Here is an 87,306-nt window from a genome sequence, read left to right as displayed (position 1 = left end):
GGCTATGATGCCGATCTGCTGGGACAAGTATCAACCAAAGATCTTTATGTCATTAAGCATTGAATTAAGGGCCTGCTTTAGCAGGCTCTCCATATTTATTTATTGCAGTGCCTTACGAGTAGCCAAGGTTAAAAACCCACTGTGGCTGTCATATACTTACGCCTGTGTTTAAACCCGAAATTCTGGCGCTAATTGGCTGCATCCCAAACCATTCTTTTTTTCCACTTTGATCTGCACGGGGATGCGTTCTTTCAAGGCTTCTACGTGGCTGATTATCCCGATGGTTTTTCCTGACGCATTAAGCTGATCCAGTGCATCCAAGGCGATATCAAGGGCTTCGGTATCAAGTGTGCCAAAGCCTTCATCAAGGAACAGGGACTCTATTTGTGTCTTGTTATTCACGAGATCAGACAAGGCGAGCGCAAGGGCGAGGCTGACAAGGAAACTTTCTCCTCCGGAAAGGGTTTTAGTATCCCTAATTGCATCCGCTTGCCAGATATCGACAACTTGTAATTCCAGCCCACCGTCATCTTTGCGTTGCAAGTAATAGCGCTCATGCAATTTTTCCAAGCGGATATTTGCCAGATGCACCAGATGATCCAAAGTCAGACCTTGGGCAAAACGGCGGAATTTAGCACCGTCGGCAGAGCCAATGAGATTATTGAGATAACTCCAGTCATCATATTTTTGTTGTAACCGTGCGATCTGCGCCAGTAACGCTTGTTGTTGCTGACGGCGAGTTGCATCGCTGTTCAATAGGGTTCTGACTTCACCTTGTTGCTGGTTATTGTGTTTCAACTTTGCGGTAACGTCGGTCAATATGGCGGATAATTGTTGAGGCTCATCTTGATTCAGTAACTGCGGCTGTGTTTCTGTATGTCGCCGTAAGGCGGATTCTGATTCATGGTGCCGTGTTTGGGCTTGCAGCTGCTGTTGTTCAAGTTTTTCTTGTAACTGTTGTAATGTTTCCCGCTGTTCCGGTTCCAGCAAGGCGCGTTCAAAAGAGAATTGGTCGGGAAAACCCTGCCGTTCCAAGCCTGTCTGGAAGTGGCTGGCAGCAAGTTTGTCGTTTGCTTCGGCGGTGGTATGGCTTTTTTCTATTTCACTGGCAGCGCCGGTTAATTGGCTCAATGTGTTTTGCATTTTTTGCAGATGGAAAGCGGCCTGTTTGTAGGCGGCTTCCAGTTCATTGGTTTTTTGCTGCAAAGCCTGACGAACGGCAATAATGGATTGTTCACCAAATAAACGATGACGTTCCCGGCGTGTTTTTGCCAATAACTGTTTTTGCTGCTGCTGCTGTTCAGTCAATGTATGCAGGTGAGTGGTAAGCTTGTTTTTTTGCTTGTCCAATTCACTCAGTTTGCTTTGCAAGGCGGCTTGTTCTTTTTGCAGTTGCTGCCATTTTTCTCGTGAATCGTGATAATTTCTTAATTCCTGCTCGCGTTGTTGCAGCCAGTTTTGGGTTTCCTGATGGGCGGGAAGTGTGTAAGGTGTTGGCTGTAATTCCGTGTTTAACTGTTGTGCTGTCGCTGCGTAATCGGCTTCTATTTGTTGAGCCTCTGCCGTCTTTTCTGCCAGTTGTTTTTGGGCTGAATCCCGTTTGAATTTTTCCAGTTCAATACTCTTTTCACATGTCTGGTATTGCTCCCGGTTGGCCGTCAGTACTTTTTCGGCTGCCTGATGGTTTTTTTCTGCCTGTAACAGTGCTTCCTGTTGCATTTGATGTTGGTGATAAGCCGATTGTCGCTGACTGATAAAGTGATTAACCGCCTCTGTATCTATCGGTAATTCCGCCACCTGCAACTGCTGACAATGGTGTTTCCACTGTTTTACCCATTCCGCCAATTTAGTATGGCACTGGGCAATATTTTGCTGCAATTGTTCGCAGTGCTGCTGTTGAAGCTGCTGTTTCTGCTGTAGGGTTGTGCGATTTTCTTTAAGCTGATCAATCTGTTGGAGCAGGGTTTTCAGGCGCTCTTCTGAGTGCGGCAGAGCAATATTCTGGTATTCGCTGATTAAAGGATGATGAGTTGAACCACAAAGCGGGCAAGGCTCACCTTCTTTTAATTGCGCCCGTTCTTTTTCCAGACTGACTATCCGTTGTTCCAGACGAATTCGGTGGGTGAGATCGTCATAATGTTGTTGCTTGTCTGCCAAGTGTTGATTGAGGATGGTGATCTGATCAGGCAAGGTTTTGACTAATGCCTGCGATTGTGTCAATTGGCTTTGATCGGCCGAGATCGTCGTCTGTAACTGTTGGATCTGCGGAAGTAAGATCGCCAGTTGGTTTTGTGATGCCAGTTGTTTCTGATAATTGTCTAAATTTTTCTGTAACTGTTCCGGCGGATGTTTGTGCTGCAACGTTGTAAGTTGGTTTTCTGCAACGACAAGGTTGTCGCGCAGTATTTGACTTTGTTCTTGTTGTTGAGCCAATTCTGCCTGCAATGTATCTAGATAAGCCGTTGTACGGGTAAGCCCTGAGGTAATGTGTTGGGTGCTTTGGGTGAGCTGGGTTATTTTCTCTTGCCGTTCTTGCTGGCGAGTGAATAGCTGTTTCCATTCAGGCAGTTTGCTGTCCAAATTGCGGTAATAAGGGTGCTGCTCATCGTAGGATGCCAGCGCCTGTTGTTCGCTATTTAAGGCGGCTATCTGATTTTGTGTGGCTTGGTATTGGGATAAGATGTCCGTGAGATCGCGGTCTTGCCCGGCAATCTCTTTTTCAAGTTTCATCATATCCTTGGATTGAATATCTATTTTATGATCGAGCGGCATAATTTGCTCCGAGATGAGCTTTTCTTGCTGATCTTGATGCTGTTGATGCGCTTCCCGTATTTTTTCCTGCTGTGTCAATTGCTGTTCGGCAGGTTGCAGCATTGCCAGTTGTTGTTGACGTTCATGCTCTATTTTTGTGCGTTGTTCAATGAGCCGCTGTTTTTCGTGGTGTGCCCGGTTTTGTGCATCCCATAATGGACGGATTTTTTCTGCCGGCTCGCTGGCTGCAAGTTGTTGCAGTTGAGGTTGGGCTTGTTGAATGGCTTGCTCAGTTTGTTGCAAAAGTGACGCCGTGCTTACCCGTGATTGCTGTAGTTCATCTTGCCGAAGCCGCCATTGTTCAGCCGCTTGTAATGCCTTTATTTGCTGGCTGAGTTGGCTTTCTTCGAGAATAAGCTGTTGTTGCTGGCCTTGGTATGTTTGTTGTTGTTCTGGCGTGAGTAATTCCATGGAAGAGGCTTTGGCCTGCTGAATGTTCAGCTCAGATTGAACCTCTTTATGCCGTTGGTAAATTTCTTGGGACAGAATACCGTAAATTTCTGTACCGGTCAGTTCTTCCAGTAGATCTGCCCGATCTGTATCCTTTGCATTTAAAAATGCAGCAAAATTCCCCTGTGACAGCAGCATGGATCTGGTAAAGCGGCGAAAATCCAGCCCGGTTATTTCGGCAATTTTTTCTTTTTTCTCTGGGATCTTATCAGCCAGAATTTTCCCCTCTTTTTTGAGAACTAATTCTCCTTTTGGGGGCTGGAGTTTGCCACTTGGCTGATTGCGGGCGCGGCGCTGACTCCAAAATGCCCGATAAGCGACGCCCTTGACTTCAAATTCCACCTCCGCAAGGCATTCAGCGGTATGACGGGTCATTAATTCATTTTGCGAGGAAGAAATGGTGCCGAGCCTTGGCGTTTCATGATACAGGGCGAGGCAAATGGCATCCAGTAAGGAGGTTTTTCCTGCCCCCGTTGGGCCGATAATGGCAAATAACCCATTGCTGGCGAAGGGTTCTGCCGTAAAGTCAATTTTCCATTCACCTTGCAAGGAATTGATATTTTTCAGCCGTAAGCTAAGAATTTTCATGGTGCGTTCTCTTCACGTTATTGCTGAGAAATATCATCCAGCGTTTGTTTAAATAGGGTGCTCAGGCGTTGTTTCTGAGCAATATCGTCTATTTCTGCCAGCGCCAAACGACGCTCAAAGACCTCATTGACACTCAGTTCACTAAGGGTTTCTTTATTCTGTTCAGACAGCGATAGTTGGCGGGCACGTTTGCTGCGGCGTAGCAGGATGATCTCAACGGGCAGTCCTTCACTCAGGGTTTGGATGCGTTTCTGGATATCGTGCAGGTAATCTTGGGTTGCGACTTCAATATCCAGCCAAACCGGGCGCTCTCCCTGATATTCTTTGAACGCTTGTAATTGCGCTTCGATTTGCTGCAAATTACCACGAATAAGCTGCATGGGCTGATAATGTGGGATCGGTAGCCGTGTGATGTTCTCGAGTTTATCTGATTTAAAATCCACAAGGCAGACACTTTTCTCTTGTCCCACTTCATCGAAACTGAGTGGGATCGGGGAACCGCTGTAGCGGATATGCTCTGATTTACCGATGACTTGCGGGCGGTGGATATGCCCCAATGCGATATAGTCCGCGGGAGGAAATGCCTGAGCAGGAAAGGCATCTAATGTGCCGATGTAAATATCGCGAACGGAATCCGTCGTGGAAGCTCCTACCGTAGTGAGGTGACCCGTGGCAATAATCGGTAATGGCTGGCCAAGCTGTTCTCGTAATGTACAGGCTTGTTGGTAGAGCCTGTGATAGTGTTCGCTGATGGCATCCTGTAATGCCTGCTGTTTTTGTACGCCGGATTGCCCCGCCTGGCTGGTCATGATATCCCGTGGACGCAGGTAGGGAATGGCGCAGAGAATCGCCCCTGCATTGCCATCTCTGTTATGCAGGATCTTTATCTGCTGTGCAATATCTTCGGTTTCAGCATTGGCAACCACCGTGGTATTCAGGTAAGAGAGGAGGGATTTTGCTTCGTTGAGTGTGGCAACGGAATCATGGTTTCCCCCAAGAATGACAAGTTCGCAGCCTGTAGGCTGTAGTGCCACGATGAATTTGTTATAAAGTTCGCGCGCATAACTGGGTGGGGAACCGGTATCAAAAATATCGCCGGCAATAATCAGCGCATCGACTTGATGCTGGACGATTTTTTCAATCAGCCACTGCAAAAAGTGCTTATGCTCTGCGGCACGGCTTTTTGTAAAGAAGTATTGGCCAAGATGCCAGTCAGATGTGTGAATGATTCGCATGATTTTCCCGCTGTTGCCTGAATGCTTTTTGCCTGTTACAGGCGCTAATTATAATGGCAGCGTGAGGGATGTCCTGTGTAATCTGATATCTTTTACTGAATTTTCGAGTTGCTTCGCATTCAAAATGAAATATAACAAAGGCGCAAGATTTTCTCTGGGAGCTGGTTTGTCTTTTAATGATTGAGGAATATAAGGGTTCATAAAAGTGTCATAAAATTGACTCATAATGTTTTACGGTGAGAACCCCTGACCTTAATGATATTAGCAGGATTAACCATGTTTAAACGTATTTTGGTCGTTGAAGATGAAGTACCGATTCGTGAAATGGTTTGTTTTGCACTGGAGCAAAACGGTTATCAGGCCATTGAAGCCGAAGATTACGATACGGCAATAAGACGTCTGTCTGAACCTTATCCTGATTTGGTTTTATTGGATTGGATGCTTCCGGGAGGGTCGGGGGTACAACTTATCCGGCAAATGAAACGGGATAATAACACCAAGACGATCCCCGTCATTATGGTCACTGCCCGGACAGAAGAAGAAGATCGGGTGCATGGTTTAGATGTCGGTGCCGATGATTATATAACGAAACCGTTTTCACCCAAGGAGTTGATTGCCCGTGTCAAGGCGGTTCTGCGTCGCATTTCACCGCTGGAAGCAGAAGACATTATTGATAGGGAGGGATTGATTCTGGAGTCGTCTTCCCACCGCGTTTCCAGCCATGGACAGGATTTGGAAATGGGGCCAACTGAATTCAAACTTCTCCATTTTTTTATGACTCATCCTGAGCGTGTTTATAGCCGTGAACAATTACTCGATTATGTGTGGGGAATGAATGTTTATGTGGAAGATCGCACGGTTGATGTCCATATCCGGCGTTTGCGCAAGGCGTTGAAGATAGGGGGACACGATAGGATGGTACAGACTGTGCGTGGTGCAGGATATCGCTTTTCTACCCGCTATTGACTGTTTATTGATGGGAGTAACGTCACGTGCTTAAGCGTTTATCTTGGAAAAAGTTGGTATGGGGTATTGTGCTTTTTTGCCTGCCCGCTCTCTTTTTGTCTCTCTTTATTGGCCACTTGGCATGGCTGCTGGTTATTGCGTTATTTTTGGCTCTGGTATGGCATGGCTACAATTTGCTGAAATTATCCAACTGGTTATGGCTGGATCGCAGTACGTTACCGCCAGTCGGTCGTGGCGGCTGGGAACCCATCTTTTATGGCATTTACCAGATGCAGCAACGCAATCGCAAACGGCGTCGTGAACTCGGATTGTTGATCAAGCGCTTTCGGAGTGGCGCTGAATCACTGCCGGATGCTGTCGTGATGATGACCAAAGAAGGCCATATTTTTTGGTGTAATCGTCTGGCACAACATTTGCTTGGGTTTCGCTGGCCTGAGGATAATGGTCAGCATATCTTCAACCTGCTTCGCTATCCTGATTTTAGCCGTTATATCACTGCCAAGGATTTTTCCCGTCCTCTGTCCATCGAGTTGAATAATGGCAATATGATGGAATTCCGCATTATGCCTTATTTTGAGACGCAATTATTGATGGTTGTGCGCGATGTTACCCAAAAACGACGGTTGGAAAATGCCAGGCGAGATTTTTTTACCAATGTGAGCCATGAACTGAAAACCCCTCTCACGGTACTGCAAGGTTATCTGGAAATGATGGAAGATCAGGTAGTTGGCAACAAGGTGAATCAAAAATTTATCGGCACGATGCGGGAACAAATACAAAGAATGGATGGTTTGGTCCAGCAACTGCTGCATCTTTCCAAAATTGAAGGGGGGCCACAAGTGGACATGAGTGAAATCGTGGATGTCCCCAACATATTAAAAATATTGCAGCAGGAAGCGGTGGCCTTGGGAAATGAGCAGTATGATATTGTGTTTAATGTTGATGAAAAGCTGAAAGTTTTTGGTAATGAAGAGCAACTGCGCAGCGCCATGTCCAACCTTGTCTATAACGCGATTAGGCATACTCCTTCGGGAACACGGATTGAGGTGAGTTGGCAAAGTGTTTCCCAAGGTGCACGGTTCAAAGTGCAAGACAATGGCGGTGGGATTAGTGCGGAACATCTACCCCGCCTGACAGAACGTTTTTATCGCGTCGATCGTGCCCGTTCGCGCCAGACCGGCGGCAATGGGTTAGGGTTGGCAATCGTGAAACACGCATTGCATCACTACAATACTCATCTCAATATTTCCAGCACCTTAGGAAAGGGAGCCGTTTTTAGTTTTCTGTTGGCATCCCGGCTTATTGTCCCGGCTAAAAATAGTTTTGTGAAAAAATGATAAGTTTAGTGGAATTAAGGAGTCACAAGACGGGTAAAAATCTGGACAAAAAATGGCTCATTAATCAGTGAGAGCGAAAAAGGTACAAATCATATAGTGTGTATTCAATGATAGATAACAATAATCACTGATTTTAAAAATTAGTTTGGAATATTGTTCTGGTTTTTGGTTTGTCGCTTGCCTTTTAACGCTATAAAAGTTTTACTTGGGGGCAGTTATTGGCGATTATAGCTGTAATTACCACTATCATTCTGTATCTTACGATATTCAGTGAATATTAGCTCGCTCACTGACTATTAAATCCAGAATCCAGTCTCGCCAGTGAAAATTCAAGTGTTTGCGATAGTGACTGACTGTCGCAGAGGCATTTCTTTTGGTAATAACACATTAGCAATCATTATGGCATACCGTTTATCATCTAAGGATATTTGGGCATTAGGCTTTATGACCTTTGCCTTGTTTGTTGGTGCGGGAAATATTATTTTCCCGCCTATGGTTGGCTTGCAGGCTGGAGAGAATGTTTGGATCTCAGCAGCCGGCTTTTTGCTAACCGCTGTTGGCTTGCCAGTTATCACTGTCATTGCGTTGGCAAAAGTGGGCGGGGGGATTGAAGCCCTCAGTGCCCCGATTGGTAAAGTGGCGGGTTTGGTTCTGGCAACGGTCTGCTATCTGGCGGTCGGCCCGCTGTTTGCGACGCCCAGAACGGCAACGGTTTCTTTTGAAGTGGGTATTGCACCCCTTGTCGGAACCGGTAAATTCCCTCTATTCATCTATAGTGTGGTCTATTTTGCACTCGTGATGTTAATTTCATTATATCCGGGCAAACTACTGGATAGCGTCGGCCGTATATTGGCACCCATCAAAATTCTGGCGTTGGCCATTTTGGGGATTGCGGCGGTACTGTGGCCGGCTGGTAGTCCTGTTCCCGCCATTGAAACCTATCAGGAAATTCCGTTCTCAAATGGTTTTGTCAATGGTTATTTGACAATGGATACCCTGGCCGCCATGGTATTCGGTATTGTGATTGTGAATGCCGCCCGTTCCAGAGGGGTTAAGGATTCTTCCCTGTTGACCCGTTATGCAATGTGGGCTGGCTTGATTGCGGGTCTTGGCTTGACGCTGGTGTACCTCTCTTTGTTCAAACTGGGCGAAGGCAGTGGCACATTAGTGCCTACCGCAGAAAATGGTGCTGTGATTCTGCATGCCTATGTCCAAAATATTTTTGGTAACTATGGCAGCTTCTTCCTTGCGGTACTGATTTTCGTTGCTTGTATGGTCACTGCTGTCGGTTTGACTTGTGCTTGCTCTGAGTTTTTCAGTCGTTATTTGCCGTTGTCCTACCGTACCTTGGTACTGCTGCTGGGCACATTCTCGATGCTGGTTTCTAATGTGGGCTTAAATCATTTGATTAAGTTCTCAATTCCCGTATTGACGGCAATTTACCCCCCCTGTATTGCGCTGATATTGTTAAGTTTTACCATTCGTTGGTGGCATAACTTCACACGCATTCTGGTTCCTGCCATGTCTGTCAGCTTGTTGTTTGGGATTTTAGATGCAATGAAAGCGTCTGAGTACCTGTCTCATTTACTGCCTGAATGGGCGCAGCATTTGCCATTAGCGGAACAAGGCCTGGCCTGGTTACTGCCTACTTTGCTGGCTATCGTTGCATGCGCTATTTATGACCGTATCGCAGGAAGCGCAAAGCACCCAAAGTATGAAATGCAGCATGAAGAAAAGTAGCATTCTGTCTCTTGTAAGTATTAGTAAACCAGTATCAGTGAATATGATGCTTATCACTGACTGTTAAACCAAAATTCAGTTTCACCCGTGGAAACGCAAGTGGTTTTAATGGTTATTATTAAATGTGTAATTATATCTATAACAAGAAGTTAATAATTATTATGACATACCGTTTATCATTTAAAGATATTACCTGTGCTGACACTGTATCTATTCGGGGGTTAGCATGAGTCAACAATGGACATCCCGTCTGGGGCACGTATTAGCAGCAACCGGATCTGCCGTTGGTATTGGTGCCATCTGGAAATTTTCCTATGTTTCAGCAACGAATGGTGGCGGTGCATTTCTGATTGTATTTTTATTGTTTAGCTTTGTAATCGGGCTTGCGGTTCTGCTGGCCGAAAACATGCTGGGAAGCTGTACGGGTGAAGTAGCCGTTAATGCATTTAAAAAATTACTGGGCAAACACTGGGGATGGGTTGGCTTTATCGGTGTATTCAGTTCATGGTGTATCTATAGCTTCTACAGTGTTGTCGGTGGTTGGACTATTGGTTACACGGTGATGGCGGGTACAGGAAAGTTGAATATTACCGACATCTCTCAACTGACATCTATTTTCACCAATTTCATCAGTAATCCGTGGTGGCCGATAATCGCCCATCTGGCATTTTCAGGGCTAACCTGTTTCGTGGTCTTGTCGGGTGTGCAAAAAGGTTTGGAAAAATCAGTTAAGGTCATGATGCCATTGCTATTCTTGATCATGATAGTGTTAATTATTGTCGGCATCCGTTTGCCGGGTTCATCGGAAGGGCTAAAATTATTCTTATATCCGGACTTCAATAGCTTGACCGGAAAAGGTGTTTTAGATGCGTTAGGGTTGGCATTTTTTTCACTGTCTATCGGCTTGGGTATCCACATTACGTACAGCTCCTATTTGCCGAATAACAAAGGAATTGCCAGATCGAGTATCTGGGTTGTCGTCCTCTCCAGTTTGGTCTGTATATTGGCTGGCCTGATGATTTTCCCTGCTTTGGCCGCTGCTGGCTTAGAACCCAATGCCGGGCCAGGATTGACGTTTATGACGATGCCGATTTATTTCGCCTCGCTTCCTGGTGGTTCAATCTTAGCCGTCATTTTCTTTTTATTGTTACTCATGGCCGCACTGACCTCAGCCATTTCATTACTTGAGCACATTGTTGCTTATGTTCAGACGCGTTTTCACTGGTCGCGCCGTAAAGCAAGCTTAATCGTCACGGCATCGATTATGTTAATGGGTATCCCTGTTTCCTTATCTTTTGGTCCCCTGAATCACGTTACATTAGGTGGAAAAACCATCTTCGACATGCTGGACTTTATTACTTCCAATGTCCTGATGCCACTGTTCGGGATTATCATTTGCCTCGTATTTGGCTGGTCACGTAAGGCCAATGCACTCATACCGGACAATATGTCATCGCGGAATCGTCAGTGTTTACTGTTTATATGGCGATATGTCGGGCCTTTATGTATCGGTGTGATTTTGGTACACGGACTGATTTGATGGTGTCAAACGGGCGGGTTTAACCATCAAAACCGCCCGTTAACCATTTAATAACCCATGGCGGCACCGGCAGGTCGCCGTGCATCATTGGAACCGTAGATGTAGCCTTCACGGACAATACCTGATATGGCGGAATCATTGCCTGATGAAGCGGGTGTCACCCCGGCGGCACCCGGCAATCCAATCATAATTAACTCTGTGGCACCCCAAGGTGTCTGTTCCACCATTTTATAGCCCATTTTTTCCAGTAAATTCAGCGTATCTTTCGACAAGCCACGTTGCTCATAATGGACCTCATCAGGTAGCCATTGATGGTGGAACCGTGGGCTATTGACGGCTTCTTGTGGTGGCATGTTGAATTCGATGATATTCAGGGCAGCTTGTAGCGTGATGGAGATAATGCGTGAACCTCCCGGAGAACCTAAGACCAGAAAGATCTTATTATCTTTGGTTACCAGTGTCGGGCTCATTGATGATAGTGGGCGCTTACCCGGCGCAATGGAGTTGGTTGCGCCTTGCACCAGCCCGTACAGATTTTTCTCACCGATCTTAGTGGTGAAATCATCCATTTCATCGTTAAGGAAAAAACCTGTTCCTGGTGCAATCACGACAGCACCAAAACGGCCATTGATAGTGTAAGTCGTTGATACCGCATTACCTGCTTTATCGACCACGGAATAGTGGGTGGTTTCGGGTTTTTCATGCGGGCCAATGCCCGGCTGGATATTCACGGATGGGGTGGCTTTGTTGGGCTGAATCTCTTTTCTGATCGATTCGGCGTAGCTTTTACTCAACAGTCGGTCAAGCGGGTTGTTGATAAATGCCGGATCGCCCAGATAGGTATTTCTGTCCATGTAGGCGTGGCGCATGGCTTCTGTCAATGTATGAATATAGGCAGCAGAGTTGTACCCCATGGCTTTAAGATCGTAGCCTTCAGCAATGTTTAATATCTCGCATAACGTGACGCCACCAGAGCTGGGAGGTGGGGAAGAGATAAATTTGTAGCCCCGGTAACTACAGGTGACAGGGGATGTTTCTGTGACGTGGTAATTGGCGAAATCCGCCGCGGTTATCAATCCCCCTAATTTTTTTGACGCTTTTTCGACTAATTGGGGAATTTTACCGTGGTAAAAAGCATCAGGCCCTTGTTTGGCAATCATTTCCAGCGTGTTAGCCAAATCGGTTTGGATGAGTCTGTCACCGGGTTCGAATGGCGTCCCATCCTGGCGCAGGAAAATACGCGCAGCTTCCGGATCTTGGGCGAAGCGCTTCACTGTGGTGTCCAGGACATCGGTATCGCCACGGGTGAGAATATAACCTTCACGTGCCAGTTTGATTGCTGGCGCCATGACTTGTTCGCGGGTCAATGTGCCGTACTTTTTCAATGCCTCTTCAAATCCCATGATTGTGCCCGGTACAGCAATCGCTTTATAACCATACAGGCTGGCACCTTTGATAACTTTTCCGTCTTTATCCAGATACATATCAGCGCTGGCAGTTGCAGGGGCGGTTTCACGGAAATTAATGAAAGTATCTTTACCATCGGCGAGATGGATAGTCATGAAACCACCACCACCAATATTGCCGCAGCAGGGATTCACCACGGCTTGGGCATAGCCAACGGCAACTGCGGCATCAATGGCGTTTCCGCCCATTTTGAGAATATCGATGCCGGTTTGTGAAGCAAGGCGCTGTGAGCTGACGACCATGCCTTGTTTGGCTTCAACAGCAGGCTCAGTGGCAGAATAAAGCGGGGCGGAAATAAGTAGGGATAGAGCGATAAGTGGAATTTTCCATGCTTTGAACATGTGTTGTTCTCCTGAGATAAGCCCATTCGGGTTGGTTGTTAATAATTTTATGTGATTGTGATTATTTTGTTTCGAATGCTAGGCTTACCTTATCTAAAGAGTGGGATTTTGGAAACAAAAAAACCAGCCGATGGAATGGCTGGTTTTGGATTTTGGCAGGGTTCAAATGTTGAACTGATTAAATCCTGATGGAGATTACAGCTTGTCAGCGTTTTTGGTCAGGTATTTTGCTACGCCTTCTGGTGAAGCGCCCATACCTTCTTGACCTTTTGCCCATTGTGCAGGACAAACTTCGCCGTGCTCTTCATGGAATTGCAGCGCGTCAACCATACGCAGCATTTCATCGATGTTACGGCCCAGTGGCAGATCGTTAACCACTTGATGGCGGACAACACCGTTTTTGTCGATCAGGAAAGAACCACGCAGGGCAACGCCAGCTTCTGGGTGCTCAATGCCGTAGGCTTTCATGATGTCACGTTTGATGTCAGCAACCATTGGGTATTTGACTTCGCCGATGCCGCCTTCGTTGATTGGGGTTTTACGCCATGCGTTGTGAACGAATTCAGAGTCGAAGGAGACACCAATAATTTCAACACCACGTTTCTGGAATTCTTCATAGCGATGATCGAACGCGATCAGTTCAGAAGGGCAAACAAAAGTGAAATCCATTGGCCAGAAGAAAATAACAGCAGGGCGGCCATTCAGGTGTTTTTTCAGGTTGAAGTTATTAACGATTTCACCGTTACCGAGAACTGCAGTAGCTGTAAAGTCAGGGGCTTGGCGGGTTACTAAAACCATAATTGACTCCTGTGATTTTAAAAGGTGTTATGTAAAAACGGGTTACAGCATAAGGAATTAGGGTATAGCAATAAAGGATAAAATACCAATCGATATCATAGGTTTTAACTATCAATAAACTATCTTTAATTCCTTTTGGACTACATTAAGATAAAACTATTGATGAAAAGTTCAAGTGGTGAAAAGTTCAAATTGCTACCCCAGCAGACGTTTATTTGACGCTAATACCATCATTTCTGGGTAGAACTGGAAAAATAGTGTTTCAAAATCAAGGTAATGATTTTCTATATCCTGATACGATCCGGCCAGTGCGGATAATTTCGGTCGCGTGCGTGCCATGCTTTGCAAGACATTGGCGATACATGACATATCAGCATAACGGATCAGTAAATTCTGTGACCAGAGAATGTTGTTCAATGCTTGAAATTTTTCCGGGGTTGAGGCGAGATAAGGTTCTATATTGCGGCGGGCAAAACTGACAAACTCAGGTAACGAGTAATGTTTTTCAAATTTGTCCCAATGCCGGGAAAGAAAGTGATCCCAGATGATATCAAGGGTAATTGGGGCAACGCGCCGATATTCGTCACGAAATAATTTGCGGGCTTCCGTGACAAGCGGATGCTGATCCGTCAGGCTGTCTACCCGACGATGCATGCGGATACCCGCTGCAATGTCGGAACTGAACGCGCCTTCCGGGGAGCCCCGGACGAAATCCGCCATCAAATTTCCCAATAGGGAACTTTCCGATAATGCAGCTAAATGAAGGTGTGCGAGAAAATTCATAGGGGGAGTATACAGTAAAAGAATCTGCCATAAAGTAGTTAAACTGGAAGCTTCTTTGTTGCACCCTCGCGTTTGCGGGACTAGACTAGTCCGCCTATTTTTTTGATTGATACAGATAAAATGCGTGTCGCTGATTTTACATTTGAACTACCAGAAGAGCTGATTGCTCACTATCCCCAGCCGCAACGAAGTGCTTGTCGCCTGCTTTCCCTTGATGGCGAAACAGGCAAACTGACGCACGGTATTTTTACTGATGTGCTGGATAAGCTGGAAGCGGGGGATCTGTTGGTTTTCAATAATACCCGCGTTATTCCTGCGCGCCTGTTTGGCCGCAAGGCGACGGGGGGAAAGCTAGAAGTTTTAGTCGAAAGGGTGCTGGATGATAAGCGAGTGCTTGCTCACGTTCGTGCGTCCAAGGCACCGAAAGAAGGGACTGAACTTATTCTTGGTGGTGATGTTCTTGGTGAAGATGCTCTGGGTGAGACTCGAAACATTAAGGCAACGATGCTGGCGCGTCACGATACGTTGTTTGAAATCCGGTTTGATGATGAACGTGACGTATTGACCATTTTGGATCAGATTGGTCACATGCCTTTGCCCCCTTATATCGCGCGTCCTGATGAAGAGGCGGATCGTGAGTTATATCAGACCGTCTATAGTGAACGCCCTGGTGCGGTGGCGGCTCCGACTGCCGGGTTACATTTTGATGAGCCTCTTTTGGCCGCCCTGCGTGAAAAAGGCATTGAAATGGCCTTTGTTACCCTGCATGTCGGCGCCGGGACTTTTCAGCCGGTGCGGGTGGACACGCTTGAAGAGCACGTGATGCATACCGAATATGCGGAAGTGCCACAGGAGGTCGTGGATGCGGTGCTGGCATGTAAGGCACGTGGCAATAGCGTTATTGCGGTAGGAACAACCTCAGTCCGCTCACTGGAAAGTGCCGCGAGAGCTTGTCAGAATGGGATTATCGCGCCATTTTTTGGTGACACCCAAATCTTTATCTATCCCGGGTTTGAATATCAGGTTATCGACACACTGATCACCAATTTCCATCTGCCAGAATCCACACTTATCATGCTGGTTTCCGCATTTGCCGGTTATAAGAATACCATGAGCGCCTACAAAGAAGCGGTCACAAAAAGATATCGCTTTTTCAGTTATGGTGATGCCATGTTTATTAATCGCAATAAAATGGCAGCAAAAGAACGCGTAGCACAAGAATAAGTGCCAAAAGAGATGGTATTCAAATAAATTTTATTCTTTGAAATAAAAGAGCTTGAAATAAAAGAGTTTAAAATCAAAATATTCTTCATTTCGGCTCCGCTGATTTGAATAGTGTCTAAACATCGCATCGGACTGTCTTTCTGATGTCTGGAGGTTAAGTGAAATTTGAGTTACAAAAGACGGATGGCAATGCCCGCCGTGGCCGCTTGGTTTTTGATCGTGGCGTTGTGGAAACACCGGCATTTATGCCTGTGGGCACTTACGGCACGGTAAAAGGAATGACACCGGAAGAGGTGAAAGAAACCGGGGCGCAGATATTATTAGGGAACACTTTCCACCTTTGGTTGCGTCCGGGGCAGGAAATCATGAAACTGCATGGTGACCTGCATGATTTTATGCAGTGGCAAGGCCCTATTTTGACGGATTCTGGCGGTTTTCAGGTTTTTAGCCTCGGTGCCATGCGTAAAATCAAGGAAGAGGGGGTTCACTTCCGTAACCCAATCAATGGGACGCCGGTGTTTCTCAGCCCGGAAAAATCCATGGAAATCCAATATGACTTGGGTTCCGATATTGTCATGATTTTTGATGAATGTACGCCATATCCCGCTGATTGGGATTATGCGAAACGTTCTATGGAAATGTCATTGCGCTGGGCTGCCCGTAGTCGTCAGCGTTTTGATGAGCTGGCGAATAAAAATGCCTTGTTTGGCATTATTCAGGGTGGTGTTTACGAAGACTTGCGTGATGTATCCATAAAAGGGCTGGTGGAAATCGGCTTTGATGGCTACGCTGTAGGGGGGCTGGCGGTCGGTGAACCTAAAGAGGACATGCACCGTATCCTGGAACATGTTTGCCCTCAGATCCCACAGGATAAGCCTCGCTATTTGATGGGCGTCGGCAAGCCGGAAGACTTGGTTGAAGGTGTCCGTCGGGGTATCGATATGTTTGACTGCGTGATGCCAACACGTAATGCCCGCAATGGTCACCTGTTTGTGACCGAAGGGGTGATTAAAATCCGCAACGCCAAACACAAAGAAGATACGGCTCCGCTGGATGAGCATTGTGATTGCTATACGTGTCGCAATTATAGCCGGGCATACCTCCATCACCTTGATCGTTGTAACGAAATTCTGGGTGCAAGGCTGAATACGATACATAATTTAAGGTATTATCAGCGTTTGATGGCCGGAATTCGCCAAGCCATTGAAGAAGGCAAACTGGAACCGTTTGTCGAAGCGTTTTATCAGCAGATCGGTAAACCCGTTCCGCCGTTAAATATATAATTTATCGTGACTAATCAGTCTCAATATGTGTAGCATATTGGGCTGGTTTTTGATCGAGCCACTGTCGATTTTCAATAACATTATTTTCGGCAGTCACATTTTCGATAACAATGAGGGAAATTTGATGAGTCTTTTTATTTCTGATGCTGCGGCAGCCGCTGGTACATCTGCGCAATCTCAGGGGAACCCATATTCTCTGATTATCATGCTGGTTGTTTTCGGTTTGATTTTCTATTTCATGATCCTGCGTCCACAACAAAAACGTACCAAAGAACATAAGAAACTGATGAATTCCATCTCCAAGGGAGATGAAGTGCTGACTTCTGGTGGTTTGGTTGGTCGTGTCACTAAAGTGTCTGAAACAGGCTATGTTGTCATTGCACTGAATGAGACCACAGAAATAACCGTAAAACGTGACTTCGTCGCCGCCGTTCTGCCGAAAGGTACAATGAAGGCTATTTAATTTTCCGATTTTCCCGAAGGGAACTGCCGTGTTGAACCGTTATCCTTTGTGGAAGTATCTGATGCTGATCGCTGTGATCCTCATCGGTTTGCTTTATGCACTTCCCAACCTTTATGGTGAGGATCCGGCTGTACAAATCACTGGCGCGCGAGGCATCGCCGCCAGTGAAAAAACGCTGGACCAAGTCCGTAATGTATTAGAACAAGATCATATCAAGAGCAAGTCCATTGCATTGGAAAATGGCGCAATCCTTGCTCGTTTCAATAGCACTGATGTGCAACTCCGTGCGCGTGAAGCACTGGTTTCTGCACTGGGTGAACAATATGTCGTGGCATTGAACCTCGCACCGGCAACGCCCATTTGGTTAAGAGTTGTCGGTGCTGAACCAATGAAACTGGGGCTTGACCTGCGCGGCGGTGTTCACTTCTTGATGGAAGTGGATATGGAAACCGCGCTGGGCAAATTGCAGGAACAGAATATTGATAGCCTGCGCTCTGAACTGCGTGAACAAGGCATTCCTTATTCGACTATCCGCAAAATGGATAATTACGGTGTCGAAGTGAGCTTCCGTGATAATGACGCACGTTCTAAAGCGGAAAACTATCTTGAACCCCGTCACCGTGACTTAGTGTTCTCCTCTGGCGCAGAAAGCACGCTGAAAGTCGTGATGAGTGATGAGCGCCTGCGTGAAGCGCGTACTTATGCGGTACAGCAGAACATCACTATCTTGCGTAACCGTGTTAACCAATTGGGGGTTGCGGAACCTCTGGTTCAACGTCAAGGTGCCGACCGTATCGTTGTTGAACTGCCCGGTATTCAGGATACTGCCCGCGCAAAAGAGATCCTTGGGGCAACCGCAACACTGGAATTCCGCTTGGTCAATGCCAATGTTGACCAGAACGTCGTGCAATATGGCCGTATCCCGGCTGATTCAGAAGTGAAAGATACCCGTGATGGCAGCCCTGTTGTGCTGTACAAGCGTGTTATCCTGACGGGCGATCATATTACCGATTCGACTTCCAGCACGGATGAGAACGGTTATCCGCAGGTGAATATCTCGCTGGATAGTGCGGGTGGCACAGCGATGTCTAATTTCACCAAAGACAACCTGCATAAGCCAATGGCAACGCTGTTTGTGGAATACAAGGACAGCGGCAAGAAAGATGCCAATGGTCGTTCGGTTTTGGTTAAACAAGAAGAAGTTATCAACATTGCCACGATTCAGTCCCGCTTGGGTAACAGTTTCCGCATTACGGGCATTAGCAATCCGTCTGAAGCCCGTCAGTTATCGCTGTTACTGCGTGCAGGGGCGTTGATCGCACCAATCCAGATTGTGGAAGAGCGGACGATTGGGCCAACACTGGGCTTGCAGAATATTGAGCAGGGCCTTGAGGCGTGTCTGTGGGGTCTGATTGCTTCTGTCGTATTTATGGTGATTTACTACCGCAAGTTTGGCTTTATTGCGAGTTCTGCGTTACTGGCTAACTTGGTACTGATTGTCGGTATTATGTCCCTGTTGCCGGGAGCGACGCTGACCATGCCGGGGATTGCCGGTATTGTCCTGACACTTGCCGTCGCCGTGGATGCGAACGTCTTGATCAACGAACGTATCAAAGAAGAGTTGCGCAATGGCCGTTCAGTCCAGCAGGCAATTCATGAAGGTTATCGAGGGGCGTTTTCCAGTATCATCGATGCCAACCTGACGACGTTGATTACTGCCATCATTTTGTATGCCGTGGGTACTGGTTCTATCAAGGGCTTCGCAATCACCACCACTATTGGTGTGGCGACGTCGATGTTCACTGCGATTGTGGGAACACGTGCAATCGTGAACTTGCTGTACGGTGGCAAGCGTGTCAATAAGCTGTCAATTTAAGGAGCACGTTGTGGCACAGGATTATACTGTTGAACAATTAAACTATGGGCGTAAAGTTATCGACTTTATGCGCTGGGACAACGTTGCCTTTGGGATTTCGTTCCTGCTGTTGGTCGCTTCCATCATAATGATCGGCACTCGTGGGTTTAACTGGGGGCTTGATTTTACCGGTGGTACGGTAATTGAAGTGCAGCTAAGTAAACCCGCGGATCTGGACAAGATGCGTGCGAGCCTGAACCAGAATGGTTTTGCTGACCCACTGTTGCAAAATTTCGGCAGTAGCCGGGATGTGATGGTTCGTATGCCACCGGTGGCAGGGAATGCAGGGCAAGAACTTGGCAATAAGATTATCTCGGTGATTAATCAGGATATCGATAAAGAGGCCAAGGTTAAACGGGTGGAATTCGTTGGCCCCAGTGTCGGGAGCGAACTGGCACAAACCGGGGCGATGGCATTACTGGTGGCCTTGATCTGTATCCTGATTTATGTCGGTTTCCGCTTTGAATGGCGTCTGGCATTGGGGGCAGTGATTGCACTGGCACATGACGTGGTTATCACACTGGGTATCCTGTCGTTGTTCCACATCGAAATTGACCTGACTATCGTTGCGTCGTTGATGTCCGTGATTGGCTACTCCTTGAACGATAGTATCGTTGTATCGGATCGTATCCGTGAGAACTTCCGCAAGATCCGCCGTGGTACGTCGTATGAAATCACCAATATTTCCCTGACTCAAACCCTGAGCCGGACGATTATGACTTCTGCAACCACCTTGTTGGTGGTATTGATGCTGTACATTTTCGGTGGCGAAATGCTGAAGGGCTTCTCGCTGGTCATGTTAATCGGTGTTTCTATCGGTACTATCTCGTCTATCTATGTTGCTTCTGCACTGGCATTGAAGTTGGGTATGAAACGTGATCATTTGATCCAGCTGAAAGTTGAGAAAGAAGGGGCGGATCAGCCCTCGATTCTTCCTTGATCGTTTTTGCATGATTGAGCGCTGATATTGCATAAACACCCTGTGAGTACTTACTGACAGGGTGTTTTTCATCATCACTTCAAGGTACACTGTTATCCCTTCGGTTAACTGTCAGGAAACGATATGCATTGCCCATTTTGCGCAGCCGTTGATACTAAAGTTATTGATTCCCGTTTGGTCGGGGATGGCTCACAAGTGCGCCGTCGCCGTCAGTGCCTGGAATGTCATGAACGCTTCACGACGTTTGAAGTCGCCGAACTGGTGATGCCGCGCGTCATTAAAAGTGATGATATTCGGGAACCTTTCGACGAAGAGAAATTGCGTCGTGGAATGCAGAAGGCACTGGAAAAACGCCCTGTCAGCTCTGATGATGTAGAAACAGCGATCAGCCATATTAAATCACAGGTACGGGCAACCGGAGAGCGTGAAATTCCGTCCAAAATGATTGGCAACTTTGTCATGGATGCACTGAAAAAACTGGATAAAGTGGCCTATATCCGTTTTGCCTCTGTTTACCGTAGCTTTGAAGATATTCGCGAATTCGGTGAAGAGATAGCCAGACTACAAGACTAAACACTGACTAAACGTTATGACACTTGATGAAATTTATATGTCCCGCGCGCTGGAATTAGCGCATCAGGGACGTTTTACCACATCCCCAAATCCAAATGTCGGTTGTGTCATCGTGAAGGATGAGCAGATCGTTGGGGAAGGTTTTCATTTACGGGCGGGCGAACCCCATGCCGAAGTTCATGCCCTGCGCATGGCCGGCGAGAAAGCCAAGGGCGCGACCGCTTATGTTACCCTTGAACCGTGCAGCCATCACGGTAAAACGCCGCCTTGTGCTGATGCTTTGATTGCCGCAGGCTTAAGCCGTGTGGTGGTCGCGATGCAAGATCCCAATCCGCAAGTTGCCGGACGGGGTTTGTATAAATTACAGCAGGCCGGCATTGCCGTTGAACATGGCTTGATGATGGGACAGGCGGAATCCCTGAATAAGGGTTTTCTTAAACGTATGCGGACAGGGTTCCCGTACCTGCAATTGAAACTGGGCGCATCATTGGATGGCCGGACTGCGTTGGCATCGGGGGAAAGCAAGTGGATTACCTCACCGCAAGCCCGTCAGGATGTACAGAAACTCCGGGCGCAATGCAGTGCCATTTTGAGTTCCAGCGCAACAGTATTGGCAGATGATCCTTCCCTGACCGTCCGCTGGCATGAACTGGATGCTGAAACACAAGCCGTTTATCCGCAAGCATTGCTCCGCCAGCCGATCCGTATTATTACAGACAGTCAAAATCGTGTGACGCCACAGCACCAAGTTGTCCGGCAAACCGGGGAATGTTGGTTAGCACGGACTCAGCAAGATCCGCAAGAATGGATTGAGCAAAAGTGGCCTGATCATGTCGAACAGATTTTATTGCCAGAACATGGTAACGGTGTTGATTTAGTGTTGCTGATGATGCAACTGGGTAAGCGTCAGGTGAATTCTGTCTGGGCGGAATGTGGCCCTGCTTTGGCCGGGGCTTTATTATCGCTGGGCTTGGTCGATGAATTGATCCTTTATATCGCGCCTAAAGTATTGGGTCACCGTGCCCGTGGGTTGTTTGATCTCCCTGAATTGCAAAAATTATCGGATGCGCCTGAATTCTCTCTGTTTGATGTTCAACAGATTGGCCCTGATGTGCGCCTCCGCTTACGACCGCGCTAGGTGTTTTGATTTCAGGCAAGCCATAAATCAAGACGCAGAGAAAAATAATGTGATAAGATCCGCGCCCCTGCGGATATGAATAAGGTATAAGGAAGGCTATGAACGTAATCAAAGGTGTTGTTGCAGCTCCTAAAGCCCGCATTGCTATTGCGATTGCCCGCTTTAACAACTTCATTAATGACAGCCTGCTGGAAGGGGCCATTGATGCGTTGGATCGCATCGGTCAGGTTTCTACAGACAATATCACCGTCGTATGGGTGCCAGGCGCTTATGAACTGCCATTAGCGGTCAAGGCGCTGGCAGAGTCGCAAAAATATGATGCGGTTATCGCTTTGGGAACGGTTATCCGTGGCGGTACAGCCCACTTCGAATATGTTGCCGGCGAATGCAGTTCAGGCTTGTCCAGTGTGGCAATGTCCAGCGACATTCCTGTCACATTTGGTGTTCTGACAACTGAAAATATTGAACAGGCCATTGAACGCGCAGGGACTAAAGCGGGTAATAAAGGTGCGGAAGCAGCCTTGACCGCATTGGAAATGATTAATGTAATCAAAGCCATTAAGGCTTAAGTTTTTTTAGTTTTAATTAAGGGGAATTTTGTGAAACCTGCTGCTCGTCGTCGTGCTCGTGAGTGTGCTGTTCAGGCAATTTATTCATGGCAATTATCCAAAAACAACATCGCTGATGTTGAATTGCAGTTTCTGTCAGAGCAGGACGTAACCGGTGTTGATGTCACCTATTTCCGTGAATTGCTGTCCGGGGTAGCAGTCAATGCTACAAAATTGGATGCCTTGATGGCGCCTTATCTTTCCCGCCAGCTCGAAGAGTTAGGTCAGGTAGAAAAAGCTATCTTGCGCGTGTCGATGTTTGAACTAAGCTTTCGTGATGATGTTCCCTACAAAGTGGTTATTAATGAAGGCATTGAACTGGCAAAAGTGTTTGGCGCTGAAGATAGCCATAAATTCGTGAATGGGGTGTTGGATAAAGCTGGCCCGGCAGCACGCAAGAAAAAGTGATTGCTTGTCAGGAGTTCCCCATTATAACTCGATGATTTTACACATGAGGCCGGATTTCCGGCCTCATGTGCTCGTCATTGGTCACTTTTTGGAATTCTATTATGGCATGTGGTGAATTTGACCTCATTGCACGTTATTTCAATCGCCATCTCGTCCGCCGCCGCGATGTCAGTCTGGGGATTGGTGATGATTGTGCACTGATAACCGTTGCAGATAAGCAAGAATTAGCGGTAACAACAGATACGTTGGTTGCGGGTGTCCATTTCCTTCCTGAGATCTCACCGGAAGATTTGGCCTATAAAGCCTTAGCTGTCAATATCAGTGATCTGGCTGCTGTTGGGGCCGATCCGGCTTGGGCATCGTTGGCGTTAACGTTGCCTGACGTCAATGAAGATTGGTTAAAACGGTTTAGTGATAGTCTGTTTGAACAATTGAACTATTACGGTATGCAGTTAATTGGTGGGGATACGACAAAAGGCCCCATGAGTTTGACGCTGACCGTACATGGACTGGTACCGGCTGGCAGGGCTTTGCGTCGTGCCGGGGCGAAAAACGGCGATTGGATTTATGTCACCGGAACCTTGGGTGACAGTGCCGCAGGGCTTGCCTTGCTGCAAGAGCGCCTGATGGTGGAAGATCCTGCGATCCACAACTGGCTGGTCAAGCGTCATCTCCGTCCACAACCACGTGTTTTACAAGGACAGGCATTGCGTAATCTGGCATCTTCCGCGATTGATTTGTCTGATGGATTAATTTCTGACCTCAACCATATTCTGACCACGAGCCAATGTGGTGCGCGTATTAATCTGGATGCGTTACCTTATTCGGAAGCGATGCAGCAATATGTCTCCCCTGAACAGGCGTTGAAATGGGCGTTGAGCGGCGGGGAAGATTATGAATTGTGCTTCACCGTACCTGAGCTGAACCGTGGCGCGTTAAATATGGCATTGGCCCATGCCGGCGCGAGTTTCTGCTGTATTGGGCAAATCAGGCCGGAATCAGAAGGCATCCGCTATTTTAACCATAATGAAGAAATTGCATTGGATCTGAACGGCTTTGACCATTTTAAAACGGATAAAAAACCGGTAGCACTTTGTCCGGTTGCGCATCAGGAAGAAAATGATCAAACGGAGGGAACACATGGATGATGCAAAACGCCACTTAAAAATGAGTAATGCGTGGCATTTACTGGCGACGGGGTTCGGCAGTGGCTTATCGCCGGTGATACCGGGCACAATGGGTTCCGTGGCGGCGATCCCTTTCTGGTTGTTGCTGGTGCAGCTACCGACATGGGGAATCTGGCTGGCGATTGTGTTGGGAACCGTCATTGGCTGCGTGATCTGCCAGAAGGCTGCTGATGCAATGAAGGTGGATGATCCGGGTTGTGTCGTCTGGGATGAATTCATAGGTATGTGGATCACCCTGATGGCGATCCCGGTGCTCAACTGGCAATGGGTTTTGGTTGGCTTTGTGGTATTCCGCATTTTTGATATGTGGAAACCCTGGCCGATCCGCTGGTTTGACCGCTATGTGAAAGGTGGTATCGGCATTATGCTGGATGACATTATCGCAGCTATCTTTGCGGTGGTGGTTATCTGGCTACTGAATTTCTACCAAGTGTTACCTTTCTGAATGAAACAGCCACTGGAACTCAGTGGCTGTTTCATTCAGCTTGTTGTCCCGCCGGTGGCGGTAATATCTTTTGCATTCTTCAATGTCGATTCGATGGCGATTTTCAATGCTGTCGTCATCATCTCTACCGCCATACTTGGGGTTGTACCAGAATGTCTGGCGGCCTGTTCCGGTAAATAAGGAACGTGGATAAAACCGCCCCGTACAACGGAGGCTGGTTGGTTCAAATTACGTTGCTGCAAATAATGCAGCAACCCGTACATCACATGGTTGCAAACGAAGGTTCCCGCCGTTTGGGAGACGGTTGCAGGAATGCCGCTAGCATTTAGCGCATTAACTATGGTTTTGATGGGCAGGGTCGAAAAATAAGCCGCGGGGCCACCTATAATGACAGGCGTATCAATTGGCTGTTTGTCAGCGTTATCCGGAATACGGGCATCGTTAACATTGATTGCGATGCGTTCTACACTGATATTGGGTCTGCCTCCGGCTTCCCCGACGGCAATCACCACCTCGGCTTTAACCCGTTCAATGGCGGTGTAGAGATGTTTCAGGGAAGCATCGAAAACGCAAGGCAGTTGGCAAACTTCAATATTCGCCCCCGCAATTTGGTCTCCCTGCAATGGCCTGACGGCCTCCCATGATGGATTGATGGTTTCACCACCGAAAGGCTCAAAAGCCGTGACTAAAATCGTTTTCATGACGGTACCTTGTTGTTGTTTTTACTCGCCGTACTTCAAGATGCTTTTATTTTGCGAGCTGCAACTTAAAGTTTATCGGCTATATAAAACATTAAAAAATAGAGCAGGAATATAAATAGCTTTGCAAAAAGCAACTGTATAAATGTACAGTTACTTTTTGCTGGTTACCAGAATTAACGGCTAAGTCCCATCTGGTGGTCGTTTGTAGATGAAACATCCCTGACGCCTTATGCCACATGCCTTCGCCAAAGTGTAGCGGTATTATGAAAAGCTATTTATTGATGTTAATGATTATTTTTTGAAACTATAAATAGGAGTTTGGAATTGATCTGCAATTTTAGAATGTTGTTTATTTGGAATAGAAAAATTATAGGGAATAAGAATTTCAATAGAGAGAAAAACGGATGAATGTTGCTATTAAACATTCATCCATGATTAAAATTTATTTAGCCAGATATTTTTCGATACTGTGTTGAATACCCGTTGCATCGAGTCCTAAATCAACATGAAGCTCTTGTTGTGTTCCTTGCGGGATAAAATAATCGGGTAAACCCAGATTCAATACGGGAGTGGATAACTTTTCCTGCATCAGCAGTTCGTTAACCCCACTGCCGGCACCGCCCATGATGGCATTTTCTTCCAAAGTCACCAGCAAGTCATGGCTGGCGGCCATTTCCAGTATTAATTCTTTATCCAGCGGTTTGACAAAACGCATGTCCACAACGGTTGCATTCAGGGCTTCTGCCGCTTGCTGTGCATAAGGTAATAATGTGCCAAAGTTAAGGATTGCAATGCGTTCCCCCTGACGGCGGATCACGCCCTTGCCGATGGGCAATGTTTCCAGCGGTTGGCGTTCAGCACCGGTGCCTGTACCACGAGGATAACGGACAGCAGCAGGGCCGGCTTGATAATGATATCCGGTATGCAGCATCTGACGGCATTCGTTTTCATCGCTGGGCGCCATGATGACCATATTCGGAATACAGCGCAGGAAGGAGAGATCAAATGCCCCTTGATGGGTCTGACCATCTGCACCGGCGATGCCGCCACGGTCGATGGCAAACAAGACAGGCAGGTTTTGGATGGCGACATCGTGGATCACTTGATCATAAGCGCGTTGCAGGAAGGTGGAGTAAATGGCGACGACAGGCTTGTAACCGCCGATAGCCAGACCTGCGGCAAACGTGACCGCATGTTGTTCGGCAATCGCGACATCAAAGTATTGCTCAGGATACTCGCGGGAGAAACGCACCATGCCGGAACCTTCCCGCATGGCGGGGGTGATCGCCATCAATCTTTTATCATGTACGGCTTCTTCACACAGCCAGTCACCGAAGATCTTGGAGAATGTCGGGCGAGTCTCTGCGCTTTTTGGCAGGGAACCGGTCGCGGGATCAAATTTGGGAACGGCATGCCAACTGATGGGATCTTTTTCCGCTGGCGCATAACCACGACCTTTTTTCGTCATGATATGCAGGAATTGTGGCCCTTTCAGTTCACGCATATTTTTCAACGTCTGGGTCAGCGCCAATACATCATGACCATCAACAGGCCCGATATAGTTGAAGCCAAGCTCTTCGAACAGCGTTCCGGGCACCACCATGCCTTTCAGGTGCTCTTCCGTTTTTTTCAATAACTCTTTGATCGGAGGCAGGTTGGAAAATACCTTTTTGCCGCCTTCACGCAGCGTTGTGTACAGCTTGCCGGACAGAATTTGTGCCAGATGGTTATTCAATGCTCCGACGTTTTCAGAGATAGACATTTCATTGTCATTGAGGATCACCAACATGTCAGGGTCGATAGCCCCGGCATGGTTCATGGCTTCGAACGCCATGCCCGCAGTAATGGCACCATCCCCGATGACGCATACTGTCTTGCGGCCTTTGCCTTCATGTTTGGCAGCAATCGCCATCCCTAAGCCTGCACTGATGGAGGTGGATGAGTGACCGACACATAAGGTGTCGTATTCACTTTCTTCCCGCCAAGGGAAGGGATGAAGGCCATTTTTTTGGCGAATGGTATTAATGCGATCACGACGTCCAGTCAAAATTTTGTGTGGGTAGGCCTGATGACCCACATCCCAGACTAAATTATCAAAGGGCGTTTTATAAACATAATGGAGTGCGACGGTTAATTCGATAGCGCCAAGGCCGGAAGCAAAGTGACCACTGGAACGGCTGACACTGTTCAGCAAAAATTGACGCAGTTCATCACATAACTTTGGCAAGGTTTCTTTGGGTAGCAGGCGAAGCTCTTCTGGAGTTTCTGCCAATGCCAATGTTGGATATTTCGCTATATCAATGCTCATGCTATGCCTGTATAAAATGCTATACCCGTTAGACGTTGGTTGAGGGTGCATTCGAAGATTAATATGACCGATTTTTTTAGCTGTTTCTCTCAATGATAAAACCAGCCAGTTTTTTTAAGATTGCGGTGTTATATGCCTGTTTTTCCAGTTCTGTCAGGGCGTCGAGCGCTTCTTCATACAGCTTCTGGGCTTTTTTCTGGGCTTGTTCTAAACCTAATAATGCCGGATAGGTATTTTTGCCGAGTTGCTGATCGTTGCCCTGACGCTTGCCAATCACTTCCGTATTGCCAATGACATCCAGAATATCATCATGTACCTGAAATGCCAGACCGATGGCTTGGGCGTATTGCTCCAGCAAAGGCAATGCTTCACGGCCGCGTTGCCCTGCACCATAAGCGGCCAGTCGGACGGCTGAACGTATTAATGCCCCTGTTTTATGTCGGTGGATCTGTTCCAGCGAGGCAAGATCGATCTGTTTACCTTCAGCTTCCAAATCCAGTGACTGCCCCCCGCACATGCCGGCAAACCCGCTGGCGCTTGCCAATTCAGCAATCATGGCAAGGCGATCGGATAAGGCAACATTGGGCATGTCCTGTTTTGCCAGAATTTCAAAGGCCAGTGATTGTAAGGCATCTCCGGCTAAAATAGCCTGACTTTCACCAAATTTGATATGACAGGTCGGTTGCCCGCGACGTAAATCGTCGTTATCCATTGCGGGTAAATCATCATGAATCAATGAATAAGCATGGATGCACTCTACTGCGAGGGCGGCGGCATCAAGGCTCTTTTTGGGGAGGCCAAGCATTTCTCCCACGCTGTAAACTAAAAATGGGCGCAGCCGTTTTCCACCCAGTACCGCACCATATTGCATTGCTGTGCCTAGTGGGCTGTTTAAAACAGGCAATGAAGAAAATGTTGCCAGCAGCTTGTCATTAATATGCTGCTGACAAGTGTGCAAAATTTCTTCAAAAGAGGGTGCTTCACAAGGTGTCTTATATTGTTCGGACATAAATTTACTCAGCATCGGACGAAAATTCATCAAGTGGCGATTGTGCATCATGGTTCAATAAAATTTGCACTCGTTGTTCCGCCTGTTGAAGCGTTTTCTGCCCTTGTCTTGCAAGTTGAATACCACGTTCAAATTCATTCAACGCATCTTCTAATGGGAGTTCCCCGGATTCCAGCCGAATAACAATGTCTTCCAGCTCTTTGAGAGATGTTTCGAATGTCGGCATTTGTTCGGTTGCTGATGTTTGATTTGCTTTAGACATAATGACTTAACTTATGGTTATTTAACGAATTACAGCAAAGCAAGTTTGTTACAGACTTGCCAGTACCCTACTACACCAAGAAAAATAAATCATGCGTTACCGCTGTTTTTTACGGGTGATTTTTTTTACGGGTGATATAGCGAGATGGTGTTATACTCTGCGCCCTATCCAACTGAACATTTAAGAACAATCATTGATATTGTTTGTGATAGTTCAACATTGAATGACTACTATATCTTACTATGAAGTTTATCATTAAATTATTCCCAGAAATTACGATCAAGAGCCAGACCGTCCGGTTGCGTTTTATTAAAATTCTTGCCAGCAATATCCGCAATGTGTTGAAAACATTTGGCGAAGGCATTGCTGTTGTTCGTCATTGGGATAATATCGAAGTTCGGGTCAAGAATGATAACCTCAGTGCCGAAATTTGTGACGCACTGACACGTATTCCCGGTATTCACCATATCCTGCAAGTGGAAGAGCGGGATTATCGTGATCTACATCATATCTTTGAGCAAACCTACGAAACCTATGGCCACTTACTGCATGGTAAGACATTTTGTGTTCGCGCAAAGCGCCGCGGTAAACACAGTTTTACCTCTAATGAAGTCGAGCGTTATGTCGGTGGCGGGTTGAACCAACATATCGAATCAGCCAAAGTGAAACTGACTCAGCCTGATGTGACGGTGAATCTGGAAATTGATCAGGACACGCTGATCTTGGTGAAAGCCCGTTATGAAGGAATTGGTGGTTTTCCTATTGGTACGCAGGAAGATGTGCTGTCATTGATTTCCGGTGGCTTTGATTCCGGTGTTTCCAGTTATATGCTGATGCGCCGTGGCTGCCGTGTGCACTACTGTTTCTTTAATCTTGGTGGCTCAGCCCATGAGATTGGCGTCAAGCAGGTTGCCCATTATTTGTGGAACCGGTTTGGCAGTTCGCACAAAGTCCGCTTCGTTGCGGTCGATTTTGCCCCTGTCGTTGCGGAAATTCTGGAAAAAGTTGATGACGGGCAGATGGGCGTTGTACTGAAAAGAATGATGGTCAGGGCAGCCTCCAGCGTTGCAGAACGCTACGGTGTGCAGGCGATTGTCACCGGTGAAGCCTTGGGGCAGGTATCCAGCCAGACCTTGACTAACTTAAGGTTGATCGATAATGCCTCCGATACGCTGATCCTGCGCCCCCTGATTTCTCATGATAAAGAGCACATTATTAAGCTGGCCCGTGAGATTGGCACCGAAGATTTTGCCCGCACTATGCCCGAATTTTGTGGTGTGATATCAAAAAGCCCCACAGTGAAAGCGGTTAAAGCCAAAATTGAAGCAGAAGAGAACAATTTTGACTTTGAGATTTTAGCGCGGGTCGTGAGTGAAGCCCAGAATCTGGATATCCGCCAAATTGCCGAGCAAACCAGTGAGCAAGTGGTAGAAGTGGAAATGGTATCAGCACTTTCTTCTGGTGATGTGTTGCTGGATATCCGTTCCCCTGATGAACAGGACGATCGGCCGTTAAACATAGACGGTATTGCAATTCAATCATTGCCTTTCTATAAACTGAGTACTCAGTTTGGTGATTTGCCGAAAGAAAAAACGTATCTGCTTTATTGTGAACGTGGTGTGATGAGCCGTTTACAGGCACTTTATCTGCGTGAACAGGGTTTCGATAACGTGAAAGTGTATCGACCTTAATTTGTCAGGCTGCTTACGGAACCTATCCGATAGGCAGCCTATGTATCTTCCGTTTATTTTTCAGGTCTATTTTTCGGGCTGCTTGGTTATCGGCGGTCACTGGAAATTATTAATACCGGGCGGTAAAACGAGTTGGGCGGCAACTTCGGCGGCTTTTTCTTTTCCTTCCAACAATTCAATCAGTTTCAAGGCGAAGTCAAAAGCGGTGGCAGGCCCTTGGCTGGTCAGTAAATTGACTCTTTCGTCAAAATACACGCGTTTATCAATCCATTTCTCCGGCGCAATCTTATCCTGCATGCTGGGATAGCCAGTCATGTTGCCGACAGGAAAAAGTTGATGGTATTCCAATACGATCGCCGGAGATGCACAAATTGCCGCAATGATTTTCCCCTGACTTTGTGCGGTTCGAATTTTTTCTACAACCAGTAAGCTGTCACGAAAACATTCTGCACCTTTTAGCCCTCCCGGCAGAATAACGGCATCAAAATCCTCGTCAATGACATCAACTAAGGGGGCATCGGCAACGATTTTGACACCGCGAGAACAGGTTAATATGAGGGTGCCATCGGTTTCTGTGCTGGCGACGGTAACGTTAATTCCTGCCCGAACAAGTAAATCAATCGTTGTGACGGCCTCGATTTCTTCACTGCCGTGAGCGAGGCAAATAAGGGCTGAGGTGCTCATATTCTTCCTCCTTGCGCTTAATGTAATGATAAACAATGGTATTTTCGGTGATTGGCAAACCGTGAACACGGGCCCGGCGTATTAAAAAGCCGGTGATGTAGTCTATTTCTGTATGTCGCTGTGCCCGTATATCTTGCAGCATGGATGAGTAATTTTCAGCGGTTTGCCCAATGACGTTCATGACGTAATCAATCAGGGTTTGTTGGGTTATATGGATATTGTCATGCTTCATCACGTGATAAATTTCGTCACATAGTGCCTGAATTTGTGCAGGGTAATGCCGTAAGTCACCGTTTTTGCAGTCATAGATGACCGTGAGTGGGTTAATGACACAGTTAACGGCAAGTTTCATCCAACTGATAGCCTGTATTTCATTGTGCCATGCCACATCAGGCAGGGCACAGTGTAAAACATCGGCCAGATCGCTGAACTTGGCAGCATTGGCGGTTACGGCTCCAATGTGAGTTATGCCTTGTGACTTATAGTACACTATGTCGTTTTTTCGATAGGCACCATGAGTGGTCACACCCAGTAAAATCGGGTTGGGCAAAGGCGCAAACTCTTCTGGGGTTCCCATTCCATTATGCAATAACAGGATTGGGCAATGAGGGGAAAGTTTGCCAGCCAGATGATTAACTGCATCAGACACTTGCCATGCTTTTAAACAAACGAGGAGTAACTTGCTTTCAGCAAGGTGTTTTTCGTCATTGGCAGGAAATTGTTGCTTAAAGACCTGACCATTGAAGTTTTCGATTTGAACGGAAGTAACAGGTTGTGGAACCCTTAACCATCCCTGAACACGATGATTTTTTTTGGATAAGGCAGCAAGCCACAGTTTACCTATAGCGCCACAGCCAAGAACGGTTATTTTCATATTTCTTCCTTGAGAGACGCTTTCATGAGGAACCTCGATCGTCATTAACGCTCATTGATCTCGAAACATGATAATTTCAAAAAGATCGTTGGGCTTCCCGAGTATAGAGCTTTTGCCAATAATAGAAAGCGGTTATCATGCCGATTTATTGATTAGCAGGAGGTGACGGGCAATGCCATCATTTGATATTGTTTCTGAAGTTGAGATGCCGGAAGTGCGTAATGCAGTAGAAAATGCGCAGCGGGAATTAAGTAGTCGTTGGGATTTCCGCAACGTCAACGCAAGTTTTGAATTAAATGAAAAGAATGAATCGATCAAAATTGCCAGTGAATCTGATTTTCAGGTGAACCAACTCGTCGATATTCTGCGTGAAAAATTTGCTAAACGTGGAATTGATGGTTCGGTGCTCAATGTTCCTGAAGATAGGGTTCATAGTGGCAAAACCTACAGTGTAGAAGCGACCTTGCTGCAAGGTATCGATACGCCGTTAGCGAAAAAGATTGTGAAGCTGATTAAAGACAGCAAGCTGAAAGTACAAGCTCAAATTCAGGGTGAGCAAGTACGGGTAACCGGTAAGGCGCGTGATGATTTGCAAGGTGTCATTGCATTGATTCGCGGTGCAGAATTGGGTCAGCCTTTCCAGTTTACGAATTTCCGCGATTAATATCGATGATAGTACGGTGTTTGGTAAACACCGTACTTATTATAAATTTCGCAGGCTATTTATGGGATAAGACAAGCTGTTCTAACTGCTCGCGATTGGTCTGTTTGGTATCGACTTTGATATAGGCACTCAGCTCTTCTGGTGCAATAACGACATCTTTTACTCCAGCCTGCGCCAATATCTTTTTCTCTAAAATCTCAGGGGCACAGAGTTGCTCCGGCAAAATGATCCTGATACTGCTGACATAGGGCGGTTGCCGTAATGTCAGGCTGATAATAAACCAGAATGCCGTCAGTGCGACGCCCCCCATAAAGACGAATGATGCCCCTTGCCATTCGTAAAGCATTCCCCCAAGGCTGCCTCCCAAAGCAACGCCAAGGAATTGGCTGGTGGAGTAAACCCCCATGGCAGTGCCTTTGTAACCCGCAGGCGCTTCTTTGCTGATAAGTGAAGGCAAAATAGCTTCCATGATATTAAACGCAAGGAAGAAAATTTGAATGCCGGCAAAGATCCCCCAAAGATGCGAGCCTTGAAGCCATAAAACGACTTCCGCAATGAATAGCATCGCGATACACAGTAAAAATACCTGCTTCATGCGACGTTTTGTCTCTGCATAAATAATGAAAGGCAGGACAGCGACAAAAGAGATAAGGGTGGTGATTAAATACACTTTCCAGTGTTGTTGTGGAGGAAAACCCACTTTTTCCATAATGAGGGGAAGGGCAACAAAGCTCGACATCAATAAGGTATGCAGGCAGAGAATACCAATATTAAGTTTTATTAATTGAGGATCTGAAAGCACCCGTTTGAGGCTGCCGCGTGCGATACCGGATTCGCGATTTAGCAAATGCTTGTGTGTACTCGGCACGGCAAACAGTGTGATAAAGATCCCGCAGCCAGCCAGGATTGCAATGGCGCCAAACAGGCCATTTAAACCAATTTGGTGGGTGATAATCGGGCCGACAACAATTGCAAAGGCGAAGGTGATACCGAAACTAATGCCGATAAATGCCATGGCTTTTGTTCGATTCTGCTCACGGGTCAGATCTGAAAGTAATGCCATGATAGCGGCGGATATGGCTCCCGTGCCTTGCAGGGCACGCCCAATAATAATTCCCCAAATAGAGTCGCTTAAGGCGGCAATAATACTGCCTAATGCAAAGATGAGAAGCCCGCCTATGATTAAAGGCTTTCTGCCAATTTTGTCTGACAGCAGCCCAAATGGGATCTGAAATATTGCTTGTGTTAAGCCGTAGATGCCGATAGCAATGCCGATAAGCGCTTCTGTCGCATCACGTAATTCTAAGCCATAGGTCGTCAGAACAGGTAGAACCATGAACATACCTAACATGCGCAGAGAGAAAACGGAACCTAAGCCCCATGTCGCCCGAAGTTCAAGCGGGGTCATTTTATTATCGTTCACGGGTACCTCAAAAAATCTGGTATGACATTTCAATCAAGTGAGAGGCAAACGGAAAAGAAGCGTTTGCAACCGAACGAATAAGTTGTCATTGATAGAGATAAAGGAAAGGAAAAAGAGGGCAGGGTAAACCCTGCCCTCTAAATATTACCAGACGTAAGTCAGTAGGTTTTCTGGCGATGCTGATGAATCTACAGACATCATGACGCTTAATGACATGATAGCGACGATAGAAAACAGAAATAACTTACGGGCCCAAATACGGTCATTAGAGGTTTTATAACCTGATAATGCCATACCCAGCCACCAGATACTCACTGCGGCAGCGACAATGAGGTATTTATAACCTGCATAACCACTGATGGCCAGCATCAAAGTGGCAACCATAAAGGCCAGAATATACAGGGTGATATGGTTTTTCGCGACGGAAATACCTTTAATCACGGGTAATACTGGGATGTTGGCCGCTTGATAATCTTTGAACCGAAAAATAGCAATGGCGTAAGAATGGGGCATCTGCCACAAGCTGAAGATCAACAATAAGATCAATGCGCCGGTATCAAAATGTCCTGCTACTGCACAGTAACCGATCACGGGAGGTGCTGCGCCTGACAAGCTACCAACCAGCGTGCCATAAACAGATTTTCTTTTCATGTAGAGGCTATAAACCCCGACATAAATGACAAACCCAATGAGAGCTAACTGCATTGCTAAGGCATTGGCTGCTACATAGAGCAGCACTATGCCAGCAATACCTAACACTGAGGCGTAAATCAGGCTGGTTTTCGGATCGATAAGCCCTTTCACAAGGACCCTTTCTTTCGTTCTTTCCATGATACGGTCAATATCGCGGTCGATATAGTTGTTGAATACACAACCTGATGCTACCACCAGCGATACCCCGACCATCGTTGCAAAGAACAAGGGGTAATCTATTACGCCCCTGGAAGCGAGTAGAAAACCACCAATCGCAGAAATTAGATTTCCGAAAATAATTCCTGGTTTGGTCACTTGCAGGTATTGCTTAATCATTCAAATCAACCCTTAATCAACCATCATATTGATGTTCAGGTTGTACATGATCCACAGGGAGCCAACAACAACAATCGCGATGACCAGTAATGTGAATAGTAAAGCAAGGAGGTTCCAACGCTCTTCAGATGATGTATTCATATGCAGGAAGCAGATGAAATGAACAAAGACCTGAATAACAGCCATGGCAACGACGGTCACCAAAATTGTGCTGTGTGAAGCTGTACCTTCCATCACCATCCAGAATGGGATCACGGTCAGGATGACTGACAGTACAAAACCAATCATATAGGTTTTGAAACTACCGTGGCTGGCGCCGGAATGAGAAGTATTTGGATGACTCATTACATCGCTCCCATCAGATAAACGATAGTAAATACACAGATCCATACGACATCAAGGAAGTGCCAGAACAGGCTCAGGCAATTCAGGCGTGTACGATTCACGTCAGTCAGACCACGACGTGAAACCTGAACCATCAGCGTGATGATCCAAATCAGGCCGAAGGTGACGTGTAGACCGTGAGTGGCAACCAGCGCAAAGAAGGCGGACAGGAATGCACTGCGGTCAGGGCCATAGCCTTCCGTGATCAGTTTATGGAACTCGTAGATTTCCATTGAAACGAAGCCAAGGCCAAACAGGAAGGTAATGAACAGCCACAGGTTAACCTGTGCCACTTTACCTTTGTTCATGTTCAGCATGGCGAAACCATAGGTAATACTACTGAACAGCAGCAGGAAGGTTTCCACCAATACAAATGGCAGTTCAAAAATATCTTTACCAGACGGGCCACCGGCAGTGCCATTAACCAGCACTGCATAGGTAGCGAACAGACTTGCAAACAGAACCAAGTCACTCATCAGGTAGATCCAGAAGCCAAATACTTTGTTAGCCCCTGTATCGTGGTGCCCATGAGCGTCATGGGCGGCTGTGTTGTTAAGGGTTTGAGTCGACATTATTTCACACCTGCCTTTCTCAGTTCTTCGTAACGCTGATTCTCAACTTTTTCGACTTCAGCGACAGGGACGTAGTAATCAACGTCTTCGTCAAAACTTTTCACGATGCAGCTAATGACGATACCTGCGAAACTTGCGATAGCCATCCACCAGATATGCCAGATCAAAGCAAAGCCTAATGTCAGACAAAATGCGCTGATGATCACACCTGCTGCCGTGTTTTTAGGCATATGAATTTCTTCATATTTAGCAGGGCGCTTATATTCAGTGCCTTTTTCTTTCATATCCCACCATGCATCACGAGTCTGGATGTGTGGAACTTCAGCAAAGTTATAGAACGGAGGTGGAGATGAAGTTGACCATTCCAGAGTACGGGCACCCCATGGATCGCCGGTCAGATCGCGGTTTTGGTCACGGTCACGGATACTGACGTAGAACTGGATAATCTGACACAAAATACCTAAGGCGATTAGGGCCACGCCGCCCGCTGCAACAACCAGCAATGGGTGGAATTCTGGGTTGATATCTTGGCTCAGGCGACGGGTCATCCCCATGAAGCCCAGTGCGTACAGTGGCATGAAAGCAACGAAGAAACCAATGATCCAGAACCAGAATGCACGGACGCCCCATTTTTCATTCAGGGTGAACCCAAATGCTTTAGGGAACCAGTAAGTTGTACCTGCGAAGCAGCCGAATACCACACCGCCGATGATAACGTTATGGAAGTGAGCAATCAGGAACAAACTGTTATGCAGAACGAAGTTAGCACCCGGTACTGCCAGCAGAACGCCCGTCATACCACCAATGGAGAAAGTGACCAGGAAGCCAACCGTCCACAACATTGGGGTTTTGAATTCAATACGACCACGGTACATGGTGAACAGCCAGTTGAAGATCTTAACCCCGGTTGGGATGGAGATAATCATCGTGGCGATACCAAAGAAGGCGTTGACGTTTGCACCGGAACCCATGGTAAAGAAGTGGTGCAACCATACTATGAACGACAGGATGGTGATAACGATTGTCGCCCACACCAGTGAGGTATAACCAAACAGGCGTTTTTTCGAGAAGGTTGCCGTGACTTCAGAGAAGATACCAAAGACAGGCAGAACCAGAATGTAAACTTCGGGATGACCCCAAGCCCAAATCAGGTTGATGTACATCATCATGTTGCCACCCATATCGTTGGTAAAGAAATGGGTGCCCAGATAACGATCCAGGGTCAGCAACGCGATGGTTACCGTCAGGATTGGGAAGGCCGCAATGATAAGTACGTTGGTGCACAGTGAAGCCCATGTAAAGACAGGGAGTTTCATCATGGACATGCCCGGTGCACGCATGCGCAGGATGGTCACGAAGAAGTTAACACCTGTCAGCAATGTACCGACACCGGAGAGCTGAAGACTCCATATCCAGTAATCGACCCCAACACCGGGGTTATATTCCAGACCGGATAGCGGCGGGTAGGCCAACCAACCGGTTTGTGCAAACTCACCCACCCCCAGAGAGATGTTGATCAGCGCGACGCCGACAACAAATAGCCAGAAGCTCAAAGAGTTCAGGAATGGGAATGCAACGTCGCGTGCGCCGATTTGCAGAGGAACCACAATGTTCATCAGGCCGACAACGAAAGGCATCGCCATAAAAAAGATCATGATAACGCCGTGAGCGGTGAAGATCTGATCATAATGGTGCGGGGGCAGGTAACCAGCTTCACCAGCGGAAGCCAAGGCTTGTTGTCCACGCATCATGATGGCGTCAGCGAAACCACGGAGCATCATCACCATGGCAACGACGATGTACATGACACCAATTCTTTTATGGTCAACGCTGGTTAACCATTCATTCCAGAGCCATTTCCATTTACGGAAATAAGTTAAGGAACCGACAACGACCAGTCCCCCAAGCAAGATCCCAAGCAATGTCACCACAATAATGGGTTCATGCAATGGGATCGCATCCAGTGTTAATTTTCCCCACATGCCTTTATTCCTCAACACCTGAATGAGCCGGCTGACTCATATTCATATTATGACCCGCAGCTTCACCATGTTCTGTTTTGCCATGACCCGCCATGCCATGCATACCACCATGGCCCATGTCACCCATGAATTTGGCGATAGTCTCTTGGAACAGTTTTGGTTTCACGCTTGAGAAGTATTCAACGGGGTTGTTTTGGCTAGGTTTAGCCAACTCATTGAATGCTTGCACAGTATCCAGGGTTTTGGGGGATGCTTTAACTTTCTGCACCCACTCTTCAAAACCTGCACGATCATCAGTTGCTGTTGCAGTGAATTTCATGCCAGAGAAGCCTTGACCACTGTAACTTGCTGAGAACCCGTCGTATTTACCCGTTGAGTTAGCAATTAAGTGCAGTTTTGTCTGCATGCCAGCCATTGCATAAATCTGGCCACCCAACTGTGGGATGAAGAAAGAGTTCATCACAGAGTCTGAGGTGATTTTGAAATTAATTGGAACATCTTTAGGGAATACAATTTCGTTTACAGTTGCGATACCCTGTTCCGGATAGATAAACAGCCATTTCCAGTCAAGGGAAATCACTTCAATCGTCACCGGTTTCACATCACTGTCCAATGGCTTATATGGATCGAGCTCGTGCGTCGTTTTCCATGTAATCGTTGCTAACGTGATGATAATCAGGATAGGTACTGTCCAAACGACAAGCTCAATTTTATTTGAGTGTGCCCAGTTTGGACGATAAGTTGCAGATTTATTGGCTTCCCGGTAACGCAAGGCAAAAACGATTGCCATTACAATAGCCGGTATAACAACGATCAGCATTAAGCCAAACGCCGTTAGTATCAGCGTTTTTTGTTCAACGCCGATCGCCCCTTTGGGATTCATCAATACCATATCGCAACCACCTAGCATTAAGGTGGCTGTGAGTAGTGACGATAACCCAATAATTTTTTTGTATTTCACAAGTCTCATTGAGCGACCCCAGATAACAAAAGCTTTATTGTCGTTTCATCAGTGTGGGCATTCTACGGTAAGGTTACCGGAGTGTAAACAATTGTAATAGAAGCAGGTTGGCTTGTAGGCTTTTTATGCTAGGGGGATCACATGTGGGGCCTAATTTAACAAAACGTTAATTTCGGATAGTTATCTTAACCAAAAAATCAAAATAGACAATCATTTTTAAATAACCCTCTATTTTAAAAGGGAAAAACTTGACAGGAATAAAAGAAAAAATGCTGGAACACGCATTTTTATCGGTAGGATAACTATTATTTATTGGTTTCAATGAGCAGCATTAGGCTGCTCATCGATAAAATTAGTTATTAAAAGTTATATTTTACACTGTAAACAATGCCATCCTGCAAGAAGTTTTCTCCCAGTTTGTTATCCGCATAGCGGTATTGAACGCCAGTTGTAAAAGAAGGATGTGGTGTCCACCATAATGCGATAGCGCCATTGATACCTTCGCGTCCGCCATTGCCATAACGTTGATTGCGATTTAATTCAATTTCATTCCAGTTTGTCACGCTGAATTTTTGTTCCCAAAGGTTGAAATCGTATCCGGCAACCCAGCCTACGACATAACCATTTTTTCCTGAATAGAAAGGTTGGTCAACATAATGCAGTGCGACAAAAGGCTTGAACCACAGGCCGGCAATATTAGCGTTATAGCCTAATCCATACAGGGTGTTGACTTCATGGAAGTTTCCACCGTTTGCTTTGCCTGGTAATGAATAGGTTCCATAGACATGACCATAAAGGTTGAAACCCGTCTCACCCAGATAGAAACGGCCTGTTGTCTTGAAAGTGTAACGTTGGTTATCACCCGGTTGGGCTGTTTTACTGTTAAAAGGATTCTCTAAATCAGCGAAGCCATACAATTCGCCCCAGCTAAATCCTGCCCCACCTTCCAGTTCTAGATAAGCAAAATCATCTTTATGCGAAGATTGCCCGGTTTTATGAGTGGTATGTTCACTCCAGTCAAGGTAGTTCATGCTGACATTGCCAAACCCCCACTGGTATTCCGCGCTGGCTGAAGCAGAAACTAAGGCAGCGGCAATTGCGGTGAGTGTCAAAATACGTCTTTTCATAAATTCCCTTTATATGGTTTTAAGGTGGTTAACGATATTTCGAATAGTTCGAAATAATGTGCGCTCAAATAATAATATTTGTTAGTTCAAATATAAATAATTCCACCTTGAAAAAGATGTAATTCAGGCCACAGAATTGTGTTTTTTTACTCTTCTTGTGAAGCTTGTCACTATAAACGGGCAACAGAAAGCTGAACTTTGTCAGCCTTCTGTTGTAAACAGAGATGAAAAAGGCATTGAGTAGAGAAAAGCGACTAAGTGAGCTTACTTCTCCTTAAAGCCAAATAATCCAACATTCCTCCTAAAAGAAGACCTAAGATTCCAATGGTGATACTCCAGGATAATAGTGGGGATATCCAATCACTGACTTTATGCAGATTGAGAATATATTCTGGGGATAGCGTGCATATCAGAGAGACTAAATGAATGTTGATAAACAACACACTGCTGATCATTAACCAAACGATGAACATCAGGGCGGCCAATATCATGATAATAAAGGCGGATTTATAAGCATTCTTGAAGAGTGTGCGGGGCAGGAAGCTATCATTTTTCTGGGTGTAATCCAGTGTCTTACGGCAGACAAGCAACAACGCAAGCCCCGGTAATCCGATAATCACCGAGAAGAGATAAAACGTTGGCCAACCATAGGCTTCTGCAAACCATCCTGCGACCGGGCCAACATAAACGCGGCCAACGGCTGATAATGCAGAAAGCAAAGCGAACTGTGTGGCTGAAAATGATTTATTACACAAGGTCATGAGGAGGGCGACAAAAGCCGCAGTTCCCATACCGCCACAAATATTTTCCAGAAAAATCGCTCCCCCCATGACGTAGATGTCCTTAGGGGTGACAGCCAGTACCCAGTAACCAAAATTTGAAACGGTTTGAAGAATGCCGAACATCATCAGGGCACGGAACAGACTCAGCCTATGCATCAAATAACCCCCGTACAATGCACCGACAATGGTAGCAGCAAGTCCGAGGGTTTTATTGATCATCCCGACTTCGACGGGATCGAAGCCCACGCCACGAATAAGAAAAGGTGTGCTGAGTGAGAGCGCAAAGGCATCGGCCAGTTTGTACAATACAATCAATAACAGGATAAGCCAGGCATTGTTTCGGCTGAAAAAATCGGATAATGGTTCGAATACCGCTTGATGCAATGTTTTTGGCGGTGCGGTATTCAGGTTTGGTTCTTTGGCGGTCAGCGTGGCACAAACGCCAATCAACATGAAACCTGCCATAACCCAATACATAGGTTGCCAGCCAATATAGCTGGCAAGCAGCAAGGCAAGGCCACCCGAAGTCAGCATCGCCAACCGATAGCCCAGTACGGAAATGGCAGCACCTGATCCGCGTTCTTCCTTTGTCAACAGGTCAGTTTTATAGGCATCAAAAATAATATCCTGAGAAGCTGAGAAGAATGCCACAGCCACAGCCAATGCCGCCAGCCACCATAAATGCTGAGAAGGTTGCAGAAATCCCATTGCTGCAATGCTGACGATCAGTAACAGTTGAGTAATGAGCATCCACCCCCGCCGGCGTCCGAAAAAGGAGGGGGTATATCGATCCATCGTGGGTGCCCAGAGGAACTTAAACACATAAGCCTGACCAACCAAAGTGAAAAAACCGATAGTTCGGATATCGACATTTTCGACAGTCATCCATGCTTGTAACGTTCCAGCAGTGAGCGCGAGAGGTAGACCTGAGGCAAAGCCCAGCAATAGAAGGGTACGATAGTTGCGTAATGCAGATAGGTTTAAATAACGATGGTTAGTCATGAGCCTCCCAAAACTTTCTGCATATCATCCTGTAGAATTAAGCAGAAAGTTTATACATTATCCTGTTAGCGGATGTTTTGCTTGATAAAGGTGCTGATTGACGCATCTTGAGCCATGTCTGCGATCACGTCAGACAGGACCGTATTGACTGCGCCAGCAATTTTTGCGTTTGTTGCCCCCAATGGCCCCTGAACATTGTAGCTAGTCCGGTAGTTTTTGGTTTGTTGACTACCGTCTTGAGCATAAGCAATGATGGATATTTCAGCTTTTGCTGAAATATCGTGACGAAGGCTGCCTTCTTTCACATTGGCGTAGAGTTGATTCACAATGACCCGTAAATTGGCATTGGCGGGAGAACCAATCATATAACCACGAGCCACCATTTGTTTTTCCAGGACTTCTTGCAGCAGAAAGCGCAAATCGCGGGAAGGAACCAGTGTGATTAATCGTGCATCACGATTAATTTGGGCCAGGGCTTGAGATTGACGCTGGTCATCCCCACTAATAGTGACTGTAATTGCTTTCATGGTTGGATCAGCCAGTGGCAGAGTAATTTTCGGCTGGATAGCTAATGTATTGCTTGAGTCTGCGCAGCCAGATAATCCAGCTAAAAAGAAAAGTGTCATCAATGGAATAAATATTTTCTTTAGCATTTGGGTTTTCTCAATTTAAGATTCAGATATTCAATATATTAATACTGGAAGAATAAACGCCGTAATCATAGCATCGCCACGGGTAGCGGCATATCCCTGATGATTGAAACAGAGTTTAAACGTAGTGAGAAATACCTCACGTAAACACGGTTAAAGGGATTTAATAACTTCCCGATGTTATAAATCATGGGGAATAAACTAGAATCAATAGTGTGGTTAATAAACAACCTTTGGTGATTGAGGAGAATGAGATGGTTCGTCAAGAAATAGAAACAAAGTTACAGGCGGCATTTAAGCCTTCTCATCTGGAAGTCATTGATGAAAGTTATCGTCACAATGTGCCCGCGGGTTCTGAAAGCCATTTTAAAATCATTCTCATCAGCAATGAATTTGTTGAACAAAGAATGCTGAATCGGCACCGTTCAGTATATGGTGTCTTGGCTAAAGAATTAGAGGAAGGCGTGCATGCTTTGGCGCTTCATACTTATACGGAAAAGGAGTGGGCAGAACTGGAAGATACGGTTCTGGCTTCCCCGGCATGTCGTGGTGGCACTACAACGACGTCAACTTTGTGATTTTTTAGGATAATCAAATAGCTTGTTTATCTTTATTTGATTCATCCAGGGTTAATTTTAGCCAGCAGCCTTCGGGCTGTATTTTTGTTTATGATGCTATTGCATCAACAAATAGCATCATAAACGACATCGTGATGTAGTCATTGAGCAACGTTTATCATAGTCAGTCAACGAATCATGCATGCTTTTGTCTGCAATTCTCGACTCATACCGTCTGCGTCGCTATAATGTTGCGTCTAAATTTTTAGAATGGTTTCGGGACGCTTCTGATCACAGGGATTCTCGGTTTTTAAATGCGACCGCCCCCGGTTCTTAAAGAAGACTGTCATTCGCTTGTGATAAGCATTACAGTCATTCTGAAGTTGACCGAGCACTATGATTTTTTTGAGGTAACAAGATGCAAGTTTCTGTTGAAACCACTCAAGGCCTTGGGCGTCGTGTGTCAATCACCGTTCCTGCTGCCGATATCGAAAAATCAGTTGACAGTGAACTGGTTAATGTAGCAAAGAAAGTCCGTATCGACGGTTTTCGTAAAGGCAAAGTGCCAATGAAGGTCGTTAAGCAGCGTTACGGCGCTTCTGTTCTTCAGGATGTTCTGGGTGATCTGATGCAGCGCAATTTCATCAATGCGATTATTGAGCAGAAAATCAATCCAGCAGGCGCACCAAGCTACAAGCCTGAACAGTTTAAAGAAGGTGAAGACTTCACTTACGCAGTTGAATTTGAAGTTTATCCGGAAATTGAACTGAAAGGTCTGGAAGAAATCGAAGTTGAAAAACCGGTTGTTGACGTTAAAGATGCAGACGTTGACAACATGCTGGATACACTGCGTAAACAGCAGGCGACTTGGAAAGAAAGCGATGAGGCAGCGACCGCGGAAGATCGCGTCACTGTTGACTTCACGGGTTCCATTGATGGTGAAGAGTTCGAAGGCGGTCAATCAACTGATTTCGTTCTGGCAATGGGTCAGGGTCGTATGATCCCAGGCTTTGAAGACGGTGTTGTTGGCCATAAAGCAGGTGAAGAATTTACCATCGATGTGACCTTCCCAGAAGACTACCATGCAGAAAATCTGAAAGGTAAAGCTGCGAAGTTCGTGATCAACCTGAAAAAAGTTGAACAGCGTGAACTGCCAGAGCTGACTGAAGAGTTCATCGCCCGTTTTGGTGTTACTGATGGTACTGTTGAAGGTTTGCGTGCCGAAGTTCGTAAGAACATGGAACGTGAACTGAAAAATGCTGTTCGTAACAACATCAAAACTCAGGTTCTTGATGGTCTGGTTAAGGCTAACGAAATTGAAGTGCCTGCGGCAGTGGTTGATGGTGAAATCGATGTACTGCGTCGTCAGGCTACCCAACGTTTTGGCGGCAACGAAAAACAAGCTCTGGAACTGCCACGTGAACTGTTCGAAGAGCAGGCGAAACGCCGCGTTGTTGTTGGCTTGCTGTTAGGCGAAGTGATCAGCAGCAATGAGCTGAAAGTCGAAGAAGATCGCGTGACTACGTTGATCGAAGAAATGGCGGCAGCTTATGAAGATCCGAAAGAAGTTGTTGAATACTACAGCAAAAACAAAGAAATGATGAACAGCGTTCGCAACATTGCTCTGGAAGAGCAGGCGGTTGAACTTGTTCTGGGTAAAGCTAAAGTTTCTGAAAAAGAAACTGGCTTCAATGATCTTATGAACCAAAATCAATGGGCATAAGTTTCATTTATTGATTGCCTGAGATGATGAAGCCTCGCACTCAATGAAGCAAACCGAAGTAAACCCGCAGGCTATGCTTGCGGGTTTTTTTATTGTTCTTGAAAAAAACAGATTTAACCTCATATCCTTTCTTACTATTATGTAGGGGCTTACTACTTTTTAGAGGGGGAAGCTCCCCTTGTTAGTTAACTTTGGATCATGGTCATCATCGCTTATCTCAAGTAGAATCAGTTATGAATGGCACCAGCGTGAGTTCTATTAGGAGACGGAAATGTCATACAGTGGCAAGCAAGATCAATATGCACCTAACATGTCTTTGGTGCCGATGGTGGTTGAACAAACAGCACGTGGAGAGCGTGCATTTGATATCTATTCCCGCTTATTGAAAGAGCGTATTATTTTTCTAACCGGGCCTGTTGAAGATCATATGGCGAACTTGATCGTTGCCCAGATGTTATTCTTGGAAGCAGAAAACCCAGAAAAAGATATTCATTTATATATCAACTCACCTGGTGGGGTTATTACAGCAGGAATGTCTATTTATGACACGATGCAGTTTATCAAACCCGATGTGAGTACTATTTGTATGGGACAGGCTTGTTCAATGGGGGCATTCCTGCTGACCGCTGGCGCGCAAGGGAAGCGTTTCTGTCTGTCAAATTCCAGAGTGATGATTCACCAGCCACTGGGTGGTTTTCAGGGACAGGCGACTGATATAGAAATCCATGCGCAGGAAATACTCAAAGTTAAAGCCCGTATGAACGAATTGATGGCGAAACATACCGGGCAACCACTTGAGAAGATTATTGGGGATACAGAACGCGATCGTTTCTTGTCAGCCGAAGAGGCCGTAGGATACGGATTGGTTGATAGTATTTTCACCCAGCGTAACTAATTATTAATAATTACCTTATTACTCCGATGCTAGCCTTTCTCTGAGCGTTTTTTGATGTTGACGCTAAACTAGTCGGAGTAATAACAGCGTTTTTTCTGTTATGCCGGACAAACTGGGATAACAGTTCATAAAGTGAGGTTGACTGATGACAGATAAGCGCAAAGACGGTTCAGGAAAGCTGCTGTATTGCTCTTTCTGCGGGAAAAGCCAACATGAAGTACGGAAATTAATCGCTGGCCCGTCAGTGTATATCTGCGATGAATGTGTCGATTTATGTAATGATATCATTCGCGAAGAAATTAAGGAGCTGGTACCACATCGTGAGCGTAGCGCATTGCCTACCCCGCATGAAATTCGCCAACATCTGGATGATTATGTTATCGGCCAGGAAACAGCGAAAAAGGTGTTAGCAGTTGCGGTTTATAACCATTACAAGAGACTACGTAATGGTGATACCACTAACGGCGTGGAACTCGGCAAAAGTAATATTCTGTTGATTGGCCCGACAGGTAGCGGTAAGACGTTGTTGGCAGAGACATTGGCTCGCTATTTAGACGTTCCGTTTACGATGGCTGATGCCACGACATTGACCGAAGCAGGTTATGTTGGGGAAGACGTAGAAAATATTATTCAGAAACTTCTGCAAAAATGTGACTACGACGTGCAGAAGGCACAACGTGGTATCGTGTATATTGATGAAATAGATAAAATTTCCCGTAAGTCTGATAACCCTTCAATTACTCGTGATGTATCGGGAGAAGGGGTTCAACAGGCCCTGTTGAAACTGATTGAAGGCACTGTGGCGGCGGTTCCACCTCAAGGTGGTCGTAAGCACCCACAGCAGGAATTTTTGCAAGTTGATACTTCCAAGATCCTGTTTATCTGTGGCGGTGCGTTTGCCGGTTTGGATAAAGTGGTCAGCCAGCGTTTGAATATCAGTTCAGGTATTGGTTTTAGTGCTAAAGTTAGTGGTGAATCGGAGAAAGCAACAGAAGGTCAATTGCTGTCTCAGGTTGAACCGGAAGATTTGATCAAGTTTGGGTTAATTCCTGAATTCATCGGTCGTCTGCCCGTTGTGGCAACGCTGACTGAACTTAATGAAGAAGCATTGATTCAAATCCTACAGGAACCGAAAAATGCGCTTACGAAACAGTATCAGGCCCTGTTTAACCTTGAGGGTGTTGAACTGGAATTCAGAAAAGAAGCACTGACTTCCATAGCGAAAAAAGCCATGGCGCGTAAAACGGGTGCCCGTGGCCTTCGTTCAATTGTTGAAGGTGTTTTGCTGGATACAATGTACGATCTGCCATCAATGGAACATGTAGAGAAAGTTGTCGTTGATGAAACGGTTGTCGAAGATAACTCCACACCATTATTGATATATAGCAAGCCGGATGCCCAAGTTTCTGGTGAGTGAAGAAATGGGGTAAGGAAGTGCTGATTATCAAGACGCATTGAAAAAACAAAAAATGAGGGGTTTTCCCTCATTTTGTTTTTTGCAGACATAGGCTATTGAATGTCAGATTCCTGTCCCCATATATTTTGTATTCTTTGAAGTGAAACTCGTGAAAACCGTGTTTCACGAGATTCCTAAAACTGGCGAAAGCTAAACGAAGAGAGAGCTCTATGAATCCTGAGCGTTCCGAACGCATAGAAATCCCTGTATTGCCTTTGCGCGATGTAGTGGTTTACCCACATATGGTGATCCCTCTGTTTGTTGGGCGTGAGAAGTCGATTCATTGCCTGGAAGCAGCAATGGAGCATGACAAACAAGTCATGTTGGTCGCGCAAAAAGAAGCATCTACTGATGAACCGGGAGTCAATGATCTTTTCTCCGTCGGTACAGTGGCTTCTGTGTTACAGATGTTAAAATTGCCGGATGGCACAGTAAAAGTTCTGGTTGAAGGCTTGCGGCGCGCTCGCATTACCACGTTGACGGATAATGGCGAATATTTTTATGCACAAGTTGAGTACCTTGAATCCTCTGACGTTGATGAACGTGAGCAAGAAGTTCTGGTAAGAACAGCGATTAATCAGTTTGAAGGTTATGTCAAGCTGAACAAAAAAATTCCACCAGAAGTATTGACATCGTTGCACAGTATTGAAGATGTGGCAAAATTGGCAGATACCATTGCTGCACATATGCCATTGAAAATCAACGATAAGCAGACAGTTTTAGAGATGTCTGATATTGTTGAGCGCATTGAATATCTGATCGCCATGATGGAATCAGAAATTGATTTGCTACAGGTAGAAAAACGTATCCGCAATCGCGTTAAAAAACAGATGGAAAAAAGCCAGCGCGAGTACTACCTGAATGAGCAAATGAAAGCAATTCAGAAAGAATTGGGTGAGATGGATGATGCACCTGATGAATACGAGACGCTGAAACGCAAGATCGAAGACGCGAAGATGCCAAAAGAGGCGCGTGAAAAAGTCGAAGCTGAGTTGCAGAAATTAAAAATGATGTCTCCGATGTCAGCCGAAGCAACGGTTGTTCGTAGTTACATTGATTGGATGGTGCAAGTTCCTTGGGTTGCACGTAGCAAGGTAAAAAAAGATTTAGTCAAAGCGCAGGAAGTGTTGGATACAGACCATTATGGTTTGGAACGCGTCAAAGAGCGTATTCTTGAATATCTTGCGGTACAGAGCCGTATCAGCAAGCTCAAGGGGCCGATACTCTGCTTGGTAGGGCCTCCTGGTGTGGGCAAAACCTCATTGGGTCGTTCTATTGCCCGTGCAACTGGGCGTAAATATGTACGCATGGCATTGGGCGGTGTACGCGATGAAGCGGAAATCCGTGGTCATCGTCGTACCTATATTGGTTCAATGCCGGGCAAATTAATCCAGAAAATGTCCAAAATAGGGGTTAAAAATCCACTGTTCTTATTGGATGAAATTGACAAAATGTCATCCGATATGCGTGGTGACCCCGCTTCGGCATTGTTAGAAGTACTTGATCCTGAACAAAACGTCGCATTTAACGATCATTACCTTGAAGTTGATTACGATCTTTCCGATGTCATGTTCGTGGCAACATCTAACTCCATGAATATCCCTGCACCATTGCTGGATCGTATGGAAGTTATTCGTCTATCGGGCTATACCGAAGATGAAAAATTGAATATTGCCAAACGTCATCTGTTGCCGAAACAAATTGAGCGAAACGCCCTGAAAAAAGGCGAACTGACTATAGATGATGGTGCAATTATTGGCATTATCCGCTACTACACACGTGAGGCTGGCGTTCGTAGTTTGGAACGTGAAATCTCTAAATTGTGTCGTAAGGCGGTCAAAGCATTATTGATGGATAAGAGGCTCAAGCACATCGAAATCAATGCGGATAATCTGAAAGAGTATCTGGGTGTGCAGCGAGTAGATTATGGCCGTGCTGATACCGAAAATCGGGTGGGGCAGGTAACTGGTCTGGCGTGGACAGAAGTTGGTGGTGATTTGCTGACGATTGAAACAGCCAGTGTACCGGGTAAAGGTAAACTGACTTATACCGGTTCATTGGGTGAAGTGATGCAGGAATCTATCCAGGCCGCCTTGACCGTTGTTCGGGCTCGTGCGGATAAGCTGGGCATCAGTGCTGATTTCCATGAAAAACGTGATATCCATGTACATGTGCCGGAAGGGGCAACCCCCAAAGATGGTCCAAGTGCGGGGATTGCAATGTGTACTGCATTGGTTTCCTGTCTGACGGGCAATCCTGTTCGTGCTGATGTGGCCATGACGGGAGAAATTACTCTGCGTGGCTTAGTTCTGCCAATCGGTGGCCTGAAAGAGAAATTACTGGCAGCGCACCGTGGGGGAATAAAGACGGTTGTGATCCCGGATGACAATAAACGAGATCTGGAAGAGATCCCACAGAATGTGGTCCAAGACTTGGAGATCCATCCCGTCAAGCGTATAGAAGATGTTTTATCTATTGCGTTGCAGGAACCCGCATTTGGTGCAGGATTAGTATCACTAAAGTAATGTAATATCAGTAAGATAGTACAAAAATAGTGAACTAACTCAAGAACTGTATATAAAATTCAGGTTGGTGAGTCAATTCAGGCTTGCCAGCCTTTTTTTGTGTCACTAAATTAGATTAGTATAATTATCTGATTAAATATTTTGCTGTTCTATGATTTCTTGCTAATACTGGAAAGGGTTGATATGACGGCATAACTGTCGTGTTATCCGTCATAAATCAGTTTCCGTTATGATAGTAAAACTAAAATGGGGATGAATAAGAGTGAATAAATCACAACTGATCGACAAAATTGCTGCTGATGTAAACATTTCTAAGGCAGCCGCCGGACGTGTAGTAGATGCATTCATTTCTTCAGTATCTGGTGCATTGAAAGACGGTGATGATATCGCTTTAGTGGGGTTCGGCACGTTTACTGTGCGTGAGCGAGCTGCACGTACAGGGCGCAACCCTCAGACAGGTAAGGAAATCAAGATCGCAGCAGCAAAAGTACCTGCTTTCCGGGCTGGAAAGGGTTTAAAAGATGCTGTTAATGGTTAATGGACAGGAAACCGGATCTGGTTCTTGTTATAGCGATAAACTTCAACTGACTAGCCCGTATTGATCGGCTAGAATATAAGCGCATCAATTGATTGGTGCGCTTTTTTTCTCTTAACGTTTGAATTAGCGTAATATGACAGTTTCTTTTTCACTAAAGCGGAGTTTTACGTCTTTATGATGGACAACCTACGCACGGCGGCGAACGGTCCTGTGCTCAAAATTGTGTTGGCTCTAATTATCCTGACTTTTTTGCTGACTGGTGTAACAGGTTACCTGTCCAGCGAAAGCGGTAGTTATGCTGCCAAAGTGAATGGCCAAACCATTAGTCGTGCTCAACTGGAGCAGGCATTTTTGCAAGAAAAAAATGCGCAACAGGAGAAGCTGGGTGATGAATTTTCAACGTTGTTAAGCGATGAACAAAGGTTGCAGCAGCTTCGGCACCAATCATTGGATAGACTCATCAATGCGACCTTGATTGAACAATATGCCCGTAAGCTGGGTTTATCAGCAAGTGATAATCAGGTTGCCCAAGAGATACGTAATCTACCGTTTCTCCAGACTGATGGCCAATTTGACAACAACAAATATCAGGAATATTTAAGCTGGCTTGCCCGTTCAAACGCTAGCCTTGATAATCTGGCTGAACAGATTCGTCAGGAGCTGATTACGCGTCAATTGCAGCAAATGGTTATAGGTGCGGAAATTGCATTACCGCCGGAAATAAAACAGGAAGCGGCCTTACTTTTTCAAGAAAGGACAGTGCGTTTTGCCACTCTTGAATTGAAATCAATTGAAGAGAAGCAAACAGTGACTGATGAAGAGCTGAAAAACTATTATGATGCGAATAGTAAACATTTCACTGTGCCGGAGAGAGTGAAAGTCAGTTATCTCAAAATGGATGCAGAGAATGAACTGAAAAATGTCACTGTATCTGACGCTGATATTGAAAAATACTATAAAGATAACTTGGCGAAATACACGAAGCCTGAACAGAAAAAGTACAGCTTCATGCAACAAGATTCAGACGCTGCCGCTAAATCGGTTTTGGATGAGTTAAAGAAAGGCGCCGATTTTAGTCAATTGGCCTCAGAAAAATCGACCGACAAATATTCTGCTCAAAAGGGCGGTGATCTGGGTTGGATGGAAGAAAGCGCTCTGCCGGATGAGCTTAAATCAACGAATTTGACCCAGAAAGGGCAACTTTCAGCGGTGATCAAATTATCTAATGGATATGCAATTTTCCGTTTGGATGATATTAAGCCTCAGGAAGTCAAGCCATTGGCGGATGTGCGTTCGGAAATAGAAAAAATTGTTAAGCAGGAAAAAGCGGTTGATGCGTTCTATGCATTACAGCGAAAAGTGAGTGATGCTGCCGCGAATGACAATGACTCATTGGCAGCAGCAGAAAAAGCGGCAGGTTATCAGGCAGTGACCACTGACTGGTTTGATCGCGATCATGTTCCGGCTGACATTAATTTCAATCAAGTTGTTCAGGCGATTTTCTCTGGCAATTTGATTGATGGTAAAGGAGCGACAGGCGTAAACTCAGATGTCATTTCGGTTGAGGGCGACAGAGCCTTTATTCTGCGTGTTGACGAGGTTAAACCTGAGACAGTCCAGTCGCTTGAACAGGCTAAATCTGAGGTGGCTGAGTTGGTGAAACGCCAGAAAGCGGAAAAACAGCTTCAGGTTGAAAGTGAAAAACTCTTGGCTGGCTTGAAAGAAGGTAAAGGTGAGCCGGCACTGAAAGCAGCAGAAATTCAGTTCGAGCAGCCTACTGTGATAAAACACCTGTCACAAACTAATCAGGCGATTGATATGGCATTCACTTTACCGCACCCTAAAGAGGGTAAGCCTGTCTATGGATTAGCTCAAGACGAACTGGGTAACGCGGTGCTTATCCAGTTGGATAAAGTTGTTCCGGGCTCTGTGACAGATGATCAGCTCAAACAATATATGATGGGTTACCAATACCAGACAGGTAATAGCATGCTGGAGTCACTCATCATGAATTTACGTGATGATGCGGATATTAAATTTGGTCAACTTGAATAAAATTGCGAAGCTGCTCGCATCTGTTTTTGCAACATCGTAATTGAAAAAGGCCACTTTCGTGGCCTTTCGCATATCTGAACCTTGCCTGTTGCTCAGAAATATTGTTGTGGCAATCTTTCCTTCACCAACAAAATATGGAGAGATTTACATGAAATATTTAAGGATATTATTCAATTCACTCATTATGGCATTGTGTATTAGCATGCCACTATCTCATGCAGCTACAGCTAATGAACCTACTGATAAAATAGTGAAACAACCTGTTGGTCAATATAAAGACAAAACCACGATTGAAAACGGTAAGGTGAAAGAGGAAGGGGAACAGCAGATACAGGGAAAGGGGCTTGTTAATATTAATACGGCAAATGCTGAAGAGTTAGCGAAAGAACTTAATGGCGTGGGGGCTAAAAAAGCACAGGCGATTATTGAGTATCGTGATAAATATGGCCCTTTTACCGCAATAGAACAATTACAGGAAGTACAAGGCATTGGGCCTATGTTTATAGAAAAAAATCGGGATAAATTAACTTACTAAATGTTAGGCCCTCTTGTGAATGCTCAGCAATTTTATCAAGAGGGCTGTGATATCGATCAAGAATAATTCATCAAACCCTATTGTAATTAAATTGTTTTGCTATTGTTACATCTTATCTGGTCTGATGAGTATAAGGAAAGAATAACAATGAGCACAATTATCAAAGTCAGGGGCTATCATGTTGATATTTTCCAGCATGTGAACAATGCCCGTTATTTGGAATTTATGGAAGCAGCCCGTTGGGATTTACTGACTGAAAATGACATGTTGGAATGGTTAAATCGTAGAAATATCGGTTTTGTCGTGGTGAATATCAATATTAATTATCGTCATCCAGCCGTGATTGCCGATGAGCTGGAAGTGAAATCTTCGGTACAGGCATTACGTAATAAAAGCGGTACATTTTTTCAGGAAATTATACGCAGGCGTGATAATCAGATTATTGCAGATGCTTTAACGACATTTGCCTGTATTGATTTGAAAACTCAAAAAGCATTGGCTTTAGAAGGTGAGTTACGAGAAAAAATGGAGCTATATAAGAACAATGCCGGATAACGATACTCGTCATACTTCAAGATATATTTATGATCCCCCCGTAGGCGGGGAGATCATTAGCCGTGTTCATCTTGCAAGCCACAACTTGAAGTTTATAGGGCATAAAACGTTCTGATTAACTTAGATGTGTTTTGGATTTCATGTCTAACATAATGGATTGGGTATTGCTTAAATAATGATGTAATCCTTTAGCCCTGAGATGGCAGGCAGCGCATTCGCCGCATCCATCACCCTGAAGACCGTTATAACAAGTCAGGGTTTGATTGCGGATAAAATCCAATTTTTGATAATAATCTGCCAGTGCCCAAGTTTCCGCTTTGTTTAACCACATTAACGGTGTTTCAAAACGAATATCGCGGGCAATACCCAGACGGACGGCGTTGTTGAGAGCCTTGACAAATTCATCACGGCAATCCGGATAGCCCGAAAAATCAGTTTCACAAACACCGGTAATAACGGCTTCAGCCTCAACCTGATAGGCATAAATTGCCGCCAGAGTTAAAAATAAAATATTACGGCCAGGCACAAAAGTACTTGGGAGGCCACTTTTTTCACTGTCACTGAAATCGGGGACGGGAATGTTGTCCCTTGTCAGGCTACTGATTGCTAGCTCATTTAATAAAGTAACATCAAGTACTTTGTGGGCAGCGGCACCCAACTCTTTGCTTATGCGACAAGCAACATCAATTTCAGCACGGTGACGCTGCCCATAATCAAAGGTGACACAGTGTACTTCGTCATATTGGCGAAGTGCCTGAATTAAACAAGTGGTGGAATCCTGCCCACCACTGAATACAACAACGGCTCGTTTCATGATACCTGCCTCTGTAAATTGAAGGAGATATGTTACTCATAACCGTTTAACTTGGGTAGTTGTGTTAGATACTGAGTGATATCACCGATATTATTGCTTACCCACTCTGGGTTGTAATAAGTATCAAGGTAACGCTCCCCACTATCACAGAGTAATGTCACAACTGCCCCTTGTTGGTTGTTATCGTGCATTTGCTTGGCGAGTTGTAAAGCTCCCCAGACATTAGTTCCTGTAGATGCTCCCGTTTTTCTACCAATTAATTTTTCAAGCCAATAAATGGTAGCAATAGTGGCAGGATCGGGAACCTGAATCATGTCATTGATAACCGTAGGAATAAAAGAAGGTTCTGCGCGTGGGCGGCCAATGCCTTCTATTTTGCTGCCAATACTTCCGTAAATATCACGCCGGTTCTGATGGTAGCAATCGTAGAAGACGGAATTTTCTGGATCGACAACAATAAGTTTCGTGTTGTGCCCCTTATAGCGGATATAACGGCCGAGTGTCGCAGAGGTACCACCGGTTCCTGCACTCATCACGATGTAAGTGGGTTCAGGAAAAGGTTCTAATTGCATTTGGCGGAAAATACTTTCTGCAATGTTATTGTTTCCTCGCCAGTCAGTCGCTCGTTCGGCGTAGGTAAATTGATCCATATAATGGCCATTCAGCTCTTTTGCCAGACGCTCTGATTCTTGATAAATCAAGGCAGAATGCTCTACAAAATGGCATTGACCACCATAAAACTCAATTTCTTGAATTTTGCGTTTAGCGGTGCAGGAGGGCATTACCGCAATAAAAGGTAAACCAAGTAAACGGGCAAAATAAGCCTCCGAAACAGCAGTGCTTCCAGATGAGGCTTCAATAATCGGAGTTCCTTCCTTAATCCAGCCATTAGTGAGTGCATAAAGGAACAGGGAACGAGCAAGCCGATGTTTGAGGCTACCAGTGGGATGGGTACTCTCATCTTTTAGATAGAAATGAATACCCGGAAACATTGGGAGGTTAAGACGAATGAGATGTGTATCAGCGCTGCGTTGATAATCCGCTTGGATAGCTTTTATGGCATTTTCAGCCCATAAAGACGACATAAATTGACCCTGAATAATAATACCGTAGTGGTATATAGATTACCCTTATATTCAGAGAAATAGATTATTATTTTTCTGGGTTTATCCGTTATATTTGGGAAATATTTCTACAGGATTTAGATATGCTAGACAAAATAGACCGTAAGCTACTGGAACTGCTCCAACAGGACTGTAGTCTATCCTTGAATGCACTGGCTGAAGCCGTGAATTTGACTTCGACACCTTGCTGGAAGCGCCTCAAACGACTTGAAGATGAAGGTTATATTGTAGGTAAAGTTGCCTTGTTAAGTGGGGTAAAACTTGGCCTGAGCCTGACAGTGATAGTGATGATTAAAACTCAGCAACATAACAGTGAATGGTATGAACAGTTTGTCTCCTTTATAAAAGGGATGCCTGAAGTCTTAACATTTTATCGCATGGCTGGTGAATATGATTATCTCATGCATGTAGAAGTTGTTGATATGAAAAGTTATGATCGTTTCTACAAACGCATGGTAAATGGGATTTCTGGTTTGATTGATGTTACCTCTAACTTTGCCATGGAAAAGATAAAATATACAACGGCGCTGCCAATCCCAGATTCAGTAACATAAAGATCCTTTTGGTTGGCGGGTACTAACTCTTTCATTTTTACCTCAGGAATAGGTGTGTGAGATTATTTTCACAATTAAGCTGGTATTTTATTAGTGAATGGCGGCGTTATTTGGGCGCTGTTACTTTCCTCGTTTTGATTGCGGTGCTGCAACTCATCCCTCCCCGTTTGGTCGGGGTTATCGTTGATGGCATTAGTACAAAAACCATGACGTCCAGCCAGCTAGCCATGTGGCTGGGGGTGATGCTGTTTATTGCGTTGGCAATCTATGCCCTGCGCTATGTTTGGCGTGTATGGCTGTTCGGTGCTTCTTATCGGCTGGCTGTTAAGCTGCGTGGTGACTTCTATTGGCGTCTGAGTAGTCAGAATCCTGAATTTTATTTACGCCATAGAACCGGTGATCTCATGGCTCACGCAACAAATGATGTTGACAGAGTTGTTTTTGCGGCAGGCGAGGGAGTCCTGACTCTGGTCGATGCTTTAGTCATGGGCTGTGCTGTCCTAATTGTCATGAGTGTAGAGATCAGTTGGCAGTTAACACTGTTATCACTGTTGCCCATGCCCATTATGGCCTTAGCAATTAAGCATTATGGTAATCAGCTTCATCATCGTTTCAAATCTGCGCAAGGCGCATTTTCCATCCTAAATAATCATGCACAGGAAAGTTTGGCGAGTATCCGCATGATAAAAGCGTTTGGACTGGAGAAGCAGCAATCCAGTCAGTTTGAAGAAGTCGCCATTGATGCCGGGCGTAAAAATATGCATGTTGCACGTGTAGATGCACGTTTTGATCCCACTATTTTTATCACTATCGCGGTTGCCAACCTCTTGGCTGTTGGCGGAGGGAGCTGGATGGTGGTGAACGGCACCATGACCCTTGGTGAGCTGACCAGTTTTGTGATGTATCTGGGATTGATGATCTGGCCGATGTTGGCACTGGCATGGATGTTCAACATCGTTGAGAGAGGGAGTGCCGCTTATACTCGTATCCGCAGTTTATTGCAGGAACCTCTGGTTACTGAAGATGGAATGTTGTCTCTGTCTTCTAATCGAGGGCGTTTACAGACAACTATCAATACGTTTACTTATCCCCAAACTGATAGGCTTGTTTTGCAAGGTATCCATTTTCAGCTAGAACCTGGGCAATTATTGGGGCTTTGCGGACCGACGGGGGCAGGGAAAAGTACGTTATTAGCTTTGCTGCAACGGCAATTTGATGTCACTGATGGAGACATTCTTTTCCAGTCAAAAAATATCGCTACTCTCCGAATGGAAGAGTGGCGTTCGCGATTGGCGATTGTTAACCAGATACCTTTTCTGTTTTCAGATACGGTTGCAGGTAATATTGCTTTAGGTCGGCCGAATGCAACCCAAGCGCAAATAGAAGAAGCCGCGCGTTTAGCCAGTGTGCATGATGATATTTTGCGCCTGCCTCAGGGGTATCAAACGGAAGTGGGCGAGCGCGGAGTCATGCTTTCTGGCGGGCAAAAACAGCGCATATCCATTGCCAGAGCCTTGCTGCTGGATACGGAAATTTTAATCCTTGATGATGCCCTGTCAGCCGTTGATGGACACACGGAACACCAGATCATGAAAAACCTCAGCCAATGGCGGCAACAGCGCACTGTGATTATCAGTGCACATCGGCTGTCAGCATTAACGGAAGCAGATAATGTTTTGGTTATGCAGCATGGCACGATTGCACAGCAGGGCCGGCATAAGCAGCTTATCGCTCAATCTGGGTGGTATTCAGATATGTACCATTACCAACAACTAGAAGCTGCATTGGATGGGGAAGATGACTAAAACGCCTATCAGTAAGCTATGGCCGTCATTAAAGCGCCTGCTTGCTTACAGTAAAAATTACCGTAAACCAATGCTAATTGCTGTATTGATGTCATGGATTGCTGCATTGGCAGAAGTGAGCGGACCTCTGCTTGTGAGTTATTTTATCGACAATATGGTTGCAACGGGGAATTTGCCACTTGATGTTGTCGGTGGGCTCGCCGCCGTATTCTTGGTTTTGCAGCTTATTTCTGCTGTCTTACACTATTATCAAATATTATTTTTTAATCAGGCATCTGTGGCCGTGGTGCAGAAACTTCGTACTGATGTGATGAACTCAGCATTACGCCAGCCATTAAGTGCTTTTGACAATCAACCCGTTGGACAACTGATATCCCGCGTAACAAATGATACCGAGGTCATTAAGGATCTGTTTGTTAATGTCATCCCGGTTGTGTTTCGCTGTATCGCACTGATTGGTGCCATGCTGATAGCCATGTTTGTTTTGAATTGGCGTATGGCATGTATTGCGATGGTGATATTTCCCGCAGTCTTGCTTGTCATGGTGATCTATCAGCGTCTTAGTACCCCGATAGTTAGGCGGGTTCGCGGTTATCTGGCTGATATTAATGATGGTTTCAACGAAGCCATTAATGGCATGACGGTAATTCAGCAGTTTCGTCAGCAAGCTCGTTTTGGTGAGAAAATGTTGGCGACCAACCGAGCGCATTATCAGGCCCGTATGCAGGCTTTACGGCTAGATGGCATCTTGTTGAGGCCATTATTGAGCTTTTTCTCTGCCGCAATTTTGTGTGGTTTGCTCTTATTGTTTGGCCTCAAAGGGACAGGGGTAATTGGTGTGGGGGTTCTGTATGCCTTTATTAATTATCTTGGGAGACTGAATGAGCCATTGATTGAGTTGACCTCACAGCAATCAGTATTGCAGCAAGCCGTGGTTTCAGGAGAACGGGTTTTTGAACTGATGGATAGCCCGCAGCAACGATATGGCAATGATTTGCGGGCATTAGAGAGCGGCAGTATTGAGATTGAAAACTTAAATTTTGCTTATCGCAGTGACAAACGTGTTCTGAGTGATATTAACCTGTATGTTCCTCCACATGGATTTGTGGCTTTGGTTGGGCATACCGGAAGTGGAAAAAGCACTCTGGCCAATTTGATTATGGGCTACTACCCGTGGCAAAACGGCGAGATTTATCTTGATGGTCGCCCCATATCTTCACTTTCTCATGCAGTGTTACGTAATGGAGTGGCGATGGTGCAGCAAGATCCCGTCGTTCTGGCAGCGTCATTCCTCGACAATATCGCGCTCGGGCGGGATATCAGTGAAGAGAAAGTATGGGAAGTGCTAGAATTGGTTCAGTTAGCTGAATTTGTTCGCTATTTGCCGGATGGCTTGAATTCTGCCTTGGGAGAACAAGGCAATACGCTTTCCGCGGGCCAAAAACAGCTTTTGGCAATGGCCAGAGTTTTAGTGCAGACGCCGCAGATCCTTATCTTGGATGAGGCAACCGCGAATATTGATTCTGGAACAGAGCGATTAGTACAGAAAGCGTTGGGAATGATCCGCAAACAGACGACACTGGTGGCGATCGCTCATCGTCTTTCAACCATTACCGAAGCTGATTCCATATTAGTGCTACATCGTGGTGCAATTGTTGAGCAAGGACAGCATCAACAGTTACTGGAAAAACGCGGGCGCTATTATCAAATGTACCAACTCCAGAAAGTTGGTGAGACTTTGAATGAATCAGTGCACGCTTAGTGTGCATATTTGGCGTGCGTATAGGGAGCAGGTGTGTTTTCTGTTCCCTTTTTTACTCTTTCCCTTAGCGATATTTTTCGATAACAAATTGATTACACATTATTTTTAATTTTTGGCATATCCCTTGCAGTATTCCCTTGTGCAAACGCAGCAAAAAACGGGGGAAATATGAAACTCATCACCATCATCATAAAGCCATTTAAGCTGGAGGAAGTGCGGGAGGCGCTTGCTGATATCGGTATACAAGGTATGACTATAACCGAAGTAAAGGGATTCGGACGTCAAAAAGGCCATTCTGAACTGTATCGCGGTGCCGAATACAACGTTAATTTTTTGCCCAAAGTCAAAATTGATATTGCTACCAATGACGAAAAAGTTGAAGAAATTATCCATATTGTTCAACAGACTGCTTTCACTGGGAAAATGGGGGATGGAAAGATCTTTCTCTTTGAATTACAACATGCCGTTCGGATCAGGACGGGTGAAACGAATGATGCAGCGTTGTAAGGAGGCGAAAAATGAAGAAGAAACTTTTATCCATCGCGTGTATTGCGGCCTGTTTTCCTTCATTTGCTTTTGCTGTGGAAAATAATCTCAATAAAGCAGACACCGTGTTTATGCTGGTTAATACGATACTTGTCCTTTTTATGACAATACCCGGCATTGCCCTGTTTTATGGGGGATTACTACGCAGTAAAAATGTTTTGTCATTGATGTCACAGGTGATTGTCAGTTTTTCATTGGTTTGCGTGCTTTGGATTCTGTATGGGTACAGCATGACCTTTGAGGCAGGCAACTCTTTTTGGGGGGGCTTTGGTCAGGTGATGTTAAAAAATATATCCATAACCGATCTGAATGGTAGCTTCTATCAGTTAATTCACGTTGTTTTCCAAGGCGCATTTGCGTGTATTACTGTTGCCTTAGTTGTCGGGGCCTTATGTGAAAGAGTGCGTTTTTCTGCACTGCTGATTTTTAGTGCGCTATGGCTGACAGCATCTTATATCCCTATGGCACATATGGTGTGGGGAGGTGGCTGGCTGGCTAAGGATGGCGCTTTGGATTTTGCAGGTGGGACGGTTGTCCATATTAATGCGGCGGCGGCAGGATTGGTTGGTGCTCACTTGCTTGGCAAGCGTTCAGGTTTTGGACGGGAAGCATTTAAACCTCATAACTTACCCATGACTTTTATTGGCACAGCGATCCTCTACATTGGATGGTTTGGCTTTAATGTAGGCTCTGCGGGTGAAGTGAATGCCATCGCAGCGCTAGCTCTGGTAAATACGATGGTAGCAACGGCGGGAGCGGTGTTGTCATGGGTTTTCTGTGAGTGGTTATTTCGCCAGAAACCTTCACTTTTAGGGGCATGTTCTGGGTGTATTTCGGGTTTAGTGGTCATTACGCCTGCTGCTGCAACCGTGGGGATTGGTGGCGCATTGGTGATGGGATTGATTGCAGGTATTGCCGGCTTATGGGGTGTGGTCATACTGAAGAGATGGTTACGTGTTGATGATGTTTGCGATGTTTTTGGGGTACATGGCGTATGTGGCATCGTCGGTTGTGTATTGACCAGTGTTTTTACGGCATCCACTTTGGGGGGAACCGGGTTTTCTGAAGGCATGACAATGTTAAGGCAGCTCGGTATTCAGGTTATTAGTATCTTGGTCTGTATAGTTTGGTCATCAATAACGGCTTATATCTCGTTTAAGATCGCAGATAAGTTGGTTGGGCTACGCATGAGCCTTGAATCAGAAAGGGAAGGACTTGATATTACTTCACATGGTGAAAGCGCTTATAACTGAGCATTTTTATTCGCGTGGAGATAGGTATTCCATGCCGTAGTAACTTTCTGTTATTACGGCATACGGTACTGATTTAATTCATGACAGCTTGCGGATGACGCCCTCCTGAACCGCAGAAGCGATAAGCACCCCCGCGCGGTTATAGATATGTCCACGAACAAAACCACGGGCACCTGATGCTGATGGACTTTCGATTGAATAGAGTAACCAATCCTCCATATTGAAAGGGCGGTGATACCACATTGAGTGGTCAATGGTTGCTATTTGCATATTTTTTTCCATAAATTTTATGCCATGGTGCTGTAATGCCGTGGGCAGAAAATTGAAATCTGAGGCATAGCCCAACAAACAGTGATGAATGAATGGATCTTCCGGCATTTTTCCATTGCTACGGAACCAAACATAACGCACGGGGACCTGAGATGAATGATCGGGTTGGCTTTGAAGGGGGACAAGTCTCATCTCCAAGGGCGGGATAGAAAAAGCTTTTTTTAGTTTTGTCGGAAGTGAGTTAGCCATTTTTTTTACCATTTCTTCTTGGGACACTAACCCTTCAGGCGGTGGAACCAGAGGCATGGTATTTTGGTGTTCAAAACTCTCTTCATGTCCTTGAAAGGATGCTGTCATGTAGAAAATAGGATGACCATTTTGTATTGCGCTGACGCGGCGGGCACTGAAACTTTTTCCATCACGCAATATTTCAACATCATAAACAATGGATTTATGACTATCACCCGGACGTAGAAAATAGCTATGAAAGGAATGAATCATTCTGTCATTCACGACGGTTTGTTTTGCTGCATATAGCGCTTGGCCTATGACTTGTCCACCGAAAACTTGAGGAAATCCTAAGTCTTCACTTTGTCCTCGGTAAATTCCTTCTTCTATTTTTTCTAAATGTATCAAGTTAATTAAGTTTTGTAATGCTTGGCTCATAACATGCCTTTACTTTTAAGCTTGTTTAAAAAGTATGAACGAAAGATGATGAATAATAAGTTTTTATTTATTTGAAAATAAATGGATTAAATTGTAAATGAAATTATCCTTGTGTTTTTATTTTAAATGTGAATTATCACTGTTAATTCTAACAATGCTTATCAAATAATGCGAATGGATTGTTTTTATGGTTATTTATTGATTTATATGATTATTTTTTATTTCGAATGATAATAAAGGTAGGGAAGTTAGTATGTTACTTAAGTTGAATCTGTGAAATTATGTGGTTTTTATATGACATGGCAATGATTCATTAATATTATTAAATATATTTATTATTGCATCTGTTTACTGCTTATCTATCATGATATGAGCTATAGCCTGAAAAAATTGAAAGTAATCCGGCGATTGGAAAAATACTAAATTTGACACCGGCTTTGATGTTTTTTACAACATTATGAATAATAAATCAGCATTCAAATCAAGTTTCCTTGCTATTTCATTATGTTTGAAAGATAATGACCACCGCTTCGAAATTTGAAGCTAACGTCAATGAGGGTTCTGTTGGTTCTCCCGCAACGCTAACTTGTTAACTTGGTCAGGTCTGGAAAGAAGCAGCCATAGCAAGGGATGTGTGTGCCGGGATGTCGCTGGCAGAACCCTCACCAATTTCAAGTTCATCATTAGCTTATACTGTCAGCCGATAATAGTTACCGGCTTAGTCACTTTCTATCTGAACACTACAGCTTAGCGGACAAACTTCCAAACAGATGATGGGATTTTATCATAGAGTTTATTCATAGTAAGTTCAGCCAAACGGTGATCAGCTGCGGAGTAGAACAATTCAAGCTCATCATCCGAAAGCTCATATTTATTTTTTTCAATTACACGTTCCAGTGTTTCAATAGAAGTGCATTTTCTCAAACGCATCAGATAGTCAGTTTTAGTCATAGTCGCCTTATCTTATTTGGTATAAAAAATAGTTAGAAATATATTTATCAGATTTTGCTTAGTGAAGCGTTCAAATCATGTAACAGAATGTTAGTTAAGTATTCGTTTGTTTTTTGCCATTTTGTAAGTTCAAGAAAGCTTATCTTATCACTTCCAAATAAATTATATGTTTCATCTAGATACTCATCAATTAAGGTGCTCAGCGTGTGGTTATCTGAGTATTTAATTTTAAAGCTCCAGACAAAAGCTGCAATGTGTTCAATCAATTCGTTTAGTTTTAAACTTTTTTCGGAGGTCAGGTCGTGAATCCAATGATTATCAGTGCGATTCAGGACTGATAACGCCTCATGAATTAAATTTTCACATAAGTACTTTAATTCAGCAATATCATGCCTTCTTGGTGAATATTCATCCATAATCACCTCCGTAAACGACGCACAGTTTATTTGAACTAAGGCTTACACATGTTAATTATTATAGTCATTCTTTTAGAATAGAGCTTATCAAAACATGATTATTATTTATTAATGTTAAAGCTCTATTTTACGTACCTGCCAACCAGATTGTTTAACCATGGCTAATTTACGCTTGGTTATGACAAAAACGCTTAGTTCTGGCAAAGCCCTGTTTCTGGTAAGTGCTAGCATTCTACTGCGAAGGGTAGCCATCTCTGCATATACTGTTAAATATATTGAATTATACTAATACAGTAAACGCTGTAGCAATAGCGCAGAAGTCATTATAGGCGATTGTATTGCGATTTTCAAAATCAATATGGCGTCATTATTACATATGTCACCATCGAGATGGAACACTTTTTACCATTAAAGGTGTAATCAAGAGAAAAACAAGGCAAGTTACTAAGTTATCTTCTGCTTATTATAAAAAACAGAAAGATGTTATCTTTTAAACTTAACCTGCGTTTCATAACTATTTATTTTAATAGGCCATGGATGAACTTTAACGCAGTCATTGTCACTGGCAATTTGTTGTTTGACGTGTTTTTTTATCCATTTTAAAAAGGCCACATCAGTGGCCTTTTTCGCATAGTTGAATTTAATGAGGGGTTGAGATGTGTTCAATTGCCTCATTTTTCTTCATAAACCGCCGCTTAATGACAACGAAAAATACAGGGACGAAATAAATTGCCAACGATGTCGCGGCAATCATACCACCCAATACGCCTGTCCCTACGGCATTTTGTGCACCTGAACCTGCGCCGTTGCTCAATACCATAGGCATAACCCCAAGCATAAAGGCTAACGAAGTCATTAGGATTGGGCGTAAACGCATCCTGGCTGCCTCAAGAGTCGCTTCTATTAATCCCTTGCCTTCTTTTTCTATCAAATCCTTGGCAAACTCTACGATGAGGATAGCGTTTTTCGCTGACAGGCCGATGGTCGTCAATAAGCCAACCTTAAAGTAAACGTCGTTATCCAGCCCGCGTATTGATGTTGCCAGCAATGCGCCAATAACGCCCAGAGGAACGACCAGCATGACCGAGAACGGAACAGACCAACTTTCATATAAGGCTGCCAGACAAAGGAACACAACAATCAGTGACAACGCATACAACGCTGGTGCCTGATTACCAGACAGACGTTCCTGATAAGACATTCCGGTCCAGTCATAACCAATCCCAGGAGGTAACTGTGATGCCAGTTGCTCGATAAGCGCCATGGAGTCACCCGTACTTTTCCCGGAAGCAGCTTCGCCCACAATTTCCATGGAAGGAAGACCGTTATAGCGTTCCAAACGTGGTGAACCATAAACCCACGGCTCTTTTGAGGCATCTATGAACGCAGAAAACGGAACCATTTGCCCATGATAGTTACGAACATACAACTTGCTGATATCGCTTGGCAACATACGGTAAGGGGCATCAGCTTGAATATAGACTTTTTTGACCCGGCCGCGGTCGATAAAGTCATTGACGTAAGCACCGCCAAACATCGTACTCAGGGTTGAGTTAATATTCGTCGTGGATACCGCCAGTGCTTCTGCTTTTTCCTTATCGATATGCACGCGATATTGTTGTGTGTCATTTTGCCCATTGGGGCGGACACTTGTCAGCATATCTGGATGTTTTGCCATCATACCCAGCAATTGATTACGTGCTTCTGTCAGTGCTGCATGTCCCAGGTTTCCTTTATCAATCAACTGGAAATCAAAACCGCTGGCAGAACCTAACTCGACAATGGGAGGAATATTAAACGCAAAGACAAGGCCTTCCTTGATTTGGGCAAAACTCGCATTTGCTCGATTAACAATGGCCGGAACCTTGTCTTTTGGATCTTTGCGTTGATCCCAATCCTTTAAGCTGATAAATGCCAGACCGGTATTTTGCCCCTGACCACCAAAACTAAAGCCATTTACTGTGAACACAGATTTAACAACATCTTTCTCTTTGGTATAGAAGTAGTCATTGATGTGATCCAATACCTTTTGTGTCTGCTCCTGAGTTGAGCCAGATGGCAATTGAACCATTGCCACTAAAACTCCCTGATCTTCTTCTGGCAGGAAAGAGGAGGGCAGGTTATTGAATATCCAGGCCATGCCAGAGAGCAACATGACATAGATCACCAAATAACGCCCTGTGCCCCGTAACATCCGGCCGATACTATCAGTATAATGATGTGTGCATTTTTCAAACAGTTGGTTAAACCAACCAAAGAATCCGGCTTGAGTCCCGTGGCTGCCTTTGGCTACAGGCTTGAGCATCGTGGCACACAGTGCAGGGGTCAGGATTAAGGCCACCAGCACAGACAATATCATTGCTGAAACGATCGTGACTGAGAACTGGCGGTAAATGGCACCTGTTGCACCGCCAAAGAAGGCCATGGGGACAAATACAGCCGAAAGCACCAGCGCGATACCGACCAACGCGCCTTGGATCTGCCCCATCGATTTTTTGGTGGCTTCTTTCGGTGAAAGCCCCTCTTCCTGCATGACGCGCTCGACGTTTTCCACCACAACAATGGCATCATCCACGAGCAGCCCGATGGCAAGGACCATAGCAAACATGGTTAATGTATTGATGGAGTAGCCAAACGCAGCAAGAATGGCAAACGTACCAAGCAGAACAACTGGAACCGCAATCGTTGGGATAAGTGTGGCGCGGAAGTTTTGCAGGAACAGGTACATAACGATAAATACCAACAGAATGGCTTCTGTCAATGTTTTCACCACTTCGAAAATAGAAATTTTAACGAATGGTGTGGTGTCATAGGGATAGACAACAGTCAGCCCATGCGGGAAGAAAGGCTGCATCTCAGCCAGGGCTTCTTGGACAGCCTTGGAGGTATTCAATGCGTTGGCACCGGTTGCCAGTTTGATACCAATCCCTGTCGCTGGCTTGCCATTGAAGCGCCCAATGATACTGTAATTTTCAGCCCCCAATTGAATGGTCGCGACATCATGCAAGCGAATTTGTGAACCATCGGGGTTCATGCGCAGCAAAATGTTGCCAAATTCTTCCGCTGAATTCAGCCGGGTTTGGGCGATGATCGAAGCCGTCAGACGCTGACCCGGAACCGGTGGTGTTCCGCCTAATTGCCCGGCGGCAACCTGATTGTTCTGTGCCTGGATTGCACTGATAACATCTTGGGTGGTGATTTTATAGTTGAGCAGTTTGTCAGGATTGAGCCAGATACGCATGGCATACTGTGTGCCGAAGAGCATTGTTTCCCCCACGCCAGCCACACGGCTCAAGCTATCTTTGACATTGGCACCGACATAGTCGGCGATGTCATTTTGAGTCATGGAACCATCCTGAGAGATGAAACCGACCATCATCAAAAACGAACTGGTGGTTTTATCAACAGTCACACCTTGTTGCTGAACTTCCTGAGGCAATAGTGGCATTGCCGATTGCAGTTTATTTTGCACCTGAACCTGTGCGGTATCGGGATCAGTGTTCGCTTCAAAGGTCAGCATGATATTCATGCTTCCTGCCGAGTCACTGCTGGAAGACATATACACCAGATTATCGACACCGTTCATGTTCTGTTCAATAACCTGTGTTACAGTGTTTTGTACTGTTGCCGCGTCAGCTCCTGGATAATTTGCTGAAATGGAAATGGTGGGTGGGGCAATGGCTGGGTATTGCTCCACGGGTAATTTCATGATTGCCAGCAGGCCAGATAGCATGGTGATAATTGCTATTACCCACGCAAAAATCGGCCGTTCGATAAAAAACTTAGGCATGAATCACCGACTCCTTATTGAGGCTTCTTTGCGGACTCAGCTTGATTAGCCGTAGGACTGGCATTCAGATCTGTTTCCGTTGGCTTGACTGTTATTCCCGGTGCTATTTTCTGCAACCCGGTGACAATGACTTTATCGCCGGTTTTCAGGCCGTCTGTCACCAACCACTTGTTACCAATTGCCTGAGTCGCGTTGATATTGCGCAATTCCACTTTGTTATCTTTATCGACAATCAGTAGGGTTGCCTGACCGCGTGGTGTTCTGGTCACGGCTTGCTGAGGAACCAAAATCGCATTTTTGCGTACACCCTCTTCTAACTTGGTGCGCACAAACATACCCGGAAGTAATTCTTCATTCGGATTTGGGAACACAGCACGCATAGTGATAGAACCTGTGGTTTCGTCAACTGTCACGTCAGAAAACTCAAGGTAACCTTCTTGGCTGTATTCTTGGCCGGTATCCGCTATGAGGCGGATTTTGGTTTTTTTGCTCTCTTTTTGAACGGTTCCTTTGGCAATTTCATTTTTGAAACGCAGATAGTCGTCGCTTGATTGCGTGATATCAACATAGATAGGATCTAATTGCTGAACAATCGTGAGGGCTGTTGGCTGACCAGCCGAAACCAGTGCGCCTTCTGTGACAGTGGATTTACCTGCACGTCCAGAAATAGGGGATGTCACTTTGGTGTATGCCAAGTTGATTCTGGCATTTTCCAATGCTGCCTGTGAGGACTGAACATCTGCTTTTGCTTGCGCATATTCTGAACTTGCTTTATCAAATTCCTGCTTGCTCACATATTGTGTGCCCAGCAGGGATTGATAACGTTCAACGGTTAAGCGGGAAACATTCTCGTTGGCTTGCGATCTGGCCAGGTTTGCTTTGGCTTTACTGTATTCTGCCTGATAAGTGGCTGGATCTATTTGGTATAACGACGCTCCGGCAACAACATCACTTCCTTCTTTATAGTTACGTTTCAGTATGATGCCACCGACTTGGGGACGAACCTCGGCAACACGATAAGCCGATGTACGGCCTGGTAATTCAGTAATAACCGTTAAAGGTTCTGCCTTCAGCGTTACGATACCCACTTCAGGAACAGGCTGGCCAGCCGCTCCTTGCTGTGTATTTGTGTTGTCATTACATCCTGAAAGAATAAAACTGCCTGAAATCACCAATAATGTGGCCAGAGGCAAAACTCCCCTGTTCTTTCGCATAAGTAAACCTCAATTTTTCAATGTCGATTCTCTAATCTAACAAGTGAAATCATTACTTCATTGATTAAGGGTGCTATAGTACAAACATACATGAATGTATGTAAATCAGCCTCAGTCAAAAACAAAGATTATGGCACTAAAATGGCACGAAAAACTAAACAACAAGCAAATCAAACTCGTCAGCAAATCATAGATGCTGCGATAAGGACTTTTTCTGAGCGCGGTGTTTCTGCTACCTCACTATCTGATATCGCCACGGCCGCAGGTGTCACGCGCGGAGCGATTTACTGGCATTTTAAAAATAAAACAGATCTACTTTCTGTTGTTTGTCGAATGCCAGAGCATAAAATAGACGAGCTAGAGAAAGAGTATCAATCAAAATATCCTGATAATCCACTTATTGCGTTGAGATATTTATTAATTTCTATGTTACGAATGATGATTGATGATTCTCAGGTTCGTCAATTAATAGAAATTTTTTTCCATAAATGTGAATTCGTTGGCGAAATATCCCCAGTACTAGCGGAAATTAGAGAGATATGTATTTCTGATTACCAGAAGATTGAAAAAATGTTGACTGCTTGTATTCAATCTGGGGAGTTACCCTATAATCTTGACGCCAACCGTTCTGCCATCATGTTGAGAGCATTGATGACCGGGATATTGGAGAACTGGTCATTCTCATCAGACGGTTTTAATATTCAAGAGCAGGCTGTTCATTTAGTGGATGGTTTCATCGATACACTGAAATACAGTCACCATTTGCGCAACAGCGAAGAAAACGAATAATGATGGGTAGATGAGTTCATGGTTTCCGTTAACCGATGCTTGGGTGTTTTGCTCAATAAGGGGAGCTTGTGTAACAAATTCCCTACGATACTGCTTTTTCGCTTTGTGTTGGTAATGTGTTTGTTTTTTCTCCTGTCACCTGTCTTTTTTTCTGCCAATGCAGCGGCCAGTGGCGATGTTCCAACCCGTAATGATATTCAAAACCAGCTTAAGATCCTGACAGAACGCAAGGAACATACGGTTGAAGAAAAGGTGTCGATCGCTGATTTGGAAAAGGCGCTCTCTTTCTTTGACAAAATTGAACAATTGAAACTGGATTTCGAGCTGCTTAGAAAAAATGTGCAAGATGTGCCCCAAAAATCACATCAGGTTGTGACCGAACTGGAGAATCTGAAAAATAACGATCAGCAGGATGCCTATCAACAGACACTGGAAACACTGTCTCTGAAGCAGCTTGAATCGAAACTGAATAACACATGGTATAACTTGCAGCGGGCACAGGAAAATCTTGCCGGCTACAATAGCCAGTTGATTGGGCTGCAAACTCAACCAGAGCGCGTGCAAAATGTGCTCTTTCGTAATATGCAGAGATTGCAGCAAATCCGTAATCAACTCAATAACGTATTGGCTGAACAGTCAGAATCGAGTCGTACCCAGATAGAGTTATTGCAGGTAGAACAGTTTTTCCTGACCCAGCAAAATGAATATCAAAGAGAATCTCTACAGGCGAATACTCACTTACAAGCTCTTTTACAGCGGCAACGGGATTATACGACTCGCCAAATTGAGCAATTGGAGCGTCATGTTCAGTTTATTCAAAGTGTGATGAGTGGAAAGCGCTTGGTGCTTTCGGAAGAAACCGCGAAAGAAGCGCAAACGAAGGATGGCAAAAATTTATATATTCAGGATAACGCCTTGGTTCAGGCGGAAATTGAACATAATCGTGAATTGAGTCAGCGGTTGGTAGCAGCAACGCGTGATAGTAATCAACTGGCGCAACAAAGTATTCGCGTTAAGAATTTTCTGGAACGGGCCATTCAATCAGAGCGCAATCTCAAAGAGCAAATTAAGGTCTTACGCGGCAGTTTATTGCTGTCACGCATCTTGTTTCAGGAACAGTTGAAAGTACCACAGGATGTTTTGACAAAAGATTTACCAACGAAAATAGCAGACTTGCGTCTAGAGCAATTCGAAATTAATCAGGAGCGCGATCAGCTCTGTCAGGGAAACGATTATATCAATAACTTATTGAGAAATAATCATCATCAAATAAAAAACGAATCCAAGGAAGTGGTGGATGAAATCCATCATGCGATTAACCAGATTCTGGATGTTCATTGTGAACTTTCAGAGCAGCTCAATAATCAATTGGGAAATCAGATTACCCATGCCATCAACTTACAAATGGATCAGCAACAGTTGTTGGATGTCTCTGAATCGTTGGAACAAACCCTTGTCCAGCAAATCTTTTGGGTGAATAGCAACAAACCGATGAATGTGGTGTGGTTGAAATCCTTGCCTGATCTTGTTCAAGAAGAGCTGAGTCACTTGGATATTCGCTTGACGTTCAGTGGATTGATGACGGGGCTGAAAAACTCCATCCATTTCGTCATTCCCCTTGTGTTGGTTGGCCTGTTTTTACGCTGGCAAACCAAAGGCATTAACGCGCAGTTGAAAAAAATAGCGGGTGAAGTCGGGCAGTTTCGCAGCGACAGTCAATTACATACACCATTGGCACTCATACTGACCTTAATAAAAACATTACCGATTGCTTTTATCGTATTGGCGGTAGGTTATTGGTATTCGAAATCAGGTGGGAGTTCAGGGGGAAGTTCTGGTGATAGCACTGGTGATAGCTTTGGTGATTTGATTTGGGGTTTTTCCTGCCAACTGGCGCTTTTTTGGATGATGTATAGTTACAGCTACCAAATCCTTGTGAAAGGTGGGATTGGCGAACAGCATTTTTCTCTGGACAGTGCGGTTTGTCACTTATTCCGCAAAAATCTGGTTCGCCTGTCGATCGCGCTGTTGCCCATTTTGTTCTGGGTAACCTTGGGTGCTAAATATCCCTTACGGCTGTCTGATGATGTGATTGGTCAATGTACCGTCTTGATCTGCCTGTTTTTCGTCTTCCTGTTTATTTTCCCATTCTGTCGCTATGTATGGCGTGAAAAAAGTTCCCATATGATCCGGACTATCGTCGTCACGGCATTAACGTTTGCCCCTCTGGTGTTGATAGTGTTGATGGTATCGGGTTATTTCTATACAACCCTGCGTTTGGCTGAACGTTGGCTTTATAGCTTGTATTTACTGTTCCTCTGGCATATCAGTTATCAAGCCTGTTTGCGGGGATTAGGCATTGCAGCGCGTCGCATTGCTTATCGACGTGCTGCTGCCCGGCGTCAGTCCCTGACAAAAGAAGGGGCAGAAGGGGAAGTGATGGAAGAGCCGCCAATGGCCTTGGATCTCATCAATCAGCAGTCATTGCGTTTAACGACCATGGTGCTGTTTTTGATCTTTTTAGGGGCATTTTATTGGATTTGGTCTGATCTGGTGACGGTATTTTCTTACCTTGATGGGGTCAATTTGTGGCAATACAGCACGACAACAGAACTGGGCAATGTTCTGCAACATGTGACCTTGAAAGATTTGGTACTTTCAATCGCCATGTTGGTCATTTCATGGGTCATGATGAGAAACTTGCCGGGCCTACTGGAAGTACTGGTGTTATCCCGTTTGCAGTTACAACAGGGTTCTTCGTATGCCATTAAAACGACATTGACTTACTTGATCATTGGTGTCGGAGGTATTGCGGCATTAGGAACACTGGGCGTTTCGTGGAATAAATTACAATGGCTGGCGGCGGCACTGTCGGTCGGTTTAGGCTTCGGTTTACAGGAAATCTTCGCCAACTTTGTTTCGGGGCTGATTATTTTGTTTGAACGTCCCGTGCGTATCGGCGATACCGTAACGATAGGCACTTATTCCGGCTCGGTCAGTAAAATCCGCATTCGTGCGACGACAATTACCGATTTTGACCGTAAAGAGGTCATTATCCCCAACCGGGCATTTGTGACGGAACGTCTCATTAACTGGACACTTTCGGACACCATTACCCGAATTATTATTAAGATTGGCGTCGCATATGGCTCTGATCTTGATAAGGTCAAAGAAGTTTTGTTACAAGCAGCGAGTGAAAACGCCCGCGTTATGAGTGAGCCGGGAGCACAAGTCTACTTTATGAATTTTGGTGCCAGTACACTGGATCATGAGTTGAGGCTCTATGTTCGGGAATTGGGTGATCGTAGCCGGACTGTCGATGAAGTAAATCGCAGTATTGATAAATTATGCCGCGAAAACGGCATCAATATTGCCTTTAATCAGTTGGAGGTTTATTTGCATAATGGGCAAGGTGATAGTTTGCAAGAAGTACAAAAGCCATTGAATGATGGTAACCGCCATCCAGATGACAAGCCCTTTTTACCTTAAGCAATTTTCCCCCCTCTGTTTAGCCATGCAGTCTGAGGAACCGGTGTTAATCAGGTTTATTCCTCAGACTGTTGCGTTTGTTTTTCCAATTTCCCTTGAAGATCGTGTTTGACGATTTCTAATGCTGCCAGTGCGATAGCGGGAGGAACCTCGTTACACTCAAGCAGATAAATCAGATCGACTGCAAGTTGCATTTCAGGTGGTGCTTGTTCTAGCGTCATCATTGCGCCTTGTTTTTTTAGGATTAATCTGAGTTCTCTCGTTTTTCTATCGATTTTTCGATCCGCATTAATGCTTGACGACAACGGGCGAGCCTGCCAGCCAAGGCTGCAATTTCTTTTTGCAGTTTATACTTGTTGGTAAGCGTCGTTTGTTTGTCTAACTGTAATTCCCTGTCATCAACCATTGCCGTTAAGCGACGTTCATAATCTTGATGTTCTGCCAGACGTTGGTAAAGATCCCGTTCTTGTGATCGGTGTGCAAATTTATCTTCCTGTTTCCGCAGCGCCTGAGTTGCTATCTCACGTTTAAGTGCTTCGATTTGTGTCACTAAACGTTCGGCAAGGAATTTCACTTGTTCAGTACGGACCCCGTTTACACAGGTGCTGAGTTGTTCCATATTTTGTCTGATTTCCTGCATGTATCCACCGAGTTTATGACTGCGATGGTGGAATAGTGCTTGATCAAAACGGGCGTTGGAAAAAGGGAGGTCGGGCAGTAAAGCGAGTTCTGTTTCCAGAATATTGACCTGTTTTTCAAGTGCACTTAATAAATTTTGTATGCCCATTAGCATCTCATTATCATTAATAATCGGTTTGTTAAATAGCGATTCAACATTGTAGAGCACATCCTTACTCCTCGCGCTGCGGGGAGTAAGGAATCCTCATAAGGGGCTTGACTTAAGTCAACAAAATATAAGCAGCAACTTGCTTTGCAGTTGCTTTTTTCCGGTAGTTTGAATAGATTTTACCGTTTTCGTTTTTAACTTGGCTGGCATCGATTATGACCGCTAACGCGCAACAACTGCAATTAATTAAAGATAGTATCGAAACAATCCCTGATTATCCAAAGGCGGGAATACTTTTTCGTGATATTACCACCTTGCTCGATAATCCAGTTGCCTACCAAGCGACAATAGATTTATTGGTGGCCCGTTATCAGAATCAAGGCATCACAAAAATTGTGGGTACTGAAGCACGGGGTTTCTTATTCGGAGCGCCTGTTGCACTGCGTCTGGGCGTGGGTTTTGTTCCTGTTCGTAAAAAAGGAAAATTGCCGCGTGAGACGTTGAGCGAAACTTACGATCTGGAATATGGTACAGATACACTGGAAATCCATAAAAGTAGCATCAAGGAAGGCGATAAAGTGCTGGTTATTGATGATCTGCTGGCAACGGGGGGGACGATCGAGGCGACGGTACGCTTGATTCGTCGTCTGGATGGTCAAGTTTCTGAAGCGGCATTTATCATTGGATTGCCGGATTTAGGTGGTGCTGATCGCTTGAAAAAACAAGGCATTGACAGCTACACGCTGGTTGAATTTTCCGGCCACTGATTATTCAGTTTTTTGCATTATTAAGACATATTGGCACATCAGCCTCGCCGTTAGTGGGGAGGCTGTGCTAGCATGATAGACAGTCGTGTTCAATTTCCTCGGTATTCATGAGCTATCAGGTACTTGCCCGTAAGTGGCGCCCACAAATATTTTCTGATGTGATTGGTCAGCAACATGTGCTGACTGCGTTGGCAAATGGTCTAGAACACCAGCGCCTTCATCACGCTTATCTTTTTTCCGGCACTCGTGGCGTGGGAAAAACGACTATCGCGCGTCTGTTGGCAAAAGGACTGAATTGCGAAGCGGGTATAACAAAGACGCCGTGTGGTCAGTGTGCCAACTGTCTTGAAATTGAACAGGGGCGGTTTGTTGATCTGATTGAAATCGACGCTGCTTCCCGAACAAAAGTAGAAGATACCCGCGAGTTGCTGGATAACGTCCAGTATGCCCCGGCCCGTGGTCGTTTCAAAGTTTACCTTATCGATGAAGTTCACATGCTTTCCCGCCATAGTTTCAATGCGCTGTTGAAGACATTGGAAGAGCCGCCGGAACATGTGAAATTCCTGTTGGCAACCACCGATCCACAGAAACTGCCCGTGACGATCCTTTCACGCTGTTTGCAATTTCATTTGAAAACGCTCGATGTGGATCAAATCAGTAGTCAATTGGAGCATGTGCTTAATGCAGAGAAAATAGAGAGCGATGTGCGTTCCCGTCAGCTGCTTGCCCGTGCTGCGGATGGCAGCATGCGTGATGCCTTGAGCTTAACGGATCAAGCCATTGCGCTTGGCGGGGGAACGCTGACATCGGATATCGTCAGTCAGATGTTGGGAACGCTGGATGATGACCAACCCTTGGCGATCATTGAGTCGTTGGTGCGTACAGATGGCCAACAAATGATGGCTCTGGTGGAACAAGCAGCAACCCGCGGTGTGGATTGGGAAAATCTGCTGGTTGAGACATTGTCGCTGTTGCATCGCATTGCCATGCTCCAACTGTTGCCTCAGCAACCCGAAAGTGAGCCGTCTTCAACGGAAGGGCGGTTGCGTTTGCTGGCAAGATCCATTTCCCCGACAGATTTGCAGTTTTATTATCAAGCGTTGCTGGTAGGGCGTAAGGAGCTTCCTTATGCGCCGGAACGGCGGATAGGTGTTGAGATGGCGCTACTGCGCGCCTTGGCTTTTCATCCTAAAGCAGTCATTGAGGAAACATCCCCACCTGCGGTGGAAAATTTTGCCGCGCCCGTTGGCACCGCGCCTGTAGCACCGCCTTCGGCGCAGTTGGGCAGTGAATCGATAGCAGACAGCCCAACAGCGAAGCTATTGCAAGCGAAACACTCGCTGACTCGTCAAGGAAACACGCCAGCAAAAAAGCCTGAGCCGGCAGAGCCTGCGAAGGCGAAGCCGGCAAGTTCGGCGCTAGAGCGACTGGTGGCGGTAGCAGAACAGCGGCCTTCATCTTATCTCCCGAAAACACAGGCGCCTAAGCCAGTCAAGCAAGAGGCTTACCGCTGGCGGGCAACGAATGCCGGCGAGGAGAAGCCGCGCTCGACGACGACACCAAAAGCGATTAAAGCGGCGCTGGAGCACGAGAAGACAGCCGAATTGGTCGAGAAGCTGGCTATGGAGTCGAAACAAAGGGATCCATGGGCGGCGGAAATTGATAAACTGTGTATTCCCAAATTGGTTCAGCAAGTTGCGCTGAATGCATTTAAAGAACAGATTGATGAAAATCGTCTTTGTCTGCATTTACGTTCAAAGCAACGCCATCTTAATTCAGCATCGGCTCAGAAAGCATTAGCCGAAGCATTAAGTGAACTGCATGGAAAATCGATTGAACTCAGTATCATTGAAGATGATAATCCTGCGGTAAAAACGCCTCTGGAGTGGCGACAAGCCATTTATGAAGAAAAATTGGCACAAGCGCGTCAATCCATTATTTCGGATAAAACAATTCAAACACTTCAGCAACTATTCGATGCAGAATTGGATGAAGAAAGTATCCGGCCTGTTTAACTGCCGCAGTGTATTTGTATGCTGTGGCTATAGCGAAGAGAGAGAATTATGTTTGGTAAAGGTGGTTTGGGCAATTTGATGAAACAGGCCCAGCAGATGCAAGAAAAAATGCAGAAAATGCAGGAAGAAATTGCAAATCTGGAAGTGACGGGCGAATCCGGTGCAGGGCTGGTAAAAATCACAATTAACGGTGCACATAACTGCCGTCGTGTTGAAATCGATCCAAGCTTGATGGACGATGACAAAGATATGCTGGAAGATCTGATCGCTGCGGCCTTCAATGATGCGGCTCGTCGCATTGAAGAAACCCAGAAAGAAAAAATGGCCGGTGTATCCAGCGGAATGCAATTACCGCCTGGGTTTAAGATGCCATTCTAATGCAGACCAGCCCTCTTCTTGAATCTCTGATGGAAGCCCTGCGCTGTTTGCCCGGCGTAGGTCCAAAATCTGCGCAGCGGATGGCATTTCATCTCTTGCAGCGAGATCGCAGTGGTGGAATGCGGTTGGCACAGGCACTGACGCGAGCCATGTCTGAAATTGGTCACTGTCAGGATTGCCGGACCTTCACGGAACAGGAACAGTGCACGATTTGCGCCAATTCCCGCCGTCAACAGAATGGTCAGATCTGTGTCGTGGAAAGCCCCGCAGATATCCATGCCATCGAACAGACGGGGCAGTTTGCGGGACGATATTTTGTCCTGATGGGGCATTTATCGCCGCTGGATGGTATTGGGCCAATGGATATTGGTTTGGATCGTTTGGAAGCGCGTTTATCTTCTGAAACCTTGTCAGAAATTATCCTGGCAACCAATCCCACTGTCGAAGGAGAGGCAACGGCAAACTATATTGCGGAAATGTGTTCTCAATATAGTGTGACCGCCAGCCGAATTGCTCATGGTGTTCCTGTGGGCGGAGAGCTTGAAATGGTGGATGGTACAACATTGTCCCATTCGCTGGCGGGTCGTCAAAAAATCACGGATTGGTGATTTCATTCCCAATGAAAATGGGTCATTCCAATGGATGGTGCTGCTGATTATGCCGCCATCCATCGCCGGCTGACTGGCTTACCCAATAAATTTTACATTCTTCTGATTATCTTAACTTGAAACTCCTCCTATCTATCCCCATTTGATTACCATCGTCCGATTTTACATATCTGAACTGGATTTAGATTGAGGTAATAAATGAGCATGAAAGATCAGGAAACCCGTGGATTTCAGTCTGAAGTCAAACAACTGTTGCAATTGATGATCCACTCTCTCTATTCCAACAAAGAAATTTTTCTCCGCGAACTGATTTCAAACGCATCTGATGCTGCTGACAAATTGCGTTTCCGTGCATTGTCCGCACCTGAGTTGTATGAGAATGAGGGTGAATTGCGTGTTCGTCTGGCTGTGGATAAAGAGCAGAAAACCCTTACTATCAGCGATAATGGTATCGGCATGTCCCGTGATGAAGTGATCGACAATCTGGGAACGATTGCAAAATCCGGGACTAAAGCCTTTCTTGAATCCATTGGTTCTGATCAGGCAAAAGACAGCCAATTGATTGGTCAATTCGGTGTCGGTTTCTACTCTGCATTTATTGTTGCGGATAAAGTCACTGTACGTACCCGTGCAGCAGGTGCACCGACGGAACAAGGTGTGTTCTGGGAATCAACGGGGGAAGGTGATTACACCGTTGCAGATATTGAAAAAGCAGGGCGTGGTACAGAAATCACCCTGCATCTGCGCGATGGGGAAAGTGACTTCCTCAATGACTGGCGCCTGCGTTCTATCATTGGCAAATATTCTGATCACATTGCCTTACCCGTTGAAATTGAAACCCAAACTAAAAACGAAGAAGACGACTCGGTTACCGTCACATGGGACAAAATCAACAAGGCCCAAGCCTTGTGGACGCGTGGTAAATCAGAAATCAGTGATGAGGAATACCAAGAGTTTTATAAGCACATTTCCCATGATTTTACTGACTCTTTGATTTGGAGCCACAACCGCGTTGAAGGTAAGCAAGAATACACCAGCTTGCTGTATATCCCTTCCCAAGCGCCGTGGGATATGTGGAACCGCGAACATAAGCATGGTCTGAAACTGTATGTGCAGCGTGTATTCATTATGGATGAAGCTGAACAGTTCATGCCAAATTACCTGCGCTTTGTTCGTGGACTGGTCGATTCCAACGACCTGCCGTTGAACGTCTCCCGTGAAATTTTGCAAGACAGCACCATCACACGTAATCTGCGGAGTGCGCTGACTAAACGTGCATTGCAAATGTTAGAGAAACTGGCAAAAGACGACGCAGAAAAATATCAGACCTTCTGGCAGCAGTTCGGCTTGGTGATGAAAGAAGGGCCTGCCGAAGATGGTACAAACAAAGAAACCATTGCCAAATTACTGCGCTTTGCGACGACCCATACTGATGGCACCGAGCAAACCGTGTCTCTGGAAGATTACGTTGGCCGCATGGCAGAAGGGCAGGAGAAGATTTATTACATCACTGCGGACAGTTATGCTGCGGCGAAGAATAGCCCACACTTGGAGCTGTTCCGCAAGAAAGGCATCGAGGTTCTGCTGCTGTCTGAGCGCATTGATGAATGGATGATGAGTTACCTGACTGAATTCGATGGTAAATCATTCCAATCTGTCAGCAAATCTGATGAATCCCTCGATAAACTGGCGGATGAAAATCAGGCTGAACAGGAAGAAGCCGATAAAAAACTGGAGCCATTTGTTGAGCGCGTGAAGACCCTGTTGGGTGAACGTGTGAAAGAAGTGAAACTGACACACCGCCTGACTGATACACCGGCTATCGTTACAACCGATGCTAATGCCATGAGCACTCAAATGGCGAAGCTGTTTGCGGCGGCAGGTCAGTCGGCGCCGGAAGTGAGTTATAACTTTGAGCTGAATCCGGAACACCTGCTGGTCAGGAAAGCCGCTGAGATTGATGATGAGGCCCAATTCGCTGATTGGATCGAGTTGCTGCTGGAGCAGGCCCTGTTTGCTGAACGTGGCACATTAGATGATCCAAACCAGTTTATTCGGCGAATGAATCAATTATTATTAACTGAAAAAGCGTAAGCTTCTTGAGATAAATGATAATAAACCACGCTTCAATAAAAATGAGGCGTGGTTTATTTTTTTTGATTAATGCGAAAACGTTTACCTGTTTTCTTGAGCCATCCCCCATACAAATGGTAAGGTGGTACGTTTTCTTTAAAATACGAAAAGCAAATAGCAAGGGGATTTACGCAATGCGTATTATTCTGCTGGGCGCACCAGGCGCCGGTAAGGGGACTCAGGCACAATTTATCATGGAGAAATATGGGATCCCCCAGATTTCGACAGGTGACATGTTGCGTGCCGCAGTAAAAGCGGGCTCCGAATTGGGTTTAAAAGCAAAAGAGTTGATGGATAACGGCAAGCTAGTGACTGATGAGCTGGTCATTGCCTTGGTTAAAGAGCGCATCAAACAAGATGACTGTCATCATGGGTTCTTGTTGGATGGGTTCCCACGCACCATTCCTCAGGCCGATGCCATGAAAGAAGTCGGTATCAAGGTTGATTATGTGCTGGAATTTGATGTTCCTGATGCAATCATCGTTGAACGTATTATTGGCCGTCGTGTGCATGCGCCATCAGGTCGTGTTTACCACATCAAATTTAATCCACCGAAAGTGGAAAACCAAGATGATGTGACGGGCGAAGAGCTGACAATGCGTAAAGATGATCAGGAAGAGACTGTCCGTCAACGTCTGGTTGAATATCACGCACAAACTGCACCTTTGGTTTCTTACTATCAGCAAGAAGCACAGGCGGGTAACACACAATACTTCAAACTTGATGGTACTCGCCAAGTCGCGGAAGTTAGCGCAGAATTGGCTAACATTCTGGGCGAATAATTTCGTCTGCCTAGAATGATTATCCCCAGAAGCTTCGGGCCTTTGCTTGAAAGGTGAAAGGGATACTTCACGAATTGTTAGAACAGGCGGCTTTCATACCGCCTGAATTTTTGCCGTTTACTCATACGCGATGAAAGAATTACTCCATGAAATGTTACATGTCACTATCATTCATGTTTTATACTCGGTTGTCAGTCATTTTTATGGGGTTCTGAGGAATGAGTAGCAAGAAATATGGTGTCCTGTTAGTCAACTTGGGTACACCTGATGCACCTACACCCGCTGCAATAAAATGTTATCTGGCAAAGTTTTTGAGTGACAGAAGGGTCGTTGATATCCCGCCATTTATTTGGAAACCCCTATTGCATGGTTTTATTCTTCCTTTTCGTTCTTTTCGGGTGGCGAAACTTTATCAAGAAATTTGGACGGAAGAAGGCTCTCCGTTATTAGTTTACAGTCGCCGCCAGCAGGCGTTGCTGGGTGAACAGTTGGCTATCCCCGTTGCGTTGGGAATGACCTATGGCTCCCCCTCTTTGCCTCAGGCAATAGACAGTTTGCTGCAACAGGGTATTGATAATCTGATTATCCTGCCACTTTATCCTCAATACTCCAGTACAACTTCGGCCGCGGTTTTTGACAGTATCAGTAAAATATTGCGAGAGTATCGGACCCTTCCTACCCTCTATTTTATCCGTAGTTATGCCACGCATCCCGCTTATATTGCAGCGTTGAAGGAAACCATTGAGCAGAGCTTTGAAAAACATGGCCAACCCGATCGTTTAATTGTTTCTTATCACGGTATTCCTGAACGCCTGGCAAAGATGGGTGATATTTATCCACAGGATTGTCAAGCGACGACTGAACTGTTGAGTCAGGCACTGGATTATCCAGCAGATAAAATCGTGATGACATATCAGTCGCGTTTTGGCCGTTTACCGTGGTTATCTCCTTATACCGATAAAACCGTGGCATCATTACCCAGTCAGGGAGTGGAACATGTCCAAGTGGTGTGTCCGGGGTTTTCGGCTGACTGCCTGGAAACATTGGAAGAGATTAAGCAACAAAATAAAATGATCTTTTTAGATGCGGGTGGGAAAAAGTTTGAATATATCTCTGCACTTAATGATAATAAAGCTCACATTTCCTTGCTTGAACAGTTAGTCAATCATGGCATGAAATAACTCACTTGTCGTTGCCTGCTATGGGATATTATCACACATTGGTGAATGGCGGACATTGATCGTCGTATGATTTCAGGGATCGGGTTTTAAACCCAATAAATACGATAAGCGAGAACAAGGGCTGGCATATCAATGAAAAGCAAAATTATTTGGATTGGACATAGAGATAATGAGTAATAAACCTATTAAACACCCCGATTTTTACGAAGAGCAGGCAAACTATTATCATCCGGCGCGGGAAGATGAAATTGATTTGTTTGAGTTATTCTCGGTACTCTTCCAATCAAAATATTTGATTATTGCAGTATCTTTCGTGCTTGCGATTATTGGTTTCGGTATCGCATCATTTTTGCCGCAAAAATGGACCAGTACAGCGGCGGTGATGACATCAGGGTTGGAAGAGTTTCAGCCGTTGAAAAATACGTTAACGGATTTACATGTTCTGAATATCGATCCCAAAGTAACAGAAGGATCATTGTATAATCGGTTTATCGAAAACTATAACTCGCGGGTATTACGTGAAGAATATTTGGTGAATACCGATTATTTTAAAACCTTGCTTGCTAAGAACCATGACGATTCTACGCAGGAAAAAAGGAAACTGATTGAGCAAATTGTTAATAAAAACATTGCCCTGTCTTTACCTAAGAAAGATGACGATGTTAATGAAGCTAAACTTTCTTTCAGTGCTGACAACGCAGAAGATGCTTACAATCTATTAAGTGGCTATATCAAATTCGTCTCTTCGGTGGTTCGGAACCAAGTGAAAGAAGAACTGAATGATATGGTTCATCAGAAACTGGAGTACTCACAAAAGCTTTATGTTATTGATTTAGAACGTATCAGTAATATGCGTAGCGTGGATATTGAGCGATTGAAGTATGCGATTTCTATTGCTGATTCTGCCGGGGTGAAAAAACCCGTATCGAATGGCGGGGCGATGATTAAGGATGACCCGGATTATTCGATCGCACTGGGTTCTGATGCACTGCAACGTAAATTACAGATTACAGAAGAAGTCACTGATCCCACTAAAATTGATGCTGACCTGCGTAACCGTCAGTTGTATATCAAAAATTTAGAAAAAGTGAATGTTAATACCATTGATTTTATGCCATTCAAATACATGCAGGAACCTTATCAACCAACGTCAAAAGATTCACCTAAGCGTTTGCTGATTTTGATTGGCGCGGGCTTTATTGGTTTTATTTTATCTGTCATGTATGTTCTGCTGCGCCACATGGTACGTAGCCGCCAGAAACAAGAGGCTTAATATTATCTTAATGAGATAATGTTCTGCTAGCTGATGTTCCGACAGCCAATGCCGTAATCGCATTGGCTGTCTTCGTTTTCGTCACTGTATTTTTTGTTTCGCGCCGGTATTGTGACACACTGTATTGTGCTAACGAGGTATTGTGCTAACATGCGGCATATTTTTTGGCGCTATAGCAGCAATAAGTTATGAAATTCCCGGGTAAACGTAAATCTAAACACTATTTTCCTGTCAGTTTAAGAGATCCTCTGCTCCAACCTATCAAAGAGATGATGGATAGCGAAAATAACCGAGCCTATATTGTTGGCATTGACCAGACACTGGTTGATATCGAAGCCAAAGTTGATGAGGATTTTATTCAACGTTATCACCTGAGCCAGGGACACTCCTTAGTCATTGAAGATGATGTCGCTGAGGCGCTCTACAACGAGCTGGCAGACAAAAACCTTATCAGCCACGAATTTGCGGGTGGCACCATCGGTAATACCTTGCACAATTATTCTGTTCTGGCTGACGATAAATCCGTCCTGCTTGGTGCCATGTGTAATAATATCCAAATAGGCAGTTATGCGTATTGTTATCTTTGCAATACATCCAGCCGTATGGATTTAAATCATCTTCAGGGGGTTGATGGGCCTATTGGCCGCTGTTTTACCTTAGTGACAGAAAATGGCGAAAGAACATTTGCTATCAGCCCGGGTTTAATGAATCAGCTTCGTCCAGAAAATATTCCTGAACACATTATCGCGGAAGCCTCAGCTTTGGTGATCACCGCTTATCTGGTGCGTTGTAAACCGGGCGAACCCATGCCGGAAGCGACGATGAAAGCCATTGAGTATGCGAAAAAGCATAACGTACCTGTTGTATTAACGTTAGGAACAAAATACGTCATCGCGGATGATCCGCAGTGGTGGCGCGATTTTCTGGCTGAAAATATTTCTGTTGTTGCGATGAATGAAGATGAAGCCTGTGAATTGACGGGATTCAGTGATCCTTTATTAGCGGCTGACATGGCGCTAAATTGGGTGGATTTGGTGTTGTGTACCGCCGGTCCTGCTGGTTTGTATATGGCGGGTTACACGGATGAGGAGTACAAACGCCAAACATCGTATCCTTTGTTGCCAGGCGCGATTGCAGAATTTAACCGTTATGAATTCAGCCGGGCGATGCGTAAGGGCGATTGCCAAAACCCAATGCGGGTCTATTCCCATATTGAGCCTTATATGGGAGGACCTGAAAAAATCATGAATACCAATGGTGCCGGAGATGGTGCATTATCTGCATTACTGCATGATATCACTGCCAACAGTTATCATCGTATGAATGTGCCTAACTCCAGTAAGCATATGCGTTCTTACTTAACTTATTCTTCTTTGGCTCAGGTATGCAAATACGCTAACAGAGTGAGTTATCAGGTATTGAGCCAGCACTCTCCACGTTTAACCCGTGGGTTGCCGGAGAAAGAAGATAGTCTGGAAGAGTCTTACTGGGAACGTTGATTCTGGTCGCCTGACATATTGCCTTGGCTGTTTTATTGGAATGACTGGAATATCCCCACGTTATGGGGATATTCCTTGATTAGCCGGTTAGGTTGATGATGGCGTCGCTGGTGAATGCAATGCCGGAGGCACCATTGAACAGCCCGCTTCATTTTCTTCCGGTAGAGCATCAGCCATTGCCCGTGCTATTTCATGCTCGCCAATGATAATGTGGTTAGTACCACGCTCCGTAATGTAAGTGACTTCATCATCATAATGAGCCCGAACAATAATGCTGATATCTGACCTGATTTCTCTGGCATTCGCAACAATCTCGCCGGCCTCATAGCCATTGGGAATGGTCAGGAATAACGTACAGGCACAATCGAGCCGTGCCAGGGCCATGATCTCTTTATTGGCGGCGTTGCCTATTATTGCACTGATGCCCATTTCACCTAACTCTTCAAATCGGACTCGCGTATCTTCAATAACCACGATGGGAAAGTGCTTTTCTTGTAAACGCTGACAAAGTTGACGGCCCACCCGGCCATAACCTACCACAATCGCATGACCACAAATATCAACCGGGATCTGGATTTCTTCTTCCAGCGTTTCTTCGAGTAATTGTTCTTCAATGGTTTCTGTTTTTTCCAGATAGCGATCCAGTAAACTGAATAAAACAGGATTCAACATAATGGAAATGATGGCACCCGCCAATACAAGGTTACGGGCCTCGCCATCCAAGAATCCCAGTGTGACGCCAAGCCCGGCGAGGATAAAGGCAAACTCACCAATTTGGGCGAGGCTGGCAGAGATAGTCAGGGCAGTACGTCGTGAGTGTCCAAACATTCTGACCAATAGCATGGCAGCCAGTGACTTGCCAATGATAATAATGATCAGGGTTCCCAAAATAGCCAAGGGCTGTTGCAGTAGGACCATCGGGTCAAACAGCATGCCAACGGAAACAAAGAAAAGAACGGCGAAAGCATCCCTTAACGGTAGAGTATCTTGCGCGGCCCGATGGCTCAATTCTGACTCGTTCAAGACCATACCCGCGAAGAATGCCCCAAGGGCAAATGAAGCATCAAAGAGTGCCACTGCACCATAAGCAACACCTAATGCAATGGCAAGTACCGCCAGCGTGAATAATTCACGGGAGCCTGTCGCGGCGGTTTTCGCCAGTAACCAAGGAATGACACGTCGTCCGACGAAAATCATCAACAAAATAAAAGCAATGACTTTTCCAACGGTGAGCGATATTTTGAGCAGTAATTGACTCAGGTTGGCGTCGTGGTTGTCCATAATTCCTGCTGCTGCCGGGAGTAATACCAACGTCAGCACCATCGCCAGATCTTCAACAATCAACCAACCAATGGCAATTTGTCCTCTCTGACTATCAACGAGTTGCCGTTCTTCCAATGCCCTGAGCAATACCACCGTACTGGCGGTGGACAGACAAAGGCCAAATACAATGCCGCTGCTTAATCCCCAACCGAGCAGCATTGATAATCCGACACCCAATAAGGTAGCGACTGCAATTTGGGCGATTGCACCAGGAATGGCAATGGATTTGACGGCTAACAAATCTTTAAGTGAAAAATGTAGACCGACACCAAACATCAGTAAGATCACGCCAATTTCTGAAAGTTCTGGAGCTAACGATGTATCGGCAACGAAACCAGGGGTAAAGGGGCCTGCTAGTACACCTGCGACAAGGTATCCTACCAGAGGGGAGATTTTCAGGCGCTGTGCAAGCATGCCAAGCAGATAGGCAAGAACAAAACCGCCAACAATGGTCGTGATAAGAGGTGTCGAGTGCTCCATCAAGGCTCCTTCTGGGTAGCGAATATCATAAATTGTATGGTTAGGTGAGGTAATAATATATTCTATAAATAATTAAAGATGAGATTACAAAAAAATATATTGGGTGATGAAAATGAGAATAATCTACATAAATACCATCTTAATGTAATTTTATGTAGATTTTGCTATTATTTACGCTTGTTTACAAAGAGGGATAACGTCATTATTATGGTGGCTATCTGGATGTTTTATCGGTATTTTTAAGAGTTTTTTTCTATATTTGGCAAGAACAGTGTAAAAATACCAAGAAGTGGTAGAAAGGCACAAATTTTGTAAACCAATTCGATGCTGGCCTTATCTGCGACATAGCCAAGTACAGCAGCCCCAATACCCCCCATACCAAAGGCCAGGCCAAAGAACAAACCGGCAATCATGCCTGTTTTGCCGGGCATGAGTTCTTGGGCATAGACTAAAATAGCCGAAAATGCAGAGGCCAATATGATGCCAATAATGACGGTGAGTATGCTTGTCCAGAATAAGGAGACATAAGGTAACATCAGGGTAAAAGGTGCAACGCCAAGAATGGAAACCCAAATAACGTATTTCCGGCCTATCTTATCCCCAACAGGCCCGCCAATCAGGGTGCCTGCCGCGACGGAAAACAAAAAGATAAATAGATGGATCTGGGCGTTTTGCACTGACACATCAAATTTCTGTATCAGGTAGAACGTATAGTAGCTACTGATACTGGTCAGGTAAAAGTATTTGGAGAAAATCAGTAACAGAAGAATGGCAAAAGAATTGATGACTGTTTTTCTGGGCAGCTTTGGCAGGGGAGCTGTTTTCGCAGACAGGGGCGTTATGGTTCGATGTTGCATCTTATACCATTGGCTGACTTGCAAGAGGATGACGATAGCCAATAGTGCTGCCAGAGAAAACCAACCGATATTTCCCTTGCCATAAGGCGCAATGAAAATCGCTGCCAACAATGGCCCCAGCGAACTGCCTAAATTACCCCCGACTTGAAATAAAGATTGTGCTAACCCATGGCGCCCGCCTGAAGCCATACGTGCGACGCGTGATGATTCCGGATGAAAAACCGATGACCCCGTACCCACGAGCGCGGCAGCCATTAATATGACTGAAAAGCTTTCAGCATAAGCTAATAGCAGTAAACCGGATAAGGTAAATCCCATGCCGATAGGCAGCGAATAGGGTTGCGGATGTTTATCGGTATATAAACCGATAAGGGGCTGCAACAGCGATGCGGTTACCTGATAGGTGAGTGTGATCAGGCCAACCTGAATAAAACTGAGGGTAAATTCGGATTGCAGCAATGGATAAATCGCCAGAATCAACGATTGAATCATATCGTTCAGCATATGGGATAAGCTGATAGCACCGAGAATGGAAAAAACGGTTCGATGTTTTTTTGCCGATGATGTGGGTAAAGGGGCTGTTTGACTTTTTTCAC

At 45.3% G+C, this 87,306-nt stretch carries 73 protein-coding genes and 1 other RNA gene; 43 read left to right on the top strand and 31 right to left on the bottom strand.

Translation table 11 applies throughout. The features are described from left to right. Positions 1-168: 168 nt before the first annotated feature. A complete protein-coding gene (locus PSI17_RS01770) occupies positions 169-3,849 on the bottom strand; it encodes an AAA family ATPase (RefSeq protein WP_273550302.1) in 3,681 nt (1,226 codons plus the stop codon). A 17-nt stretch (positions 3,850-3,866) separates the two neighbouring features. Further along, positions 3,867-5,084: an exonuclease subunit SbcD gene (gene sbcD / locus PSI17_RS01765; protein ID WP_273550301.1), complete on the bottom strand. Its 1,218-nt coding sequence runs from the start codon at positions 5,082-5,084 to the stop codon at positions 3,867-3,869. A gap of 276 nt (positions 5,085-5,360) precedes the next feature. Here sbcD and phoB point away from each other — a divergent pair, with 276 nt between their 5' ends. The 4 genes from phoB (at position 5,361) to PSI17_RS01745 (ending at position 10,667) form a co-directional block, all read left to right on the top strand. Continuing rightward, positions 5,361-6,050 (top strand): phosphate regulon transcriptional regulator PhoB, encoded by a 690-nt coding sequence (phoB, locus tag PSI17_RS01760; RefSeq protein WP_273550300.1) that lies wholly within the window; start codon positions 5,361-5,363, stop codon positions 6,048-6,050. 26 nt (positions 6,051-6,076) lie between these two features. Beyond that, positions 6,077-7,387 (top strand): phosphate regulon sensor histidine kinase PhoR, encoded by a 1,311-nt coding sequence (gene phoR, locus PSI17_RS01755; RefSeq protein WP_273550299.1) that lies wholly within the window; start codon positions 6,077-6,079, stop codon positions 7,385-7,387. A gap of 399 nt (positions 7,388-7,786) precedes the next feature. Continuing rightward, positions 7,787-9,127, top strand: coding sequence for a branched-chain amino acid transport system II carrier protein (gene brnQ / locus PSI17_RS01750; RefSeq protein ID WP_273550298.1), 1,341 nt, complete (start codon positions 7,787-7,789; stop codon positions 9,125-9,127). 226 nt (positions 9,128-9,353) lie between these two features. Beyond that, positions 9,354-10,667 (top strand): sodium-dependent transporter, encoded by a 1,314-nt coding sequence (locus tag PSI17_RS01745; RefSeq protein WP_273550297.1) that lies wholly within the window; start codon positions 9,354-9,356, stop codon positions 10,665-10,667. A 47-nt stretch (positions 10,668-10,714) separates the two neighbouring features. Here PSI17_RS01745 and ggt read toward each other — a convergent pair whose 3' ends face one another. From ggt to PSI17_RS01730, 3 genes are all read right to left on the bottom strand, one after another. Beyond that, complete coding sequence (gene ggt / locus PSI17_RS01740) at positions 10,715-12,475, bottom strand: gamma-glutamyltransferase (protein WP_273550296.1); 1,761 nt, start codon at positions 12,473-12,475, stop codon at positions 10,715-10,717. A gap of 195 nt (positions 12,476-12,670) precedes the next feature. Further along, positions 12,671-13,273 carry a peroxiredoxin C gene (locus PSI17_RS01735; RefSeq protein WP_273550295.1) on the bottom strand — a complete coding sequence of 201 codons (603 nt, stop codon included), beginning with the start codon at positions 13,271-13,273 and terminating at the stop codon, positions 12,671-12,673. A 195-nt stretch (positions 13,274-13,468) separates the two neighbouring features. Beyond that, positions 13,469-14,056, bottom strand: coding sequence for an acyl carrier protein phosphodiesterase (locus PSI17_RS01730; RefSeq protein WP_273550294.1), 588 nt, complete (start codon positions 14,054-14,056; stop codon positions 13,469-13,471). A 120-nt stretch (positions 14,057-14,176) separates the two neighbouring features. On the opposite strand from PSI17_RS01730, the gene queA reads away from it, so the two are divergent. The 11 genes from queA to pgpA all read left to right on the top strand — a co-directional run bounded on the left by queA (position 14,177) and on the right by pgpA (position 24,240). After that, positions 14,177-15,280 carry a tRNA preQ1(34) S-adenosylmethionine ribosyltransferase-isomerase QueA gene (gene queA / locus PSI17_RS01725; protein WP_273550304.1) on the top strand — a complete coding sequence of 368 codons (1,104 nt, stop codon included), beginning with the start codon at positions 14,177-14,179 and terminating at the stop codon, positions 15,278-15,280. A 158-nt stretch (positions 15,281-15,438) separates the two neighbouring features. Continuing rightward, entirely contained in the window at positions 15,439-16,563 is a 1,125-nt protein-coding gene (gene tgt / locus PSI17_RS01720) for a tRNA guanosine(34) transglycosylase Tgt (RefSeq protein ID WP_273550293.1), read from the top strand. Between the two features lie 124 nt (positions 16,564-16,687). Beyond that, complete coding sequence (gene yajC, locus PSI17_RS01715) at positions 16,688-17,026, top strand: preprotein translocase subunit YajC (protein ID WP_273550292.1); 339 nt, start codon at positions 16,688-16,690, stop codon at positions 17,024-17,026. Positions 17,027-17,054: 28 nt separating this feature from the next. Next, positions 17,055-18,902 (top strand): protein translocase subunit SecD, encoded by a 1,848-nt coding sequence (gene secD / locus PSI17_RS01710; protein WP_273550291.1) that lies wholly within the window; start codon positions 17,055-17,057, stop codon positions 18,900-18,902. A gap of 10 nt (positions 18,903-18,912) precedes the next feature. Further along, positions 18,913-19,881 carry a protein translocase subunit SecF gene (secF, locus tag PSI17_RS01705; RefSeq protein WP_273550290.1) on the top strand — a complete coding sequence of 323 codons (969 nt, stop codon included), beginning with the start codon at positions 18,913-18,915 and terminating at the stop codon, positions 19,879-19,881. Positions 19,882-20,004: 123 nt separating this feature from the next. Then, positions 20,005-20,454, top strand: coding sequence for a transcriptional regulator NrdR (nrdR, locus tag PSI17_RS01700; RefSeq protein WP_092510219.1), 450 nt, complete (start codon positions 20,005-20,007; stop codon positions 20,452-20,454). A 16-nt stretch (positions 20,455-20,470) separates the two neighbouring features. Next, positions 20,471-21,592: a bifunctional diaminohydroxyphosphoribosylaminopyrimidine deaminase/5-amino-6-(5-phosphoribosylamino)uracil reductase RibD gene (gene ribD, locus PSI17_RS01695; protein WP_273550289.1), complete on the top strand. Its 1,122-nt coding sequence runs from the start codon at positions 20,471-20,473 to the stop codon at positions 21,590-21,592. A 98-nt stretch (positions 21,593-21,690) separates the two neighbouring features. Next, positions 21,691-22,161, top strand: coding sequence for a 6,7-dimethyl-8-ribityllumazine synthase (gene ribH, locus PSI17_RS01690; protein WP_273550288.1), 471 nt, complete (start codon positions 21,691-21,693; stop codon positions 22,159-22,161). A 30-nt stretch (positions 22,162-22,191) separates the two neighbouring features. Beyond that, positions 22,192-22,608 carry a transcription antitermination factor NusB gene (nusB, locus tag PSI17_RS01685; RefSeq protein WP_273550287.1) on the top strand — a complete coding sequence of 139 codons (417 nt, stop codon included), beginning with the start codon at positions 22,192-22,194 and terminating at the stop codon, positions 22,606-22,608. Positions 22,609-22,709: 101 nt separating this feature from the next. Continuing rightward, the gene (gene thiL, locus PSI17_RS01680; RefSeq protein WP_273550286.1) at positions 22,710-23,756 is read left to right on the top strand and encodes a thiamine-phosphate kinase; all 1,047 of its coding nucleotides are present in this window, start codon (positions 22,710-22,712) and stop codon (positions 23,754-23,756) included. Next, entirely contained in the window at positions 23,749-24,240 is a 492-nt protein-coding gene (gene pgpA, locus PSI17_RS01675) for a phosphatidylglycerophosphatase A (RefSeq protein WP_273550285.1), read from the top strand. The genes thiL and pgpA overlap by 8 nt, the downstream gene beginning before the upstream one ends. Positions 24,241-24,275: 35 nt before the next feature. On the opposite strand, the gene pcp is transcribed toward pgpA, so the two are convergent. The 4 genes from pcp to xseB form a co-directional block, all read right to left on the bottom strand. Next, the gene (gene pcp / locus PSI17_RS01670) at positions 24,276-24,941 is read right to left on the bottom strand and encodes a pyroglutamyl-peptidase I (protein ID WP_273550284.1); all 666 of its coding nucleotides are present in this window, start codon (positions 24,939-24,941) and stop codon (positions 24,276-24,278) included. A gap of 442 nt (positions 24,942-25,383) precedes the next feature. Continuing rightward, the gene (dxs, locus tag PSI17_RS01665; protein WP_273550283.1) at positions 25,384-27,249 is read right to left on the bottom strand and encodes a 1-deoxy-D-xylulose-5-phosphate synthase; all 1,866 of its coding nucleotides are present in this window, start codon (positions 27,247-27,249) and stop codon (positions 25,384-25,386) included. 76 nt (positions 27,250-27,325) lie between these two features. Then, the gene (ispA, locus tag PSI17_RS01660) at positions 27,326-28,258 is read right to left on the bottom strand and encodes a (2E,6E)-farnesyl diphosphate synthase (protein WP_273550282.1); all 933 of its coding nucleotides are present in this window, start codon (positions 28,256-28,258) and stop codon (positions 27,326-27,328) included. A gap of 4 nt (positions 28,259-28,262) precedes the next feature. Beyond that, complete coding sequence (gene xseB, locus PSI17_RS01655; RefSeq protein ID WP_273550281.1) at positions 28,263-28,520, bottom strand: exodeoxyribonuclease VII small subunit; 258 nt, start codon at positions 28,518-28,520, stop codon at positions 28,263-28,265. Positions 28,521-28,762: 242 nt separating this feature from the next. Between xseB and thiI the strand changes: the two genes are divergently transcribed. Next, on the top strand, positions 28,763-30,211 hold the full coding sequence (gene thiI, locus PSI17_RS01650; RefSeq protein WP_273550280.1) for a tRNA uracil 4-sulfurtransferase ThiI: 1,449 nt from the start codon (positions 28,763-28,765) through the stop codon (positions 30,209-30,211). Between the two features lie 96 nt (positions 30,212-30,307). On the opposite strand, the gene yajL is transcribed toward thiI, so the two are convergent. Both yajL and panE read right to left on the bottom strand, forming a co-directional pair. Then, positions 30,308-30,895 carry a protein deglycase YajL gene (gene yajL, locus PSI17_RS01645; RefSeq protein WP_273550279.1) on the bottom strand — a complete coding sequence of 196 codons (588 nt, stop codon included), beginning with the start codon at positions 30,893-30,895 and terminating at the stop codon, positions 30,308-30,310. Next, positions 30,855-31,769 carry a 2-dehydropantoate 2-reductase gene (gene panE / locus PSI17_RS01640; protein ID WP_273550278.1) on the bottom strand — a complete coding sequence of 305 codons (915 nt, stop codon included), beginning with the start codon at positions 31,767-31,769 and terminating at the stop codon, positions 30,855-30,857. The genes yajL and panE overlap by 41 nt, the downstream gene beginning before the upstream one ends. Positions 31,770-31,941: 172 nt before the next feature. Between panE and PSI17_RS01635 the strand changes: the two genes are divergently transcribed. Then, positions 31,942-32,433 carry a YajQ family cyclic di-GMP-binding protein gene (locus PSI17_RS01635; protein WP_273550277.1) on the top strand — a complete coding sequence of 164 codons (492 nt, stop codon included), beginning with the start codon at positions 31,942-31,944 and terminating at the stop codon, positions 32,431-32,433. A gap of 55 nt (positions 32,434-32,488) precedes the next feature. On the opposite strand, the gene PSI17_RS01630 is transcribed toward PSI17_RS01635, so the two are convergent. The 9 genes from PSI17_RS01630 to PSI17_RS01590 form a co-directional block, all read right to left on the bottom strand. After that, positions 32,489-33,856: an MFS transporter gene (locus tag PSI17_RS01630; RefSeq protein ID WP_273550276.1), complete on the bottom strand. Its 1,368-nt coding sequence runs from the start codon at positions 33,854-33,856 to the stop codon at positions 32,489-32,491. 144 nt (positions 33,857-34,000) lie between these two features. After that, on the bottom strand, positions 34,001-34,885 hold the full coding sequence (cyoE, locus tag PSI17_RS01625; protein WP_273550275.1) for a heme o synthase: 885 nt from the start codon (positions 34,883-34,885) through the stop codon (positions 34,001-34,003). Between the two features lie 12 nt (positions 34,886-34,897). Beyond that, on the bottom strand, positions 34,898-35,230 hold the full coding sequence (locus tag PSI17_RS01620; RefSeq protein WP_273550274.1) for a cytochrome o ubiquinol oxidase subunit IV: 333 nt from the start codon (positions 35,228-35,230) through the stop codon (positions 34,898-34,900). Then, positions 35,230-35,841, bottom strand: a complete 612-nt coding sequence (locus PSI17_RS01615) for a cytochrome o ubiquinol oxidase subunit III (protein ID WP_273550273.1) — start codon at positions 35,839-35,841, stop codon at positions 35,230-35,232. The genes PSI17_RS01620 and PSI17_RS01615 overlap by 1 nt, the downstream gene beginning before the upstream one ends. Continuing rightward, positions 35,841-37,823 (bottom strand): cytochrome o ubiquinol oxidase subunit I, encoded by a 1,983-nt coding sequence (gene cyoB / locus PSI17_RS01610; protein ID WP_273550272.1) that lies wholly within the window; start codon positions 37,821-37,823, stop codon positions 35,841-35,843. Before cyoB ends, PSI17_RS01615 begins: the two co-directional genes overlap by 1 nt. A gap of 4 nt (positions 37,824-37,827) precedes the next feature. Then, the gene (gene cyoA, locus PSI17_RS01605) at positions 37,828-38,793 is read right to left on the bottom strand and encodes a cytochrome o ubiquinol oxidase subunit II (RefSeq protein ID WP_273550271.1); all 966 of its coding nucleotides are present in this window, start codon (positions 38,791-38,793) and stop codon (positions 37,828-37,830) included. 350 nt (positions 38,794-39,143) lie between these two features. Continuing rightward, entirely contained in the window at positions 39,144-39,911 is a 768-nt protein-coding gene (locus PSI17_RS01600; protein WP_273550270.1) for a nucleoside-specific channel-forming Tsx family protein, read from the bottom strand. A gap of 254 nt (positions 39,912-40,165) precedes the next feature. After that, on the bottom strand, positions 40,166-41,695 hold the full coding sequence (ampG, locus tag PSI17_RS01595) for a muropeptide MFS transporter AmpG (protein WP_273550269.1): 1,530 nt from the start codon (positions 41,693-41,695) through the stop codon (positions 40,166-40,168). A gap of 65 nt (positions 41,696-41,760) precedes the next feature. Beyond that, positions 41,761-42,348, bottom strand: coding sequence for a lipoprotein (locus tag PSI17_RS01590; protein ID WP_273550268.1), 588 nt, complete (start codon positions 42,346-42,348; stop codon positions 41,761-41,763). Positions 42,349-42,599: 251 nt separating this feature from the next. On the opposite strand from PSI17_RS01590, the gene bolA reads away from it, so the two are divergent. The 9 genes from bolA (at position 42,600) to PSI17_RS01545 (ending at position 53,184) form a co-directional block, all read left to right on the top strand. Then, entirely contained in the window at positions 42,600-42,923 is a 324-nt protein-coding gene (bolA, locus tag PSI17_RS01585; protein ID WP_273550267.1) for a transcriptional regulator BolA, read from the top strand. Positions 42,924-43,320: 397 nt separating this feature from the next. After that, positions 43,321-44,625: a trigger factor gene (gene tig / locus PSI17_RS01580; RefSeq protein WP_273550266.1), complete on the top strand. Its 1,305-nt coding sequence runs from the start codon at positions 43,321-43,323 to the stop codon at positions 44,623-44,625. Between the two features lie 271 nt (positions 44,626-44,896). Continuing rightward, a complete protein-coding gene (gene clpP / locus PSI17_RS01575; protein ID WP_273550265.1) occupies positions 44,897-45,520 on the top strand; it encodes an ATP-dependent Clp endopeptidase proteolytic subunit ClpP in 624 nt (207 codons plus the stop codon). A 145-nt stretch (positions 45,521-45,665) separates the two neighbouring features. After that, positions 45,666-46,937, top strand: coding sequence for an ATP-dependent protease ATP-binding subunit ClpX (gene clpX / locus PSI17_RS01570; protein WP_273550264.1), 1,272 nt, complete (start codon positions 45,666-45,668; stop codon positions 46,935-46,937). A gap of 209 nt (positions 46,938-47,146) precedes the next feature. Then, positions 47,147-49,501 carry an endopeptidase La gene (gene lon / locus PSI17_RS01565; protein ID WP_273550263.1) on the top strand — a complete coding sequence of 785 codons (2,355 nt, stop codon included), beginning with the start codon at positions 47,147-47,149 and terminating at the stop codon, positions 49,499-49,501. A 262-nt stretch (positions 49,502-49,763) separates the two neighbouring features. Next, positions 49,764-50,039: a nucleoid-associated protein HU-beta gene (hupB, locus tag PSI17_RS01560; RefSeq protein ID WP_273550262.1), complete on the top strand. Its 276-nt coding sequence runs from the start codon at positions 49,764-49,766 to the stop codon at positions 50,037-50,039. Between the two features lie 174 nt (positions 50,040-50,213). Further along, positions 50,214-52,094, top strand: a complete 1,881-nt coding sequence (ppiD, locus tag PSI17_RS01555) for a peptidylprolyl isomerase (protein ID WP_273550261.1) — start codon at positions 50,214-50,216, stop codon at positions 52,092-52,094. Between the two features lie 148 nt (positions 52,095-52,242). Next, positions 52,243-52,629 carry a ComEA family DNA-binding protein gene (locus PSI17_RS01550; RefSeq protein WP_273550260.1) on the top strand — a complete coding sequence of 129 codons (387 nt, stop codon included), beginning with the start codon at positions 52,243-52,245 and terminating at the stop codon, positions 52,627-52,629. Between the two features lie 147 nt (positions 52,630-52,776). Continuing rightward, the gene (locus tag PSI17_RS01545) at positions 52,777-53,184 is read left to right on the top strand and encodes an acyl-CoA thioesterase (protein ID WP_273550259.1); all 408 of its coding nucleotides are present in this window, start codon (positions 52,777-52,779) and stop codon (positions 53,182-53,184) included. A 115-nt stretch (positions 53,185-53,299) separates the two neighbouring features. Here the strand turns inward: PSI17_RS01545 and queC are convergent, their stop codons facing one another. Beyond that, positions 53,300-53,998, bottom strand: coding sequence for a 7-cyano-7-deazaguanine synthase QueC (gene queC, locus PSI17_RS01540; RefSeq protein WP_273550258.1), 699 nt, complete (start codon positions 53,996-53,998; stop codon positions 53,300-53,302). 32 nt (positions 53,999-54,030) lie between these two features. Next, positions 54,031-55,083 (bottom strand): PLP-dependent cysteine synthase family protein, encoded by a 1,053-nt coding sequence (locus PSI17_RS01535; RefSeq protein WP_273550257.1) that lies wholly within the window; start codon positions 55,081-55,083, stop codon positions 54,031-54,033. 122 nt (positions 55,084-55,205) lie between these two features. Between PSI17_RS01535 and PSI17_RS01530 the strand changes: the two genes are divergently transcribed. From PSI17_RS01530 to amtB, 5 genes are all read left to right on the top strand, one after another. Continuing rightward, a complete protein-coding gene (locus PSI17_RS01530) occupies positions 55,206-55,676 on the top strand; it encodes an Lrp/AsnC family transcriptional regulator (RefSeq protein ID WP_273550256.1) in 471 nt (156 codons plus the stop codon). Between the two features lie 56 nt (positions 55,677-55,732). Beyond that, entirely contained in the window at positions 55,733-57,481 is a 1,749-nt protein-coding gene (locus tag PSI17_RS01525) for a SmdA family multidrug ABC transporter permease/ATP-binding protein (RefSeq protein ID WP_273550255.1), read from the top strand. Further along, positions 57,465-59,243 (top strand): SmdB family multidrug efflux ABC transporter permease/ATP-binding protein, encoded by a 1,779-nt coding sequence (locus PSI17_RS01520; protein WP_273550254.1) that lies wholly within the window; start codon positions 57,465-57,467, stop codon positions 59,241-59,243. The genes PSI17_RS01525 and PSI17_RS01520 overlap by 17 nt, the downstream gene beginning before the upstream one ends. A 168-nt stretch (positions 59,244-59,411) precedes the next feature. After that, positions 59,412-59,750: a P-II family nitrogen regulator gene (gene glnK, locus PSI17_RS01515; protein ID WP_273550253.1), complete on the top strand. Its 339-nt coding sequence runs from the start codon at positions 59,412-59,414 to the stop codon at positions 59,748-59,750. Positions 59,751-59,761: 11 nt separating this feature from the next. Further along, positions 59,762-61,042 carry an ammonium transporter AmtB gene (amtB, locus tag PSI17_RS01510; RefSeq protein WP_273550252.1) on the top strand — a complete coding sequence of 427 codons (1,281 nt, stop codon included), beginning with the start codon at positions 59,762-59,764 and terminating at the stop codon, positions 61,040-61,042. Positions 61,043-61,120: 78 nt separating this feature from the next. Here the strand turns inward: amtB and tesB are convergent, their stop codons facing one another. Beyond that, positions 61,121-61,978 (bottom strand): acyl-CoA thioesterase II, encoded by an 858-nt coding sequence (gene tesB, locus PSI17_RS01505; protein ID WP_273550251.1) that lies wholly within the window; start codon positions 61,976-61,978, stop codon positions 61,121-61,123. A gap of 562 nt (positions 61,979-62,540) precedes the next feature. Here tesB and ffs point away from each other — a divergent pair. Then, positions 62,541-62,637: signal recognition particle sRNA small type (gene ffs, locus PSI17_RS01500), an RNA gene on the top strand. Between the two features lie 88 nt (positions 62,638-62,725). On the opposite strand, the gene PSI17_RS01495 is transcribed toward ffs, so the two are convergent. The 4 genes from PSI17_RS01495 to PSI17_RS01480 all read right to left on the bottom strand — a co-directional run bounded on the left by PSI17_RS01495 (position 62,726) and on the right by PSI17_RS01480 (position 68,349). Next, a complete protein-coding gene (locus PSI17_RS01495) occupies positions 62,726-62,929 on the bottom strand; it encodes an HHA domain-containing protein (RefSeq protein ID WP_010845060.1) in 204 nt (67 codons plus the stop codon). 47 nt (positions 62,930-62,976) lie between these two features. Then, entirely contained in the window at positions 62,977-63,345 is a 369-nt protein-coding gene (gene tomB, locus PSI17_RS01490) for an Hha toxicity modulator TomB (RefSeq protein ID WP_273550250.1), read from the bottom strand. 640 nt (positions 63,346-63,985) lie between these two features. After that, entirely contained in the window at positions 63,986-67,135 is a 3,150-nt protein-coding gene (locus PSI17_RS01485; protein ID WP_273550249.1) for an efflux RND transporter permease subunit, read from the bottom strand. A 14-nt stretch (positions 67,136-67,149) separates the two neighbouring features. After that, a complete protein-coding gene (locus PSI17_RS01480; RefSeq protein WP_273550248.1) occupies positions 67,150-68,349 on the bottom strand; it encodes an efflux RND transporter periplasmic adaptor subunit in 1,200 nt (399 codons plus the stop codon). Positions 68,350-68,490: 141 nt separating this feature from the next. Between PSI17_RS01480 and acrR the strand changes: the two genes are divergently transcribed. Both acrR and mscK read left to right on the top strand, forming a co-directional pair. Then, positions 68,491-69,138 (top strand): multidrug efflux transporter transcriptional repressor AcrR, encoded by a 648-nt coding sequence (acrR, locus tag PSI17_RS01475; RefSeq protein ID WP_273550247.1) that lies wholly within the window; start codon positions 68,491-68,493, stop codon positions 69,136-69,138. Positions 69,139-69,156: 18 nt separating this feature from the next. After that, a complete protein-coding gene (gene mscK / locus PSI17_RS01470; RefSeq protein WP_273550246.1) occupies positions 69,157-72,627 on the top strand; it encodes a mechanosensitive channel MscK in 3,471 nt (1,156 codons plus the stop codon). Between the two features lie 56 nt (positions 72,628-72,683). On the opposite strand, the gene rsmS is transcribed toward mscK, so the two are convergent. Both rsmS and priC read right to left on the bottom strand, forming a co-directional pair. Continuing rightward, positions 72,684-72,848, bottom strand: coding sequence for a pleiotropic regulatory protein RsmS (gene rsmS, locus PSI17_RS01465; protein ID WP_273550245.1), 165 nt, complete (start codon positions 72,846-72,848; stop codon positions 72,684-72,686). 23 nt (positions 72,849-72,871) lie between these two features. Next, positions 72,872-73,414 (bottom strand): primosomal replication protein, encoded by a 543-nt coding sequence (gene priC / locus PSI17_RS01460; RefSeq protein WP_273550244.1) that lies wholly within the window; start codon positions 73,412-73,414, stop codon positions 72,872-72,874. A gap of 215 nt (positions 73,415-73,629) precedes the next feature. Here priC and apt point away from each other — a divergent pair, with 215 nt between their 5' ends. From apt to PSI17_RS01415, 9 genes are all read left to right on the top strand, one after another. Further along, positions 73,630-74,181, top strand: coding sequence for an adenine phosphoribosyltransferase (apt, locus tag PSI17_RS01455; RefSeq protein WP_273550243.1), 552 nt, complete (start codon positions 73,630-73,632; stop codon positions 74,179-74,181). 107 nt (positions 74,182-74,288) lie between these two features. Then, positions 74,289-76,196, top strand: a complete 1,908-nt coding sequence (dnaX, locus tag PSI17_RS01450) for a DNA polymerase III subunit gamma/tau (RefSeq protein WP_273550242.1) — start codon at positions 74,289-74,291, stop codon at positions 76,194-76,196. 48 nt (positions 76,197-76,244) lie between these two features. Next, on the top strand, positions 76,245-76,574 hold the full coding sequence (locus PSI17_RS01445; protein WP_010845071.1) for a YbaB/EbfC family nucleoid-associated protein: 330 nt from the start codon (positions 76,245-76,247) through the stop codon (positions 76,572-76,574). Next, positions 76,574-77,182 (top strand): recombination mediator RecR, encoded by a 609-nt coding sequence (gene recR, locus PSI17_RS01440; protein ID WP_273550241.1) that lies wholly within the window; start codon positions 76,574-76,576, stop codon positions 77,180-77,182. Before PSI17_RS01445 ends, recR begins: the two co-directional genes overlap by 1 nt. Positions 77,183-77,386: 204 nt before the next feature. Next, positions 77,387-79,276, top strand: a complete 1,890-nt coding sequence (gene htpG / locus PSI17_RS01435) for a molecular chaperone HtpG (RefSeq protein WP_273550303.1) — start codon at positions 77,387-77,389, stop codon at positions 79,274-79,276. A 173-nt stretch (positions 79,277-79,449) separates the two neighbouring features. Continuing rightward, positions 79,450-80,097, top strand: a complete 648-nt coding sequence (gene adk / locus PSI17_RS01430) for an adenylate kinase (RefSeq protein ID WP_273550240.1) — start codon at positions 79,450-79,452, stop codon at positions 80,095-80,097. Positions 80,098-80,315: 218 nt separating this feature from the next. After that, positions 80,316-81,278, top strand: a complete 963-nt coding sequence (gene hemH / locus PSI17_RS01425) for a ferrochelatase (RefSeq protein ID WP_273550239.1) — start codon at positions 80,316-80,318, stop codon at positions 81,276-81,278. A 169-nt stretch (positions 81,279-81,447) separates the two neighbouring features. Continuing rightward, positions 81,448-82,551, top strand: coding sequence for an LPS O-antigen length regulator Wzz(fepE) (wzz(fepE), locus tag PSI17_RS01420; protein ID WP_273550238.1), 1,104 nt, complete (start codon positions 81,448-81,450; stop codon positions 82,549-82,551). A gap of 188 nt (positions 82,552-82,739) precedes the next feature. Then, a complete protein-coding gene (locus PSI17_RS01415; protein WP_273550237.1) occupies positions 82,740-84,050 on the top strand; it encodes an inosine/guanosine kinase in 1,311 nt (436 codons plus the stop codon). Positions 84,051-84,137: 87 nt separating this feature from the next. On the opposite strand, the gene ybaL is transcribed toward PSI17_RS01415, so the two are convergent. Beyond that, entirely contained in the window at positions 84,138-85,853 is a 1,716-nt protein-coding gene (gene ybaL / locus PSI17_RS01410; protein ID WP_273550236.1) for a YbaL family putative K(+) efflux transporter, read from the bottom strand. Positions 85,854-86,092: 239 nt separating this feature from the next. Then, the coding region (locus PSI17_RS01405; RefSeq protein ID WP_273550235.1) for an MFS transporter at positions 86,093-87,306 on the bottom strand (1,214 nt) is incomplete at its 5' end.

Source organism: Xenorhabdus sp. IM139775, assembly GCF_028598745.1.
GTDB lineage: Bacteria > Pseudomonadota > Gammaproteobacteria > Enterobacterales > Enterobacteriaceae > Xenorhabdus.
The sequence above is the reverse complement of the archived record's forward strand: the minus strand, read 5'-3'. Positions and strand labels throughout refer to the sequence as shown.

Excerpts from the sequence above, each read along its gene's own strand:
- adk (WP_273550240.1), top strand. The coding sequence starts at position 79,450 with ATGCGTATTATTCTGCTGGGCGCACCAGGCGCCGGTAAGGGGACTCAG.
- PSI17_RS01445 (WP_010845071.1), top strand. The coding sequence starts at position 76,245 with ATGTTTGGTAAAGGTGGTTTGGGCAATTTGATGAAACAGGCCCAGCAG.
- PSI17_RS01590 (WP_273550268.1), bottom strand. The coding sequence starts at position 42,348 with ATGCTAAAGAAAATATTTATTCCATTGATGACACTTTTCTTTTTAGCT.
- PSI17_RS01745 (WP_273550297.1), top strand. The coding sequence starts at position 9,354 with ATGAGTCAACAATGGACATCCCGTCTGGGGCACGTATTAGCAGCAACC.
- ppiD (WP_273550261.1), top strand. The coding sequence starts at position 50,214 with ATGATGGACAACCTACGCACGGCGGCGAACGGTCCTGTGCTCAAAATT.
- tig (WP_273550266.1), top strand. The coding sequence starts at position 43,321 with ATGCAAGTTTCTGTTGAAACCACTCAAGGCCTTGGGCGTCGTGTGTCA.
- PSI17_RS01550 (WP_273550260.1), top strand. The coding sequence starts at position 52,243 with ATGAAATATTTAAGGATATTATTCAATTCACTCATTATGGCATTGTGT.
- panE (WP_273550278.1), bottom strand. The coding sequence starts at position 31,769 with ATGAAAATAACCGTTCTTGGCTGTGGCGCTATAGGTAAACTGTGGCTT.
- tesB (WP_273550251.1), bottom strand. The coding sequence starts at position 61,978 with ATGAGCCAAGCATTACAAAACTTAATTAACTTGATACATTTAGAAAAA.
- ribD (WP_273550289.1), top strand. The coding sequence starts at position 20,471 with ATGACACTTGATGAAATTTATATGTCCCGCGCGCTGGAATTAGCGCAT.
- cyoA (WP_273550271.1), bottom strand. The coding sequence starts at position 38,793 with ATGAGACTTGTGAAATACAAAAAAATTATTGGGTTATCGTCACTACTC.
- rsmS (WP_273550245.1), bottom strand. The coding sequence starts at position 72,848 with ATGACGCTAGAACAAGCACCACCTGAAATGCAACTTGCAGTCGATCTG.
- lon (WP_273550263.1), top strand. The coding sequence starts at position 47,147 with ATGAATCCTGAGCGTTCCGAACGCATAGAAATCCCTGTATTGCCTTTG.
- xseB (WP_273550281.1), bottom strand. The coding sequence starts at position 28,520 with ATGTCTAAAGCAAATCAAACATCAGCAACCGAACAAATGCCGACATTC.
- nrdR (WP_092510219.1), top strand. The coding sequence starts at position 20,005 with ATGCATTGCCCATTTTGCGCAGCCGTTGATACTAAAGTTATTGATTCC.
- thiL (WP_273550286.1), top strand. The coding sequence starts at position 22,710 with ATGGCATGTGGTGAATTTGACCTCATTGCACGTTATTTCAATCGCCAT.
- pgpA (WP_273550285.1), top strand. The coding sequence starts at position 23,749 with ATGGATGATGCAAAACGCCACTTAAAAATGAGTAATGCGTGGCATTTA.
- ampG (WP_273550269.1), bottom strand. The coding sequence starts at position 41,695 with ATGACTAACCATCGTTATTTAAACCTATCTGCATTACGCAACTATCGT.
- ribH (WP_273550288.1), top strand. The coding sequence starts at position 21,691 with ATGAACGTAATCAAAGGTGTTGTTGCAGCTCCTAAAGCCCGCATTGCT.
- PSI17_RS01635 (WP_273550277.1), top strand. The coding sequence starts at position 31,942 with ATGCCATCATTTGATATTGTTTCTGAAGTTGAGATGCCGGAAGTGCGT.
- pcp (WP_273550284.1), bottom strand. The coding sequence starts at position 24,941 with ATGAAAACGATTTTAGTCACGGCTTTTGAGCCTTTCGGTGGTGAAACC.
- dnaX (WP_273550242.1), top strand. The coding sequence starts at position 74,289 with ATGAGCTATCAGGTACTTGCCCGTAAGTGGCGCCCACAAATATTTTCT.
- dxs (WP_273550283.1), bottom strand. The coding sequence starts at position 27,249 with ATGAGCATTGATATAGCGAAATATCCAACATTGGCATTGGCAGAAACT.
- queC (WP_273550258.1), bottom strand. The coding sequence starts at position 53,998 with ATGAAACGAGCCGTTGTTGTATTCAGTGGTGGGCAGGATTCCACCACT.
- tomB (WP_273550250.1), bottom strand. The coding sequence starts at position 63,345 with ATGGATGAATATTCACCAAGAAGGCATGATATTGCTGAATTAAAGTAC.
- phoB (WP_273550300.1), top strand. The coding sequence starts at position 5,361 with ATGTTTAAACGTATTTTGGTCGTTGAAGATGAAGTACCGATTCGTGAA.
- cyoE (WP_273550275.1), bottom strand. The coding sequence starts at position 34,885 with ATGATTAAGCAATACCTGCAAGTGACCAAACCAGGAATTATTTTCGGA.
- hemH (WP_273550239.1), top strand. The coding sequence starts at position 80,316 with ATGAGTAGCAAGAAATATGGTGTCCTGTTAGTCAACTTGGGTACACCT.
- glnK (WP_273550253.1), top strand. The coding sequence starts at position 59,412 with ATGAAACTCATCACCATCATCATAAAGCCATTTAAGCTGGAGGAAGTG.
- PSI17_RS01535 (WP_273550257.1), bottom strand. The coding sequence starts at position 55,083 with ATGTCGTCTTTATGGGCTGAAAATGCCATAAAAGCTATCCAAGCGGAT.
- apt (WP_273550243.1), top strand. The coding sequence starts at position 73,630 with ATGACCGCTAACGCGCAACAACTGCAATTAATTAAAGATAGTATCGAA.
- ybaL (WP_273550236.1), bottom strand. The coding sequence starts at position 85,853 with ATGGAGCACTCGACACCTCTTATCACGACCATTGTTGGCGGTTTTGTT.
- htpG (WP_273550303.1), top strand. The coding sequence starts at position 77,387 with ATGAAAGATCAGGAAACCCGTGGATTTCAGTCTGAAGTCAAACAACTG.
- yajC (WP_273550292.1), top strand. The coding sequence starts at position 16,688 with ATGAGTCTTTTTATTTCTGATGCTGCGGCAGCCGCTGGTACATCTGCG.
- acrR (WP_273550247.1), top strand. The coding sequence starts at position 68,491 with ATGGCACGAAAAACTAAACAACAAGCAAATCAAACTCGTCAGCAAATC.
- PSI17_RS01495 (WP_010845060.1), bottom strand. The coding sequence starts at position 62,929 with ATGACTAAAACTGACTATCTGATGCGTTTGAGAAAATGCACTTCTATT.
- queA (WP_273550304.1), top strand. The coding sequence starts at position 14,177 with ATGCGTGTCGCTGATTTTACATTTGAACTACCAGAAGAGCTGATTGCT.
- ispA (WP_273550282.1), bottom strand. The coding sequence starts at position 28,258 with ATGTCCGAACAATATAAGACACCTTGTGAAGCACCCTCTTTTGAAGAA.
- PSI17_RS01770 (WP_273550302.1), bottom strand. The coding sequence starts at position 3,849 with ATGAAAATTCTTAGCTTACGGCTGAAAAATATCAATTCCTTGCAAGGT.
- PSI17_RS01480 (WP_273550248.1), bottom strand. The coding sequence starts at position 68,349 with ATGCGAAAGAACAGGGGAGTTTTGCCTCTGGCCACATTATTGGTGATT.
- PSI17_RS01520 (WP_273550254.1), top strand. The coding sequence starts at position 57,465 with ATGGGGAAGATGACTAAAACGCCTATCAGTAAGCTATGGCCGTCATTA.
- PSI17_RS01620 (WP_273550274.1), bottom strand. The coding sequence starts at position 35,230 with ATGAGTCATCCAAATACTTCTCATTCCGGCGCCAGCCACGGTAGTTTC.
- clpP (WP_273550265.1), top strand. The coding sequence starts at position 44,897 with ATGTCATACAGTGGCAAGCAAGATCAATATGCACCTAACATGTCTTTG.
- mscK (WP_273550246.1), top strand. The coding sequence starts at position 69,157 with ATGGTTTCCGTTAACCGATGCTTGGGTGTTTTGCTCAATAAGGGGAGC.
- bolA (WP_273550267.1), top strand. The coding sequence starts at position 42,600 with ATGGTTCGTCAAGAAATAGAAACAAAGTTACAGGCGGCATTTAAGCCT.
- brnQ (WP_273550298.1), top strand. The coding sequence starts at position 7,787 with ATGGCATACCGTTTATCATCTAAGGATATTTGGGCATTAGGCTTTATG.
- PSI17_RS01730 (WP_273550294.1), bottom strand. The coding sequence starts at position 14,056 with ATGAATTTTCTCGCACACCTTCATTTAGCTGCATTATCGGAAAGTTCC.
- recR (WP_273550241.1), top strand. The coding sequence starts at position 76,574 with ATGCAGACCAGCCCTCTTCTTGAATCTCTGATGGAAGCCCTGCGCTGT.
- PSI17_RS01735 (WP_273550295.1), bottom strand. The coding sequence starts at position 13,273 with ATGGTTTTAGTAACCCGCCAAGCCCCTGACTTTACAGCTACTGCAGTT.
- PSI17_RS01530 (WP_273550256.1), top strand. The coding sequence starts at position 55,206 with ATGCTAGACAAAATAGACCGTAAGCTACTGGAACTGCTCCAACAGGAC.
- priC (WP_273550244.1), bottom strand. The coding sequence starts at position 73,414 with ATGGGCATACAAAATTTATTAAGTGCACTTGAAAAACAGGTCAATATT.
- cyoB (WP_273550272.1), bottom strand. The coding sequence starts at position 37,823 with ATGTGGGGAAAATTAACACTGGATGCGATCCCATTGCATGAACCCATT.
- thiI (WP_273550280.1), top strand. The coding sequence starts at position 28,763 with ATGAAGTTTATCATTAAATTATTCCCAGAAATTACGATCAAGAGCCAG.
- yajL (WP_273550279.1), bottom strand. The coding sequence starts at position 30,895 with ATGAGCACCTCAGCCCTTATTTGCCTCGCTCACGGCAGTGAAGAAATC.
- PSI17_RS01415 (WP_273550237.1), top strand. The coding sequence starts at position 82,740 with ATGAAATTCCCGGGTAAACGTAAATCTAAACACTATTTTCCTGTCAGT.
- PSI17_RS01600 (WP_273550270.1), bottom strand. The coding sequence starts at position 39,911 with ATGAAAAGACGTATTTTGACACTCACCGCAATTGCCGCTGCCTTAGTT.
- PSI17_RS01545 (WP_273550259.1), top strand. The coding sequence starts at position 52,777 with ATGAGCACAATTATCAAAGTCAGGGGCTATCATGTTGATATTTTCCAG.
- PSI17_RS01615 (WP_273550273.1), bottom strand. The coding sequence starts at position 35,841 with ATGTCGACTCAAACCCTTAACAACACAGCCGCCCATGACGCTCATGGG.
- clpX (WP_273550264.1), top strand. The coding sequence starts at position 45,666 with ATGACAGATAAGCGCAAAGACGGTTCAGGAAAGCTGCTGTATTGCTCT.
- PSI17_RS01485 (WP_273550249.1), bottom strand. The coding sequence starts at position 67,135 with ATGCCTAAGTTTTTTATCGAACGGCCGATTTTTGCGTGGGTAATAGCA.
- ggt (WP_273550296.1), bottom strand. The coding sequence starts at position 12,475 with ATGTTCAAAGCATGGAAAATTCCACTTATCGCTCTATCCCTACTTATT.
- amtB (WP_273550252.1), top strand. The coding sequence starts at position 59,762 with ATGAAGAAGAAACTTTTATCCATCGCGTGTATTGCGGCCTGTTTTCCT.
- sbcD (WP_273550301.1), bottom strand. The coding sequence starts at position 5,084 with ATGCGAATCATTCACACATCTGACTGGCATCTTGGCCAATACTTCTTT.